Raw genomic sequence first — 115,343 nt, forward strand, 5'->3', positions numbered from 1 at the left:
GGACTCGCTACCTTCAAAACCATTACTTAAGGCTATCGCATAAGCAGAGGAACCATTTGATCCGGCAGCTCCAGTCTCACCTTGCTCGCCCTGTTCGCCTTTTAAGGACGATAACCACTCTGATTCACTACCTTCAAAGCCATTACTTACGGCTATTGCATAAGCGGATGACCCATCAATACCATTGGCTCCAGCAGCACCAGTCTCACCCTGTTCTCCTTGTTCACCCTGCTCACCAGTTTCGCCTTTTAATGACGATAACCACTCTGATTCACTACCTTCAAAACCATTACTTAAGGCTATTGCATAAGCAGAAGAACCATCTGATCCAGCAGCACCAGTCTCACCTTGTTCTCCCTGCTCACCTGTTTCACCTTTTAAAGATGATAACCACTCGGACTCACTGCCTTCAAAGCCATTACTTACGGCTATTGCATAAGCGGATGATCCATTTGATCCAGCGGCTCCAGTCTCACCTTGCTCACCCTTTTCACCCTGTTCTCCCTGCTCACCGGTTTCGCCTTTTAAAGATGATAACCACTCGGACTCACTGCCTTCAAAGCCATTACTTACGGCTATTGCATAAGCAGATGCTCCGTCTTCACCATCTTTTGCTTCTTTCAATGAAGTCACCCATTCTTCTTCTGTACCTTCAAAACCATTTATGAGTGCCAACTCATAGGCCGACAACCCTCTATCACCCTGTAAACTAGGCGTTGTATACCACGTACCATCACTAAAGTTAAATGTAAACTTACCATCTCCTTCATAGATAGTCGATACAATGCCAACTCCGTCTGCTCCATCTTCACCTTTTTCACCATCTATTCCATCTTCTCCATCAATTCCTTTTACAGTATTCCCTGCCCTTTCAGCATATAAAGCATATGGGACACTCATCATTTGTGATATTGTGGTAATAGAATAATCCTCACCACCATTAGGATCTATTTCTGATTTGATGTAATAGATATCGGCTCCCCAATCAATTTCGGAGAATGTTCCAATGACTTGACCACCATTGCCAACTGCCAACGTCAAGAGACCTGAAGTGTTGGTTGATGGAAAATGAATTTCACTGTAAACCGATGTACCAGAAATATCACCTTGAATGATGCTTATTCTGACACTTACATCTTGGCTTTTAATTAATTCTCCATCGGCATCTCGCACTACGGCTTGATAGCTCATATAATGTGGAACTTGGGCATAGGTCGCCCAACTTACCACAAGGAGGGTAAGTAGAATGTAGATTGATTTCATAGTTGATGTTATTGAGATGAATGTTAGGGATCTGATTTGCTTAATTCTTCACCACTTTAAAGGTTTTCACAACCGCACTTTCGTGAAAAACCTGTACTAGATATATACCGGACGGGTATGGTTCTAACGGAAGTTTAGACTCATACCTAAACTGATCTATTTTAAATAATTCTTTCCCTTCTGCAGTATGTAAAGAAGCACTTAGCATTTTAGGGGAAGGTGTTTTTAAAGTTAGAAAATGAGTAACAGGATTTGGAAATGCATTCATTTCTAAATCACTTGTTAAATCCCAATTTGAGGTTGGAAGTTTTATTTCTGAAATTTCATAGGGCTGTAAGACGCCTTCGTGTACAGTATAACTGAGGTTTTCACCCATTTGGACAAAAACTTGACCTACAGAAGTCGTTACACTATTCGTATTGTTTGATACTGTAGCACCAGATACATTGAGCGTCGATTGAGCTTGTAGAATCAGAGAAAATAAACAGAAAAAAACAGTAAGAGTAACATGAGTATATTTAATCATCATAGTAAAATAACCGTAGCTAATTTAGTAGAAAGTCTATTTCGGGTGCTCAAATATCCCCTTTTTAATATGAAAAAACAACATGCATACTAGTATTTTGAACTTTATTCCTCTACATCAAAATATTTTTATAACATCTTTATTAACTGTAATTTACATTTCTTAAATTGCCCTCGACTAAGAAGCGTGTTTAAAATCTCTACTTTATAAATACACACCCTTTCAAAATGATGATTTTTCCTCGTAATACTAAAACTGATCATTCATTTCTAAATATTACAGAGGACAAACCTACTCTAACATATCTCTGTTTTGTCTTATGAAACTTCTAACTAAAGTTGTTCTTTTCGTTGTTACTTTATCATGTGTTTTTTCTTGTATTGCTTTAGACGATGAATTTTTTCCAACAGTAAGCAATAATATTATTCCTGATAAAGTCTATTATTATTATGACTCTATTCACGTCAATGTGATGTTTAGAGATAATGCATTGATCCAAGAAACGAATGTAAAAGTAGCTTTACTAGAACAAAATGGGGGAGAAAGTAATACAGTTGCTTTTACCTTTGATAGCACCTATAGTAATGTTGCTACAAGATTAATGAAGTTTGATTCTACTTTTATTGTACCCTTGAATGCAGAAACTGGTAAATACCTATTAGAAACGACCAATAAGGATGCAAGTAATAATTACACAAAAGACACGACTTATTTTTACATAGATACTGATACCACCTCCCCTTCCATTGAGCAATTTTCGGTTCGATCTACAAATGAAAAAAATACCATTGATAATCAGTTTTGCAAAGGAGATGTTGTTGAAGTGAATGCTTTTGTAACGGATAATATAGAATTATATAGAGTAGGTGTTGCTTTTGATGAAGGTGAAACCATTTATTTTGATACAGAAGGTCGGTCAACAGGAATAGGTACTTTACTTCAAAATGAAATTTCGATACCAAGTGATATCAGCAATGGCTCTCATCAATTTAAATTATTGATTGAAGATATTTATGGTAATACGACAATGTTGAGCGAAGCCATCAGCATAGATTGTGAAAATGACCCTGCCGAACTTATTACAGTTGTGGAAGAGTCTGGTAAAGATGTTCCTTCTAATGGTATTATTCCTTTAAACCCTGGTGAACAATTCAACCTTACCAGTCTAATATTTGAAGATACAGGAGGTTTAGATTCTGCACGATTAGAAGTTACACGTTATCAAGGTGAGAATGATCCTATTGTAGAAACTCCAATCGATGTTGATTTAGAAGGTGCTATTGAAACGGATCTATCAGAGCTATTTATTGACTACCTTTCCTTTGGTTTCGATAAAATCGAGACAAATGAGGGTGACCTAATTGAAGTCAGTATTAAAATAAAAGATCTAAATCAGACTTGGGAAAATGCATCTTCTTTCAATTTTTCTCTACAATCTAAAAAGGATGAAAAGCCAGAAATAGTCGTTCATCACTTAGTCATCAATGGAGTGAATACTGAAGTGAATCCCGATGAGGAATACGACCTTACCGATCTACTTCTTGAAAATCAGAATTTGCAAATTGGAATTGATGGTGTTATCAACGAAGAGGTTGGATTGTCATCTGTTCGATACTCTTTTGAAAGTGATCATAGAAGTATCCAGTCTTTTGGAAGAATCATTAACTTATCAGAAGAAGAACTCACTCTCCCTGTATCTATAGAAGAAGTGATTGAAACCACCTTTCCCATCAACTATAATGAACACTTAGATGGAAAAATCACCTACAATCTTGAAATCACTGTTACAGATCTTAAAGGACAATCAGATAGCATTAATTTCATATTGAGTGCAGATTACTAAACTATTTATTGTTTTGAGTTTGAAAACCTCTTGCTTTAGCCCTAATTCTTGATAGTCAAAAAACTTATCAGGCTTGAAAGCAATGCTAATAACATTGCTATTATTACCACACCATCAAAAGACGATATAAAGGCTTCTTTATAAATTTGTTGGGCTTGAAGGACAATTTCTTTATCCAATGTCGAAGGTGGTTTTGCTGCCGTGAAATCTTCCGCTTCTTCAATCAATAATTCTTGAGCACTTTGTTCAATCCCCAAAGTTTCTACTTTTTCAATCACTTCACCTTTAAAAGAAAATAAAGCAAAAGCACCTAACAAAGCAATGGCCAAAACACTTGCTGCTCTTGCTACTGTATTGTTGATTCCTGATGCTACGCCGATATTAGCTTCATTCACAGACCCCATTACGGCCGTAGTAAGCGGGGCTACTACAATTCCCATCCCTATCCCAATCAATAAAAAAGGAAGCATAAATGTGCTCCAATAGGACGAAGCTCCCTCTGAAATTCCAATTAGAGTAAATGCAAAATACCCTACTGCTACGATCAACGGTCCAATAATCAAGGGTAAACGATAACCCTTTTGATCAATATATTTACCCATAAGTGGAGAAATAGTAGCAATACAAATAATAATAGGTAACATCGATAAACCTGCTTTTACTTCACTATATCCTTGAATTTGAATGAGATTTAAAGGCACAAAAAATAAAGCTCCACTCATTGCCATATACAGAAATAAAGTCATCAAATTCGCTCCTGTAAAGGTTTTGGATTGAAACAAAGAGAGTGGCATCATTGGATTTTGAATTCTTTTTTGACTGTAAGTAAAAATGATCAATGTGGTAACTCCTACCCCTACGCTAATTAAAATTACGGGGTGCTGAAAGCCCAAATCCGATGACTCTGTAAAACCAAATGTAACTCCTGCCAATCCTAAAGTCACTAAAACAGCTCCAACAATATCCAACTTTTGAGCACTACTATTTTTTGATTCTGGCACTTTGTAAAGTATGCCGAAAAACACAAAAATAGAAAGTGGAATATTCAAGAAGAAAATCACTCTCCAATACCCCATGCCTGCCAACCATCCTCCTAAAATAGGGCCTATGATTCCCATCAAGGCACTAAAAGTGGACCATAAACCAATTGCTTTTCCCCTGTTTTCATTATCAAAATGAGCTGACAATATGGATAAGCTGCCAGGGGTTAATAACGCTCCTCCTATTCCCTGAAAACCTCTAGCGACTAACAATTGGGAAGCATTTTGAGCCAATCCACATACCAAAGATGAAATGGAAAACAAGACTAATCCCATCAGAAAAATTCGGTTTCTCCCATAAAGATCTCCTAATGCCCCTCCTACCATTAATAAAGCTGAAAGAAAAAGGGCATAGCCATTGATCACCCATAGCAATTGTGTTCCTGTCAATTCCATCTCTTTTTGTAGCGCAGGCAAAGCGACATTCAGCGCAGAACCATCAATAAACACAAGGCTTGAAGCCATTATTGTAGTGAGTAATGTCCATTTTTGAGTTGTAGAATAGGAGCTCATAGTGTTGATTTGAAATTGATAAGAATGAAAAATAGCAATTGGAATAGATTGATGATCTATTGGGTAAATATTGTATACCCCGCTAAAGATAAAACTTATAAATTATATTAATAAAATTGAAAATGTTCGATCTATTTTACTTTATAAGTATATTAGTTGCAGCACATGTAAGTACTAGCCATCAGTAAACAAAAGACGTAATGGTAGTAAAAGATAGAGTGCAATATTTATCTTCACCTCCATTCCACTTTTTTAAACCTTTTGGCTTAGGTCATTATCCTTCTTAACTTTTATCAATGATTCACGAACTTAAAGATATCGTCTACTCTTCCTATTACGCTCAACAACAACAAATCAAAACTGTACTCATATCAGTAGTTGGCTTGAATGGTTCTTCCTACCGTAAACCGGGGGTAAGAATGTTACTTTGGGAAAATGATAAAATGATCGGTGCAATAAGTGGTGGGTGCGTTGAAAAAGAAATGATAAGACAAGCTCAAAGTGTTTTTAAAAGCGGTCATTCTAAGGTAATAGAATATGATGGACGCTTCCGATTAGGATGCGAAGGCGTATTAAAAATTCTGATTGAACCCTTTCATGTCAACCAAGAACAATTGGATCAATTTCAAATAGTTTTAGATAAAAGGGAAATCATTACGATAGAGAGTTATTACTCTGAACAGTCTTCCTTAATGGGCAAAAGTGGTTCTCTCATTTTTAGTCAAGAGGATTCAATCTATGGCAAACCCTTCACTTTCAATCTTTCATTTGAAAAATATCAACAAACGCTTTCTCCGGAGTTTCAACTCTTTATTTTCGGAGCAGAACATGATGCTAAGGCACTTTGTCAATTTGCAGCATTGACAGGATGGAATGTACAAATTATTGATACTTTAAAAGGAACGGCTGATGTCACTGATTTTTCTGGTGCAAAAAACTTGATCCGTTTGAATGAAGATGATATACACCAACTCTGCATTGATGAACATACAGCTATAGTGGTAATGACCCACAGTTTTGTCAAAGATTTGGCCTATCTATTACAGCTACATCAAAAAAAGTTCGCCTATTTGGGTGTATTGGGAGCGAAAAAGAGAATTGGAAAACTGATGGATCAGATGATAGAATTTAATCCTACCATTGACACTGAGTTTTTGGATGCTATTCATAGCCCTTGTGGTTTAGACATTGGAAGTATCACTCCTCAAGAAATTAGTATCTCTATAATTGCAGAGATCATCTCTGTTTGTAGAGGAAAAGTTCCAAATTCACTTTCATATAAAGCGTTGAACAATGCATAGAGCAGTTTTACTACTTTGTGCTGGAAATTCTAACAGATTAGGCAGACCAAAACAACTTTTGGAGTGGGATGGAAAAAGTATTTTAGAACACATTATCCATCAGGTACAACCTTTGGGGTTCCCTGTTTTTGGAGTGACTGGAGGGTATCAAGCTGAAATTGCTCCCGTCCTTCAAAAAAATAATATACAAGAATTCTTCTGTTCAGAATGGGAATTAGGAATGGGAGAAAGCATTCGGTTTGGCATTCAATCCATTTTGAAACAAAAACCGGATACACAAAAAATCATGATAGCACTAAGTGATATGCCTTTAGTGGGGACATCACATTTTGAAGCACTTTGGCATCAATCCAAAACTTCAAAAATTGTTATCAGTCAATTTCAAAAGGTGAAAGGAGTACCAGTCGTTTTTGATTGCTCTTTCTTTCCTGCACTGTTGCAACTCAGCGGAGATCAAGGGGCAAAACCATTGCTACAAAAACACTTTAATGAAGTGGACATTCTTTCCTCTGAGCAACCTTTTTTTGACGTTGACACTGAAAAAGATTATCAGAAGTTATTAACTTTTTCTTCGAACAAAAAATAAGACACAAAGAACAAACATTTATTATAAATAACTATGAAATTCGATTTAAAAATCAACAAAAAAAACTACTCTGTTGATGTAGAAGATGGCACACCTTTGCTTTGGGTGTTGAGAGATGAATTGGAATTAGTGGGAACAAAGTTTGGGTGCGGAATTGGTGAATGTGGAGCCTGTACTGTACATATTGATGGTAAAGCAGAACGCAGCTGTCAGCAAATGGTGGAGCTTGTAGAAGGGAAAGAAATCACTACTATTGAAGGACTTTCTGAAAACGGTGATCACCCAATACAAGAAGCTTGGGAAACCATTGATGTTCCACAATGTGGCTATTGTCAGAGTGGACAAATGATGACTGCATCTGCATTATTGATGAAAAACCCATCACCTTCCAATCAAGAAATCAGAATGGCAATGAATGGTAACATCTGCCGTTGTGCCTCTTATAATCGAATTGAAAAAGCCGTTGCTTTAGCAGCTGAGAAAATAAAATAACCATGAGCAATACATTCAACCGTAGAAATTTTCTGAAACTCTCACTTCTTGCAGGAGGAGGAATGCTAATTGGTATTGGCTGTAATGAAAGCAACGAGCAAGCTGCCAAAATGCCCGTTTCTATTGAAGATCTTGATTTCACAAGCTTCAATGCTTACATAGAAATGGCAACGAACGGTATGGTCAAAATTTACTCTCCAAACCCTGAAATTGGACAAGGTGTAAAAACGGCCATGCCCATGATTGTTGCTGAAGAATTAGATATTCCATGGGAAAAAGTACACGTAGCACAAGCACCATTAAGTAATGATTTTAACCGTCAGGTAGCTGGGGGTAGTCAATCAATACGTCAGAGTTTTCCTGGTTTAAGAAATGCAGGGGCGGCTGTAAAACTAATGTTTTTAACAGCGGCAGCTAAAAAATGGGGTGTTGAGGTCGAAAGTCTAAAAGCGTCACAAGGTGTGATTTCATCTAATGATGGAAAGAAAATCAATTATGAAGAAGTTATCACAGAAGCCGCTAAATTACCGATTCCTGAAAATGCCCCCCTCAAAAAAGTAGAAGATTTCACATTAATTGGCAAAGCCATTAATAATGTTGATATCAAACCTATTATTACAGGAAAGCCTCTTTATGGTGTCGATTATAAAGAAAAAGGCATGAAATACGCTGCGGTGGCACGCCCTCCATTTGGAGCTTCTTTAAAGTCAGTCGATGATACTGAAGCGAAAGCCGTCAAAGGGGTAGAACAAGTCATTCAGTTCAAGAATAAAGTGGCTGTAATCGCCAACAGTACTTGGGCTGCGTTCAAAGGAAAGTCAAAATTGAACATCGAATGGGGCAACCTCCAAGATGACGAAAATACAGATGTGTTTGATCAACAAATGAATCAATTACTCCGAAAAAACAAATTGGAGGAAAAAGTGAAAAGTGGAGACGTTGCGAAGGCTAGAAATGAGGCGGATCAAATCATTGAGAAAACCTATGAAGCACCTTTTTTACCGCATAGCACCATGGAACCTATGAACTTTTTTGCTGATGTAACAGATCAAAAAATAAGGTTAGTTGGTCCCACTCAAGTCCCTCGAAGTTCTGCAAATGTAGTGGCAAAACTTTTGGATAGAAATGTCGAAGATGTAACAGTCGAAATGACTAGAATGGGCGGTGGTTTTGGTAGAAGATTGAGCACTGACTTTGTAGAAGATGCCGCAATGGTTTCCCACCTTGCCAAAGCTCCTATCAAATTAATGTATACTCGTGAAGACGATATGGCGATTGGCCAATATAGACCAAAGGTGAAATATAAAATTACAGCATCCATCAAAAATGGTCAACTGACAAGCTATGAACTCAAAGAGGCCATTGTCAATAACCGAGGAATGAACAAAGGGATCGCTCGATTCTTCCCTTTTGGTGCAGTGGATCATTATTCCGCTACTTCTGCCAATGTCCCTTCTGATGTAACAACACTTTGGTGGAGAGCTCCTATTACAAACTTTTTAGGATTTGCCACTGAAAGTTTCATGGATGAATTAGCCATCACTTTACAAAAAGATCCTATTGATTTACGTTTGGAATTACTTGAAAAAGCAAAAGGGAAAAAGACGCCTTATAATGCTGAACGTATGCAAAAAACCATTCAATTGGTCAAAGAAAAATCGAATTGGGGAAAAGCGGAAAAAGGTATTTATCAAGGCTTTTCATGCTACTACAGTCACAATAGTTATGTAGCTGAAGTATGTGACATGGAAATAATTGATGGAAAACCTGTTGCCAAACGTTTCTATGCAAGTGTAGACTGTGGAATTGTTATCAATACTTCTGGTGCTAAAAATCAAATTGAAGGTGCCATTTTAGATGGTATTGGTCATGCCATGTATGGCAATATGGAATTGAAAGATGGTATAGCTCAATCTCAAAATTATGACAAATACAAGCTCATCCGAATGATGGATACTCCGGTCATAGAAACCTACTTTGTGGATAGCAATGAAGCTCCTACAGGACTGGGCGAGCCAGGTATGCCGCCTTCTGGTGCAGCTTATGCCAATGCTTATATGAAAGCCACCGGCAAGCGAATGTTGAAACAACCATTCTTCGGTTAAAAAATATACTGAAAAGGAAGAGGTCTTTAAAACGGTCTCTTCCTTTTGTCTTTTTGACCTCTCTCCAAAAATATTGCCTCCGAATTTTATTTAATTATTTCAAACCACTCTTCTATCTTATGGATAAGTGTAGTTACTTTGTATTTAGATGAAAGAGAACTATCAAAAGAAGTTTTCATTCCTATACATTTAAAAGTTCGAGGATTTAAATACAAATCGGTTTGATTTTAAGCATAGATACTTCCACTACTGTTTGTTCAGTAGCATTACATACATTAGAAGGTGCATTGGTTTCTTATTATGAACAACATATTGACAAATCTCACTCAGAGTATTTGGCTGTTATGATTCAGAATGTAACTGACAATGCAGGCATTGAAATGTCAGAGTTGAAAGCAGTAGCAGTCTCTGAAGGACCAGGTTCTTATACGGGATTAAGAATTGGAGCTTCTACGGCAAAAGGACTATGCTATACATTGGATATTCCGCTGATGGGTGTGAGTACTTTAGAATCTATGGCTTTACAAGTTTCTTATTCCACTGATGAAGGTGACTTGATCTGCCCAATGCTAGACGCTCGAAGAATGGAAGTATACACTGCTTTATATTCTTCAAAGATGGAAGAAAAACTTTCTCCTCAACCTATGATCATGGATGAGAACAGTTTATCAGAATACACAGATCGTTTGGTTTACTTTGGTAATGGTGCTGAAAAATGTGCTCCTCTATTTGAAGGAAGGTCTACTAAACTGATTCAAAATATTGTGCCTTCTGCTCAATACATTGGTGAGTTGGCCATTGAGCTTTACAAGAAAGAAGCCTTTAAGGATGTTGCGTATTGGGAACCTGAATATTTGAAGGAGTTCCAAGCTACAACTCCAAGAAAACGTTTATAATTCTACTTTTTACAGCTCATCCTCCGCTTTCATGTCTCTATTTGAAGAAAAACATCAATTCGCAGAAATCATTCTTCCTGTTCCTGTACCGAAGACCTTTTGCTATTTTATTTCCCCTGCTTGGGATTTAGAAGTAATGGTAGGTCAACGTGTCTTGGTGGAATTTGGTAATCGAAAGGTTTATACTGGAATTGTTGGAGAGATACATCAAAATAGACCTGAAGGATATGATCCCAAACCTATTCTTGAACTTTTAGAAGATACACCTTCTGTCACTCCAGATCAAATTAAACTTTGGAAATGGATTGCAGAATATTATATGTGTTCGATAGGGGATGTGATGAATATTGCACTACCTTCAGGCCTAAAACTGAGTAGTCAATCCTTTATTCAATTACACCCCAACTTCATTATAGATGATCATTTGGAATTGCTCACGGACCGTGAGTTTACTTTTCTAAAATTACTCGAAAAAGAACAAACTATACCTTATAGCAATGTAGGTTCAATATTGGAATTAAAGAACCCTTATAAAGCTGTAAAGGAATTGATTGCTAAGGAAGCTATTCTTTTAATCGAAAAAATTAAAGAAAAGTACAAGCCGAAGATGGAAAAAAGAATCCGTCTTCATCAGAGTTTAGTAGACAATACAGCACTTTTGGATGGCGTTTTTGAGATTATTGCCAAAAAAGCTAAACAAGAAGATGCTTTATTGAAATACCTCTCGATGGTACCGGTTTATGAAGATTCCATGACCAATTATCATGGTGTCAGCAAAAGAGAACTGATTCATGATAACAAACCTTTGTCGCCGAGTTCAGTAGGTACAATGACTAAAAATGGCATTTTTGAAGAGTTTGAAAGACAAGTTCCTCGATTTGAGTTGAGTATTGCGGATAAAATGATGCCTACACCTCAACTTTCTGAAGCTCAAAATGAATGCCTCCAAAAAGTAGTGGCTGGCCTCAATGAAAAAGGCACATGTTTGCTACACGGCGTTACTGGTAGTGGTAAAACGGAGATCTATCTACAGCTGATTCAAAACGTGATTGAAAATGGCTCACAAGCTTTATTTTTAATTCCTGAAATAGCACTAACGAGTCAATTAGTACGCCGTTTGAAAGTTTATTTTGGTGATGTACTGGGAATTTATCATTCAAAATTCTCTGACAATGAACGAGTAGAAACCTGGAAAGGTGTACAAGAAGGGCAGTATCAAGTGATTGTCGGCACTCGTGCTTCTTTATTTCTTCCATTTACTGATTTGGAATTAATTGTGGTTGATGAAGAACATGATTCTTCTTATAAATCACAAGATAAAATGCCAAGGTATCAAGGTAGAGATGTAGCAATGGTTCTGGCCCATCTTCATCATGCCAAAGTAATCTTGGGATCAGCCACTCCATCATTGGAATCTTTTTACTTAGCGGTCAAAAAGAAGTACGCTTACGCTGCCTTAAACGAAAGATACGGTGGTGCAAAACTTCCTGAAATCAAAATCATCGATATCAAAAAAATGCGGAAACAACGCAAAATGAAAGATGAGTTTTCGGATGATTTACTACAAGCCGTTCATCAAACCACAGAAGAAGGACATCAGGCTATTTTATTCCAAAACCGAAGAGGCTACTCTCCTTATGTCAGTTGTGAAACGTGTGGCTGGGTTCCGGAATGCCCTAGTTGCTCTGTAAATTTGACCTATCACATTTATAAAAATGAATTGAGATGTCACTATTGTGGTTATAAAGAACATGTACCTAAAACATGTGTCAACTGCGGAAGTACACACCTCAAAACCGTAGGGGTAGGTACACAAAAAATTGAGGAAAGCTTGAAGACTTACCTGACCGACCTGAGAGTGGGAAGAATGGATTTAGATTCTACAAGAAGAAAGCATAGCTATGAACAAATTCTCACTGACTTTGAACAAGGGCATCTTGATGTTTTAGTCGGCACACAAATGATCACCAAAGGTTTGGACTTTGGTAACGTACGAGTGGTAGGTATTTTGGATGCCGATCGTTTACTACATTTCCCTGATTTCAGGGCTCATGAGAGAGCATTCCAATTACTCACACAAGTAAGTGGTAGAGCCGGCAGAAGAGGCAAAGAAGGTACAGTGATTCTTCAAACGACAACGCCCGATGAAACTCTTTTTGCCAAAGTAGCAAGACATGATTATGCCAATTTCTACCGAAAAGAAATTCAAGAACGCCAACAATATCACTACCCACCTTTCACTCGATTAATCCGTCTCACGGTAAGGAGTGAAAAACAAGACCTTACAAGAGAGTCTGCCGAATGGTTAGCACAACGATTATCGCATTGGATTGGCGACAATCGAATCTTGGGACCACAAGAACCGATTATCAATAAAATCAGAAACTTTTACCTATCCGAGATTTTGATCAAGCTAGAACGTGAAAATTTCGATATCAAAAATGCTAAACGCTTGATTCAGCATGCTATTCAAAACTTGCATGAAGAAAAACTATTTAAGAGAGTTTGGGTGAATATTGATGTGGACCCTGCCTAGCACACTGTAAACTAAGTTTTCATTAATTAATATGATTACTTTTTTGGAGGAAATGATGCTGTATTGTGGTTCGCAAGGACGTTTTACTAAAACGTCCCTACAGAACTGCACTTTAAAAGATCATTATAAAACACTTTTCTTTTGATCTGTAATTAGACAATCATCTAGCAGTAAATTCCCCGGCCTTGAAGGGAAAACTACCAAACTAAAATGGTAGAAAACTCAATGGCGCGAATGTTAAGCGTCAACGTCATTCGTGTCCTTCAGATCATCAGAAATCTCCTGATTTCTAAACAATATAAATAACGAAAACTTAGTTTACAGTGCACTTAGACTGTCATACAATTAAAACTCTCTTATAAATTTATTTAGATCTTCTCCTTGCTCAAGATTGATTTTCTTTCTCAACCTGTACCTACTGGTATCTAAGCTTCTAGGGGTGATATTCATAAGGTTAGAAATCTCTCTATTGCTTAAATTAATACGGATAAATGAAAGTATTCTGATATCATTGGCAGTAAGTTTAGGATAAGATTCCGTGATTTTCTTGATAAAATCTTGTTGCACCTCAGAAAAAAGATTAGAGAATAAAACATCCTTTCTTTCTTGATGGATTTCCTCTTCAATCATGGCTGACCATTTATTGGATTCGTTGTTTCGCATCTTATCCAACCCTGCCTTCACCTTGCTCAAGAAAGTATCTTTTCTATTAATAATTTCCATGTACTGAAGTAGCTGTTCTTGCTTTAATTCCAATAGTTCTCTAGCGTTTTCTTGTTCAAGATTTTCCTTTTGAAGTTTCAATTTTTTCTTGTTGAAGTATCGATTAATTCTGAAGAAAATCATATTGATGAAAATGAGAAGAAGCGTAATAGGGAGAATAATCCAACTGGATTGATACCATACTTTTTCTACCTTAAATGCTAAGGTGGTCTCATTTATTTTTCCTTCATTAATTCTATTTTGAACGATTAGTGTATAATCCCCACCTGATAAATTGGATAAAATAAGACCTTCATCCCACAATGCCCATGAAGACCATTCTGTCTCATTCAAAAACTTATACCTGTACTCTACAATATCTGAAGTATACTTATCTGTAAATAATTTCAACTTCAGGTTATTGTCCTTTGCTGAAAATTGTAGCTCTTCAGAATTAAAAGGATAATAGTTTTTTTGATGTTCGGCACCTACTACTTCTATACTTGAAATCACTGGTTCATCGTTCCTTTCAAACTGTACTTGATGTTTCACTTTAAAATAAGTGACTCCTCTATCCGTCGCAATTCTCAATGTGTTATTTTGAATGTCTAGAAACTTATTCTCTACATTTAAATTTTTTCCAATCGGTTTTAAGAGGCTATTGTAAGAGTGAATATTTCCATCGGATAATAATTCCACCAACTTTACATCTCCATTTTGAACATAAGCCACAATATTTCGGTTTTCATTTTGGGTCAGCGCCTCAATATTTGCAGCATTTATACTCTTAAGCAGGGTACTGTTTGAATCAATAAACTTTCCATTTTGATATAACTTAAATTGTTCTCCATCAGAAAAGACAATTCCATTTTTTGTGTTATAAGCTTTTTTAATACCATAACAGACCTTTTTATCCATGGAAAAGTCAGGAGTCATCTTTAATTGTACAAGATCTGCTTCTTTTATATTGACCCAAATGCACCCATTTTCTTTGTCATTGATTAATTTCGCTTCCCCCCATAAATCGACTTCATTGACAAAGTAGTAATATCCTTCTTCCGTTTTGATGAAATTTTGTAAGCCTTTATAGGTTGATACAAGATAACGGTTAGAATTGCCGTATTGTACAATGTCAATTACCCCGGTATGATCCAAGATGGAAGCATACTTTTGACCGTCAAATTTCATCAATCCTCCGTTGTAGCAGATAAATAATTCATCATTGATCTTTTTCAAGTTCCAGACCTGTCCAAGCAGTTTTTCCTCCAGTTGAAAACCTTTATAATCCTTTGAAATATATAACCCTTTGTTCGTTGCTAAATATACTTTTCCTTTATAATCTGTCACCGAGTAAGTTGCTGCACCACTGAAAGGTTTAGAAATTGAACTTTGTAATTCCACCTTCGCTATTCCGTAATCCAATCCCAACCATACATTGCCCATTTTATCTCTCTTCATTGCTAAAACGGTATCGTCTGACAATCCATCTGCGGCACTTACATCATTAATAATATGATTGGACTGATCAAGCATCACAAAGCCCTCCGTTACCGTACCGATACAGTAATAATCGTTGTTGTATGAAATTGCTGAAAATAGAGCTTTCCCTTTTAAGTTAGACGGAAGGGATACCTCTACAAGGTCTTGTCCATCATATTGATAAAGGTGACCATCCAGAAGTAAAATATAAAGGTTTTGTCCTCTTTGAAATACTCTTCTTACTTCTTTATTGAAAAGTTCCTGAAACTGATGTTTTACATTTAATACATCATTAAAAACACATCCAATTTTGCCCGTTTTCATGACAGCCCACACCTGACCTTTCCATTTCGTAATCGTGCTAATTCCTTCAAAATAATCCAGGGTCTTAGTGATCTGACTTTTTACATTGTAGAGTATAAATTTATCTTCCAATTGAAAAATAATGTTTTCTCCATCAGACTCTATATTCCATACATGACGGTATTCTAAAATACCTAAACTATGAAAATTGAGACTGCCCTTTTCTTTTACATAATAACCGTATTCTCCTCCTCCAACCCATACTGTGTCTCCAATAACTTTCAATGATCGTATAGGTGTTTTTGAAGGTAGTGGAAATAAGGCCCATTCTCCATGGTTATATGTCAGAAGTCCATCGGTATTTCCAAAATACACAATGTCATCTTTATCAATATCAATTGCCCAATTTTGTCTTCCTGCATTGTAATCTGACTTACCAAAGCTTATGACGTTAGGAGTTGATACCTGACCTAAAGCGAATCGAGTAGATAAAAATAGCGTAAAATATAGTAATAGTTTATAATTCAATATTTGCATTGACCCAGTTAATAGAGCTTATAAAAAAGTAACCAATATTGGCCTGTATACCAGAGCTATAAAAATTGAGAGTTGCTTTTAAGTACAAAAAAATTAGGTATAAATTCTCTTTCAAGAAATTACTTCTTTCCTTATCGTCTCCACAAAAAGCTTATACTCTAGTATTTCATTTCATTCCATCAAAAAAGATATAGACTCGTCACCAATCTATACTCAAGCTATTTTAAGTAACAATTTCAATAATTCCAAATTATGTTACAACTAGAAGAAATAGCATTGAAATAACAATAAATACACTACCTCCTCTAGCTATTTTCATTATTGATATCTTTTCATGTTCGTTACTCTAAATACTTCTGATTGATCGGCAATCATTAATTTAAAATCTCCTTTCTCAAGGATTTTCTTTAAGTCTTCTCCCACAAAAGCAAGTTCTTCAGCTTTTAATTTGAAAGTAACCACTTTTGATTCTCCTGCCTTCAAGTTTATTTTCTCAAACTTTCTTAGGCGTTTATTATCAGGTGTAATCGAAGCATATAGGTCTTTTACATAAAGTTGTACTACTTCTTTTCCTTCTACACTTCCAGTATTTTTCACTTTTACCTGAACCATGACACTTTCATTCGGGTCTATCTCTTTTTTAGAAAGTAATAGATCAGAGTATTCAAACGTAGTATAACTCAACCCGAAGCCAAAGGGAAATTGAAAAGGTAAGGAAGAGTTATAATCATACATTCCTTCCATCTTTTCTTGTGCTTCTGATGGTTTGTGATCATAATTACCAAGTGCATTGGGATACATTGGGTAAGAATAAGGTAGTTTTCCACTTGGATTATGCTCCCCGATTAGAATACTTGCGAGTGCATCACCTCCATAATTACCTGGAAGGTAAATCTGCACAATTGCCTTCATCTCTACATTGAACTGAGAAATCAAACGTGGACGTCCCTCATTTAAGATTAAAACAACAGGTTTGCCCGTGGCTGCCATTGCTTCTGCCAATGCTCTTTGATTTTGGGAGATATACAAATCATGTAAATTGCCTACGGATTCAGTGTAGGAGTTTTCGCCTAAACACAAAAGAATAACATCACTGGATTTTGCCGCTTCAACCACAGCATCGATATCAATATTCATTTCCTCATGATATTGTCCGTAATGATTGTACTCTACTCCTGCAGCATAGGTCACATTTTCTTTTCCAAACTTGCTTTGTACTGCCTCATAGATAGTATTATAATCTTGTGCAAATTCTTCAACTTTTTCACCTTGCCAAGAGTATGTCCAGCCACCATTTAGCGTACGCATTGAATGTGCATTAGGACCAGTGACTAAAATTTTAGTTCCCATTTTTAATGGCAATAGATTCTCCTTATTTTTTAATAAAGTAATGGATTCTACTGCGGCATCATACGCTGCTTTTTCATGTGCTTTACTTCCAAAGTTAGGGTATTCATCAATACTTGGATAAGGCTTTTCGAACAAACCAAGGTGTAATTTAAGCTTGATAATTCTTTTAACGGCTTCATCAATCCGAGTCATCGATACTTCTCCTTCATTGACCAATTCGATCAGATACTCTGTAAACTTGAAATTGTAAGGAATCATAGACATATCAATTCCCGCATTGATGGCTTTTTTCACCGCCTCTTTTTGTGTATCAGCAACTTTATCCCTTTGATGTAAGTTTTCAATATCGGCCCAATCGGTCACCACTACTCCTTTAAAACCCAATTCATGGCGTAATAACTCGGTCAATAACTTATAGTCGGCATGAACAGGAGTGCCATTGATGATTCCCGAATTGATCATAATCGTGTGTGCTCCTGCATCAATTGCAGCTTTATAAGAAGGGAGGTAGTGCTCTCTCAATTCAATTTCTGGTAAATAAGCGGGAGTTCTGTCTTTTCCTGATTTCTCTGCCCCATATCCCAAAAAGTGTTTAATACAAGCTGCTACTTTATTTGGATTACTTAAGTCGTTATTAATGCCTTCATAACCATTAATTGCTGCTTCGCCCATTTGTGTTGTGAGGTATACGTCTTCACCGTATGTTTCCCATATACGAGGCCACAAGGCATTCCTTCCCATATCCAAAACAGGAGAGAAATTCCAAGGAATAGAGCTAGCCCTTGTTTCATAAGCTGTAATTTCAGCCCCTTTTCTCACCAACTCAGGATTCCAAGTTGCTGCCATTCCAATTTGTTGTGGAAAAAAAGTAGCACCTTCTGTATACGTAGTACCGTGCATGGCATCTACACCATACAAAACAGGAATTCCGATTTCATACATTGCTAAGTCTTGAATTTGGGAGATCACCTCATTCCACTTTTCCCTTGATCTCGCCTTATTGTTCGCTGTATTTAAAACTGAGCCAATTTTATATTTTATAATTGCCTCTTCCAAAAGCTTTTGATCCAATGTTATAGGTTCGTCACTTACATATACATTTTCACCTTTTGTAATCACATCTAAAGTAATTTGGGCCATCTGCCCTACTTTTTCTTCTAAGGTCAATTTTTGAAGAATTCTTTCTGCCTTTTTTTCAACAGAATCATTGCTATTAATAATTTCTGAAATGGGTTCCTTTCTCACTTGTTCTATTGCTTGTGTGATCGTAGTCTTCCAGAAAAAGAGAATCAATAGTATACCAGTAAAAGGAATAATCAGCTTCTTTTTCATGATATTTTTATTCATTGAATAGTAAAAAAGGTAGTTCTGAGCAAAAGCCCAGAACTACCGATGAATTAAGCATAAACGATGAATTAGTTGTATCCAGAGTTTTGTTTTAGTTCTGAATGTAAGTCTAGTTCATATTGAGGAATTGGTAAGAACCCTTTTTTAGAAGGATCGAACGTTACTTCAAAAATAGACGGATCTCCATTCGGAGAAACATCACCCGTGAAATTATACCCTTCTTTGCTGATGTATATATCATCTGTATCCGTTGGAGGTACTAACTGATAATTTTCTGTTGTCAATTCTGTTTCAGCAACAGACAAACCTCTTCTTAAGACATCAAAATAACGATGCCCTTCAAAAGCCAACTCCACACGACGCTCTTGATAGATATCCTCCAAAGAAACGCTTGTCAATGGATCTAATCCTGCTCTTTGACGAACAATATTTACATATTCTGTCGCTTTACCATTATTAGAATCCACGTACAATTCAGCCGCTAACAAATAGACATCCGCAAGACGTAAATAGTGGTAGTTTTGCCCCCAGTTCAAAGGCGTTTCCGAACTTGCTTTATTCCAGAAGTGCGTGGTGTACTTGTTTGCGTGCATTGAAGTAAACTGATAATTCAATTCATACGTCTTTCCTGTAAGATCAATAAGCTCTTTAGCATAGACAATCGTTGCCGCTTTTCGAGTATCACCTTCTTCAAACTGTGCTTCCAATTCTCTTGTTGGAGAAAAAATACCCCAACCTGGTGCGAAACGGGCACTCGAATGCTCTCTTGGCCCTGCCATTTGGCAAAAAATACTACCAAACGACCAATCTCCCCAGTGTCCAGAACCCGTATTTACAAATGTAATTTCAAAAATTGCTTCCTTTGAAAAGTTACCATTTTCATTGAATAAATCGGCATAATTTTCTTCCAAAGCATAATTACCGCTATTGATCACTTGTTCTGCATAATCAATGATTGCATCCTTTGTGATAGGGTTACTACCCACCACTGGCAAACTTTCTTGATTGTAGTAACCTGTATAAAACATGTATACTTTGACCAATTCAGCCATGGCTGCATACTTTGTCAATTGCCCCTCAAATTCAGGTTCCACTTCATCAGTCATGAAAGCGATACCCGTCAAAATATCCTTTGAAATTTGAGCATAAACATCTTTTGGATCAGCTTGTGTGATCGATGTCCAAGAGTCTCCTTCTAAAGGATCTAATATCAAAGGTATATTCTCAAAATAACGAACTAATTCAAAGTAGAAATGAGCACGTAAGAAAGTGGCTTCACCCAAAATTGTTTTTTCCAAATCACCATCCTTTGCTACAAAATTGATCTGGTCATAATTAGCTAAAAGTGTATTTGCTCTTTGAATGGCACCATAGCACTTGCTCCACTCTGCCAAAGCCGTTGCAGAATTGGTAAATGCTTCAAAGTTGCTTATTCGCTGTAATGAAAGCATGTCATTACCATCAGGAGATCCTCCAATATGAGCATCATCTCCTAATGCGGCCTCAAGAATTGGATTACTATTAGGAACGGTATTTTTATAATCTGATCTTAATTTTTCATACACCCCAAATAAAGCTTGTTGAGCTTCTTTTGAAGAAGAAAAATAAGTCTCAGCAGTTTGTGATTGTGTAGGCTCTACATCCAAAACGCTGTGGCAGGAAGTGACTGACATCATTGAAGCCATACCTGCAATTAATATATTTTTAAGTCTCATGATTCTGTTTTTTTTTAGAAAGCAATGTTTAATCCCAATAAGTATGATTTCGCTTGCGGATATGAACCGTAGTCATAGCCCGTCCAAATACCTCCATGTCCTACTTCAGGGTCCATTCCAGAGTATTCTGTAAATGTCAATAAGTTATTGGCTGAAACATAAACTCTTAGTTTGCTCATTCCTACTGCACTTGAATAGCGTTGAGGTAATGTATAACCAAGCTGAATATTTCTCAATCGTAAATAAGAAGCATCTTCAACATGTACCATATCGTTTAGACGGATAAAGTTTCTGTTATCATCCTCGTAAGAAAAAATTGGGAAACTATTCGTAGAACCTTCACCTGTCCATCTATCTAAATAACGTGTAGGATAGTTTTGTGCTTTTGTAAGGTCAATACGTTGATTACCATTGATCAACTTTCCACCTGCCTGACCTTGCCAGAACATTGCAAAATCAAAACCTTTGTACTCCATTCTGATATTTAAACCGTACATCCAAGAGTGAACGGGTGATCCAATATCTGTTCTATCATCGTTATCAATTACACCATCATCGTTCAGGTCTACAAAACGGATATCACCAGGAACAGCCTTATCATTGCTATCTTGATTGAACTTCTCATTATAAGCATCTGCTTCTGCTTGATTTTGAAGAATGCCATCAGTTTTCCATCCAAAGTAAAACGGCATTGCATGTTCTTCTTGAATCATCAGCTGCCCTTCACCAAAGTGCATAGAAGGTCCTGTAAATCGTCCATCTTCATTGGCTACTTCCACCATTTTATTGTCATTATAAGCAAAGTTACCCGTGATGTCGAAAGTTAATTCTCCTTTACGTTTAGAATAAGTCAATGCCACTTCTACACCTTGATTTGATACAGTCCCTAAGTTAAAAATAGGACCACCTACACCTGTAAATGCTGGTACTGGCTTAGTACCTAAAAGGTCTTTTCTTTGACGAGAATAAAGGTCTATGGATGCAGATAACATATCTCCAAAGAACCCTGCGTCTATACCCACATTAATCTCTTCAGCAGTTTCCCACTTTAGATCTGGATTTGGCATTCTTGTAATACCATAGCCAGAGTTCATATTTTGATTTTCTCCATTACCATAAGAATAAGGTGGTGTTTGGTCAAATAATTCCAAGTAACCGAAATCTCCAATTCTTTCATTACCTACTCTACCCCATGATGCTCTTAGCTTCAGGAAATTCACGGTCTCATTGTACTTTAAGAAATCTTCCTGAGTAAGAATCCAACCTGCTTGTACAGATGGGAAAAAGCCGAATTTGTTTGCTGCCCCAAACCTTGAAGAACCATCATAACGAGCAATTACTGAGAGTAAATATTTTTCTTTATAGTCATAAGAAGCTCTCCCAAAGTAGGAAACTAAGCCATGTTGTGCCATACCACCACTTGCTCCTTGTGTTTTGTCAGCTGTTCCGTTGTTGACCCATGCATAGTCCCAACCATTAATCTGTACATTTGTTCTAGCAGAAAAATTGTCTTCAGACTCCCATGTTCTCACAGTATTACCCACTAAGAAGCTCAACTTATGTTCATTTATTTTCTTATTGTATGAAATTACATTTTCCCATTGAAGTGTTGTGTATGCACCTTGAAATTGGTTGACCCTAGATGCATTTGAATAAGTGACATTATTAAAATAAGCTTCTGGAGAATATCCTCTTCCGTACCAGTTTCCAATATCCACCCCAAGATCTGTTTTAATTGACAAGCCTTCAATACCTGGCGTTAGTTCCAAAAACATATTCCCGATGAACTTATTATTTTTATTATTCTCATAAGTATTTTCAATACGAGCTAACGGATTAACTATCTCACGTAATGATTGATTTGAAATACCATAGAAATCACCATTACTGTTAGTGACAGGTAAAACGTCCATATTCTCATATTCCTCTATTTTGGAAGGATCTGATTCCAATACAGGAGTAAGCGGGTCATGTAAAAGAGCGTTTTGTAATACACTACCAAATTGGTTGTTCTCATTAATGCCCTGTGACTCTTCTCTCACAAAACTCACATTAGTGCCAATTCTAAAATACTCTGATAGTTTATGTGATGCATTTAAACGTACTGTAAAACGTTCGAACTGTGATTTTGCTGGTGCAACAATACCTTGCTGTCCAAAATAACCAATACTCGTCATGTAATTGGATTTCTCTGTTCCTCCAGAAAATTGTAAGTTATGGCTTTGAATTGGAGCAGCTTCAAAGATCTCATTTTGCCAATCTGTATCTACGGCATTATTTAAAATTTCATCTTCTGAAAATGGCATTAATGCGTTTCCATTTTTTGCTCCTTCATTATGAAACTCCATGTACTGTTGAGCATTCATTACAGGTACTTTTCTCCATGCTTCTTGAATACCATAGTAACCATCATAAGTTACCGTACTTACTCCTTCTTTCCCTTTTTTGGTGGTGACTAATACTACACCATTTGCACCTCTTGATCCATAAATCGCCGATGATGCCGCATCTTTCAACACCTCAATAGACTCAATATCCGATGGGTTCAAGAAATTAATGTTGTCAATTTGAATACCATCCACAACATACAATGGTGTGTTATCTCCGTTAGAACCTGTTCCTCTTACTCTAATATCAATACCCGCACCTGGCTGTCCTGATACTGGGGTTACTAATACCCCTGGCGTTTTACCTTGTAAAGATTGTGCTGCATTTTGTACTGGTACTTGTGTAATATCTTCAGATTTCACCGAAGCAATGGCACCAGTTACAACACTTTTCTTTTGGACTTGATATCCTACTACCACTACTTCATCCAACTGCTCAACATCTTCTTCTAAACTTACATCAATGGTCGTTTTATTATAGATTGAAACTGTTTTTTCTTTATATCCAATAAAAGTAAAAGTCAGTTCTGTTTCTGAAGGCTCTACCAGTATACTGAAATTACCTCCTAAATCTGTTATTGTTCCTTTTGTTATACCTTTAACTTTTACATTCACTCCCGGAATAGGAGCTTTCTGATTACTATCTATCACCTTTCCCGAAATCATACGAGACTCCTGCGAAAAAGCAATATTACTGATCAGTAGTAGACTCAAAATAAAGAGCTTATTCATTGTTTTCATTTGTATTAATTATTCATCTAAAAATTAGCTTTGTAAGAGCGTGTTTCTTTATAATTGAGCAGATAAATCAATATCTACCCTCTGTTTAGTGAGGTTGATAAACCAACTTTTTCACGTTTTCATTTCTTTGTGTGATGACATTGTGATCTATTTTGAATTGATAGATACTGATCAAAATGGTAATGATCAGCAACAAAAAATGATATGAATCCTGACTACAGGATGCTTTGAAAGAGGAGATGTTTTCTCTAGAAATCCCAAATATTAATGTGACAAACAGTAATACACATGAGATGGTATCTGCTGTTTTTAATGTTTTTAAAAAGTAGTTGTAAAGAGAGACCAAAGGGATGACGATAACAATAGGCAAAAGTACGATGTACTGATGCCATATATTCTCAAAATAATGGTTACCTAAACTTTGGTAGAGAAAAGCAGTCACAAACCATAATGCCACAAAATGTAGTAAATGAAATTGTCTAATATTGCATTTATAAATGTTTGGAATGATAGTTAAAATAAGGGTAATATGGAAGATTACCAGCATATTATGAATAAGTAAAACCTGTTGATATTCTACTTCAAATAAATGTTGAATACTATAAATATTACTCGATAAGAATAAGGTGAATAGACCTAATAAGAAGACAAAAAATAACACCTTCTTTTTATCAATGACGATGCTCCAGACCACTGAAACAAGGAATAAAATTCCTAACACTCCATATTTTAAACCTGATAAAAAGTGTAGCTCATTACTTGTCTTAAAAAAGGCATCATCACTTACCAATTGAAACGACAGTTCTTTGTTATAGGAATTAGTAAAATGTAAATACAAATCCACCACGGTGTGTTCTTTAATACTATTAAGCTTGTCTAATAAGAAAACCGAATGCTCCTTAAACAATGAAGAGTATAAAGTTTGAACGGTGGATAGATTAGTAATAAAGAATGTTGAATCACTTTGAGTTTTACCGTACACTTCAAGATCTGAATGATTATGATTTAACTCAAAAAGCCAATTACGCCCCCTCAAAAATGAGGTTTTCAATGTGATTTTTACCCAATACTCTTTACGTTCTCTTAATGAATTTTCTTTAGAATAGACTTCAAAATGATCAGGATATTCTTTAATGACTTCTTGTAAAGAATAGGACTGATCCGTGTTGAAGATTGCTACTTCTTGATCCAAGATTTGATAATGATCAGAAAAAGAAGAAGGATGAATAACCTTGCTTTGCATTCCAGCTACACAAAGTGGAAACAGTAAAACAATACCATAAAATACAATAAGTTTAAAAATATAATTCATCCTTCTCTTCATAACGCTAATTCTAATTGTTCATTTCAACTGCACATCTCATTGCTGAGACTACAGCTGATTTAGTTATACACATCTATTCAAATCCATTTCTTATAATACAATTGTCCATTTTACATAAATTGTAATGTCTTCTGAATTGAAATGTTATCAAAACTTCTTCTGTCATACATTTGTCCTAAATCAACAGTTATCCATTGGTTATCTGCATGATTACTTTCCCATCTTGAACCCGTATTATTATTTGATATTCATTTCATTCCGAACCATTGTTTCCTTTTTAAATGGTCCATGGTAATTTGTTATTATTGATTAAAAAGAAGCCAATTAATAGATACTGTTCCTTTATTTTGTATTAGTCGTATTGTATGTTTACCAGTAGTTAGTGTCACCTTACTTTGGTGTGTACTCCATATAAATTCTTCCGTTGTAGAAGGTAAATCCATCACCGTCATTTCTAAACCATCTATTTCAAGCGATAGCTGAGTATCGACAAATGATGCATATCGAATATTCAAATTATACTCGCCGTTATCAGGTACATTGAGTTGATATTCTACCCACTGCCCTTTCAAGAAATTATATAATTCTAAAGTCTCATTAGGAGCTTCGGTGGTACGTCTTACTCTAGGCCCATTGGTCCATCCTGTATCACCAATTGATTCAGAAATACTAATGTCACTGTAATGTTCTGCTTCAATTTTCTGCCCTATTCCAAAATAGTTGTCTTTATCAAAAGTCGACATCTGATTGTAAACCATTCCCAGTTCTGTAAGTTGTACATCTGAGGATTGTTTTAATAAAAACATATATGGAAATAAATCTTCAGCACCTTGTCCTCTTGGAATAAACCAAGCATAACGGTAAACATCAGGATCACTTTCCAAATAATTCAAGGCATCAGACATATAGTTCAATTGACTTTGAGGCGTTACATTTCCATCCCAAGCACAAAACTCCGTTAACCAAATAGGCATATTGTACTTTTTAAACATCTCAATATACCGCTTCAAAGCAGCTGCACTTGTCATGTAACAATGCACGGAAATGCCTTCAATACCATGATCAGGTACCAATTCAAAAAACTCATCCAACCATTTTATAGGATCATGATAACCTTCTAATGTTCCATAATTCATAGCTGGAGATATGATTTTCAAATTCAATTCCTTTGCTATTGCTTTCACATCATCCCATTTTTCAGCTGCCTGTTGAGGTGTCATATTGGCCTGATCCGTTAAATTCGGTTCATTGAAAGCCAGTAAATATTTCACCTCTGGATTCTTTTGAACGTAAGTTCTGATTTGCTCTTCATTCACTCCATTCCAAGCCATTGGGCAAAACTCTATATTTCGCTCTTTTGTCAATGGCATAAACTTGTCAAACTGAAGAGGACTCCAATTATAGGACCATGAAATTCCTTCACTTAAAACCTCTACATCTTCTGTATACTTAAAGGCGAAAGAAACTCCTCTTTTCGTACTTCTTTTCTGAGTACTTCCGGTGATCGCCCCTTCTTCTTCCTCCTCCACAATGTTGTCAAGACTTTGTTGGACTTGACAACATGTAAAGAGAAAGAATATGGAAATTAGATATAAATAAGAGTTCATATTACTCCACTTCTGCTAATTGATAAGCTCTTATATAATCAATTTCAAATAAGACCGGGTTGTCAAACATAGTGTCATCAACACCCAGTGCTCCTCCCCATGATCCTCCAATTGCTAAATTTAGAATGAAGAAAAACTCTTGATTGAAAGGCCAATCTCCTGCATCTTGAAGTTGTTTCGTCTCCGCAAAGGTCTTAGTTAAATTACCATAAACATAAATATGTATACGATCGTATCCCATAAACTCATCTTCTACCCACTCCATGGTGATAGTATGAAACTCACCTGAAACGTCTTGATCAAAAATTTGTTCACCATGAGCATTTTGCCCATTCAAACCATTCTTGTTTTTAGTATGTAGTGCACAGTGAAAAATATTTGACTCATAACCTACGTGTTCCATAATATCAATCTCACCCGCATCAGGCCAACGTCCATATCCCAACATCCAAAATGCCGGCCAAGTACCTCTACCACCTGGCACTTTCAAACGAGCCTCTACTTTACCGTATCGAAGATCTTTTTTGTCTTTTGAAATGATTCTGGCAGAAGTATAATTTTTACCTTCATATTCCTCTTTCTTTGCTTCAATGATAAGCTTACCGTCCTCTACTCTAATATTCTCAGGTCTGTCTGTGTAGTATTGTAATTCTTGATTTCCACCTCCTCGGCCATTTACCTCGTAAGTCCAATAATCAAGATTCAACGCATCACCATCAAACTCTTCTTGCCAAACCAATTTGTATTCTCTTTCGGGAACTGTAATTGTACATGTAGCAACCTCCTCTCCCATCACTACTGAAATGGTGGTTGTACCACTTTGATGAGCAGTCACTACACCATGAAAGACAGATGCTATAAATTCATCATCTGTTGTCCAAACAACCTCTTGATCGGATTGTGGAGCACTTAATATCTTTAGTTGTTCTGATTGACCTACACTTATGGTTAAAGCATCACTCGACAACTGTAGGGCAGTGTTTTCTTCCTCTAAAGAAGTCTCTGCGGCACATGCAAAGAAGGTCATCGAAATCAGTAGTAGTAATAATTTTTTCATTCTAGTATTATTGATTCAACCTTAAAAGTTTGATTGAAAGTTTAGTTTAAAGTCGGTGAAAGAATAGCCTTCACTATGTAAAGACTATTCTTTTAAAAGATTCCTTATTTTTTCTTTTTGTAGAAGAAAATAGCATCAACATCAATCGTATCACCAGTATTACCACCAGCTAAGAAAGCAAAGATATTCACATCACTTACTGGCTGATTGTAGAATACGCCTTGCTCATGGAAATGAGTTAATGGAATGCTTACTTCTTGCCATTCGCCGTTACGCTCAAAATCACCGTAAGGAGCTACACCGTCACCGTCAGGGCCTGCACCTAAAACTACTTTTGCTTCAGAAATACCATCAGCAAAAATCAATGTGTAAACTGTTGAAGAACTTGATGATTTCATTGCAATGTGGAAGTAATAATCCTCTGGAGCATTAAATAAAGGAGTCATGTCAACAGTTCCGAATCCAGATCCAACGTTATATCCAGCACCTGACCAGCCTGCCGAACCTACAACTAAACTCATCCATCCTTCTTCTAAATCAAAGTAGTTATTTCCTTGAGGTTGGCCTCCAACAAAAGTACCATCCCAGATGTAAAAGTTTTTATCAACATCATCCACACGAAGGTCATAAGTTACTTTAGACTCGATTGTTTTAAATGCTGTTTCATCTAAAGAAATTACATAATAATCTTCACCTTGTAATACTTCCGGAACCGGGTCTAATGTACCACTGCTTGCATCTTCATATACAGTCACTACACAAGTCGCTGTAAAAGTACCATGTGTAGCTGCTACTGTTGCTTCACCTACTTTTAAAGGCTGAATATCACCATTGACTACTGCTAATACTGTAGGGTCTGATGAACTCCATGAAATATCACCTGTTACCCCTTCTGGAAGTAATGATGCTGTTAAAGAAGCAGAAGATCCTAAAGCCACACTTAGCGTAGTTTGGTCTAAAGTAATTCCTGTAACTTCTGGTAACACTACTTCTTCTTGTCCATCTGAGTCACTACTAGAACATGATGAAAAAAATGAAGTACCTACTACTCCTAGTAGAATAAATAACGCTAATCTTAAATTAGTTGACATAAGTAAAAAATTAAATAAATAGTGTATGAATAACTTTTTAGCTCTTGAGAAAGGGATAATGATTTTTGGTCACTAAATAGACGATGTTTTCATTGTCATTTCATAAAAATTCCCTTTTGAGAGATCGAAAAAAAGCTTGCTTTGAACTTGCAATACAATTTTAGGTGTAAAACAGACACCAACAAAAAACCTTATGTCAACTTAATCTTAACAGCACAAAAAACGATATCAACATACACTCAACAACAAAACACAAAATACTGAAATACAGCAAAATAAAATTAAATAATCCAACAAAAAAAGTATCTATAACGCTTAATAAAAAGTGAAAATTAAAGTCTAAAGACAACTCAACAACTGCATTTTTTTATGATGTTGTAGTTCTATTTTTAGGATTTTTTTAGAAAACGATTGATTTAATGATCGAAGGCCTTCCTCTATTAGTTTATCGTACTGATTTTTTTTGAAATACTTGCTATTATATCATTGTACAATTAAAAATGACAAGTGCTTAAAATGAGAAAAGCCACCTCTACAAGAGGTAGCTTTAGCTATTAAATTATCGTTTTATTCTAATGTACTAACTATTTAATTAGAAGTATGTATTAAGTACATTGTAAACTAAATTATCGTCAACTTTCAATCGACCTTTCTACAAATAATTATAGGATCTACTTTCAAGCTTCCTTCTTCTTCATTTTTGTCTTGAAACAAAAACGAAGCAAAAAATTCAAGGGAAGAAGTAACAAATGAATTGGATAGAAAATCCACTGGCGCGAATGTTAAGCGATAGCGTCATTCGTGTCCTACAGATCAGCAGAAATCTCCTGATTTCTAAATACCATAAATATTCGAAAACTTAGTTTACAATATATTAAGTCAAAAATAGATCATAGTTAATTCGTATTTATTTTTTGTGAGTACAACGCTAAAAAACGTATGAATAGTGGTTCTATTTTGCGTTTTTTGAAGGAAGTAATCGCAAAACAATAAATAGAATTAGTATTAAATAATTTTGTCTTAGTACTTATTATTCTACAATGAACTTCTTCGTTTTGGACTCTAATGCATTGCTAACTTTTATCAAGTACATACCCTTTTGAAGAGTTTGTACTGGAATCACTACTTTCTCTGTATCGACTGATTGAGAAAGTACTTGTTGACCATTTATATTGAAAATGGATAAGGTGCCATTTCCTGCAAAAACTCCTGTAGTAATATTAATAATAGATTGGGCAGGGTTGGGATAAACATCAAATGATGAATGCGTCAATGCACTACCCAATGATTCTACTCTAGTGTTGGACAGGGTTTGAGCAATGGTATTTATACTTGCACTGTTAGAAATATTGACCGTATAATCTTCTACTTCTCCATAAGTAAACGATTCACATGGAGTAGATGCACTTCCATATTTCATGGCCACTCTCATTCGAGTAAGACCATTTTGTGCTGACGCTGGAATAGTCTGAGTAGAAGATAATAAGTTGGCGCTACTTGATGATCCTTGAACAAATAATTCTCCTGAATCCTCAAAGTCTCCATCTTGATTATAATCTATCCATATTGACCAATAAACCGTATAATTAGTCCCGCTATACCCCGCACTGAAAGAGACCGTTTCATCTGTTCCCTTTACAAGTGTTCCGGCACTCAATGAAGTATAATCAGCATACCCTCCATCTGCATTACTACTATTAGATAGTGAACCAAATCTCACATCGTCAATCCAGAAATAAGAATCATCATTTCCATTTGACGAACAATAATTTGAAGGGGTACCACCACCACTTGTTGTCGTAAATGCGATCGAAGACGAATAAGCAGAACTTCCAGAAGTACAATTTGAAGCGACCTGTACTTCATAAGTTGTTGCAGTAGACAAACCACTGAATGATGCCGCATTTGTAGTAGCAGTATAAGTGCTCCATGTACTTCCCTGCTCTCTTAATCGTACAGTGTAATCATTCGCAGAGCCTACATTATTCCATGATAAATCCACAGTGCTTGATGTAACGGTATTCGTAGACAACCCGGTTGGAACTGCACAAATTGCACCTTGTGCACCAGATGTAATTTCAACGGCATAATCTTCAACTTCACCATAGTCGAAAGTTTCACAAACTGTTTGAGCACCATTGTACTTCATAGAAACTCTCATTCGTGTAGTAGTTGCATCAGTATTTGATGGAATTGTGATGGTCCCTGTTTTTGTTGTATTCGAAAGTGATCCTCCATCAAAAACAAGCTCGTTGGCATCATCAAAATCACCATCAGCATTTAAATCAATCCATATTTTCCAATATTCATTATAAGCTTGATTTGAAAAACCTGGAGAAAGTGAAACATTATAAGTATTTCCTGCTTCTAAGGTTACAGATTCTGTTGCGGAAAAATTATTATAACCTCCATTAGTTCCAGATGTATTTACGAGGTCACCAACTGTTACATTGGCAATCCATTCGTAAGAAGCATCACTACCTTTTGATGCACAATAAGCGGATGCCTCTCCATATTTTGCTCCAACACCCACAGCATGCCAAGCATTAGTTGTTTGAATTTCTTCATTTGAACCAGCGCCATAAAGGTCGATGGCTGATTGAATTGAAAATGTACGAGCATCTGCAAAAGTAGACGTAGATGAAAGGTAAACGGCTTCTGTTCTGTAAGCAATTCTACCTGCTTTATCAATGCCAATACCCGCTACTGAATATGCAGTTCCTAGGTCATTGGTTCCGGTTTTTCCATCTGTCAATAAATAGAACCAATAATTTAAAACGCCACTGTTAATATGTACTCCACAATAATCATTATTTCGTGTTGGCGTTCCACAATTTGGATTATACCAATTTGTTCCCCCATAAGTATCTGGCTGATTTTCCGATTTTGGATTACTCATTGAACGCAGTGCTTGACTTGTAGATCTTCTTTCAATATCCTCACCGATCAACCAAATATCTTTTTCAGGAGCAGCATAAGACTCAACACATGCCGCCCAAATATCCGAGAAACCTTCATTGAGTGCTCCAGACTCTCTTTGATAAACCAAGTTGGCCGTTTTTTCACAAATTGCATGTCCTATTTCATGTGCTGCTACATCCAATGATGTCAATGCATCAAAGTAGGTATCGCTTCCATCTCCATAAGTCATCACTGAGCCATTCCAGAATGCATTATCATAAGCGTTATCAAAATGTACATAACTTTTGATTGCAGCTCCATTACCATCCCAACTGTCTCGGTTATGGGTAGACATGAAATAATCATACGTCATTTGAGCTCCCCAATGTGCATCTAATGCCGCATTGTCTTTCTGAGAATTATTCCATTCTGCTGCAGTCCAATTGTTGTCATTATCAACAAAATCAACAGCTTGATTATAGTTTGTTCCGGTATTCATATCATACGTTTCAATACCGTTTCCTCTCGAATAATCTCTTAATCGATAAGAGCCATTATAGGCGTCAGTATTAGATGTTTTCGTTCCTGAATAACGAGTAACGAGAGATCCTTCAGCCGTTGCATGTTTGATAATTGGATTAACGTGCACAATGTCACCTGTATGTGCATCTACATACACATAAGATCTGCTTAAAGGTTGTTCTGCATAAATATCAAACTTATAAGCCAAAACAGGTTGAAAACGAGATGACTTATCAGTCGCCTCATAATTGGGTACAATTACAAGTTCGCCTTTAGGATAGAAAGTCTTCTTTTCTCCCTCTGACATTTGCAATGCAATTTCTGCTTCGCCTGCCCTTTGCCACATGTACTTTGTTGCACCAACCCTACCGATAGCTACCTCTAAAGCTTCTTTTTCAGACAAAGAGGCTTTGATGGATTGCAGCTTAATTGGCTTCATATGATGCACAATCGACAAAGGATCTTCACCTTTGAAATTGAGAGTATAACCGCCATACTCTACTTTTATGCCTTCAAAAAACTCTTGAAATCTTCGATGACTAATTCCTAACTCATCTACTCTAGTTTCAATTGGTTTAAAACTACTTGGAACTCCCAAGTTTAATCTTTCTCTTAGTACACTTTCAGCTTGTTGAAGAGTAATTTTTTGTTTTCGGTCATTGCTGGTTTGATCGAGACGTATTAACTCTTGTGCTTTTAAGTTAGTGATGCTGAAAATCCCAAGTAGAATTACAGCGAGTAAAACATTTTTCATTGTTTTAGTTAAAGTTATTGAATTGGATTTATTAATGCCTGTTAGCAAAGGCAATGTTTAAATAGTTAGTAAATTAGAATATGATAATACTTTAATAGCCGTGCACAAATATATCGAAGTAGTTTTTTAAATCACAAATTACAATACCTGATAAAATCATTATTATTTCTTATAATCTACTTAAAATACAATTCAGATATTTGGTGAAACATCCTTCACTTAAAATTTTATCTGTTGCAACAAAGATGTTGATTAAAGAATAGAATCCATTGTTTGGAATGAAATAAATCTAATTTATATAACAATCTACACTCTTGTTTTTATCTAGAGAAAACTAGAGAATATACAATCTATTTTTTTTTGATATTTTTTTATTGAATTACATTTTCCTGTCCCTTATTGATTTTTTGGCATAAAAAAATGCCACGAAATAAGATTCCGTAGCATTCTAAATATTCAAATTTTCGATTAATTCATGATTTCTGAATTTGCTCTTTTCTATATTTGATTTGCAAATCCAACATACATGCCGCACACAAACACTCGTCGTATTCTTCCCTCATCTTCTGTGTTTCTTCATATGTCAATTTCACTTCATAACATTGACATTGAGTAATGTTCCCTACTTTACACTCGAATGTTTTACCACATCGTTGACATGTTTTGATTTCGTGTTCTGGCATTTTTCCCTCTCTTTTTAATGACATTTCATTTCCACTTGATCAGCAGGTTTTTCATCTATCCCTTCTGACGATTGATGTATATTATAGGCTCTCCATAAGAGTAATGTACCCATTGCTAAAAATAGTATTGGGTAAATTTTTCTTACATTATTTCGAACTTTTGTTTCAATAAATTGACCTGCAACAGCCACGGCAAACATCATTGGAATAGTCCCTAATCCAAAGGCAAACATATAGCCCATACCTTCTGTAATACTGCCTGTTGATAGTGCCGTAAACATGGCCATGTATACTAATCCACATGGAAGAAAGCCATTCAGTACCCCAATGCTGAAGAAGGTATGCCACTTTGCCTGACGCATGAATTTCCCTAGTTGCTTTCTCACAAACTGAAACCATTCTCCTAAGAACGGCACCAATTTTAATAGCTTATCAGGATTGACTGAAAAGAGGCCAAAGGCAATCATCATTACCGCCAAGAAGAGTGTCAAATAGACTTGATAACCAATCAGCCATGATAAACCTTGACCTAATAGTCCTGCAAAAGCCCCTAACATACCATAGGTAAAAGCTCTTCCAAGGTTATAGAGCAAACGATCTACTACAAGTCTAGGCCCTGTAGTTTTCCCTCCTTGAATTGCTAAAGCAATAGGTCCACACATCCCCAAACAATGGAAACTTCCTGCAAAACCTAATCCCAATGCTGTTAGATATAATTCCGTCATTATTATAGTACCAATGCTTTTTCAAATAAATAATCTACCCCACTGTCTGAAAAATTAACCTGAATGATCCATCTTCCTTTCACTATTCTTGAAGCATCAATATTTTGTTCGTTTTCAGCGTTCACGTCTAATTTCACATTAAAATCTAAACGAGAATCTGAAGGTCTGAAAAATCGGATATTCCCTTCCGCACTTTTTAATTCTGGAGGAAGAATAATATCTACAGTCCCTTTTTCTTTATTTAATGCTAGTACAGGTGCTGTTGATAATTTTTTGGTGTTCTCCTTCTTCTGAACTGTTTGTTCAAAACGTTGCTCTTCTGCATAGTAATCTTTTGAGACCATATTTACAGGTACTGTAAACATCTTAATTACTAAACCAATCATAGTGACTCCAAAAACACTGAATACTATCACTATTCCCCAACCCCAATTTAATTTCATGTTTGTTCTATCTAAAGTTTGTTATAAACAAGTATTCTAGAGGCTCAAAATGAACCTATAGAACCCTTTATTTTTTTATTGGACCAAGGAAATTAGTAGTTAATTCATCTAATTCCTCTTCTCCATTCATAATCTTGATGGTAATTTTATTCTTCATTCCATCCAGATTTTCAGGGGCAATATCAATAAAGAATGCACCGTCTAAATGTGCTCCTTCTTTTAATTGCATATCACCTCCAGCAATTGTAATTTTTCCTTCTGGATCTACCAAGAGTACATCCAAATCGTCAAAACTATTATTGCTTTTATTTACTAATTGTATGGTGTATAAATTTCTGATGTCACCATTTTCTGCTTTCTGATAAAGCATACCTGGTGCTCTTAGTACTGTTACTTCTACTTCTCCACGTTTGACTAATGCCAATGAGATCGCTCCTACCAATACTAGCAATACGGCTGTATACGCTTTGATTCTCGCTGTAAACTTGAAGGGCTTTCCTTTTTCAATGTCATTGGCTGACGCAAATCGGATCAAACCTCTTGGTTTATCAATTTTGTCCATCACCTCATCACAAGCATCAATACATGCCGTACAGTTCACGCATTCCAACTGCGTACCATTTCGAATATCAATACCTGTTGGGCAAACATGGACGCACAACTTACAATCAATACAATCACCCAATGGTTGATCTGCTGATACAGTAGGATTCACATCTTCCAAAGTCATCTTTCTCACTGTTTCTTTTTCTTCAGAAACAGGAGCTTTTACTTCTTCTACATCAGGTTTCTTGATTTCAGGAAGAGGACTTGGATTTACTTTAGGCTTCTTGGCTCTACCAACAATCGGTTTTACAGCAGCAGATGAACTACCGCATCCACCACAACCACTTGATGCCTTTTTCTTTTTCAATTTACCTCTTGGTTCACCCCTTACATGATCATAAGAAATTACAATGGAATCTTTGTCCAAAAATACGCCTTGTAAACGACCATAAGGACAAACTTGCGTACAGGCTTGCTCTCTGAAACGTGCAAAAACAAAATAAAATATCCCCGCAAAAGCAATATGAGCTAAGAATACAGGCCAGTTTTCAGCGGGTTTACTTGTGATCATATTGACCAATGCATCACCTCCAACGATATATCCTAACACCATGTTGGCTATTGCTAAAGAGAAAATCACAAAGATGGTGTGCTTTGTTCCCTTCTTAAGAATTTTCTCTTGTGTCCAAGGTGCTTGATCTAATTTTCTTTTCTGATTTGCATCTCCCTCTATCCAATATTCTATCCTACGGAATACCATTTCCATAAAGACGGTCTGAGGACAGGTCCAACCACACCATACTCTACCGTAGACTACGGTAAAAAGTACAATAAAAATGATCAGGGCGATCATGATCAAGACAAATACAAAAAAGTCTTGTGGAACGAATAAACGTCCAAAAATGACAAATTGCCTTTCTAATATGTTCATCATAAAGAAAGGTTGTCCATTAATTTTGATGAATGGGCCAACAAAGAAGAAAGCTATTAGTATGTAGGCTACCCATTTTCTTGCGTTATAATATCTACCACTTGGCTTTTTGGGGTAAAGCCAAACTCTTTTACCTTCGGCATCTACAGTAGATATACTATCACGAAATGACTCTGGTGATTGGGAATGTAGATCTTTTCTCATGACTATAGGTCGTTTTTGTAATCTGTTCAGTAGTGGATAATTCCGAACAAACTTTTATTCCTCTGCTTATTCCAAATTTAATCAAATTGGAACTTAGTTTGAGTATGCTGCTAACACATATTTACATATTAAAATAGGCGTCTTCTTGCATAATCTCAAGTACTTATATATGATGATATGTTAATATATAGAAACTATAAAAAGGGTAACCTCTTCAGGCTACCCTTTTCTATTTCCAAGCAAGTTTTACATTGCTACTTTTTCTCCTTGAGGTGCTTTACCGTTTGGAGGGTTAGTACCTTGTAAGCTTAAAATATAGCTTGATACTTCTTGAATTTGTAATGGTGTTAACTTCGCTTCCCAAGCCAACATACCTTTTGCAGGTACACCATACTTGATCGTCTTAAAGATGCTTTTTACATCACCTCCATGTAACCAGTACTCATCTGTAAGGTTTGGTCCAACACCACCTTCACCGGCACCACCGTGACACGCTTTACAGTTGGCATCAAATGCTTTTTTACCTGAAGCCAAAGCAGAAGCTTCTACAGCTACTTCTACATTTGTTTCATCGATAGCATTAGCCATTGTCGCTAAATACTCTTTCTTTGCAATTTCAGCTTGCTCCACATCATAATGATATTCAGCGATTGATACAGGTTCAGCATCTGTCTCTGCCCACCAGTGATATACACCAAGGTAACCGAATGCTAAAACGATACAAGCATAAAACAAGGCTTTCCACCAAGGCGGTAAGTCGTTGTCCAACTCTTGGATACCATCGTAATTATGATCCATGATGATATCTTTTTCCAAAGCGATTGGTTTAGCAGCATTAATTCTTGCTAAGAAACCTTTCCACCCTGTTTCACCTTCCATTTCGAAGGCTACATCTTCTGCTGTCTTTGGAGCTTTTTTCAAGCTTTCCTTCACAATGAAAAGAAGGCCTAAAGCTATAATAAGAATAGCGAAGAAAAGTAATACTAATACTGATCCTAAAGTATAAATAAGTAAATCAAAATTATCTATACCATAAATCAGCTGATCTGATGCCCAAGCTGCATTACCAGTAAGCGTAAGAGCTAAAAGCGATAATATTTTTTTATTTGCAGATTTCATGACCTGTTCAGTTTGAGAGTCAATAGCTTGTTACCTATTGAGCCGTTTGTTTTTTTGTAACAACTACAGTATAAAAGACCAATGCCAATACTAGGAAGATTAAGAAAAAAACAATAATCGCAAACCCTAACAATGTTACTGCCCACTCACTTGCATTCATCATATTTAATGATTCTTGCATTGATGACGCTGCAAAAGTTGATGAAGCGTTTAATAAGATTGCACTGATTGTCAATACAAATGACAATAATGGCTTTGAAAGTTTACTTAAATTCATTTGTGCTGTCATTTTCTTTCTCTTCGTCTAAATCTAAAGGCAGGTTTGATATTTCTGAAACCGTATCATTTTTCATCTTGAAAGCATAGAGACTCCACGCTAAAAAGAATGTGAAAAAGATAAGGAATCCTATCACTGGAAAAATATCAATTCCCTCTATAGATCTAAGTACATCTTTATACATAACTTTATGTTATTCAGAATGTTTACTCCTGATCAAAAATATCAGGAGTAAACATGTCTAATCTATTTTAATGGAAGGTTACTTGCTTGACCTGCATCGACACCTAAACGCTGTAAGTAAGCGATCAAGGCAACGATTTCCTTACGAGGTGCAGTGTCAGAACCATCATTGATTAAGCTTTCAGTAATTTCTTCTGCTTGCTTGTCCAAATCAGCTACTGCTTTTTCCTCATAACCTTCTTCATATGGTACTCCCAAGTTTCTCATTAATGAGATTTGAGCAGGAACATCATCAACAGAAATGTCGTCTTCCAATAACCATGGGTAAGATGGCATGATTGAACCTGGTGACATTGATCCTGGATCTAACATATGATTGTAGTGCCATGAATCTGGGTACTTCCCTCCTAGTCTTGCTAAATCTGGACCAGTACGCTTAGAACCCCATTGGAATGGATGGTCATAAACAAACTCACCTGATTTAGAGTAATCACCATATCTTTCAGTTTCAGAACGGAAAGGTCGGATCATTTGAGAGTGACATAAATAACATCCTTCTCTGATGTAAATATCACGTCCCTTTAATTCAAGAGGAGTATATGGTTTCACCGTCGCAATTGTCGGTGTATTTTCTTCTACGAAATAAGTTGGTAAGAATTCAACAATACCACCAATTGAAATCGCTACGAAAGAGAAAATAGTCATTTGGATAGGACGAGCCTCAATCCATTCGTGCCATCTCTTCACTTTGTGCGATCCTTGTAATGCTGGAGCACTTGCTTCTTCTTCTCTTTGTAATTTACCTGAAGTAGCTGTCATGTAGTAGTTATAAACACCTACTAATGCACCTACAACATATAATAAACCACCCACTGCTCTCAACATGTACATTGGTACAATTTGAGTCACTGTTTCTAAGAAGTTAGGATACTTCAAGAAACCTTCTGGAGTGAATTCTTTCCACATTAATGACTGCGTCAAACCTGCCCAATACATTGGTACTACATAGAATACAATACCCAATGTTCCTAACCAGAAGTGAACATTTGCTAACTTCAATGAGTGAAGCTTTGTGCGGTACATCTTAGGGAACAACCAGTATAACATACCAAATGTTAAGAATCCGTTCCATCCTAGTGCACCTACGTGAACGTGAGCAATTGTCCAGTCAGTGTAGTGTGTTATAGCGTTAACGTTTTTGAAAGATAACATTGGTCCTTCAAAAGTGGCCATACCGTAAGCAGTTAATGCCACTACCATAAACTTCAATACAGGTTCTGTACGAACTTTATCCCAAACACCACGAAGTGTCAATAAACCGTTCAACATACCACCCCAAGATGGAGCAATCAACATTACTGAGAATACAGTACCTAACGACTGAGCCCAGTCAGGAAGTGCAGTGTATAATAAGTGGTGAGGTCCAGCCCAGATATAAATAAAGATCAGTGACCAGAAGTGAATGATGGATAATCTGTAAGAGTATACAGGTCTGTTAGCTGCCTTAGGTACGAAGTAGTACATTAGACCTAAATAAGGAGTAGTAAGGAAGAATGCCACGGCATTGTGACCATACCACCATTGTACTAATGCATCTTGTACCCCTGCAAAAACAGAGTAAGAATTGAATAATGATAACGGTAATGCTAAACTGTTTACAATGTGTAAAACGGCTACCGTTACGAAAGTTGCCAAGTAGAACCAAATTGCTACATAAAGGTGTCTCTCACGTCTTTTGACCAATGTCATGATCATGTTAAGACCAAAAACTACCCAAATTACAGCAATGGCAATATCGATTGGCCATTCTAATTCGGCATATTCTTTACCTTGAGTAAAACCTAAAGGTAAAGTGATTAAAGCGGATAAAATAATTAACTGCCATCCCCAGAAATGAATCTTTCCGAGTAAATCACTGTACATTCTTGCTTTTACCAAACGTGGTAACGAATAATAGATACCGGCAAACATACCATTACCTACAAATGCAAAAATCACTGCATTGGTATGTAGTGGTCTAAGTCTACCAAAAGTCAACCAGGCTTGTTCTCCTATGTTGAAAATTGGGTGAGCGAGTTGTAATGCTACTAATAGTCCCACTACCATCCCGGCTATTCCCCAAAACATTGTGGCGATTGCAAAATTCTTCACAATCACATTGTCGTACGAAAAATGCTCTAAGTTAGCGCTCGTCGTCTCCTGCTTGTGTTGCTGTTCGTTGTCGATCATCTTCTTCGAATAATATTCGGATGCTTGGAGTGTAAGTATCCTCATACTGATTAGATTTCACAGACCAAATGAAGATACCCAGAAAAATCAGGGCCACAATCAAACTGATTCCAATCAATACGATAATTGCACTCATAAGATATTTAAATAAAAAGAGTCCTATACTAATATGATACAAATATACTCGACCTAATAAATCCTATTACATGACATTCGTCAACTGTAATTATTGACTTTCGTCAATGTTTATTCCTTTGTAAAACTATTGATGAATAAAGATTCAACAGAACAAACATGACTTATGTCATATATTCATATAACTTGCAGTATGTTTACAAATTAATTTTTTTTAAGAAAAAAAAAGGTGACAAAAACTAGGTATGCAGATTTTTTTGAAACAAAATAAATTTAGAATTTTTGGAGTACTATGTGTTGTTTTTTCACAGCTCGGAACGTTACCCGAATCCGTACTCCCTACGGCGATTCTATGGGCCTTGATCACTCCTGTTTGGGGATTGTGTTTTATTCCTTTATCAATACAAGAGATTATTTACAGAAGAAAATACTATCTACATTTCTTTACTTTCTATATTCTCTTTTTCTTAATACTCGCCATCAAAACATTTCAATTCAGCATCTCTAATGAAGAAAAAGGTGACTTTTCCATTATGAGTTATAATGTTTCTGTTTTTAATGTATACAGTTATCTCAATCATGATTACAAAGAAGCGGAGGAAATGATTGAATGGCTCAAGGAAACAAATAATGATATCTATTGCTTTCAAGAATACTATCATCATGATTCTTCTAAAAAAAAGAAGAAGAAAAAAAGACCTAATATTTTCAATACAAATGAAAGTTTAGGAACAGCAAGAGGTTATAATGTATATGCCCCTGCTTTTCTAACGGATCGAGCAAACGCCACTTTTGGATTAGCGACTATTTCAAAGTTTCCAATTATCCAAAAACAGAAAATTGACTTCAAGAGTATTGGAGGCTCCGTTACTAATGGAATATTAATTACGGATATAAAGCTTAATAGTAATGATACCATTAAAGTGATCAATTGCCACCTTCAATCTATCATTTTAGATAATGGAGAAAACCAATACAAAAACAGGTGGGACAGATGGTCAAGCACTGTGATAAAGATTTACAAAGGTGCACTACTCCGTCAACAACAAATTGATATTCTTATCGATCTCATTGAAAAAAGTGCTTACCCTGTTGTATTATGTGGCGACTTTAATGAACCTCCTTATAGTTATGGATATTTTTCATTCCAACATCTTCTCAAAAATAGTTTTGAAAATAAAGGAGATGGTTTTGGATTTACATTAAGGGATTTACCCTTCAGGATTGATCAAATATTTTATTCTCAACAACTTCAATTGAACTCCTTTAAAACAGATACTTCCATTAAAGCATCGGACCATTATCCAATAGTATCGCATTTATCAATTGAGCATTAAAAAAAGGTTAGTGGAAACCTATTACATTCCACTAACCTTTATCAACTATGCATTTTATAAGAGAATAATCTGTTTACTTTATCACTTGAAAATACCTTTGGGGTAAGTTTTTAGATACATCCCAAACCACAACATTATTATAAGTAATCTTTACCAACTTTCGGACAGTAGCATTTTCATTTTGTAACTCTTCCTCTAGTTTAATCGTGTCTGATTCATTTTCAGACCATTGAATTATACCCTCAGTGATCAAGTCGTCACTGTTTCCAAAATATAGTCTTATTCTGTTAACCCCCTCATATTGATAGATATAATAACCAGCAGGAGATGTTCCGTCAGTATATTCGACTAATGACCGGTTTCCATTTTTCAGACGATAAAGTTTAATCTTGTTGGTATTGTAAGTACCTTCTTCAGACGCATCCAAAAGGTCTTTTCCTTGTCTATTCAAAACGGAAAACTCATAAGTAGTCTCATCAATTTGAGTGCAGCACATTTCTGTTTCTTGTTCTATACACCCCATCACGAACAAAATAAGGAGTGGTAAAATCTTGTAAGCCTTAAGTAATTTTTGCATAATAAATCAGTTAAATTATAAAGTCACCGGAGTAATATCTAACCCCGAACAATAGTTATAAAAAGTCTAGTTTTTCCTGTAGGATTGAATGAAAAAGCATCAAGTTATTGCCTCAACACTTGATGTGATCACAGATACATCAAAAGTAAAATACCTTCAACAATATGGTACCCATCAAAATTTGACTCAATGATAATTTAACATCTAGGATAAATCAAGGATAATATTAAAAAGTAGTACAATATCTTAACAATTAGAGTTGATACATTAAAGAAAAAATGTCATTAGATTTTAATAAATCACTCGTAGAGAAGAATCATCAAATATTTGATTTTCATAGTTTATATTTACACGATTCATACTTTTTATCGTTGCTAAATTTAGTTTAGTTTGATACAAAGGATATAGTACAATTTACAATTTGAAGAATGAAAAAATCTTTACTAGTAGGTATTTCTCTATGTACTTCCATGCTGATTGGATGTGCTGAACAACCTCATAAACAAGAAGTTCAACAAGCTGTTGCTGCTCCAAAGGTAAACCACCTTGTCGATTATACTGATTTCACACTGACTTCAGACTTAAGTCACATGAGTGGAAATCAGAAATTGATGATCAAAAAAATGATTGAAGTGGCTGAAATCATGGATAACTTATTCTGGAAACAAGCTTATGGCAATAAAGATTCATTTATAGAAAGCTTACCTAATGATGAGTTAAAAAGATACGCCGCTGTCAATTACGGTCCTTGGGACAGATTACAAGACAATAAACCTTTTGTAGATAACACTCCTGAAAAGCCTTTAGGGGCTAATTTTTATCCTCAGGATATGACAAAAGAGGAATTTGACAACTTAAAGGATGATGCAAAAACAAGCCTATATACAGTTATCCGAAGAGATCCTAGAGGGGAGTTGAAAGTGATTCCTTATTCAAAGGAGTTTGAAGCGGAACTTGACAGAGCATCTTCTTTATTAATGGAGTGTGCTCAATTAGCCAAAGATCCTGGCTTGAAAAAATACTTGGAATTAAGAGCAAAGGCTTTTGTTTCTAACAATTACTTCACTTCAGATCTAGCTTGGATGGACATGAAATCAAACCCGATTGATTTTGTGGTAGGTCCTATTGAGAATTATGAAGACATGTTATATGGTTATAAAGCCTCTTTTGAAGCTTATGTCTTAATCAAAGATATGAAGTGGTCTAAGAAATTAGAAAAATACGCTTCATTCTTGCCAGAACTTCAAAAAGGACTTCCTGTTGACAAGAAGTACAAAGATGAAATGCCAGGTACGGATTCTCAATTGAACGCCTATGATGTAGTTTACTACGCAGGAGACTGTAATGCCGGCGGTAAAACGATTGCGATCAACCTTCCAAATGATGAAAGAGTACAAGATCAAAAAGGTTCAAGACGTTTGCAGTTGAAAAACGCTATGCGTGCAAAATTTGATAAGATCCTTGTTCCAATTTCTGAAGTATTGATTGATCCCTCTCAACGTAAGCACATCACTTTTGATGCTTTCTTTGCTAACACAATGTTCCATGAAGTGGCCCACGGCTTAGGTATCAAAGAAACAATCAACGGAAAAGGTACGGTTAGAAAAGCATTGAAAGAACATGCTTCAGCACTAGAAGAAGGTAAAGCTGATATTTTAGGTCTTTATATGGTATCACAACTCCACAAGAAAGGTGAGATTGACGGTGACATGAAAGATTACTACACTACTTTCTTAGCAGGTATTTTCAGATCTGTTCGTTTTGGTGCCGCTTCTGCTCACGGTGTTGCCAACATGGTTCGTTTCAATTTCTTCAAAGAATACGGAGCATTTGAACAAGATGCGGCTGGTCTTTACAAAGTAAATTATGAGAAAATGGAGGAAGCAATGAACGCTCTTTCTGCAAAAATCTTAGAATTACAAGGAAATGGTGATTACAAAGGCGTAACAGAATTGGTAAAATCACACGGAAAAATTTCTTTTGAGCTTCAAAAGGACTTAGATAAGATTGATGATGCCAATATTCCTACCGATGTTGTATTTAATCAAGGTGTAGAAGTATTAGGTTTATAGTCTAATTTCGATAGATTATTTCAAAAACAGGTGTTAATTGGCTTTAACACCTGTTTTTTTCTCCCTCAAAATGAATTATTTAAAATTTTATCTCAAAAAATGTTTTGAGTAGATTTGTATAGAAATAATTTAACCGTTAATATTGCAACGTCTTAAAGAGAAAGACACACGGGCATAGCTCAGCTGGTAGAGTTACGGTCTCCAAAACCGCAGGTCGTGGGTTCGAATCCTACTGCCCGTGCTAAACCGCAAGTTCTGAATAGAATTTGCGGTTTTTTTTGTTTATAATGTACCTCTGATCAAATCGAGAAAAATCCACAGATATGAGATACTTTGCTGAAATCGCTTATTTAGGCACAAATTATCACGGCTGGCAAGTACAGCCCAATGCTGAAACAGCTCAAGGACATCTTGACTATGTTTTAAGTAAACTATTAGGCAAGGAAATCAATACAATTGGCAGTGGAAGAACCGATACGGGTGTACACTGCTCCCAACAGTATGCACAGTTTGACTTTGATGGTGATTTAAGTGGAAAAAATTTCCTACACAGGGTCAACTCATTTCTTTCTAATGATATTGCGGTCAATAGTCTTTGGCAAGTAGACAATGAAGCTCACGCACGTTTTGATGCTACTAAAAGAAGCTACCGTTATGATATTGAATTAGGAAAATCTCCTTTTAAACAAGGTCTCGTTTGGCAATATTTCAGACACCCTGATTTTGATAAACTTCAGGAAGCCGCTAAAGTCTTACTGGAATTTGAAGATTTTACTGCTTTTTCAAAAAAGCATGCTGATGTACACACACATATATGTGACATCATGCAATCCTACTGGACAAAAGATGGAAACACATTATCTTTCCATATTCAAGCCAACCGCTTTCTTAGAGGAATGATCAGAATTATTGTGGGGAATATGATGGAAGTAGGTATGGGAAGAATGACATTAGATTATATGAGAGAAACACTTGCAACCAAAAGCAGAGAAAGAGCGGCAAAATTCCTTGCTCCTGCTCAAGGTTTATTTCTTTCGGAAGTCCTTTACCCTGAAGAGACTTTCATCAAACAAATTGTGGATTAGTAAGTATAAAGCAATTGTTCATACAAGGGAGTAGCACAAAATACTCCATATATTCTTCTTTACTTGTTCACTGAGCGATAAGATTCATCTCCTCTTTTTTCTAAAATGATGGATTTAGGAGTAAAACCAAGTTTATTGTAAAATGCAATGACTTGTTCATTTTCTACCCCAACAGCAATCTTCTGGATGGCTACACCTTTATAATTTAGCCAATTCATGGCTTCCTTCATCATTTCCGTCCCTATATCCTCCTTGCGATATTCTTTCAATACGTAAAGGGATTCGATCTCCCCAACGGTCTTATCACATTCATGTACAGACACGATCAAGTAACCTACTAGCTTATTCTCTACTTTAGCGGTAATTACGAGCATATCATTCGCTTTCTGCAATAATTTTGAACGTCTTCTTACCCAATCTCTGTCAGTAGGCTCTATATGGACCTCATATCTTAAATAATGATGTAGAGCAAATAGTTTTTTCCATAATTCGGCAACTTCATCAATAGAAGTCACATCATTGTTGGTAATGGTATATTGGCTAGTTAATTTCATTTCAATCGGATTTTGGTGTGTTGTTCAGCTTCGCATTTTATTATTAGCAATTTCAAAAGAAAAAACAAAGCCTCTTACATCAAAAATAATAAATGTAAGAGGCATATTTAGTGTTCTATGTAACCGAAAATAAATAACTTTAAGCATGTTTGCTGGTTAGGATAAAGCCTACCGAAAAAGAGCTAGAACTTCAAATACCGATCAGAAACAGAAGGAGAAATCTCATAATCAAAATTCACCCCTAAATCTTTTGGCCCTGGAGCTATAAAATCTCCTTCTACCCCCATTATATCAATATAACCTTGCTCATTGACCTCTACAATAGCATATACTGGTATTTTATAAGGCACTGTATTTTTCAAAGCGGGACGGTAATCATTTACCTCATCCGGAAACCTTTCCTTACACTGAAACTCCTTCCCTACCCACTCATAAGACATACTGTTTATTCTTATATAATGAATGCCATTTATTTCATGGTAATCATCATGATGATCATGTCCGCTAAAACAGGCTATTACCTTTTTAACCTCTTGATTGGCCTCTTCAAAAATGCATCTTACTTCATCTCTGTTTTTCACTCCCGATTCACCATCTAAATTCTGATGAGAGAACACAATCACTTTTTTATTTGTTTGAGCAAGATCCTCCTTCAACCAATCCAACTGATTTTGTGGTAAAGTTGCTCTAGTGGGTTTATGAGCAAAATAATTCCCCTTTTCATAGTCAACATAGGATGTATACTCTACAAAGAAATTAGGGTCCAATACTATAAAATGAAACGCTCCTTGATCAAAAGAATAGAAGTTTTCCTTCATATCAATATAATTCATCACTTCTTCTTTTGAAGACACATCCATATCATGGTTGCCCAATACATGGTACTTTTGACCTGCAAAAGAGTTCCACACTTTCAAAAAATCTTGATTCTGCTCTTTGGGATAACAAAAATCTCCCAACTGAATGATAAAGTCAGCTTTTTCTTTCTGGGCTTGCTTTACGAAGGTTTGGAGTCGTTGAGGGGCGTCGTGAATAATGTCTTGATGTACATCTGTACAAACAGCAAATTTTACGCTTTTCTTTTCTGAACAAGAAATACAAAATAACCCTAATAGGAGTAAAAGATGTAGGTTTTTCATGATTGATTCTTTTAGGTGAAATGACTATTGAATTTAACCTAACTTCAATCGATTTTATGTCTATTTCTTATCTTATAATATAACTTGATTATCTAATTAATTCACAAGCAAAGAATTATTCGAACGGACTTACATATCACGCTACGGTCATAAGATCATTAATAGGCAAAGAAAATGATATTAAAAACAAAACCTCTAACATCAGAAAAACTGACATTAGAGGTTTATTTATGTTTTAGGTAATCCTTAGATTACTTTCTGTACATTACTTTTTTCACTGCTTCAACAGTACGCTCAACGTTTGGCAAGATCTCTTCGATCAATGTTGGTGCGTAAGGAAGAGGAACGTCTTTAGAAGCTACTCTTACTACTGGAGAATCTAAGTGATCAAATGCGTGTAGTTGTACGTGGTGAGAAATCTCAGATGAGATTGACGCTAATGGCCAAGCTTCCTCAACAACAACTAAACGGTTTGTTTTCTTCACTGACTTTAAGATAGCATCAAAGTCGATTGGTCTTACAGTACGTAAGTCAATCACATCACAAGAAATACCTGCTTTCTCTAACTCTTCTGCTGCTTTAGTGATCACGTGAACCATTTTACCGAATGACACTAAAGTTACATCAGTACCTTCCTTGATTACGTTAGCAACACCTAAAGGAATGATATATTCGCTTTCAGGTACTTCACCTTTATCAGCATACATTAATTCTGATTCCATAAAGATAACTGGATCGTTATCTCTGATTGATGCTTTCAATAAACCTTTTGCATCATATGGATTAGAAGGAACCACCACTTTAAGACCTGGAGTATTAGCATACCAGTTTTCAAAGTTTTGTGAGTGCTGAGCACCTAACTGTCCAGCGTTACCTGTTGGTCCACGGAATACCATTGGTGCAGAGTATTGTCCACCTGACATCGAAAGGATTTTCGCCGCACTGTTGATTACTTGGTCTATAGCTACCAACGAGAAGTTGAATGTCATAAACTCTACAATCGGACGAGTACCATTCATTGCTGCACCTACACCGATACCAGCAAATCCAAGTTCTGCAATTGGCGTATCGATCACTCTATCTGGACCGAATTCGTCTAACATTCCTTGTGTTACTTTGTATGCTCCGTTGTATTCTGCAACTTCCTCACCCATGATGAAGACATCCTTATCACGACGCATTTCCTCTTGCATCGCCTCTCTAAGAGCTTCTCTGAATTGAATTTCTCTCATTACTTATTAAAAGTTCTGCTAATAATATATATCAGTATTTTCGTTTTCGGATGCCAAGATAAGAAGATTTACGCTATTTTTTAAGCTTATCAATAAAAGGTTTTCATAAAAAAAGAACATTTATCATTAAGCTTTGGTAAGGAAGGTGAACTTTCATCACCTCTTCCCCTTTTTAATACACTAGCACAAAAATAAATAAGATCTTCTATCATCTACTTTTGAAGTCTCAAAACACAAAAAGCCTATCCTTAATGAAAAGGATAGGCTCTTCTATTTAAAAACTACTTCTAAATCTAATTATTTAGTAGCAGCTTGGAAATCTGCGTTTTCGAATAAAGCGAAGAACTCAAGATCTTGAGCCGCTTTAGTTTTCAACTCACCTGCAGCTTTGATTTCGCTGATAGCTGTAGCAGCATCAGATTTTCTAGCAGCAACGATTGCTAAACCGTAGTGAGCCCACTCAGTACCTGACTCATTGAAAGCACCTTGAGCTTGTGAGAAATCACTAGCACCTGATTTTTCAGCTTTTAATAAGTAAGCTAAGCCTTTGTTGTAAACAACTGTAGCGTCATCTCCAGCAGAAGATAAGTACTGGATAGCACCGTCGTAATCACCGTCAGTGATTGCAACATAACCTTTAACAGCGTTTGCAGTAGCAGCTACTGAAGGGTTGCTAGAGTTTGCTTTCTCTAAGTCAGCTTGAGCACCAGCAACATCACCTTTCATTAACTTCGCACCAGCAAGGTTAGCGTAAGCTTCAGGAACGTTGTTTGATTTAGCAGCTGTCTCGAAGTGAGGGATAGCTTTTTCAACTAATGCCATAACATCGCCACCTTGTTTCGCTTGAGCGAATAAAGTTGCACCTAAGTTGTTATGAGCGATTGCTGAGTCATCTTTACGGATAGCAGCTTCGTAAATTTTTACTTTAGCAGCTAAATCCGAAGATAAGTGAGCAGCGTATAATAATTCCTCAGAAGATAATGAATCTAATGCCATTTGACCTTCTGCAATGCTAGCTGCACGAGCTGAGATTTCAGCGTCAGTAAGCTTTTCTTTGATCTGTAAGATCTCAGATTTAGCATTACGTAATGGAGGGTAAACGTAACGGAATAATTTTTTGTAAGAAGCAAGTGATTGTAACTTTAATTGCTTAGATACAAAGTCACCTGATCCGTTTACTACTGACATGATTTCATCTTTCTCAGCGTCAGTAAATTTATCTGAATCTTTTAAGATTGCTTTGAACGCTGTCCAGTTTTCAACTACTGGCTTTGTTACAAATTGAGGAGCATTTTCCTCTTCAACCTTATTTTTCTTTAACAAGTACTCGTAATACTTTTGTACAGCCTCAGGACGCTTGTTCGCTAATTTTGTATTTGCTTCTGTAGAACCTTCTGGTGAGTGAGAACCAGTAATTGTTACTGTTCTTGTAGGGTTCTTAGCAGATACGTAATTAGATAACTCCTTACCTTCAGCACCTCTCTTCTCAGAAGAACGTAATACTGATGATCCTTGTAAGAAGAAGAAATCCACGTTATTTGGGATATACTCTTCAGCGTTGTTATAACCGTGATCAGCAAAGTTTGCGATAAAAGTAGGCTGAACGTTTTGGGCTGTAGTGATAACACCTTGACCTTGGTTGTTTGGCATTGCTGCGAAAGCACCTTCGTTAGACTCTTTTACTTTACCGTTTTTGTCTTTTGTTGCACGACCTAAGTATTCTAATTGACCTCTTTCAAACTTATCCTCATAAGCGAAAGCCATACGCTGATGTAAAGCTGGAGTAGCCTCAGGGGAATCAGCATAGTCGTCACCTTTGAAAGTAACAACACCAACTTCGATAGGCTCAGCATCATTAGGGTTATAATTTACTATAACGTCATAAGTAAAACCTTTCTTTAATAATTTTGGAGGAAGTTTTGTGTCAATTTCGAAAACAACCGAATCACCATGTAATTCTAATGGTGAAGGATTAATTGTCATTCCTTGCTCTTGAGCCATTTTATTCACATCTACATTACCGCAGTTTGTGAATAACATTGTTCCAGCAGCAAGTACTGTAGACAAAGCATTAGTGTATTTGTTCATAATCGTCATCCAATTTTTCTATTTCTAGGTTCCGCAATTTAATTGCCTTAACTCAATTGTTCACCTATGCAGTACAAATATTAACTTTTTTTAGAAGTTTGAATTTATAAATAGTATGATATCAAATGAATATAGCATTTTAATTGCGTAATTTTTCAGTTTTCAAAGATAAGTGAATACAATTTACTAACTCTTAATGCTTATTATTATTATAAAAGATTAACAAAAAATAAGATTCAAGAGTTTTCATTAATTCATTTTTTTTAAATAGCCCCTTATTTAGTTATTAGAAAACCCATTTAAGTCCGTGAATTTCGTTCTTTTTTTCAAAAAAAACTCCTTTACAATCAACTTTTTATAAACTTCGGGAAAGTTAATTTTATGGTTTTTAATTTTTCGCCTTGCTTTCACTAAATATCCTATCGAAAGATAAAAATCTCTATGTGCTTTTAACACTGCCCATAGGTTATTCACCTCTCCTTTCAGTAAAAATCTCACCCCCGCAACACCGTCTAAAACCATCCTCAAAAACAGTACTAATAGTAACTTTGAAGAAGGTAAATTTTTAAAAAGAAGGAATAAACCATTTCTAAAATTCAAGTAAGTCTTTTTTGGGTTTTCTCTACTCAATGTTCCACCGCCAACATGATATACCTCAGAAGTTCCTACCGCTTTGATTTTGTAGCCTTCACTCTTCAATCTCCAACATAAATCTATTTCCTCCATGTGAGCAAAGAACTTTTCATCCAATCCTCCCATTTTATGGTACAATTCTGCTCTTATAAATAAACAGGCACCTGTTGCCCAAAAAACTTCAACGGTATCATCATATTGACCATCATCGTATTCTAGAGCATGCATGATTCTTCCTCGACAAAAAGGATAACCCATATAATCCATAAATCCTCCCGCAGCACCTGCGTGCTCAAAGGATTCTTGGTCCGAAAAGAGTTTGATTTTAGGTTGACAAGCTGCGATTTGACTATCGCTTTCCATTAAAGTGAGTAATGGAGTCAACCAGTTTTCAGGACATTGAATATCTGAATTCAAAAGCACATAGTATTTTGCGTCTATCTGCTCTAAGGCCTTATTGTAGCCTCCTGTAAATCCAAAGTTTTCAGATAATTCAATCAACCTTACTTTAGGGTAATTTTCTTTTAAAAAGGGTATAGAATCATCAGTAGAAGCGTTATCTGCTACTATAACCTTGGCATCACAACTGCTTTGAATTACACTATCTAAAAATTCTTCTAAAAATCTTCTACCGTTATAATTTAAAATAACAATAGCTACTTCATCATAAGGAAGTCCACTTGTTGGCTTCATGTCAACAAAAAAAATGTCTCAATTTATATATAAAAAGGTTGTTGATGTTTTGACCAACAACCCTTATTCAGTTTATCTCAATAAGATTTTATTATCCTAGATTTCCAAAGTCCATACCCGGAATATTTGGCATCATGCCTTTGGTAGTCTTCATCAATCGCTCTTGTCCTTTTTGATCTGCTTCCTTGATGGCTTGGTTTACAGCAGCAACAACAAGATCTTGTAACATCTCTCTATCTTCTTCTTTACAAAGCAAAGGATCAATTTCCAATTTGATGACCTGTTTTTTACCATTTGCAACGGCTCTTACCATTCCTCCACCTGCATCACCTTCAGCAGTTACATTTACTAGGTCTTCTTGTGCTTGTTTTAATTTTTCTTGGACTTCTTTTAACTGCCCAAACATATTACTAAAATCCATAACGATAGGTTCTTCATTAAATTTGAAACACAAACAGCAAAGCACTTAAGAGTAGTACCTTGCTGTTTGTTAGATTTATTATGTCAATTTGTGCTTATGCAACTTTTAAGTTCTTAGCATGTGATGAGCTTTCAAATTTGATTTTTGCATAAGCTCTATCAATCACAAATTCTTTAATTTTTTCTTCAGAAGAAGGTAATTCATACATAGCATCAAGCATAATCGCTTCTAAAATACTACGTAAACCTCTTGCTCCTAAGTCATATTCTAATGCTTTTTCTACGATGTAATCCAAAGCATCATCTTCAAATACCAAATCAATGTCTTCCATTGCAAACAATTTCTTGTACTGCTTTGTCAAGGCATTTTTAGGTTCTGTTAGAATATTTCTTAATGCATCTTTATCCAAAGGCTTTAAGTAAGTAACCAATGGCAAACGACCAATCAATTCTGGAATAATACCAAAACGTTTCAAGTCTTGTGCTGTTACAAACTCTAAAAGCTCTTCTTTATTCAATTCTGGTTGATCTTCTTCTTTGCCTGCAAAACCAATTGGTCTTGTATTCAAACGAGAAGCAATCATATCCGCGATACCTGCAAAGGCACCACCACAGATAAATAAGATGTTTTCAGTGTTTACTGAGATCAGCTTTTGTTCAGGGTGCTTTCTACCACCTTGAGGAGGAACATTTACAATCGACCCTTCCAACAATTTCAACAATGCTTGTTGAACCCCTTCACCACTTACGTCTCTTGTGATCGATGGATTATCCGACTTACGAGCAATCTTATCGATCTCATCAATATAAACAATACCTCTCTCAGCTTGCTCCACATTGTAATCGGCAGCTTGTAGTAGACGTGTTAGGATTGTTTCTACATCTTCACCTACATAACCTGCTTCTGTGATTACCGTGGCATCAGCAATACAGAAAGGTACTTGTAATGCTTTTGCTAAAGTTTTAGCTAATAATGTTTTTCCAGTACCAGTATTACCTGTCATGATAATATTTGATTTTTCAATCACAATATCATCAGAAGACTGTTTTTGGTTTAAACGCTTATAATGATTATAAACAGCAACCGAGAGCACTCGTTTTGCTTTTTCCTGCCCGATAATATATTCATCAAGATGCTTTTTCATCTCGGCAGGCGTTTTTAAATCAAACGAAGAAGTTTCCATATCCTTTTTACGAGGTTTTCTTTCCTCCATCAGGATTTGGTGTACTTGTTCAATACAATTGTTACAGATCTGAGCATTCTGACCTGAAACCATTAATTCCACCGTGTCTTTAGGTGCGCCACAAAACGAACAGAAATTCCCTTTCATTTATTCTCTCCTTGCCTTTACTCTACATTCAAAAATGTATAAAGAAAACTTTCTTTATACCATAATAAACTCAATAATATATTCTAGAGTTTATATTCTTTATGTTGAAAATGCAAGTTACTACAAATTTTACACTTTCTTACAATAGATAAGAGGGAAATATCAGATCATTTCCCTCTCAATACCAATGTTTTATACTTATAACAGCTTTTTTATTGATTTTTCACATAAAGTGATGGTTTGAATCTACTTTTTATGTAAAAAGGAATAAAATTACTATTAAAGTCTAGTTTAATCGTTCTTTGGGTTTCTTGTCAAAACCTCATCAATTAAACCATATTCTTTGGCTTGCTGAGCTCTCATCCAGTAGTCACGATCTGAGTCTTGCCACACTTTATCATAAGGTTGACCTGAATGATTTGCTAGAATTTCATAAAGCTCTTTCTTTAACTTTTGAATTTCTCTTGCTGTAATCTCAATATCAGATGCTTGACCTTGGGCACCACCTAGCGGTTGGTGAATCATGATTCTTGAGTGAGGTAAAGCAGATCTTTTTCCTTCAGCACCACCTGCTAATAAAACAGCTCCCATTGATGCTGCTAAACCAGTACAGATTGTAGCTACGTCAGGACGAACGTACTGCATTGTATCATACATACCCAAACCTGCATAGACAGATCCTCCTGGGCTATTGATGTACATCAAAATATCTTTTTTAGCATCAATTGATTCTAAGAATAATAACTGTGCAATAACAATATTTGAAATGGCGTCATCCACTTGAGTACCCATGAAGATGATACGGTCAGCAATTAATCTTGAGAATACGTCAATTTCGGCAAATCTACGATCACGCTCTTCAATAACTGTACGTGTCATATTTTCGAAATTACCAATATAGCTATCCATGTGAAGGCTCGAGATCCCCTGATCCTTCATGGCAAATTTTTTAAATTCGTTCTTTAAATCCATAGTTTAATCAATTTTATGAGTTAACGCTTATTAGTACTAGACTATATATAAGCATGTTTGAAACATGCACTTACAAAAGAGAGCAGTGTATTTTCAATCAATCACACTGCTCTCCTATACAAATATAAAATAATACTGTTACGAGAGAAGAAAAATCTTCTCTGTTTTTCGTTTTTTTCTTCAAAAATTGAAATTAATACGTAATACGACCAAATGCCTTTCCTACCTTAATGGATAAGGTTACGAATGTGATTTTAGGGTTCGCATTTCTTTCAATATAATAAAAAGAGTCATTAAAACTTTTCACCAATTCCGGCAGGTTCTTCTCTGTGAGGACTTTAGAAAAATTATTTACAAATTCCCTCGTCTCCTCGTCCAATCGAATAACAGCTTCTGCATTATTCTTAATGAGCATTGCTTCTCGAAAAAGCGTCAATCCAAACTTGAAAAAGTTTTTCTGTCCTTCTTTTCCTAGTTTATTGAACTCTTCTGACCATTTTCCGGCTATCTCCGTAAAATCACGTTTAAAACAAGAACGCATCCAATTTTTGAATAGCTCTTCGCTTTGGTCAGGTACATCTGAAGCAATTCTTAAAGCTTCACGGATATTTCCATCTGCCAAAAAAGCTACTTTTTGAGCTTTATTGATCTCTATACCTTGCTCTACTAACAAATTCGATATTTCGTCATCAGAAGGAGATGGAACGTATATTTTTTGAGCCCTTGAAAGAATGGTGACTAAAAGTTTTTCGGGATCATTACTCACCATAAAAAACAATGTTTTCTCTGGCGGTTCTTCTAATATTTTTAAAACTGCATTGGCGGCAGGAGCCTGCATTAATTCGGGCATCCACATCAAAACAATTTTATAACCTCCTTGATGTGCCTTAATGGACATAGACTTAATCACCTCACGACTTTCTTGTCTAGAAATGATCGCTTGTTTGTTTTCTCCTCCCACAAAGTCTACCCAATCACTTACATTCTTATAGGCTCCATTTTCATCGAGTAAAAATGACCTCCAATCAGGAAGAAAACGCTCTGTAACGGCGTCTTCCCTTTTACTGACTTTCTTTGTGGTAACCGTAGGAACTACAAAGTGTAAATCAGGGTGAAGTAATTTTTGTGCATTTCTACATGATTTACATTCTCCACAAGCGTCTTCTTCTCCAGGGTTTTCACAGTTCAAATAATTTGCATAGGCTAATGCCAATGAAAGCTGTACTCCTCCTTCTTTCCCTATAAATAATTGTGCATGTGCAATTTTATTTTGCTGTGCAGCATGGATTAATATTTTCTTTACGTCTGACGCCCCTGGTACTTGTGCAAAAAGCATGTAAATCTGATTAGTTGTTTTTTTTAGATTTCCTACCTCCTATAGATAGCACAGCAAATTTCAATTTTTCAAACTTTAATGCAAATACTTTATGCACTACTTCGTCAATTTTTGTTATTAGGATTAGGGCATAAAAAAAAGAGACCTCAAATTATGAGGCCTCTTAAGGGTAAATACATTTCATATCATACATAGAAAATCTTTATATTTTGACCTATTCATGAACTTTGTGATAAATATTGTTCATGTCATTAGGGTTATAGCCTGATGCAATTGAATCTTTATAAGATACACAACTACTTAGAGATAGCAAAAATGCTCCTATCAATATAAGTTTTAAATATTTCATAGTAGTGTAAGTTTGAGATGGTAATAGTGGTAGTGTAAATTTTACATCTTTAAGTTAACATATATTTACTAGAATCACAAAATATTGCCATATATTATTGACTACTAACAATTTCAATAACTATAAAAAGATAAAATAAAGCTCAAAAACGTTATTTATCATACATTTTCGGCATCTATTTATTACTATAAAACCTTCTAAAAAATAGAAGGCTGTCTTCACTATTCGTGGACAATGTGGTAAATATTTTCGATATCATCTGGGTTATATCCCGATACTACTGAGTCTTTGTATGAGATACAGCTACTCATGGCTAATGCAAAAAAGCCAATCAATATTATTTTGAAGTATTTCATGGTTTTATAGTTTTAGTTTGTTGTAATATTTATTTATACGTAATAAATACACTTAAAGGTGCTTTTTTAGGCGTATTTAACAAGAAAAACAAATAGTTGTGAATCAGCAGCTCATTACAAAAAGGATTTCGATACAATGTTTGTATCTTTGTTTTTCAAATTTATTTAGATTTTCAACTCAATCGTTGTCATTATAATGCGTATTGATATTATTTCTTGTGTGCCCAAATTATTGGACAGTCCATTTTCTCACTCTATACTTCAAAGAGCCAATGATAAAGCCCTTTCTGAAGTACACGTTCATGATTTAAGAGAGTATAAAGTGAATAAACATGGTCACATTGACGATTATGCCTATGGACATGGTGCAGGAATGGTATTAATGGCAGACCCTATTTTCAACTGTATTGAAGATTTAAAGAAAGAAAGAGACTATCAAGAGGTAATCTATATGACGCCTGATGGTGAAGTTTTCGATCAACAAATTGCCAATCACCTTTCCATTAGTTGCGAAAATATCATTATTCTTTGTGGACATTATAAAGGAATTGATCAAAGGGTAAGAGATGAAGTGATCACAAGAGAGATCTCTATCGGTGATTTTGTACTTTCTGGAGGTGAATTAGCTGCTGCTGTTGTTGCTGATGCTATTATCCGATTAATTCCGGGAGTATTGGGGGATGAAACCTCAGCATTGACCGATTCTTTCCAAGATGGTCTTTTGGCACCTCCGGTATACACAAGGCCTAGAGAATGGAAAGGACAAGAGGTTCCAGCTATTTTGCTTTCTGGTCATGAATCAAAAATTGATGAATGGCGACTGGAACAGTCTATGGAACGTACAAAGGAAAGACGTCCTGATCTTTGGGAAAACTATTTAAAAGCACATCCTGAAGTAAAGTCGAAGAAAAAGAAGAAGAAATAAAATAGCTTTCTAAGCTACAATAAAAAAATGCCACTTTCCATGTTTGAAAAGTGGCATTTTTGTTTTGAGTACTAAACGTACTTCAGTAATTAGAAAAGGGAGCTTAGATTTTGTATGTCCAACCTCTTGCGTCTTCCAATTCTCCTTTTTGAATCCCTTGGAATTTTTCTTTTAACTCTTGAGCAAAAGTATAATCTGCTGGTAATTCATAATCAATACCATCATCGGCAATTGATGCGAAAGGAGCAATTGTTACAGCTGTACCAATACCGAAAGCACCGTTTAATCTACCTTCTTTAATAGCTGTAATTACTTCTTCTACAGAAATATGACGCTCTTCCACTTTCTTACCCATTTCCTCTAATAACTCTATTACAGTCAAACGAGTGACAGAACGAAGAATAGTATCTTCTACTGGAATAGTTGGAGCTGTTACAAACGTTCCGTCCAAATCAAACATAACGTTCATTGTACCCGATTCCTCAATATATTTATGCTCTTTAGCATCTGTCCAAAGTAACTGATCGTAACCTTGTTCTGCTGCTAATTTTGCTGGAAGTAAAGAGGCTGCATAGTTTCCTGCTACTTTAGCGAAACCTGTTCCACCTGGAGCTGTTCTCGAAAACTCCTTCTCTACTTTCACTTTTAAGGCTTTAGAATAATATTTTCCTGCTGGAGCTGTGATGATGGCAAAAGTATAAGTTTCTGAAGGACGCATCCCTAAAAACTCATCTGTTGCAAACATAAATGGACGAATATATAAAGAACTATCCGGCGTGTTAGGAACCCAATCTCTATCCACTTCTAAAAGTGTATGTAAACCTTCCATGAAGATTTCTTCTGGAATCGCTGGCATACAAATTCTTTCAGCAGAAACGTTCATTCTTTTGGCGTTTTCCTGTGGACGGAATACCAATACCTCTTCAGGGTTTTGAGCGTTTCTAAAACCTTTTAATCCTTCAAAAATAGACTGTCCATAATGCAATGAAGACGTTGCAGGACTTAATTGAAATGAATCGTAAGGGACGACTCTTAAGTCTTGCCATTTACCATCGCGATAGTCAGCCACAAACATATGGTCAGACATAGTCTTTCCAAATGGGATATTATTGAAATCTACTGTACTTAAACGTGAGTTCTCAGTCTTCTCAATTCTGATGTCTAATGTCAAATCCTTCATAATACTGAACTAACAATTTTTTGCGATGTGAAAAATGTGCCATAAATATAGATAGATTTGTACTATTGTGAGTTATTATTTCGAAAATTGTACGACTCTTAAGGAGATTTTTTGATATTTGTTAAAAATTTCGGAGAAAAATGAATGAAAACATAATTTACATCGGTTTATGTCTTTTATTTTCTGCTTTCTTTTCCGCTACTGAAATCGCTTTCGTTTCGGCAAATAGACTGCATATTGAAGTACAAAGACAGAAGGACTCTTTTACGGGTAGGCTGATTGATAAATTTTTTGAAAATAAATCTACTTTTATTACCACTATTCTGATTGGCAATACTTCTGCATTAGTAATGTATGGTGTATTTGTATCCAACGTTTTAGATCCATTTTTTCAAGAACTTTTCAAAGAAAAGCTCCCTGCTTTAGACGCTGGGTCTATTGAAGTAGGCGTGTTGATTTCTCAAACAGTTTTATCAACAGTTGTAGTATTGGTTACAGCGGAGTTTTTACCTAAAAGTCTGACCATGCTCAACCCCGATTTGTTCTTGAATATCGCAGCACCTCCTATGAATATCATTTATACGGTGCTTTATCCTGTCACATGGACTGTTGAGAAACTTTCGCAGTTTTCAATTAAATATTTGATGGGAGTAAAAATGGAAGAACAAGAAACCCCGTTTAACTTGACAGATTTAAGTCAATATATCAATGATATTGAATTGGCATCTCAAGATGATGATGATCCAGAAAGTGAAAGTTTGGATAAAAAATATTTTGAAAATGCACTACAATTCAAAGAAGCAAAGGCTAGAGATGTCATGATTCCTCGTAAAGAGATTGTTGCTCTTGACATTGAGGAAGATATTGAAGCTCTGAGAAAATTGTTTATTGACAGTGGACACTCTAAAATACCTATTTATAGAGATGATTTAGATGATATTGTTGGTTATTGTCATGTTAGACAACTTTACAAAAAACCACAATCCATTCAGGAAATTATACGTGAAATGCCTTCTAAACCTGAAACTGCCGCTGCCGATGAAATGATGGCTTATATGATGGCTGAACAGAAAAGTATGGTATGGATCATCGATGAATATGGAGGTACAGCCGGTATAGCTACTTTAGAAGATATTACGGAAGAAATTGTTGGTGAAATTGAAGATGAACATGATGAAGACGACCTTCCTTTCTTCAAAGAAGATGAACATACTTATTTGCTTACCGCTAGGCATGAGGTAGATACACTCAACGAAAAACACAACTGGAAAATTGAAGAAGGAGAATACGATACCTTAGGTGGATTTATTCTTTATCACCATAGAAATATTCCTCAAGTAGGCGAAAATATTGAAGTAGATCATTTACAGTTTAATATCGTCACCATGGATGGTGCAAGAATCGACATGGTTCGATTACATTTTAAACAAGAAGAAGAAGATCAAAAAGAGGAAAATTAGAATTCAACAACTTATTTTTACATTTTTTTAATTGTAGTTAATGATTTTAAACCGAAAAGGTCTATTATTGTAATACTAAAACAAGAAAACCTTTCCACACAAGCTCTCTCAAACTTTGTGGAAAGGTTTCTTTTTTTGAAGCCTAATCAATTAAAGACTTATAATGCTGCGATAGCTGCTTCGTAGTTTGGTTCATCTACAGTTTCAGCAACTTGCTCTGTATATTTTACTTTACCTTCTTCGTCAATTACAACGATACATCTTGAGCATAATCCTGTTAAAGGACCATCGATAATTTTTAAACCATAAGCATCTTCAAATGAAGTATCTCTGAATGAAGAACCAGTGATTACTTTTTCGATACCTTCAGCTCCACAAAAACGTCCAAATGCAAATGGTAAATCTTTAGAAACACATACTACTACAGTATTGTCTAATGATGATGCTTTTTCGTTGAAAGTTCTAGTTGAAGTTGCACAAGTACCTGTATCAACACTTGGGTAGATGTTTAGAATTACTTTTTTACCTTTCAAGTCTTCTAAAGTCACTTCTGAAAGATCTGATTTTACTAATGTAAAAGCGGGAGCAACTGAACCTACTGCTGGTAATTCTCCTGAAGTATGAAAAGGATTTCCTTTTAAAGTAATTTCTGCCATTTTTTTAGCGTTTAAGAGTTTGTAATAAATTCGCTTCTGAGAGCATATTAAAATACTTACTAGATAAATAATTGTTTTAAAATATGCCTTAAATTTGCAAGCTCGTTTGTTGAAAACGTAATGCATCCACAATTTAACAGTTCCATTGAAAATGAATTCACATCAGAAAGAAATAGTTGAAAAAACTGCTCAATTTATTCAAAAAAAATTCGAAGGAGAAGGTACTGGCCACGATTGGCATCATATCTACCGTGTTTGGAAATCAGCTGAGAACATTGCAAAAACGGAAGATTGTGATCCCTACGTTGTCGCATTGGGAGCCCTTCTTCATGATATTGCTGATCATAAATTTTATGATGGAGACTTATTAGAAGGTAGTAGACAAACTGCAGCATGGCTAAAAGAAATTGGAGCTGATGAAGAAACCATTGAAAAAGTAGCTGACATCGTAAAAAGAGTTTCGTTTAAAGGAGCCAATGTCAAAGACGATATGCCAAGTATAGAAGGACAAGTGGTACAAGATGCCGACCGTTTAGATGCTATTGGTGCCATTGGTATTGCTAGGGCCTTTGCTTATGGAGGTAGTAAACATAGAGCTTTGTATGATCCTTCTGAAAATTATGAAATGCACGAAAGCTTTGATGCTTATCATAAAAGTGAATCTTCTACAATTGCTCACTTCTACGAAAAGCTTCTCTTATTGAAAGATCGTATCCATACTGACACCGCAAAAAAAATTGCTGAGAAAAGACACCAATATATGGAAGTATTCTTGGAGCAATTTTATGGTGAATGGGAAGGTAAAAGATAATAAGAATTAGTATTAAATACTTATTAAGGATAGAAGCAAAGCCTATTTTGCTTCCATCCTTTTTATTTATTAAAAAAACATACCACTTGGAATGTTTTTGAATTATCTCTATGTTTGTAACATGGAACAGAAATTAAAATCCGAACAGACGCAGCAACTCATTATTGATACTTCCTTCCAACTTTTTTATAAAGATGGTTTTAAATCAACAAGTATCAATCAAATCATGAAGGCTACTTCTTTGACCAAAGGTGCTTTTTACCATCACTTTAAGGATAAGAAAGAGATCGGTATAGCTGTCATCAATAAGATAATTTTTGACCGAATCCATAAAAACATGATTCTTCCGCTTCAAAAGGAAGGAGATACTATAGAAATATTAAAAGATATATTCTCGAATAAAATCAGAGCATTTACTGATTATGAAAAGGAAAAAGGATGCCCTGCCAATAACTTGATCAATGAAATTGGGAGTACAGAAGATAGTTATCAAAGTGCTTTAAGGAAGATCATTGATCAATGGACCTCAGCGATAGAAAAAGTCATTGAACAAGAGAAGGAAAAAGGTGCTATCAAAAAAAACACGGATAGTAAAGCTGTCGCCACTTTTTTAGTCAGTGCCTTTGAAGGCGTACGTGGATTAAGAAAACTGTATCATAATGACATTATCCTTGATCAATACTTAGTGGGAGTCACCTCCTATCTTGATCAATTAAAATATTCTAGTTAGACCAATTTATTCACTCATTTATTACCAATTCAATTGGGGGGTGCATTTGTAAGAATGTGCTCCCTATTTCCACTTTAAACACTTAAATTATAAATAGCAATCAAATGAAAAACCTATTATTAATTCCATTTTTGTTTCTCCTTTTAGGGTTTGATGCACCTCACAAAGACGAGCGTACTTCTCAAGTAAAAGTCATTTTTCTTGACGTCAATGAGACGATTCTAGACCTCAATAATATGAAAGCTTCTGTTGCTGATGCACTTGGAGGAAGAACTGACCTACTTGATATATGGTTCTCAAAAATGTTACATTATTCTTTAGTCGCGACAGATATTAATAGATATGAGCATTTTGGAAAAATTGGAACGGCGACTTTACTGATGGTTGCAGAAAACAACGAAATCCCTTTAACCATGGAAGAAGCCAAAAAGGCGATTGTTACCCCACTCCGTTCACTTTCTCCTCACCCTGATGTCAAGAAAGGTTTAGAAATTTTGAAAAAGAAGGGTTACAAGGTCATCACATTTACGAACTCCTCTTATGAAGGAGTAAAAATGCAAATGCAAAATGCTCAACTGAATTCATTTATTGATCAAATGTTGAGCGTTGAAACTATTAAAACCTATAAACCTCACCTAGATAGTTATAATTGGGCTTTAAAAGAGACAGGTTATAAAGCTGAAGAAGTACTAATGGTTGCTGCACATGGTTGGGATGTAGCCGGTGCAAAAGAAGCAGGTTTAAACACGGCCTTTATCAAAAGAAAAGGGAAAGCACTTTATCCTTTGGTTGAGAAGCCGGATTTTGTAGTCAATGACCTTATTGAGTTAGCAAATCAAATGGTAGATTTATCAAAATAAAAAATGCTCTAGAGGATACACCTCTAGAGCAAAACAAACACAAATTACTATTTTATCTTATACAACTCAGGTAAGTGGAATTCACCTTTGACCACTTTTTCATTTGGTTCATAAAATCTACATTGCAACATGAAATCGGCATCAGGTGCAGGCAACCAGTTTTTAAGCTGCTTTTTATTTTTTGGCTTTTCGTGAGAGATATAGATCGTTAAAGATCCGTCTTTATTGTAAGCCATTCCCTCAGTCACTGACCCTACTTTATATCTATCGATTTCGTTCTCTACCATAAAGCGATCTTGAGCATCATACATTGTGATTGACCAGAAACCACCAAACTCCTCATTAACAGCCATATCTGCTGGCAATGTAATTTCATAAGCATTTTTACCGTTTAAAACCTTACCTTGATCATCAAAATATCTTTTAGGGTACATTGCTCTTTCTGGAGAGTTTAATCCAATAGAGTTCATATTAACCGCAGCTCTTTGTAAGTAGTCTGTGCCGTATTTTCCTGCGTTGTATTCATAATTCCACCCATTTACTGGTGTATTGGTATGCTTAGCAGTGTGAAGAATCATTTGGAATGTATCCGCAAAACCTTTCACCATCGCTTCTTTTTGGACCTCAGTCAACTCCTCCATTTTACCGTTGCCAATTCCAATGTTTTTGAACTGATCTGTCAGACTTTTATCTTCCTCCAGATAGTTTTCTGCTAATACTCTATCAAATCTTTTAAACCAGTCCATCCCTTTAGGAAAGTTGACTTTTGGAGCCCCAACAGCCACTAAAGGCTCAGGATTTTGACCACCATTTGGATAGTCTGCCAAAGGCATTAATCTAAATTCTTTTTGTAATTCTTGAGCAATTTTTTGGTCTGCTTCAGACGCATCTACCCCCAAACGGCCTGCTAACCAAATATATCTTGTATTAGAATAATGTACCGGTAAATTGTCAGGGTTATCAAACTTCTCTCCTCTTTTTGCTAGGATAAAATATCCACCTTGCTCACCCATAGTTGCATTACAAAGGTCTACTACAGATTCGGTGTACATATCTAAAATTTGCTCGATAAAGTATCTGTTTTTTACTTCAGGTATAAATAATACCATAGGGTTGTTTTCCAAATCAGCCCACCCTTGAATATAGTAGGTATCATTGTTTGGTGTAGTGTACGAGCGGTCTCTATAATCCCACAAACGAGTAATTGGCCCTAGTTGATTTAGTGGTGCTTGACCATTGTTCATCGGTGCATCTACTGATGTCTGAAGCTCTAAAGCCACGTCCATCATGACTGGCGCCCATCCATAAATTGTAGCTTGTACTGCTGTAGTGTAGGCTAATTTGTATTCGAGTGATTCCTCTTCATTTTGAGCAAATGAGGTTGCATTGAATAAAAACAGTCCTGAAAGTATAAGTAGAAAGTGCTTATTGAATTGTAGTATATTACGTATCATGTTTTCATCTATTTGCCTTTTAGTATTGATGATGTCACTACTAAAAGTTGATTTGAAATTCATTTTATAATTATACTAACGGTACTGTTTTGGTTTGGCTTTTCAATTTTAGGTCAGAGTTTATACCAAAAAGTTTATTTTGATTTATACTTCGTTGAGGCCTCCTTTGGGGTTATATTATAGTTTTTCTTAAATGCTACAGAAAATTTAGAGACACTATTGTACCCTACCAACCTTGCAATCTCAGTAACACTTCTACTTTCATTTTGTAATAGCTGCTTTGCTTTTTCTAGTCTTAAATCAGTATGAAACCTTTTAATACTGCTTCCGAATACACTCCCAAAATCTCTTTTCAACTTTGACAAAGAATAACCGTACTCATCAGCAATTTCAGAAAGGGCCGGCAAAGGTTCAAAAGGATTAATCAACTTATCTTTCAAATCCATTAGCCTTTGTAGATCTTCAGGGTGTACAGTACTATGTTCTTGAAACCCTTTATGAAGTAATCGCTCATAAAACACGCCCAAGCATTCTATTATGCGGGCCAAGACAATACTATGTGTCATTGGATTACGCTGATCTAAGTCCAAATCAAAAATATCCTTTAACAGTAAATGCACTTCTAATGGAGCAATATCATATCTAACCCAATTATGATCATCAGGAAAGAGTCCTTCCAAATATCTTCCAAACTGGGTGAATATATCTGTCATTTGGGGAGTAGCGATACGAAGAGAAACCCACTGTTTTAATCCTCCTCCTTTATTATGAGTTTTAAAAGAATAAGAAGTATCATAAACAGCCATACCTACCGCCTGTAAATCCACCCCTTCTTTATGATCTTCGGTGTTCATCATAATATCTGTCTTATACTCAAACCTAAAGTTTAAGTAACGGTCCTCTTTTTCATCACCTATAATATTATAGTAAATGTCTTCCTCTGATTTGACAGAATGAATTATAATATCAGTTCCTTTTACTAAAGAAAACACCCTAGATATAATATGAAAACCAGGTTTCTTTACCTCATACCTGATTGGTGATATTTCTCCTCCCAGACACTCATGAACTTGTTTTAATATATGTGCTGCACTTCCTTCTTTTATCTCTATCTCCATTTCAAATTTGATTTAGGCCACATAAACACTAATATGATAAGTATTCAAAAATAAGTACAAATTCAAAATTATCTAATACCAATTCTATTTATTGTTTTGCGATTACTTCCTTCAAAAAACTTTTAATAGAACCACTATTCATACGTTTTTTAGTGTTGTACTCACAAAAAATTAAATTAGAATTAACTATGATTTATTTTTGACTTTGTACGTAAAAAAACTTCTTTACCATTTTCATCGCAAAGAAGTTTTTATCAAAGTCATTATAAAGCATTTGTTCAAAAAATGGCATTTATATTCTTCCTCTTACTTCATTTAGAAACATAGTCATCGAAACTGCTTTTTCCTCTACCCACTTATTATAATCTTCAATAGCTCTCAATCGATCACGTTCTGACAGATAGCCTTCAGTAGTTATTTGTTCTAAACCTGCAACTTGAGACCATATCTTGACTCGTTCATCAAAATCTTTTCTTGTGTGATCATACAACTCATGAGATGGCACAACTTCAATATCTTTAAACCCCACCTCTTTTAATAAATGCGGTAAGTCAGTACCAATGGCATTATTAATTCCTGCATCTTTTCGCCAATTTAAAAACGCCTGGTAAAAGCGTCTCATGGTCAAAGGAGGCTGAGGAACCCATTCTAACCGGTTATGATTGTAATCTAAAAAGGAAACTTGACCTCCTTCTTTTAAAAGTGATTTTACTTTTTGTAAAGCTTCTTTTACGGTCGTCATCCATTGTAATACTCTTGCCCCTACTATTAAATCAAACTTTTCTTTCGTTTCGAAGTTAAACAAGTCTACTGTTTTGAGTTCTAAATTTGAAATGTCAGCATAAACTATATTACCATGCTCAATCACTTCGTAGGTATTATCGATACCAATTACTTTTCCTGTTGGGCCTACAATTTTAGCAATGTCTTTTGTAATGGCTCCTGTACCGCAACCAATATCCAATACTGTCATTCCCTCTTTTAAAATAGCCTTCAAATGTCTATAATCTACGGCTAAAGACCTTCTATCAAAAACAGTTTTGGCTTCTTCACTTCTTTTAATTGTCTTGTTCATTTTAATAGTAGTTCAAGTTAAGTTTTTTTTTGTAACTCAAATTATAACGAGTCATTTTTTACACTTACAAACTTACTATTGAAAAAAAGTAAAATCAGAAGTAATATTTAAAATAAAGATGATTTGAAAACGCTAATAACCAACGAATTAAACATTAATTTAAAACCTTAAAAAGAGATTCAAAATTTATATTACAAATAAATACGACTTCTAAAGAGGTAAAATAAAGTCATTCATCAACTTTTAAATTCATGAAAAATTCTTTTTCCTTTAAAAAACATAATCTCTGGTAATTTTTTAAATTTTCGATCATACTCACAAAGCTTCAAAAGGTGCTCTAAAGAAATCTCAATGTATTGTACATCTTCTAAAAAAATGATATCAAAAATTTGTGATTTACTTTTCAAAAAATGATAAGTACTAAAAAAATCCCCTTTTTGAAAAAAATATTCTTCCTCCAAATCAGACGATTTTGATACTAATCGAACACTACCTTTTTCGATATAATAAAAGCATCTATTGTGCTTTTCATTTTGTAATAAATAGTTGCTTTGTGAAGCTTTTTGGGTCAGAAAAATTTGATTGATCACTGCTACATCCGCTATAGTGATAGGAATGTACTTTGAACAATGAGTAATAAACTGATACATGAAATTGTCAAGGAGTATTGAATCAAAAAAATCCCCTTTTCAGTAGTTTTAATTACCAAAAAAGGGATTGATATAATACGAAATACTTATTTTAATGATTTAGAAAACACTAATATTTTTCGTTGAAGTCTTGCTCTGCTGTTATAGTCTATTGAGGTAATGTCTTTTAAAAGTGCTTTTTCGTATGATGCGTAAGCATTTTTCACATCTCCAACTCTTAAATAATAATCGCCTAATACTTCTAATGTATTGTGATTTTCATCAACAGTTACAGCATGATCTATCCACTCTTTCGCAAGCTCCAAATCTGCATTCCAGTTGATTGATAATTGTGCAGCTCTTGTGTATGTAGCCCAATCATTAGCCTCTGCTTTTTGAACCATTTTCACTAATTCCGAGTTTTCATTTGACTCTGGATACTCTGGTACTTCAGCTAATAAATTTACAGAACACAACAAACCAATAAGAGAGATAAGTAAAGTTTTCATGGTATAAAAATAATTAATTTGAACACTAGTTAATATGCCAATAGTAATTCCATAGTTATGCCAATAAATTATAAAACACTGAAATACAAATACTTAAATGAAAACAAACCAATACAACACCATTTACACTTGTTCACTTTTGAACATAAATTACACGTTTTGAACAGATTAGTGTTCGAAGTTAAAAAAAATAGTCTACCACAAAATGCAGCAGACTATTTCAAACACTATTCGCGTAGAACTAGTGTACTATAATAAATGAATGTAGAAAAGTATTAAGAGAATGTTAGAACATGTTTGAAACCTTCATTTGAAGAACTCAAACTTGTTGTACTATCCTTATTTTTTGATCACTTTCTTAACTGTTTTTTGGCTATCAAGATAAATGTTCACCAAATACATTCCCGATTCGAGATTTAATTGATCAAATTTCAATTCATACTTTCCTGCTTCAAATAATTTCGTTGATGTAGCGTAGACCTCTTGTCCACTTAAATTGAAAATCTGAAGGCCTACACTCTTGCTTTCTTTCAAGGTTAACTGAAGGAAGAAGTGATTTGCAACAATAGTTGGGTACAACTTGATTTCTTCAACTGCCTCAATATCAGAAGTAATATTTCGTGCACTGCTTATTTCAGGATTTTCGTTGTACCATTGTCCGTCTTTATACCAGCCTTCAGTAGCTCTTGATAGATCAGAAGTTTGATTACCATTTCCATCATGGAATAATAAACTTGCAGATGACGTGTTTGGAATAGTGTAACTAAACCAACCGTCTCCATCGTTGGTCATTGCTACTCCCGGCCAATTAGAAGTACTTCCATTATCTGTATTCCAATAGTGGAGTAATGGGTTGTTCCAAGTCGATTTAAAGTGTACTGTCAATCCTGTTGGTGTTACTGTATTGCCATCAGGGTTTTGATCGTACCATTGCCCATTTACATACCAACCGTCTTTGTTTCTTGTCAAGTCAGAAGTTTGTCCTCCTCCATTATTACTGAAAATAATACTTGAAGAAGTCACGGCTTCTGGGAAAGTGAAAGCGTACCATCCATTAGACTGTGACATACTTACACCTGGCCAAGTCGCATTAGCCAATGCTCCCGTCGGAGAGGCGTTCCAATGGTAAATATGTGTATAGTCTTTAGCATAAACGGTGAAACCTCCGCTTGGTGCAGTCACTGTGAATGATGCGGTACTTACCGTTGAAGTATTGCCGGCATCATCAACAGCGATAGCTGAGACAGTAGTAGTTTGGGAAATCGATAAGGTGACTTGCCCTTCTGCTGAAGTTGAAGATGAGGTTGGTGTAGATCCGTCTAAAGTATAATAGATCGTCGGTGATGCATCACGATTGTCTGAAGCGGAAATTGTAATGTTTCCAGAGCCTACAAAAGTGCTGCCTGATGGTGAAATAGAAACCGTTGGAGCTTCTATATCAGGCGTTGTGATTGGTTCATCAATCCATCCGTTATCATACCAAACGTTACCACAAATATTCATTTCATCGCCAGTGATTTTTGTATCACCGCAAAGTAAGATCAAATTAGTGCAAGTGCCGTCAATCGTGTATTCATAGAATCCAGGGTAATCTGTTGAAGCCAACATATTTTCTCCCGGCCATGCTGTTGTCATGGTTCCTCCTGTTACACTCCAGAAATAAATTCTTGGTGTTGAACAGTCCGTTTTGAAATACACGGTCATTCCTCCTTCAATTGGCGTTGGTACAGTGTAGGTCACTGTTTTAACGGCAGAACTACCAACGCTATTGATCGCAATGGCTTTGAGAGTAATCACATCACCTGCGTTTCCAGACAACACTACTTCCCCATTGTATTGAGAGGATGAAGCAGTTGGAGTACTTCCATCCAAAGTATAATAAATCACTCCGTTTTCAGTGGCTGATGCACTTACTCTATTGCTATTTTGAGTGAGCATTAAAGTTGGTACTTGAGGTGTTACAACCGAGCAGTCAGGGCATTCGCTGTGCCATGTATTTCCATCATACCAACCGTTTGAGTTTCTTGAAAGGTCAATGGTTTTGTTACTTCCATTATCACTGAAAAGTAGGTTGACACTTTCTGTGTTTTCAAATACATATTTATACCAATCACCATCATGCTGTGTCATATTTGGTCCAGGCCAAGTGCTTGCAGGTAATGCCCCGGCAGGTACTTCTTGCCAATAATGTACATTGACACCATTCCAATTGGATGGCTTTTTGAAATACACTTCTAGTCCTTCAATCTCACCGATTCTGTAAGAGAAAGTGGTCACTGAAGATGAATTTCCATCTTTATCGACTGTAAATGCTTTGATGTCCATATCATCATTAACAGCGATTTTTGTGTTGTTGTACTGACTGCTTGAGAACGATGGCTGAGAACCGTCTGTTGTGTAATAAATTGTATAAGGGCCTCCTGCTCCTAAGGAAGCGGAAAGACTTACTTCTACAGGATTGTCATATCTCTGAGGTGCTGGCGATGCACTTACAAATGGTAAGCTTGGTCCACCTTCTCCTGGCTGGAAGAAACCAACACCATTGCCACCGATCATACCAGGGCCATTTAAAACATAAACTGCAGCCGAACCTGATTCTACTGTACAGTTCAATGTTCCATTAGAAACGACTGCTTCTGCTCCTGTCACAGCATCTCTGTAAACACCATTGGTCAAACCTGTAAAATTGAATGATGCTGATCCATCTTTTGCTAGACCTACAGCCACTTCACTGTTTCCATGTACACGAACATAACCAACGCCGTTTCCGCCATTATCACCATTCCAGCGCCACTCTCCTTTTTGAAGTGCTGGCACTGCTGATCGCATAGCATTCAGTTTTTTGATGTGCTGATAAATCTTGTGGCTTGGTGCTTGGTCCATCACATCACCATAGTATGCTCTACCTGTTTCATTAATGGATTTTTTAATTCCTTCTGCATCATGAATATCAGCAAAAGCCCCTGCCATAAATCGCATTTCCGTACCATAATACACAATCGGGATACCTCTCCAAGTAAACATAAAGTTCAGACAGGCCGCTAAGTTTTCATCCGTTCCACCATAACGCTTATTCCAGTCATTATTCGGACCAAAATCATGGTTATCTAACCATAATAAGTTGGTTGACGGGTCTGCATATAAGTGATCATAACGTGCTGCTGCTTTTACTCCACCAAAACCTTCACCATATTCAAAAGGACCATGGAAACTTGCTTCCGCATAAAAGTCAATTACGGCCATTCCTGATGGTTCAGAAGCATTGGTTGCTCCTCTCCAAGTGTACCAGTGTGGATTAATTTCTTCGATACTGTGCAATTCGTGACGCTTCTGTGCAACTTCTCCAAAAACAAAAAGGTCTGGATTGATCGCCTTAAAAGCATCTAAGAAATACAGTACATCTTCTTTAGACATGTGCTTGATGGTATCCCAACGGAATGCATCTACGCCCATTTCAATAAATGTCTTGTAAGCATTGACCAAATACTCTCTTACTAGAGGACTTGATGTATTTAAATCAGGTGTATCTCCTGCCAATGCTCTGTTATAAAGGTTTTCGGTATCATCCCAGCCTTGAGCAAAACCATTACCGCTTTGATGGTACCAATCTGCGTCTGTGGTATTGACATAAGAAACTGTAGAAGGCCAGTTGTAGTTGGAAAGATCTTCGTTGTAAGGCGCTGGCAATTCCGGCAGATTCGCTCTACTCCAAATCAAGCCATCATCTGGATTAGGTGTCATTCCATCGTACTCCCAATTTGGGTTAGGTTGCAATGGGTTACCATTTAAATCCTGTCCCCACACTTCTGAAGTATCCGTATTGTACTTGATTTCAGCAAAATCTTTAATACCAAAACGTCCAGCGTGATTGGTCACTACATCCAGTACAATTTTCATATCTCTGGCATGCACTTCGTTGATCAGGTCTTGAAAAGTGGCACCTGGAGATTCCAATCGAGGATCTACTTTTGTAAAATCATAAGCGTGGTAGCCATGGTAATCCAAAGGACTCCAGTTTTGTACAATAGGAGTGATCCAAATAGCGGTAAAACCTAAGTCTTTGATATAATCTAGTTTTTGAATTAAGCCCTTAAAATCCCCTTTCCAAGTGACATCATTGGGGTCTGTAATAGCGGGGTTTATTTCTGGGTCTGGATTATAAGAACTCCATTCATTAGGAACATTATTACTCGGATCTCCATCAAAGAAGCGAGTGGTCATTAGAAAGTAAATAGTTTCCTCACGAAAATCAGTTTGTGCGAAGAGCATATTGACTCCAACACTCAAACATAAAGAGAGCGACAATAGCCATTTTGTAAATTTCATTTTCATACTTTTAGTTGTTTACCAAGTAGGGAACCATGCATCTTTGGGTTTCATTTTATACCCTCTGATAAATAGTTTGCTACTTCATTCAAGTCAGTTAAATTGTTATTCTTTCCGGAAAGTCACTTCAAGCTGTTTTTACAATGTTAGTGCTTCGGGTACTGGAAAGCGTTCCGATGGATAATAAATGGGTGTTTTTAGAAAGTGGCACGTAACGGTGGAGGGAAGGGAACTTTATAAATGTTAACTTCAATTGATTTTTAAGATAATTATTTACTTGACTTTATGTTTAGTCATTTGTTTTTGATTTTCGGAGACTAAAGTAAATTTGGTATCTTTCAGAAAAATAAGATGAATACTTATGAAAATTACAGCAATAGAACTCAAAAATTATAAAGGGTTTGAAAAATTAGATTTTTCTTTACTGTTTAGGAAGAATAATAATGCAGAAGAATATTATAAAGGAAAAGATCTTGAAAAAGAGCATTTAGCTGTATTCATTGGCGAAAATGGATCTGGTAAATCATCTTTACTTAATGCTGTCAGATGGATTTTGAAATATGTATTAAACCCTTTTTTCCCTGAATTACCACAAGAGGAATTACCTCTACAAGATATAAAAGTCAATGCAGATGACGTTTTAATTAGTTTAAAATTAGAGACAGGTTATGATGCCTCAATAAACGACAAATTATTAACCAAATCATATGATTTTAAATACTCAAGATATCGATTTATCAGAAACACTGATAAATCTCAAAACGATAATAATGAGGATATTAATAAATTCAGAGATGATTTAAAAAGTCAATCTATTTTTAATCAATCCTATTTACCCGTTTTTGCGTATTATGGTCCTTCTGTTAATTTCAATAATTATAGAAAAGATATTCATACAGAATCATCAGCACTTAATGTTTACTTAAATGCTTTAGATAATATAGGAGAATTTACTGATTTTGAACAATGGTTTATCACAGAACAAGCTGACGAAAGAGAATTACAATTTCAAAAAAAGGACTTTACTATTGAGAAAAATACAGTCAGCAACGTCAGAAGAGCCATTGAACTATTTTTAGAAAAGCTTGATGTTTCCACATTTGGTAAAATTTCTGTAGCTAAATCTCCACATAATGATAGATCTGAAAGGCTTATGATGCAGATCGAAAAAGAAGGAACAATGATTCCTATTATTAACTTGTCGGATGGAGAAAAGAAAATAATTCATATGGTAGGTGACCTTGCAAGAAGATGTATTATGTCATCGCCTGTAAATAGCAATTATAAATTTGAGTTTCAAATGGCCCAAGGTGTAGTATTAATTGATGAAATTGATCAACACCTTCATCCAAAATGGCAAAAAAACATTATTGGAGCCTTGATGAATACTTTTTTAAATCTTCAATTTTTAATCACTACTCATTCTCCTCTTATACTATCCAATATACCAAAGGAATATGTTTACCACATTGATAACTTCAAAGTGTCTCAAAACAATATCTTTACAGAGGGAAGGAATATTGAAAGTATTTTGGAAGGTGTTCAGGGAGTTGGAGAATTAAGACCAGCAAATATTTCTGAAAAAGTCAATGAATTTTATGAACTCCTTGATAAAAAAGACGGACTTGATAAAGCTAAAAAGATTTTCAACGATATTTTCATCAATAGATTTGGAGAAAACGACCCTGAAACTGTAACAGCTAGAAGAGATCTTGAATTTGCTGAGTGGGAGTTAAACGAGAATAAAAATGAGAAAGATTGATAAACAAGCTTCAAATGAACCTCAATCTTTAAAGAATCATAGAAGCACACCAAATACTAATTTTGATGGTTTAGATAAAAGCGACCTTCAAGATGCACTACTGAGAGAACAGTTTTTTCTATGTGCATATTGTATGTGCAGGATCAACAAAAAGAATATTAATATAGAGCATTACAAACCCAAAAGTAAATACAACAACCTTGAATTAATATATAGCAACCTTTTTGGGGTTTGTGACGGAGGGGAAAATATTCCACTTACATCTGGAAAAAAAAGAAAATTACACTGTGATAAAAAGAAGGCAAATCAAGAACTTTTAAAACTTAATCCACTAACAAACAGTGTTGATTTACTCTACTTTACTCAAGACGGAACAGTCAAAAGTAGTGATAGTGACATAAGTACTGATATTAAACTTTTAGGATTAAATGAAGGTATTTTCTTAAAGAAACATAGAGCCAACTTATTAAAAAGTCTTCAGAGTGAATATTCTAGGTTAAGAGGTAAAAGTCTTGCAGAAAGAAATAACTTTCTCAGAAGTAAGAAAAAATTTTACAGTCAGGGATTTGAAGGTAAATTACCTGAATATTGTCAGGTGGCTTTACAATGGATAGAAAAGAAACTTTAAATGAAAAAAGACACAACAAAAATGCCGTGTCTTTCCATTTCTAATTCTCATTAAATCTACCTGAATCATCTAAATTACTTTATCTGAATATTCACCGTTAAGCTTTCTGTAGAGCTGTAAAGGATTTTCGTTTTTAAGTATATCTGGCAGTAATTTGTCTGGTATATTTTGATAGGCAACAAACCTTGCGAAACGCACAATGGCTTCACCTCCAACACTAGTCGCCCAACCAATTGAAGATGCTGGGTAAGGTCCTCCGTGTTGCATAGAAGGATTCACATCAACACCTGTTGGATAACCGTTGAAAATAATTCTACCTACTTTTAATTCTAAGATGTTGATCAATTGTGATGTCAATTCATCATCTCCGTCAGAGTGAATCGTTGCGGTTAATTGTCCTTCTAAATGCTTTGCTAAACGCAACATATCCTTGTCGCAAGTCACTTCAACAACCAATGTCACTGGACCAAAAATTTCTTCGTGGAGTGATTTATCATTGATGAAGTGATCTATAGTGGTTTTGAATAATGCATTGGGTGGTGTTTTCTCGTTTTCATTCCACTCTGCCTCGTTGACCCACTCCACATTCGGATTGTTTTTCAAACGGACAAGTCCATGGTAATAAGAAGAAAGAATACCTTTATTCAACATCACTCCTCTGCTGTTATCATTCAATTGTGAGGCTAAACCATTGATAAACTCCTCATCAATGGTTGTTACAATTAAACCGGGGTTGGTACAGAACTGCCCCACACCTAAACAAACAGAAGTTGAAAGCCCTGCAATCAATTCTTCTTTTTTATTTTCTAATGCTTTTTTACCAATAAAAACAGGGTTGATACTTCCCATTTCAGCATAAACTGGAATAGGGTCAGGGCGAGATGCTGCAATGTCCATCAAAGCTTTTCCTCCTTTGAAAGAACCTGTAAACCCTACAGCTTGTGTCAATGGATGCTTTACCAATTTTGCTCCTAAATCATTTCCAACACCTTGTAGTAATGAGAAAACTCCTTTAGGCATATTGGTTTTGGAAGCCGCAGTTTCAACCGCCTGAGCAAAAAGTTCTGACGTTTCAGGGTGAGAAGGATGTCCTTTCACCACTACAGGATTTCCTGCCGCTAATGCTGAAGCTGTGTCTCCACCTAAAGAACCAAATGCAAATGGGAAGTTGGAGGCTCCAAAAACAACCACTGGCCCGATGGGACGCATCATACGTCTGATATCTGGCTTAGGTACTGGCTGACGGTCAGGAATTGCTGTATCAATACTCGGCTGTGTCCATTGCCCTGTTGCAGCGATACTGGCAAACGCTCTGATCTGTCCGCACGTTCTTCCTCTTTCACCCGTTAATCTTGGAATTCCCAATCCACTTTCTCTGTGTCCTACTTCTAAAAGTGTATCTCCTAAAGCTTCAATTTCATCTGCTATTGCATATAGAAATTGTGCGATTTCTTTACCACTTAGATTTCTATATGTTTCAAAAGCATCTTGTGCTTTGTGCATTGCCAATTCAATTTCTTTATCCTCTGAAGTATAAAACCTTCCTATCGATTCATCAGTAACTGGGTTGATAGAGGAGAAAAGTTCTCCAGTAGGCTTTAACCATACACCTCCTATATAAGAGCTTCCCGAAATAGTTTTTTCTTTAATCATGAGTCAATTCTTTATAGCTGAAATATTCAAAATCGGCGTGCTGTCTTCTACCTGATAGATCTTGACAGCAAACACCTACAAACGCTCCTGTAAATGCTGCTCTGTAGCGTACATTTTCATCTCTTACGTACTCATCTGATAGAATACTTCCATCCAAAACAGGTCCTACTTTCTGCCATTCTCCTTCTTTTACGGCATAGTAGAATTGTAATTGAGCACCATTGTAATCCATTTTCATCCACACTTTTTCTGCGTCTGAAACATCAATGGGTTCAATTGGTTCTTGCTGATCATACTTATCACAAGTGATGATATACAATTCTTTTTTGGTGCCGTCATCATTCCCCATAATGTGTAAGTAGTGATAATGGAATGTATTGTAATACGCTACCAAGCCTGCCATTTGTTGGAATGAAACAGGATCAAATTCTACACACGTTTCTGCAACAACATGATGCTCTTGTACTCTGTGAGCTACTAATGATTGTCTGAAAACTGAGCTTAATGATTCTCTGCCGTACAACCTCAAATAACCTTCTCTATCATTTTGAGTAATCCAATCTTCCGTCATAGGGACTCTTAAGGCATGAAGATGAATGTCTAATGGCTGATCTGGAGCAAAAGTGATTTTCTCAACCTTAGGCTTTGGTTTGTGTTCTGGAAGTTGAGGAGCTTCTACTTCTTTTCTCGGCACATTGTTATCCCCCACTTTATACAACCAATCATCTTCTCTCCATTCAAATTTTTCAATGGCTGATTCTCTACCTGTAATGCATCTGCCTCTTTCTGTCAATGGTCTTCCTACTAAGAACACACCGTACCACTCTCCATTTTGTGTTTCTACAAACTGACCATGACCTGATCTCTGTAAGTAGTTTTGAGGTGCATCTTTACAGGTTATAATGGGGTTTTGAGGATGTACTTCGTAAGGTCCGAATAGGCTTTTTGATCTTGCTAAAGTCATGGCGTGGTTGAATTCCGTTCCCCCTTCAGCTGTCAATAAATAATAGTAGCCATTTTTCTTGAAAATGTGTGGCCCTTCTGTTCCTCCTAATTCTGTTCCTGGGAAGATATAATGGATATCACCTATTAACTTCTGCTCTTCTTCAGAATACTCCTGTAATACAATTCCACCGAAAAACTTACGCTTACGGTGATCCATTATCATATTAATCATCCATATTTTTCCATCATCATCATGAAAGAAAGAAGAGTCAAACCCGCTTGAATTCAAATACACTGGCTCAGACCATGGCCCCATAATATCTTTCGCTGTTACTACATAGTTAGGGGTGTCTTTCCATGTTGCACCATCAAAACTCAAGACATTGGTATACAATAAATAGTACGTTTCATTGTGCTCATTGTAGCTTAAACAAGGCGCCCAAACTCCACCTGAATCAGGCACACCTCTCATGTCTAACTGTGATGCTCTATCTAATGGTCTTGTGATCAGTTCCCAATTCACTAAATCTTTGGAATGGTGAATCTGATATCCTGGAAACCACTCAAACGTTGATGTTGCTATATAATAATCATCCCCTCTTCTTAGAATACTTGGATCTGGATTGAACCCTCTAAGGATAGGATTTTGAATCATTTTTGTCATTTCTTTTTTTATTAAAATATGAATATTTTTTGCGGGTTAACACGTAGGTTAAACCCTATATTGTAGCGGGTTGACACGTAGGTCAACCCCTACGTGAGGTGGGTTGACACATAGGTCAACCCCTACGTGAGGCGGGTCGACACTTAGGTCGACCCCTACACCACCTGGCATCGCAGTGCTTCCCCATTTAATGTACGCTCCACTTCTTCGGCAGCATAGCGTTGCAATCTTCTTACACTTGCTTCACTATAATAAGAAATATGAGGCGTCATCAGAATATTTTTTGCCGTTCTCAGTGGATGATCTCCTTCCATCGGTTCTGCTTCAAAAACATCGATTCCTGCATTGGCAATTTCTCCTTGATTCAATGCTTCTGCTAGCTCTTTTGTATGAATCAATGCTCCTCTTGAAGTATTAATCAAAGTTGCTGTAGATTTCATTTTTGACAACCTTTGCTGATTGATCAAATGATGTGTCTCAGGTGTGTGAGGTAAATGCAGAGAAAGAATATCAGCCATTTTAATTGCTTCTTCTAATTCCACTTTCTGAACATTCATGCCTGATAAAACAGCCTGTGATACATAGGGATCATACGCATAACACTTGAAGCCAAAAGCCTGCATTCTTTTTATCGTTTCTCTCCCTATACGTCCTGCACCCAATACTACAAAGTTCATGTCTGAAAAAGATTTCAGTGTGGTAGGCGTAGAGGCAGGCCACTGATTTCCTATAATAGAGTCATGCCAAAATGGAAGTTGTCTACCTAGTGAAACGGCTAATGATGCTGCATGGTCTGCTACTTCTGCAATACCATAATCTGGAACATTACACACTGCTATTCCATATTTTTTCGCCGCTTCTAAATCAATATTATCCACCCCTATTCCATACCTCACTATCACTTTAGCGTTGTTTAACTGAGAAAGGATTCTATCTGAATAAATACCGTACTGTACCAAAAGGGCATCTGCATCTTTTGCTACTTCTATTATTTTATCTTCTTCTTTATGTTGATAGATCTCAAGGTTGAATCCTGCTCTATCACATACTTTTTTTTCTTCTTCAAAGGCTCCTGCAAAATTGCAGTCTGAGATTACTACTTTCATCGTTTTATATTTGTGAAGCATGCACCACGACTGAAGTCATGGGCAGGGGATACTGACTACGACAACACTAAAGTGATGTCTTCGTTTTTAAACCTTCAAGACTTCAGTCTTGATTAGGTTTAATTATCACCTACCCATAGTTTTAACTATGGTGTACGAACTATTGGTTAATTTTATTTCAACACATTAAGTTGTCAATACTCCTCTTTTGGTCAAGTTTTTCATCAATTCTGAAATACCAAAAGTCCATCTTGGTGCCTTGTTCGTATGATTGACCGTATTGGTCAGCATCCCCAGCTTCGCGGAAGAAATAGAAACTACATCACCTACTTTGTGAGTGAAACCATTGCCTTTGTCTCCTCTGTCTTTAGTAGGAGCAAACAATGTTCCTGTGAAAAGTGCGAAGCCATCAGGATATTGGTGATTGTCACTGAAAGTCTGCCCTACTAGATCCAACACATCTCTACTGATTTGTGTCATATCACTTTTATCATCCAAAATAAATCCGTCTTCTTTTCCTTGCACTAGCACTCTTACTTCTGCTTTACGAACATCTTCAATGGAAAAAGTTTCATCGAAAATACGGATAAAAGGACCGATAGCACATGATGCATTATTGTCCTTGGCTTTCCCCAAAAGTAAAGCACTTCTTCCCTCTATATCTCTTAGGTTTACATCATTACCCAATGTGGCTCCGATCACTTCACCACTTCCATTTACAGCCAATACAATTTCCGGTTCAGGATTATTCCATTCTGAAATAGGCAAGATTCCAATTTCTGCACCTATACCTACTGAAGACATTGGTTGTGCTTTCGTAAATACCTCTGCATAAGGCCCAATCCCTACTTCCATATATTGCGACCACATTCCTTCAGCTTGTAGTACTTCTTTCAAATCTTCTGAAGCTTTAGAACCTGGTACGATTTCACGTACATCTCCTCCAATTTTCTCATTAATCATTCCTCTCAGTTCATCTGCCTTAGAAGCATCACCCCCTGCTCTTTCTTCAATCACTCTTTCCAGCATGGAAACCATGAAAGTCACACCACATGCCTTGATGGCTTGAATATCAAAAGGAGAAATAAAATGCGTTTTGTCTTTTCGTCCTTCAAGTGCATTCTCCATCAATTCCTCATAACTTCCTAGCCTTTCCAATAAAGAGGTCTCCATGGAACTTAATTTAATATTGAGGTTAAATAAGTCTGAAGTTGTTGGTGCCAATGTTGTAAGATTATATACTCCATCTTCTTTAATCACAACAGGAGCTGGCCCCGTTTCAACGCCAACCATCCAAACTCTTCCTATTAATGTACCTTCAAACTGATCTGCAGGTAAGTATTGTTTCAAATCACTCATTGTATTGTTTGTTTTTTTAATATTGAACTAATGATGTTGGAAGCCCTTTTACGCCAGGCTTAAAAGCGAATAGACTTCCTGCTAGAGGAAATTTTTGTTTGTCTTCATCTGTCATCAGGTACCTTGCTGTTGTGATGTATAATGTATCAAGGTGCTCTCCTCCAAACGTACAGCTTGTAATATTAGGCACTGGCATTTCATACACTTCCAGTACCTCTCCTTGTGGTGATAATTTTGTTATTCTTGCTCCCGCAAAAGAACATTGCCACAGATTGCCATCAGCATCTACCGTGAGGCCATCAGGGTAACCTTCGGGATCGTTGAGCTGGTATAAAACTCTTTTATTTTTAATGCTTTTATCCTCAATATCATAAGCATAAATTACCCTTTTAATGGTATCATTATGATAGAGTGTTTTTCCATCTGGACTAAATGCAGGGCCGTTAGTAATGATGTAATCACTGTCTAAATGTGCTACTTTCCCATCTGCTCCTAACCTGTATAAACTTCCAGACGCTTTCTTCTCCTTTTCATCCATTGACCCTGCCCAGAAGTTGCCATAAGTATCTACTTTTCCATCATTAAATCTGTTTTCCGGTAGATGTTCTTCCAACGACTGAATCATTTTATAATCATCGTTTTCAAAATCAATCAAAGCAAAACCATCTCGAACGGTACCGATAAAACCACCACTTTCTCTGAAGGCTAAACTTGTCAACTCAAAACTCAGTTGCCATGACTTTTTAGATTGATTGAAAGTAGAGTAACGGTGCACTTTCTTTTCTACAATGTCCAGCCAATAGACCGCCTGTTCGTATTCCACCCAAAGTGGGCCTTCTCCAAGAGTAGATGGAATGTTCCAAATACATTCCAACGTTTCAATATTTTTATTAATTACTGCCTGCATACTCTGCATCTTCTCCAATTCCCTCACCTCCTAAACCAAGGTAACCACCATCTACAGGCAGGTCTGTTCCCGTAATAAAGCTTGCTTCATCACTACATAAAAACATACATGCGCTCGCTACTTCCTCTGGTTTTCCGCATCTTCTCATCATATGGAATTTTCCCCATATCGGTTCATATTTTTCTTGATCATACCCCGCTGACTTGATCACTTCCCTTGTCCAAATCCATCCCGGACTCACCGAATTGACTCTAATTCCCATAGGAGCAAGATCCAACGCTGCACATTTTGTTAATTGATTGACGGCACCTTTTGCTGCGTTGTATGTCCATCTTCCTGGCTGTGCTATATGTGCCGAGATACTAGAAATATTGACAATAGCTCCTTTACCATGTTGTTGCATTAGTTTACTCACCTCTTGGATCATCTTCGCAAAACCAATAGGCCCCACTTCCAACGAACGTTGCCATTCACTACGTTTTGCGTCTATTCCTGCAGCAATAAATGAAAACGCATTATTGATCAAGAAGTCCAAGCCGCCCATTTTTTCAATCGCAAAAGCGACCTGCTCTTCACAAAACTTTTCATCCAACATATCTCCTTGAATGAAATAGACCTCTCCTCCATTCGCTCTCAACTCTTCCACAGCTGCTAACCCTGTTTCTTCTTCTATATCCGAAATAACAACGGAACATCCATAAGAAAGAAATGCTTCTACGCATGCTCTTCCAATTCCTTGTGCTCCTCCTGTGACTAATGCTCTTTTACCTTGTAATCCTTTCATAATAGTAGCTTAAAAAAATTTACAATATGCCCACTTTCTTGATGAGTCTATTTTGATTGTTGTCTTGAATATTGACGATGTAAATACCTTTAGTTAGAGAAGATATATGGATCTTCTTTTGGTGAGAGTACTGCTGAAAAACAACCCTTCCCTCTAAATCAAAGACTTGTACGAACTTTTGTGTGTTTTCTTTAAAAATCAAATCCAATTGACCTGTTTCCTGATTTTTAAATTGAACAACGAACTCCTTGTCTAGACTATTGATAACACCATCTCCTTTAGAAGGATCTCCTTCGTTTCCTACGATTATGTTAAAGTTTTCAGCGTATAAAACAGCATCATTATAAAGTAGCGAAAGGCTTCCTTCATAGGTATCAGAAGGTATATCTAATTCAGAAAAGATCAACTCCTCTGAAATAGATTGCGTGGTAGAGGATTGAAGAGTAGATGTATTCTTGTAAACTTCATTACCATCATCCATCACTATTAATTGTACTTTATATCCTTTTTGAACGGGTTGGAAAGTAGAATATTGAAGTCTATTGTAAGACATTTGTTTGATATCAATTGCTATATCAGGATTGATAAAATCAACAGCACTTAGCCCCACTGAGGGCATATACGTCTCCGTCCATTCTAAAACCTGATGAGCAGGCATGGTGTAATCTTCAAAAAACTGTTGAGACAGACCTGACCATAATTCAATATTAGGTCTTTCGTAATCATAAAAATTATCGGTATCTACATTTTCCCCAGGCTCACCCCAGGCCCAAAACTTCAGGCCAGGAGTAACCGACTGATCACTTGATATTCTAAAAAGTCCTTCTTCATTGTCGTGATTGATCACGCCGTAAAAATTCTTTTGAAAATCAGGATAAGCGTAAGCAATGCCTTGTTCTTCCCAGTTTTTGAGTAATGCCAGATTATTATACTCCTGCACTCTAGGTCCATTAGAAACCAATTCATCCATACCCATTAGCCAATTGGCAGGGCTCCAACCCACTTCATATTGGTCTATTGGTACAATCATCTCTGAGTTGAAAGAAGTTCTTGGGTTTTCTACAGTTGAACCAGGAGCAAATGTGACACATGTCCAATATTCCAAATTCTTTTCTACTGCAAGATTTTCTAATCGTACATTGATCTCAAAGTTGGATGCTCCTTCTCTCAAAACTACATCAAAATGACAAGTTACATTGGTGACGCCATTATTGTATTGTGGAGGACGTTGGGGATTAGACCTATCGTCTTTCATCCACATGGATAATTTCACACCATCTTCCAATAGTTGTGGTTCTTCCGTATTCCATGGAACACACCAGTATTTGCCATGCTCAGGTTCTGGGAAAGTAGGAAAAACACCAGCATATTGCATCAGCCAGTCATGATAAAAAATATTATCCCCTATCAAATAAGGAACTCCTAACTCATTTGTATAGAGCTGCTCATGACCAGTAGGTTTATAAATAAAGGATACTACTCTCGCACCAAATTCAGGTACTACAGTTAATTTTACGAGTTCATTTTCCATCACAATGCCCTTGAATTTTCTTTCCACAATTTCAGAAGTAGAAAAAGAGGTTATGCTGTAATGTTCATCTAAAGTATAATCATAATGTTGCCATAAAAGCGTAGTATCTCTCACTTGTACTTGAGCGAAAATATTCGTCTGAAGTATTAATAATAAGAGTATTAGTAAGTGTCTTTTCATTTCATGCTTTTGTTTGTTATCATAATTTATGTCGCTACAAACATGAAAGGCAATAGGTGAGTAGTAATGACGTAGTGTTTAAAGTAGTGAAAAGCTACCTTTTAGACATCTATCATTTATTTGACGTATTCATTCTTCTTTTTTTTTGAAAATATTTTTTTAGGAATCAAAAACACTACAACCCTTCGATAAATGGGAGATCCGAATTGATAATTATTATATCCTTAAGGTACTGGATTACCACTCATTAACGAATGATCGATCTATATATTAGTACTTTTGCGACTGCAAAAAAAGGAGGGGTTTCCCTCTGTAAAACAATTATCTATCAATCAAACTAATCAAAAAATGAAAAACGGGAATCCTGCTGTTGTAGGTTTAGCTGGCTTTGGTTTAACGACATTATTATTACAATTCCATAACTTAGGCTGGGTAGGCTTAGGTCCTGTGATGGCTATGGGAATCATTTTTGGTGGATTGGCACAATTTATTGCCGGTTTCCAAGAGCAAAAAATGGGGAACAGCTTCGGTTTTTCAGCATTCGTTTCATACGGTGCATTCTGGATGGGCCTTTGTATCATCTGGCTTTGTAACCACTACGGTATTTATGAATCTTCTCACTCAGATGTAGGGTTCTTCTTATTAGCTTGGATGCTTTATACATTGATCATGTTTATCGCTTCTTTAAGAATTCACACGGCAATGGCGTTTACTTTCGGTACGCTTCTTTTAGGATTCTTATTCTTAGTTTTAGAGCACTTTGTTTCTGAAGCTTTCAAACCAATCGCTGCAATTGACTTGATTATTTGTGCTATGGCAGCATGGTACATGATGGCAGCCGCTATCATCAACGAGTTAGCGGGTAAAGTAGTATTACCTTTAGGAAATAAGATTATTAAGTAGTCTGTTTCTATAGATATAAATGATCCGCTATTGCTATGAGGTTTCCATAGTAATAGCGGATTTTTTTTATAACACCTTCATTGATATAGTTTCATAACTACACGTAGCAGGCTACGTGCCTACATACAAGCATTATTGAATAACCACTCTTTGAGTTAAAGTATTTTCGGTACCTATTACATGGAAAAAATAGATTCCTTGGTGCATCAAAGGAGGTAATTGGAAAGTTGTGGTTTCTCCTTCTGTAGTAATTGTTTCTACTAATTGACCTTGAGAAGTATAAATTAAAATCTCATTTATAATACCCAAATCAACATTTTTGACAGTGAAGTAATTGTCATTAATCGGATTAGGAAAAATAATGCTTTCAGAATGTTCTTCAAGGCTAGATAGACTTCTTTGTCTTGCTCCTGAAGTATTTCCAAAACCGATAACACCATTGCAATGCATCCATTCGCTGTATTGTCCTCCGCATGTATTATTCTGCCAAACTGCTGTGTTGTAAGATTGCTGTTCTGCTTGCTTTCGGCTTCCATTGATTTCTACCCAATCTACCTGCACATCTCTACCGTTAGCATCATTAAAATATTCTACATTTACACCTCCAGAAGAATTGGTATTGACTGTATAAATTTTGAAGTTATTGGTCAATGACAATACTTGTATCGTTTGATTATCAATTCTCACATTCAACTTCTCCTGACCACTGATTCCTTTTGCTCTGACTTTGATGGTATTAGAACTACCACTTCCGCCACTGTTTCCATTACTTGTACCCATGGTCATGCTGTACACATCACAAGTACCACTGCTTTGGTAGCCTTCAACCGTAAATGACACTTCATATAAATTCCCCATATTCATTCCTAATGAAGCCCATGCGTTAAAGTGATTCGCACAAGTGACCGTACCGCTTGTTCTTTTGGACCTTCGGACACTCCAATATTGCTGAAACGTTTTGGTACCTTCTATGGATGGCTGTTGAACTCGAGTGGTTTCGTAAATATCATAAGTTGCTCCATCAGTTGTCACTGAGCCTTTAGGTGTTCCTCCCGGCGGACGCCAGCTTCCCCAGCTTTCTACAATATAATATTCTACTAATGGACTTGTAGTCCAACCGTAAATGCATAGATAAGAATTACCAGAAGGTTGGTAATTCGCGCCATACGTCACCGTCTGATTTTTCACACCTGGACGCTTCCCTTTTCTTGCTAAAAGGTTGCCAATGTTATTCCATGAAACATAGAAATTGCCTCCATTGTTAAGTGTCATACACCCATTGCCTGAATCTTTCCAGTATTCATAAGTGTAGCCTCCTTGGTTACCTATTTCATTATTACAAATGGTTTGGGCTGTTCCATTAGTGGTTAGGGATAAAAGAAAAATAGTTAGAGCAGTACATAAAAGGATGTAAAAGTCCTTCAAAAGATCGACCTGAGATCTTTTTTTAATTTGATAATTTTTCATTTCAATACTGTAGTTGATTTAGTTAGCACTCTTTCTCTTTGCTAATGAGGTAGCCGGAACAACATAGAAAGTAGAAGAGTTGAATTCATTTCATCAAAGCTATTGTTCAATTAAAATAGGAAGTTTTGGATTATCTTTTTTAGCCTATTCTACGTTAGAATATCATCTCGTAGCTATAGCTATGCTCTTCTATTCTGCCTTGAATAGACTCAAAAATATAAATCCAATCTATCCCAATTTTAAATGCTCAACAGCTTAAGAGATATCTCGTTGAAAGTAAAACTATGCTAATGAAGAATTATAAAATATAAAATTGGGGTCAAAAAACATCAAAAATGAAGCGCGAAAAATGTTGCACTGGGTGCTTCATTTGTAAGAGTATAAATACTAGGAAAAAAATAATCGGGGGTTTCGTGCACCATAGTTAAAACTATGGGCAAGTGATACAGCAACCTAATCAAGACTAAAGTCTTGAAGGTTGAAAACGGAGGCAACACTTTAGTGTTGTCGGAGTCAATATCACCTACCCATGACTTTAGTCATGGTGTACGATATTTTGTCTCTATTCTTCTTTCCATGTACTTAGTTTTAAAGGATATACATAAAAAAAGCACATCAAATTGATATGCTTTTCGAAATGAAATATTAAACTATCCGTTACATTTGACCGTCGATTGTTGAAATTGTCCCGTCACTACTATAATCTATTTCGATAAATTTGACGCTTCGTAACCATGTTTTTCCACCTGAAGGTTTACTGTCGTGATAAAACAAGTACCACTTGTCATTAAATTCTACGATGGAATGATGTGTGGTCCATCCTACTACAGGAGTTAAAATCACACCTTTGTACTGAAATGGTCCGTAAGGGGAATCACCTACTGCATAACAGATTTGATGTGTGTTTCCTGTAGAATAAGAGAAGTAATATTTGCCGTTGTATTTATGCATCCAAGGTCCTTCAAAATACCTTCTATCATGATCTCCTGCTTTTAGAGGTTCACCATTTTCATCTAGAATTACTAAATCTTTTGGTTCCTCTGCGAAGCCTTTCATATCTGCTGTCAATTTCACCACTTTTGGACATAAAGCATTTTCATGATCTGCAGGCTCTTGCCCTACCTCTATGGCTTTATTGTCTCTGTATCGTTGTAATTGTCCACCCCAAATACCTCCGAAATACATATAATAATCTTCTTCGTTGTCTTGCAAAACAGCAGGGTCAATACTATAGCTTCCATCCATTGGAGTGGCTTCTGGAATAAAAGGACCTTCAGGTTTGTCGCTGATAGCTACACCCATTCTGAAAATATCATTCTTATCTTTCATCGGGAAATATAAATAGTACTTCCCGTTCTTTTCAGCTGCATCGGGTGCCCACATTTGTCGCCCTGCCCATGGGATATCTTCTAGTTTTAATACACAACCATGGTCCTTCACTTCACCATCAATTTCGTCCATTGAAAATACATGGTAATCTTGCATATTGAAGTGGTCTCCATTGTCGTTTTCGGGTACACCTGACTCTATATCATGTGAAGGGTAGATGTATAATTTTCCGTTAAAAACATGTGCAGATGGATCTGCGGAATAGATATGGTCTGCTATATATTTTGGTTTATTTTGTACTAATTCCATTGTATTTCTATTTGAATTAATTTATTGAAACATCTTCTAATTCTAATGCACTTGCTGATTGTTGTAATTGTCTTCTTTCTGAAAGATCAGACTGAATTTTAATGTTAAAGTCTTTCGTAATCACATAAAAAATAAGAGAGATAACGGATACCATAAAGGTGGTGGCAGGTACTAAGGAAGCCGTTAATCGGATTCCGAAAATCGCTTCTGTTGACTGTACTATATTAGGTTCGTAACCATAAACTGATACGATCCACCCACACAATGCTCCTCCTAACCCAAGCCCTGCTTTCAAGGCAAAAACAATCCCTGAGAACACAAACCCGGTCGCTCTTCTATTGTATTTCCATTCTGAATAATCAGCTACATCACCCATCATTGCCCATAAAAGTGGGATAGTTGGGGCATAGAAAAGGGACTTCAGGATATTTAAAGTGAATGCTACCCCAACGTTATCTTCTGGAACAAAAAAGAACAATCCCGTAAACACTGCTGTCAAAAATAGACAAACAATAAATGTATTACGCTTTCCGAATCTCTTGGCTAAAGGAGCTGATAATGTCAGTACTCCTATGATGGTTACAAACTGACCGATCATATTGAAAAAGCTAAATCCTACGCTAAATGCATTACTCTTATCCGGCAATGCCAGCAACCCAAAAGTGCCCATTAGTTTTTGTAATAGAGAAGGGTCTCCGCTTGTATTTTGAATTAAATTGAATTGTTCGAGGAATGAAAAAATGGCTTCTGGTTTCATGTAATAGCTAAAGAAGTAATACATTCCTCCTCCCCATAATGATAAGGTTGTGAAAATGAAAAGCGTCACGATAAACATCGAGAACCAAGGTCCGTTTTTCTTCAGATCATTAAAATCTTGTTTGATACTTGTCTTTTGTGATGGTGGCGGTGTGATTCTTTCTTTGGTTGATAAGAAGGTAATCACAAAAAACACAATTGCTACTAACGAAAATATACCTATTGTAATCGACCACCCTTTTTGATCATCACCTTGCCCAAACTTATCAACCAATGGTAAAGTAAAACCTTGTACCACCAATGAGGCAATCATGGCCAATACAAATCTGACAGAACCAATATTTGTTCTTTCATTAATATCACTTGACATCACTCCATGCAATGCAGAATAAGGCGTATTGTTAAGGGAATAGATTGCCATTAGGAGCGTGTATGTGATACCTGCGTAAATGACTTTATACCTTTCTGTAAGGTCAGGAGTGGTAAAAGCCAGAAAGAAAAATAATCCAAATGGAATGGCTGTCCATAGTACCCAAGGTCTGTATTTCCCCCATTTTGTATTGGTCCTGTCAGACATAATTCCCACTACGGGGTCCACAAAAGCATCAATCACTCTTGCTAAAAGCAGTATGGTACCTGCGGCTGTGGCTTTTATGCCGAATACATCCGTATAAAAGCCCAATTGGAACACCAACATGATTTGGAATACAAAATTCACGGAGCAATCACCAAGGCTGTAACCAATTTTCTCTTTTAAAGATACTTTTTGATTGTTCATTTTCATTTAATCTTAAGTAATAGATAGAAATATCGCGCACCATGACTGAAGTCATGGGCAGGGAATACTAACTCCAACAACACTAAAGTGATGTTTCCGTTTTTTAAACCTTCAAGACTTCAGTCTTGATTTAAGTTTGCTTATCACCTGCCCATAGTTTTAACTATGGTGTACGAAACACCTCACTACTTTTTTGGTAAAAAATGCTTGTTTGTTAGGTGGAGAAAGTGGTACTACTATTCCCAGCTTTCTCCCCATTGCTAACTCTATTCTTGAAGGCCTTCTAAGAAGCCTGTATGTGCTTTTTTGATGACGAAATCTTTATCATACAATAAAGGCCAATCATCGTGTCCTTGAACACTTGGTATCCAAGATTCATTATCTTTCAATCCCCAAATCGTCAAAGCGAACTTACTGCTTTCAGGAATTGCATTGTATACTTCCACCACTTCTCTCACTTTGTCTTTTTGAGCAAATTCTCTTTCTTCCGTTGAAGAAGTAAGGTCATTATCAGGGTTGATTTTCACATCTAATTCTGAGAAGTGCATCAATAATCCTTTATCAGTGATCATTTTTGTATTCTCAGCAATCGCACTTTTTGATGGGCCATTGTAACTGATGTGCATTTGGAAACCTACACCATCCAATGGGACATTATTCGTTTGGAAATTATCTACAATTTTACTGATCACACCATTCAGCTTCGTTTTATCCCAGCACAAGTTGTAATCATTGTAGAAAAGGAGACAATCAGGGTCTGCCTCTCTTGCCCATTCAAAACACTTCTGAATGTAGTTTTCACCCATTCTTTCTAAAAATACAGTGTTTCTATAATTGCCTCCTGCATCATCAATAGCCTCGTTAACCACATCCCAAGACACCACTTTTCCTTTGTATCTTGTTACCGTAGTTTTGATATAATCTTCTACCATGTCTGAGAATTCCTCATCTGTTCCTTCGAAATTCTCTACCCAACTTGGAGTGGCAGCATGCCAAATTAAAGCATGACCGTGTACTTCCATTCCGTTGTTTTGAGCGTATTCCACCAACTGATCTGCCAATGTAAAATCATATCTTCCTTGCTCAGGATACATGATGTTCATTTTCATTTCCCATTCTGCCGAAATCTGATTGTACTCTCTTCTGTAAATTTCGTCATGCGTACCATTCAAACGGTTCACAATCGTAGCCATCCCGACTCTGAAGGTAGTAGCCACATCTTTTAGAGGAGTATCAGGCTCAACTCCATCCGCTTCCAAAGTAGTCACTGATTTGGAATTGGAGAACGTGGAAGTTTTTTCCTTCAGTTGAGCCTTCACTCTCAAATAAAAAGTCTGTCCGTTCGCTAATTCTTCAAAAGTATAAAAATCATCCTTTGTCACTACGCTTTCATAAGGAGCCACTAGGTTAGAGAAGTTTTCATCCGTAGCAAGGTTCAGCTCATAACTTTGAGCATTGACAACGCTTGTCCAATCTGCCGTAAAACTACTTGCTTTAAGATTTGAGATCTTATAAATATCAGGTGCTGAAAGTGTTACTTCCTGCTCTTTATTATCTACACAAGACTGTAATGAAAGTACTAATGCAGCCAATAGATATACTAAAATTCTTTTCATGATTCTATTATTTTCTAATTTTAAAAACAGTCCAGGGAATAGCTCCCTGGATTGTTTGTCTACACTATTATTGTTCGAAATAGGTAATATTGTCTACATAATAATTACCTGCTGTATTTCCCTGAATGACCACCCAAGGGTATTCAGTACTACCATCTATCTGATCTACGAGGTTATATTCTAATGTTACCCATTTACCTGGTTCGACATCAAGGAAATAGCCTGTCTCAAAATCACTCTCCAGCTGTAATTTTAAGGAACCTGCTTGTTCGAAATACACATCCACCGTAATTTTATCTGCTGCCACACCTACAATCTGACCGTTTCTTACGGCATTGACTGAGAATGGATCTACTTGTGTCATCATCAATACAAAATCAGAAGCGTTTACAGCATCTACCGCAGGGTTGGCTACTACAGAAACATCTTGTCCCCAAGCATTCCAATCTCCTACTTGCTCATCTTCAAAATCGCCATAAACTGTACCGTTGTTTCCACCGATATCTAACGCATAGTATTTGATATTGTCAATGTAGAAACTACCCGCTGTATTACCTTGGAAAAGGATCCAAGGGTATTCTTTTGCTGCATCTACTTGACCTTCTAAATCATACTCCAATGTTACCCACTCACCTGCTGGCACCGCTTGGAAATAACCTGTAGCAAAATCACCTTCAATTTGAAGTTTTAATTCTCCTGCCACTTCCATATATACATCTACTACGATCTTGGTAGCGAATGGCGTAACCTGTGGAATATTTCTCACTGCACTGTTTTGCCAAGGCTCTGTCTGCGTCATTTTTAATACTCTATCCGAAGGATTAACCGCAGAACCTGAAGGGTTGCTTACCACTGAAACATCTTGTCCCCAAGCATTCCAATCGCCAACTTCTCCATCTTCAAAATCACCTAACAGCAAGAATGCATCCCCACCTACTGGTGGTAAATCAGGATCTCTTTGAGCAATTACAATTTCCTTTGAAACTGTATCTACACCCATATTATTTCCCGTATATAAAGTGATTTTGTAAGTCCCTTCATTAGGATAATAAGTGGTATCAACACCTTGAGATCCTCTTACAAACGGCCCATCTTCTTTGAACTTCCATGAGCTCATGATTGAAGTTCCGGTAGACTGATTATCCAGTACAATATAGTTTGGATTTTCGCTTGAAGGAGTTGCCGTAAAAGCGGCTTTTGGCATTTCTTCCACTGGAGAAGAATCCTCATTAGAACATCCCCATATCGAAAGAAGTCCTATAAGATATATGTATAATAAGTTCTTTTTCATAGTTCATTCAATTTCAATTTGACAAGACACTATTAGTAGCCAGGGTTTTGATCTGCAGCTGAGATTTCTGGATTCACATCAATCTCTTTTTGAGGAATAGGAAGTAATTCTGATTTACCAGCGACAAAACCTGTTCCTGCTAAAACTGTTGATGCTAAATCCCATCTTAATAGATCATTGAATCTCACTTGCTCCCCTGCCAATTCCACTTTTCTTTCGTGAATAATCGCTTGGAAGATATCTGATTTGCTTCCTACAGGATAAGTAGCGTTCATTTCACTAGAACCATACAAAGGCATATTGACTCTTGCTCTCACTTGGTTCATCAGTTCAATGGCTTTTGAAGCATTTCCTAATTCGTTTTCAGCCTCAGCCCACATCAATAATACATCTGAATAACGAATGACTCTGTGATTGATTCCTGATGCAATCTCTTCCTTAGGACGTTGGTAATAGTTCTGGTATTTCTTCCATGCCGCTCTGTGGTCTGGCAGACTTACAACTTCAGTTCCATTATTGAATAACTCACCGTCCGTATAAAAATTGGCAGTATAACGAGGATCATTGGCTTCATATTCGTCCAAAAGATCGTCTCCAGGATATGAGTTGAACCAGTCGTTCCAACCGTATTCTTGGCCTCTCAAAGAAACAAACTGCATTCCTGAAGCATCTTCTACCCACCAAGTATCTTGGTCTGACCAACCAAACTCACGTGTGAAACCTACCTCAAATACTGACTCTGAATTATATTCTGTTTCTTCCAAGAAGTTATCCATATAATCCTCTACTAAAGTATAGCCCGTCACATTTTGGAAAGCATTTGCTGCTTCTTGCCATTCTTTTCTGAACAAGTGCATTTTTCCTTTTAATGCCCATGCCGCGCCTGCCGTTGCTCTACCGCCATCAGTAGCTCCTTGAGTTGGTAATAATGAAGCTGCCACTTCTAAATCATTTAAAATAAATTGATATACCTCTTCTTTTGTAGATCTAGGTTGAGGTACGTCAGTAAGCTCTGGATAAATAGGTACTCCGCCAAATCGAGTCACTAACAAATGATAGTAAAACGCTCTCATAAAATGGGTTTCTCCTAAAGCTTTATCCACATCATCTTGTGTCACATTTTCAAACTTATCTTTATTTGAAATGACAAAGTTGGCTTTATTAATACCTCTGAAACAGTTGTCCCAATAGGTAAAAATACCTTCATGGTTGGAATCAAAAGTAAAGTTATAATACTGACGTTTGTCTGCTTCATGCTGAGGGTTGAGTTCTACTTCATGTCCCATATTATCATTCATAAAAAATAAATGACGGATGTAAAGTCCTTTGGACTGAAGGTTGACATAAGAAGCATCCACAGAAGATTGCAACTGTGATTTATTCTTAAAATAAGTGTCTTCTGTCAGTTCATTTGGATTGGAAACGTTGAGGAAATCTGTACTACAGCTACTTCCAAAAACGATCATCAATAATGATAAATATATAGAGTTTCTTTTGTTCATGATTCTAGAAGTTTAATTGTAAACCGCCAATGATTGTAACAGGAGTTGGGTAGTTACCTCTATCAATTCCAGTCTCTGCAGGGTTATTGCCACTTGCTGCAGCCGCTCCTACTTCAGGATCTAAACCTGAGTAATTTGTAATTGTAAATAGGTTTTGACCACTCACATAGAACCTACATCTAGAGATGTATTTTGATAATACATTCTTCGGTAAAGTATAGCCCAATGTCACGTTTTTCAATCGGATATAAGAACCGTCTTCTACAAAGCGATCTGAAGTTCTTAAGTTGTCACCCGACTCGTTTAATCTTGGTACATCTGAATCTGGATTCTCAGGTGTCCATGCATTCAACATCATAGGATTAGCATTGAAAAAACGTTGACCGCCTTCCAAGTACCATCTTGTAGTGTTGTAAATTTCATTGCCATAAGTACCGTTGAAGAAGATGTTCAAATCAAAGTTTTTGTAATTGAAATCCATATTCAAACCAAAAACAACATCTGGTGTAGGGTTACCAATAATGGTTCTGTCATGATGATCAATCACCCCATCAGGTACACCGTCAGGTCCTGAAATATCTCTGAATTTAATGTCACCAGGAGCAGTGTTAGAGGTTTGGATTGGAGAAGTATAAATCTCTTCCCATGATCTGAAAATACCAACCGTTTGATAACCGTAGAAGTGTCTTAATGGCTCTCCTTCAACACTTCTCAAAATAGATCCGTTGTTTTCGTAATAGCCTTCAAACAGTGTTTCACCACCTAAATCATTCACTCTGTTTTGCATGGTACTGATGTTCATATTTACAGCCCATTGCAATGCTTTTTCCTGATTTTTTACACCTAAATTGAATTCAAAACCGCTTACTTGTGCTGAACCTGCATTTTTAGCTTGAGTAGCATTTACCCCACCAATCGATGACACTTGTCTTACATTGATCAAAAGGTCATTACTCTCATTTTTATAATATTCAGCCGATAACGTCAAGCGGTCTTCAAAGAAACCTAAATCCACACCAACATTGGTCATGTAAGTAGTTTCCCATTTCAAATCTGGGTTTGGCAAGTTACCTGCAGTTGTACCAAAGGCTTGATAAACGCCATTCGCTCCACCAAATACATAGCGGTGATTTCCTGAAACGATAGAAGCTGAATATCTGTAATCACCAATATTGTCATTACCTACTGAACCGTAACTACCTCTTAGCTTTAATTGAGACATCCAATTAGTTTCAGGGATAAATGCTTCATCCAATACATTCCAACCTAATGAAAGAGAATAGAATCCTGCCCATCTGTTATTAACACCAAATCTTGAAGAGGCATCACGTCTGTATGAAGCAGCAAATAAGTATTTTCCATCATAATCATAATTCACACGACCTAAGTACCCTAGTTTTCCATAACCTACTTCGAAAGAACCACCGGTAAGATCAGTATTTGTAGTGTTCTTGATTTCATTTGTGATTTCGTTAAAACTTGATGTACCCGCATTCATATTTTTCTTTTCAATACGCTCTGCTACTAATACTGCATTTACATTGTGCTTCCCGAATTGACGGCTGTAATTGGCTTGACCGATCAATGTCATCATAGCATGTGATCCGTATCCTTTTTCAATCAATGATCTTGAAGGACGAGCCAATGCTGATCCATCGTCATAAGCAGGAGAGAATAAATCATTGGTATAATTGAAGTAATCAATACCACCTTGCCCTTTAATAGAGAAACCTTGGAATAGTTCTACTTCTGCAGAAAGCGTACCCATTAAATTCACTCTTCGGTTAGAAATTTCTGTATGCTCCAATACTCTCACTGGGTTTTCTGCATCTTGACCATCCAATTGAATATCTGTACCTTGATAACCACCTAGATTGCTTGCATTGTATACGGTAAGGTAAGGAGGCATTTTGATGGCATGTTCTAATGCTGAACGCCCTGCACTAGTTTGTTCTGGCTTTTTCTCTGTACTAGAAACCGAGAACGTCTGTGCTACTTTTAATCTTCCCTTCGTATAGTTTGAGTTGGCTCTGAACATAAAACGTTCAATTCCTGTATTTTTCAATACCCCTTCTTGGTTCATGTAATTACCACTGATACGGTAATTGGTGTTCTCTCCACCTCCAGATAATCCAATATTATAATTTTCTATGATGCCTTGTTGAAAGATCTCATCTTGCCAATTGGTATTGTACTTACTGATATCAGCATATTTGGGATCTTCCAATCGTCCTTCTGCTGCATTACCCCACATTTTAGAGTAAGCGATATAATCGTCACGCGACATTACATCATTTTGCTTTTGGACAGACTGAACACCTCTATATCCATCAACATCAATTTTGATATCACCAGATTTACCTTTTTTAGTTGTCACTACTACTACACCATTGGCACCCTGAGCACCATAAATAGCCGTAGTTGAGGCATCTTTTAGTACAGACATCGTCTCAATATCTGATGGGTTCAAATCCCCCAAACCTTGTACAATAATACCATCTACAACGATCAAGGGGTTATTTCCACTGGTACCCATCACACCACGAATTTGCACGATAGGGTCACTACCAGGTGAACCATTATTGGTTACTGACACACCCGTTGCTCTACCTTGTAAAGCCTGATCTGCAGTATAAACAGGCGTAGAAGTAATCAGTTCTGAATCTACAGTAGCAATAGCACCGGTCACTTTAGCTCTTTCTTGAGTACCATAGCCTACCACTACAATTTCTTCCAATTGTTTCACATCTTCATTAAGTGAAATATTGATTTCTGCTTTAGTTCCTATGGATATTGTTTTCTCAATGTACCCGATATACTTAAAACGTAACTCTGTTTTATCTACAGGTACTTCAATTGAGTAAGCACCATCAAAATTGGTAATTGTTCCAATAGTAGTCCCTACAATGTAGACATTTACACCTGGTAAGGGCATGTCATTACTGCTATCAACAACAACACCTTTAATGATTTTTGCATCTTGAGCATAGAGAAGTTTAGGAAATAGAAGAATGCAAAATAGAGTTATCAGGAGGCGTACCTTATTCGAAACACCTACCCTACATAAGTAATTGTTCATTTCATGTTCTATGTTAAATTCATCAGAAGCTGTATTTGTGGGTTTACTGAGAAACTTTCAAAATACAGTGAATAGTAAGAGTTAGCGTACATTAGAAGTCGAAATATTTTTAAGTAAAAGTCCGTTTCATTTTATTCATCAACTTTATTATAGTAAAAAAATATGCCTTAGATAGGCTTGTTAATTGTGTCGAAACGATTGGCTTATTTTCTATGTCAATGACACAAAAAGAATAATAAGACCAACCAAACTAGTTATAACCAAGACCTCTAGTACTACTAATTTCCTAGAGTGAACATTTTGTTCGCTTGACTTTTTTTTCATACTGCAAGTTGTAGAATTGTACTTTATACAAATAATAAAAATGGAGCTAAATATATCAATAATGACGCTGAGAGGCTGTTTTGCAACATTTTTCACAAGGCGTGCTTCATTTATTTTAGGACTATCACTTAAAAAAATCATTTTAAAAACGTGTTGTATAATGCAAATCAAAATATCGTGCACCACGACTAAAGTCATGGGCAAGTGATACTGACTCCAACAACACTAAAGTGATGTTTACGTTTTGAACCTTCAAGACTTCAGTCTTGATAAGGTTGAAGTATCACCTGCCCCTAGTTTTAACTATGGTGCACGAAGCACCAATTGTATAGCCACAAAAAAAACTCGATGTAACACCGAGTTCTTCTTTACAATAAATATGTTTCTTGTTCTTAATCTTCCATCTCTTTCATTTCCTGAGTAGGGAGAATATTAAAATACTCTTTATAGCATTTGGTGAAATAAGATGGAGAAGAGAAACCGGTTTGATAACCCACTTCACTCATATTATTATTCCCTGCCAATATCAATTTGCGGGCTTGTTCCAATCGAATTCTTTTGATAAATACTGTCGCCGTTAAACCCGTCAATGCTTTGATTTTTCTGTACAACTGACTTCTACTTAAATGTAGTACTTCGGCCAATTGTTCCACGTTCATATTGGAATCAGAGAGGTTTTCATACACATAATCAGTGATGGTTTTCAAAAACTCTTGATCAACGCTTGTTGTATTCGTTTTCTCAAACCCTTCCTCTTGGTATTTGCCAATAAATCGATCAAAAATTAGCTGTCTTGACTTCAACAATTGTTTGATGGTAACGTGCAATAGCTCCAAATCAAATGGCTTTTGGATGTACGCATCTGCACCAAGATGTATGCCTTTGATTTTGTCTTCTTGGTCATTTTTGGCAGTCAGAAGAATCATAGGCACATGGCTGATCTTAAGGTTCGTTTTTACTTTCTCACATAAAGTAAATCCATCCATATTTGGCATCATTACATCTGATATAACGATATCAATATTTCTATTTTCAAGAATTTCAAGAGCGTTTACGCCATCAGGAGCTTCTACAATTTGATAGTGTTCTTGTAATGCTTCTCTTAGATAAGAACGCAATTCATAATTGTCTTCTACAAGCAATACGGATTGCTTTTTGGTAGAATTCGAGATTGTAGTAGCTGTAGACTTTTGCTGTCCTACTGCCAATACATACTTCTTTCTATTCAATGCTTCCTTATCAAAAATCTGATCAGCTGAAAGGTGGTCTTTCCCCACTGGAAAATCAAGATGGAAAGTCGTCCCCACATTCACTTCACTTTCTACAGAAATCCTTCCTTTGTGTAATTCTACAAACTGTTTGACAACCTCCAAACCAACACCAGTTCCTCCATAATAAGCATCTTGATGTGAATCTACTTGATAGAAACGGTCGAATACCTTATCAAGGTTTTCACTTGGTATACCTGGCCCCGTATCTCGTACTGAGATTCTTAGGTAATGCTCCACAAGTGAAAGATTGATATTGATTTCACCTTCTTGATCCATTAATTTAAACGCATTTGAAAACAGATTAAAGATGATCTTCTCAATCATGCTTTCATCTAGATAGATTTTTATCTCTTTATTATAATCTCTTGTAATGGAAATTTCAATCTGCCTACTTTCGGCCTCCTCTTCAAAGAATAATATCGCTTCTTCAACTACCAATTCGGGATTGAGTAACTGTGTTTTCAAGCTAATATTCTTTGAATTCAACTTTCTAAAATCCATCAACTCATCTATAAGGTGTTTCAAACGAAGAGCATTTCTATAAATTGAGACATTCTTTTCTCTCAACTGTTGTGTTGAAAACTGACCAGATATCATATCTGAAATGGGATTCAAAATCAATGTCAGTGGCGTTCTAAACTCATGGGAGATGTTCGTAAAAAACTGAAGTTTTGCCTTTGTCAACTCCTCTTCTTGCAATCGCCTTTCACGTTCACCTTTGGCTTCTTCCAAAATTTGAACTCTTGCCTTCATCAATCTATTCAAAACGAAAAGGCCACACAAAAACAATAATACATACACTAAAATGGCCAAATTGGATTGGTACCAATATGGCAAGACTTTAATTGTTATTGTCTTTTCGGGTGTCCAAACCCCATTGTTATCCATTCCTTTTAAATGAAAAACATACTCTCCTCTCGGCAAAGAAGTGTAAGTCACATTTCTGACAGCCCCTACATAATTCCATGATTTTTCCGGCCCTTCTAAATAATAAGCAAAGTCGATTTTATCTGAATAGGGAAAGTCAATTCCTGTAAAATTAATTGAGAAAATGTTTTCCTCTTGTGACAAAGTTATCTCCTCCCCATCCTTGATTTTCTTTTTGATTTGTTCTATGTCATTCTGAAAATTAGTTTGATGTATGCTGATGGAATTGAAGAAAATCTCAGCATCACACTCTTGAGGTTGAATGATGGAAGCATTGATGTAATTTAAACCTTCGATCGTTCCAGTATAAATCGTATTGGTAACCGCATCATAATCGATGGCATTATAATTAAAGGTTTCAGACACTAATCCATCTTTTTTAGAGAAATAACGAATGCTGTCGTTCCACTTCTGAATGACCGCAATTCCGTTTTTACTCGTCAACCAAATGTTACCGGATTTATCTTCAGCTATACCACAAATTACCTTTCTATCTACTTTATTATTACTAAAATAAGGTGATAATTCCTTCGTTTTCAGATTGTATTTAAACAACCCTGCCCCATCTGTTCCAATCCATAACTGTTGTTCCCTGCTAATGTAAAGCGATAATATATTATCACCTCCTAACTGCTGATCAAGCACCTTTTGCACCTTAAACTCTGAGTGATGTGTATCAATAAAAAACAGCCCTTCTGTCGTTCCCACCCAAACATTATCCTGATCATCAATACACACGTTTCTGACATCTTTTGTCGACAAACTATTAGACACAAACTCTCCATAATTAGGGTAATAAATTTTATCATCTTGGGGATCAAAATAGTTGACACCTCTATCAAAAGTAGCAATCCAAACCCTTCCTTTACTGTCTTCATCAAAGAAAATCACACGGTCTGAGGATAGATCCGAGTTGTCTTTTGTGTAGTTGATAAATGAGGTTTGATGTTTGGGAAGCAGGTAGATACCATTACCCCAAGTAGCCACCCAAGTTTGTCCTTTACTGTCTTTAAAAACAGATTGTACTGCATCACTTTCCAATCCATTAAAGAGATTATTTTGAAGGGTATTGATTGTTGTAAATTGATTTCTCTTTTGATCATAAACTGTGACTCCACCACCATCTTGCCCTATCCAAAGTTTATTTTTTTGACTTGAAATGATGCTATTGACAGATGAAGTAGCCAATGAGTTTTTATTGTAAGGATCATGAGTTAAATGCTTGAATTTATAAAAGTTGGGATCAAACAAACCAATTCCGAACTCATAATAACCAATCAATATTTTTGATTGATCAACAGCATGTAACGACCAAACAGAATTAGAAGAGAGAGAATTATTTTCTTTGGCATTACTCTCCAAATGAGTGTATTGCTGTCCGTTTTTCTGATCAAAAATAAAGATCCCATCGTTTTCAGTAGCGACAAAAACGCCCCAATCACTCTCACAAAAATCCATGATACGTGTTGTGGTGATTGGGTAAACCGTCACTTTATCTTCTTTTATGGTATAAATACCCGACTCTACTGTTCCAATCCAAAGTGTTCCATCCTCAGAAAAATATACTTTTTGAATACTGATAGAAGAAGGTAAATTTTGATGTTTTACCTTCGAAAATGATTTAGAAACATAATCAAAAACGAAGAGTCCTTGATTTGTCGCTAAATAATAATGTGTATTATCTTTTGTAGCAATTGAGGTGATTTTAAAGTATTCATCAACAGAGAGGTTCAAAGGATAGAAATCAACCTTATTCTCCTTTGACTTTATATAAATTCCTTTTGAGTTAGTGGCTAAAAGTAACGAATGATCAGGGGTTTCAATCATTTCAAAAGTCACAACATCCATTTCACTTTGAATATGAACTGCTGTAAACTTATCTTTTTGGGCATCAAAATAACTGATCCCCTTGTTGGTTCCCACCCATAGTTGCTGGTGTTGGTCAATAATCGAGCATCTTATAAAATTATCATTGATTTTTGAAGAATCAGAAAAGGTGTAGTTGAACAATTCATAATTCAACCCATCATATCTATAAATACCATTTCCAAAAGTCCCCACCCATAAAAAGCCTTGCTGATCTTTATTGATATCTGTTATTGGCCTTCCATCGGCTTTTAAATTCAGTTGAATAAAGTCGTTTTGCTGGCCGTGAACCGATAGGGATAAAAAAGTTAAAAGTAATAGTAAATAATAATTCATAAATCAGTACTGAAGTGAAGGTTATTATCTAAATGATAAAAAGTGATCACGATTTGATTTCATACTAAGTACTAGGAAAAAAGTAATTAGGTGCTTCGTGCACCATAGTTAAAACTATGGGCAGGTAATACAGTAACCTAACCAAGACTAAAGTCTTGAAGGTTGAAAACGGAGGCAACACTTTAGTGTTGTCGGAGGCAATATCACCAGCCCATGGCTTCAGTCATGGTGCACGATATTTTGTCCGTTTACTTTTGTCCTAGTACTTATATAATTATACAGAGAATAAACTCATTTATAAAATTTCAAGTAGGATTTGATTCATTATTCATCGTGATCACCGCTTATTCTGGCAATTAATTACCCTTCTGTAGGTGAATTTGCCAATTCCAATACTGCATGATAAGCTTTCTTAGGTTGGTTGTTTCGATCAAATAGTAAAGGATGATCGGTTCTTCCTTCAATCGGCCAATTGTTTCTCCAAGTATGAGCATCATTCACGCCCCAGAACGTCACTCTTCCGATTTTCTCTTGATGCTTTAAAAGCACTTTGAAAAGGTCTACATAATTTTGAGCCAATTTGGTCTGCATACTATCTGGAAGCGTAGAAGTATAAGGGTCAAACTCTGGTACTAATGCATATTTTTGAGAGATTTCTGCTGAGATTTCTTCCGTTGGGAAAGGTAAAACAGAAATATCCAATTCTGTCAACATCACCTTTACGCCAAGTGATGCAAAATCTGTAATACTCTTTTCAAACTCAGGAATTTTTACATAATCAATACCATAATGTGCCTGCATACCGATACCGTCCACTCTGATGCCTTTATCAATCAGATTCTTGACTAATTTGACAGCTTCTGCTCTTCGGTGGGGTAAAATCAAAGAATAGTCATTGTAATATAACTCAGCATCAGGGTCCGCCTCATGAGCAAATTTGAAAGCTAATTCAATAAAATCTTCACCAATGATTTGGTGCCATTTACTTTTACGAAGTCCTTCTTTATCATCAATCGCTTCATTGACAACATCCCATGCTTGTACTCTTCCTTTGTACCTTCCCACTACGGTATAAATGTGATCTCTCATTCTTTCAATCAACTGTTCTCTAGATACAGTATTTCCTTCATCGTCTAAAAAGAACCAATCAGGAACTTGTGAGTGCCATACCAACGTATGCCCTACAATAAACATGTTGTTTTTCTCTCCGTACTCAACGAATTGATCGGCTTCTTTGAAATTGTAAACGCCTTTAGAAGGATGTATTTCTTCAGGTTTCATACAATTTTCAGCGACAATAGAATTGTATTGTTGTTCTACTAAATCAGCGGATTGTTTGCGAACTCCATTGGTGTGATCTACATGCAAAGCAGTGCCTAAGAGAAACTTTCCTTCAAATGCTTCTTTAAGAGTTGGTGTAGTAGATTCTTTTTTTGTGGATTGATTCTGACAGCTAAGGGATACCAAAAGTACTGCTAATAACAGCACATGACTAATCGTTTTCATTTTAATGAAAATTTTAAATTAAACAGTAGTCAATTTGGTTATAATAGCTTTTTTGTTTCGACACTACTATTTAGCTATTTATTTGGTTAAAGTCAAATTAATGGGAGGGATTGCTTATAAATAGCATCTTATTAAGCCTTTGAACTGGTTCAAGTCTTAAGCTGAATGCGTGACTTGGACCTACTTCTGGAAAAAGTCTGTAGACTTTTAGATTCCATGATGTACCTAAAAGTCTACAGACTTTTTACAATTACAAGCACAAGTGTCGCTTCGCTGAACACTACACTAATTCATAATTTTTTACTATTTGTATTTAATAGCAATTGCCTCCATTCCATAGTCATCATAAGACATATAAGTTAAATTTCCTATCGGAACACCCATACCATAAGAGTCAGCTTTTCCAATAATTATGATTCCATCAGCACCAAGAGTCTTTGCCTTTTTAGATATTTGTTGAAGGCACCATTTATCACTTGTGTCTGCACATGTTATTCTTGCAAACTCCACATAGTTTTTATCTGGCTTTTTTGTAAAATAAACATCAATTGTCTCTTGTTCATCTTTTGGAGGATAAGTTTTTCCTAAAAGGATCACTTTCGGTTTGGCCATTAGAAAACCTGTACTTGCACAACTTGTAATAAAGATAGGTAGAATCGTTAATAAAATACAGAATTGAATTATAAGTCTAAATTTCATAGTTTTAGTTAAAAAATCATATCATTTATATATGAAACAATTTAACAGTAAATATCAAGTCATTCATTATCTAAACTATGATTATTATCTAATAAAACTTAAATAGAAAAATAGTAAAGTACATAAGCAAAACACTAATTATAGTTAATGGTATTATTTATAATTAGTGTTTAAAAAAGGAAGTAATTTCATCCTTAATTTTCTAATTGATCGTCTTCAAAATATTATCCACTTCAATTTTTAAAGGGGCTCCAGCTTTCAAATCCAATGCTAGACTTTCACTGTAATAATCTCCTTTTCCTGGTGTCATATCTTGGTTATTGTCAATCACGAAAGTCAAATAACATTTTCCTTCATGAAGATAAGTCAATTGAAAATCATTTTGGCTTTTAGAGATTTCAGGGAAAAGAAGTACTTCATTCATCATTTTTTCTGAGATATAACCGTACTCTGTTTTAAAATTACCTTTGTTATCCGTCAACGGTTCTCTTGATAAGTAAACACTGATTTTATTGTCTTTACTCAGATCTGATCTTTTGAAGGATAGATCTACTGTCGCAATATTTTCAATATCGTTAATTTGAATTGGGTCTTGTGCCAACTCTCCTAATTCAGCATAACTCTTATCTCCTGCCTGCATCATATAACTTGCCGACGTCACTACGGGATATTGCTCTCCCCAATCTGCCAAAGGCATTCCATTTGGAAAACGTTTTACTACTTCTTTTGTTGGGAAATTATATTTTTCAGATGCTTTTTGAGCTAAATCAGAATGTAGAAGTGCCCCATTAAACTCCATGTGTTTACTAGGTTTGTTGGAACCCATTCTACTGGTATATGAAACCATTTTCATCTTATTATCTTTAAAACTCACCTTTACCCACATGATGTCTTTTCCACCGTAAGCATCCACAAAAAGATATTCGTTATTGGAGACTTCAGTTAATACAAAATAGCTTGTACGATAGATATCAGCTAGGATTCCGCCGTTTCTGAGCATGATAGTTTTCACTCCTTTATATTCAGCGACAAAGAAAGTATTAAACAAATTTCCCATCGTACCACCTTCAAATAAACCATGAATTTGGGAAGTATTGATGGCTCTGAAATCAAAGGTAAACCAAGGAATCTTCTGACCTAAGAGGAAGATATCTCCCACCCAATGTCCTTGCATTTTGGTCATAAAATCAAATCCTTCATTATCTATATTGATTGGGGTAATTTCTGGGGCTTTATAATACATAGTTGGTGTTTTTACAGTGTTAATTGAATTAGTATTGGCTTCTAATGGGAAATTCTTTTCTGCCCATTCCTTCAACTTTAAGCGATCTTCTTTCATCATCAAACCGCTTTGAGGCATTGGGTTAGAAGCATTGTTAATTCTATTGAGAAGACCTCTGTTTTTTACGGCCTCTACTAGATTATCATAAGTGGTAAGATCCATTCCCGCACTTGGAGTTTCTCCCGAATGACAGTAAAAGCAATTGTTGTTTATGATCTGTTTGATATTTCCATTATAAGAAACAGCAGACAGTTGAACTTCTACATCTTGATCTTGTGTATTGATGGTTTTACAAGATTGAGTTCCAATACTGAATAGTAAAGAATAGAAAAGTGATTTATTCAATAATTTCATGTTTTGTCAGGTGATGATTTAATGTTAGTTCAAAGGTATGGGGAGAAAAATTATGATTTTTTGATCTATGTCAAAAACTATTTCTGAGCTCTCAATCTACTCAAAGTCTCTTGTGAAATACCCAAAAAAGAAGCGATCAGCCCCAGCTTTACTCTTAATTCTATCTGAGGGAAATAACTTTGCAAGACCTCATATTTTTGCTTTGCAGTGAGAAAAGACCAGTTTTTTGAAATTTGATCAATGATCATCAGCATCTCTTCTGAAAGCAATCGAGCGAAAGTATTGAATTCGGGAAAGTCCTTAATTAGTTTTTGGTAATCAGTATAACTAATGCGGTATAATTCACAATCTTCCAAACATTCAATGGCTTCAAAACTAGGTTGCTGTGCGTAGAAACTGTACCAAGCAGTGATAAAGTGGTTTTCTGTATAGAACCAAGAACTTATCTGTTTTCCATCATGATAATAATAATTATGTAATACTCCTTTATCTATAAAATAAAGAAAACGTGCAGTGGTATCCTCTTCCAAAATAACAGTTCCTTTTTGTATCATTACTTTTTGGAAAGAGGTTTCAAGGGCTGTTTTGAGAACAGGGGTTAATTTGATTTTTGTTTCTATTGTATTGAGTAGATTTTGCATAAGTAGAATTTAATAGGATTTAGACACTAGAACAGAAGTAATTTATTAAATTAGACAAACTATAATTCAAAAATGAAAAAAACTATTCTTATCACAGGAAGTACAGATGGTATAGGTAAACTTGCTGCTTTGAAATTAGCTAAAGATGGTCACTCTGTATTTATTCATGGCAGAAACCCATCAAAAGTAAAATCGGTCATTGAAGCTATTCAAAAAGAAAGCCATAATCAAAATGTGGGTGGTTTTGTCGCCGACTTATCAGAACTGGATCAAGTGGAACAATTAGCTACTGATATTTTACAAAAAGTGCATCACCTTGATGTTTTAATCAATAATGCTGGTGTCTATAAAAGCCCTGAACCTACCAATTCACAAGGTTTAGATCTTCGTTTTGTGGTCAATTATTTGGCTCCTTATCTACTTACCGAAAAACTAATTCCGATCATAAAAGGAGATGATGCTCGTATTATTAATTTAAGTTCGGCTGCACAATCTCCTGTATCATTATTAGCGTTAGAGGGAAAAGAAACCTTATCTGAAAATACCACTTATGCTCAAAGTAAATTAGCCTTGACCATGTGGAGTTTTGACCTTTCCGGAAAAAGAAATGAGATCACTGTAATTGCTGTCAATCCAGGATCTTTATTAAATACTAGAATGGTGAAAGAGGCTTACGGCAAGCATTGGTCTCCTGCTGATAAAGGTGGAAATATTCTTTATGATTTGACGATTAAGGATGAACATAAACAACATTCAGGAGAATACTTCGACAATGATGCGGGACACTATGGAAGAGCACACTCAGATGCTTATGATTCTGTAAAAATGGAGGCTTTGACTGTTCTTACGAAAACTATTATAGCTTCTTAAATACACTGTAAACTAATTATCGAATATGTATAATATTTATTCGTGCCAATAGACTTTCTACCCAATTCGTCTGGTAGTGCTTTACTTGGCCTTAAAGTGAAAAGTGTTAAGATTTACAATTTGATAAATGGTTCTATCAGATGGAATTTATCATAATATTTCAAATTAAATTGCTGCACATTTTGTATTAAATTATTAAAAGATTGAAAAAAATTTAGAATTTAAAGTATTGCATTCGGTTGCGATACTTTTTTTATTTCTTGGTTACTTAATAGTCATCTTTTATTCATCATTTTCACTTAACTTTAAGTATCAAGTCAAGACTAATGTGAAAGAAAAATCTACTATTGTTTCAGTGACTATTCGCCTAGAAAACAAATTAATAGTTGCCTTTTGAGGCTGTAAACGTACAACAATAAGGGGTGTTCATGTGCAATAATTTTGTCTTGGTACTTATTAGCACAATCTCAATATTTATAAGTTGAAAATGAAAAAAAGTATTCTAATTTTTGCTTTCCTACTACTTGCCAGTATCGGGTTTGGACAATCATTCACTGGGCAGCAAGTCAAGCAAGGTTATGCTATTTTTAGTGATGAAGTTTCCTTTATCTTTGATGAAGGCATCTACAACCAAAAGCCTACCAAAGTAGTTGTTACGGGTTCATTTAGAGGATGGGACACAGACATGGACAATGAAGAATGGCAACTAAAAAAAATCGGTGGTCAATGGATTCTTACTTTCAATAACAAGGATTTTAACGTAATTTCTCCTCAAGCGGAGTTCAAGTTTAGAATCAATGAAGGTGAATGGTTGAGTCCTACTGATGTATCTCCTAACACAAATGCCGGTAATTTAGTATTCATGCAAAATACTATTCTTCCAGGCCTTAAAGCAGAACTAAAAAATGAAAGATTAATCTGGGCAAATGTAGTCGGTGAAAGGCCATTGAAACCTGAAGCCTATATCATTACATCTGCAGAAGGTGACACCATCAAAGTAAAAGGTGTTTTACCTAACGAAGCAACAACAACATTGATTATTCCTGAAGTTCCTTTGGATAAAAAGAGAGTGTATTACTTACATATTCCTTCTCAAAAATTATCCGCTTTATGTTCTTACGATGGATGGTTTAGAGAAACGTTCTCTACTAAAGAACTAGGAGCTAATATCGATAATGGTAAAACTTCTGTACGCCTTTTTGCTCCAAGAGCTACGCTAGTAAAACTTTATTTATACAAGGATAAAGATGACACTAAAGCGTATGAAGTAATTGACATGAAAGAAGATGAAGACGGTGTTTGGGAAGCTTTCTTCGATAAAGATCTTCATGGCGTTTGGTATGATTTTACGATTCATGGACACCAAGATCCGGGTAACTTGTTTTATGAAACAACAAAAGCACACGTTTCTGACCCTTATACACGTGTAAGTGATGACACTTGGGGTAAATGTAGAATCTGGCACAGAACTACACCTGCCACTCCTTTAGCCAACGGTATTCCTGCCATGGAAGATGTAATTGCTTATGAGGTGCACGTACAAGATTTCACTGATCGTCTTCCTGTTGATGAAAGTATCAAAGGACGTATTCCTGCAGTGACTAAAAAAGGATTGAAGAACTCTAAAGGACAGAAAATTGGTTTCGATTACTTATTGGATTTAGGAATCAATGTAGTTCACCTTATGCCTATCCAAGAGTATTTACATTACCCTACAGACGACTGGAAAGCTTCTTTTGAGAATGATGAGTACATGATCTCACAAGGCGTAAGTGAAGAGAATTATCAATGGGGTTACAGAACTTCACACGCTATGGCAGTGGAAACAAGGTACCGTACTGTAGGTAAAGAACCAGGCGAAGAGCGTAATGAGTTCAGGGACCTTGTGCAAGCATTTCATGACGAAGGTGTAGCGGTAATTATTGATATTGTACCGAACCACACTGCGGAGAACATGGACGGCAATGACTGGATCTTCAACTTCAATGGTATTGATAAACAGTATTATTATAGAACAAAAGATCTTGAGCATATTGGTGATTACGGTAACGAGGTGAAAACTGAAAACCGCCCAATGACACAAAGATGGTTGATCGACCAATGTCAATATTATATCAAAGAATTTGGTATTGACGGTTTCCGTATTGATTTGGCAGGTCAAGTAGATCAACAAACTTTGATTGCTTTAAAAGAGGCAATCGGTCAAGATAAAATCGTTTATGGTGAGCCTTGGATTGGTTCTAATGATCCTGAATTTGAAGCTAACCCTTCATGGGATTGGTACAAGGATGACTCTCCAATCACGTTCTTCCAAGATGATTCACGTAGTGCTTACAAAGGTCCTGTTTTCAAATTATCTGACCCGTTGACAGACCGTGGATGGGCTGGTGGTAAAACGAGCGATCGTGAAGGTGTGATGAAAGGATTAGAAAATTCTAATAAGGAAGATAAGACTCCTAACTCTGGTATCACTTACTTGGATATCCACGATAACTTCACTTTATCCGATCAGTTTGGTGGTGAGAAATTTGATGGTCGTACAAGCGTAGATCAAGACAACTATAAAATTGCGGTAACGCTTTTATATACTTCATTAGGACCATTAGTAACCAACGGTGGTTCTGAGATCATGCGTTCTAAAGCAGATGCTCCTTTGAAAGAAGTGGTAAAAACTACAAACAAAGGATACAAAGTGTACATGCACGGTTATAGAGATACTTACAATCACCGTACAGCCAATCAATATGCATGGGAGACTGTTGGTCAAACTCCGAAAGAAGGAAATACCAACGATTACAAAAATATGTTTGCATTCTGGAAAGGCATGAATGAGTTCAGACTTTCAGAATATGGTAAAGTGTTCAGAACTGCTGAAAAAGCACCTGAAGGCTATTATCAGTTTATCACTCCTGAAGACGAACATCAATTGGGCTATATCGTAGACCAAAAGGTATTTGTATTATTGAATACAGGTGATGCAGAAGCTACTTTCAAAAATATTGAATTGCCAGAAGGAAACTGGAAGCTAGTAGCAAACAATGATGCTGTAAACATCCAAAAAGGTGTGAAAGATCAAAAGAACCTTAGAAAACTAAAAGGTGGATCTTCAGCAGATATTACTGTTCCAGCAGTTTCATTAAAAGTTTGGGTAAAAGTGGACTAATTCATTTTATTTCAAATAGATCAAAACCTCCTTTTCTACTACGGAAAAGGAGGTTTTTTTTATTATAATACCAACTGAGCATATGTTTAATTTATTCCTTATTTCTTAACTCAGAAGGAGGAAAACCATAAGCGTCTTTAAACATCTTACTCATATACCCTACATTGGTAAAATTGAGGTCCATTGAAATAGCTGTAATACTCTTATTGGTACGATTAATTTGTCGGTAGGCTTCTTCTATTTTTTGTTGATTGTAGAATTGTAAAATGGGTTTATCAAAAATAGATTTAAACACTCGGTTCAACTTAGAAATACTCATTCCATATTTAAAACTTAAGTCTGACAAGTTGGGTTGTTGAGTGAAATCGGAGAGGTATTGTTCTTTCAACTGCATCATGATTTTCAAGTCGTCTTCATGAATATTTCTTTTGAAACCACTCGCTTCTTTCTCCATTTTTTCACGTACCAACCCAATGATTTCTAAGGGTTTTGTAAAGAACTGAATCGGTCTTCTTCTTTTCTTATCCAAATTGAAAAATAAAGCTTTCACTAGATTTTCAATCTCTACATCCAATGGAAAATACTTGAACCATGAAGATTCTTCATGAATCAGTTGGGTAATTTGACTGTTCTGCTTTCCCATAAACTTTTCATAGACCTCCAAAGAAAACACAATAGAAAGCCATTGACACTTCGTATCAACAGGGTATTCCACTTCAAAATTCTGTTTAGAATTATAGAAAAATACACCGAGGTTATTGAAGTCATGTTTTTGTTCATCGCCAAGAAAAGAGCCAGTAAAACCAATTTTTAGAGCAAAGTAAGGTTGTTCATCCTCACTTCGACTACTTTTAAATAAAACGGGTTTTTGAAAATGCAAAGTAGAAATAGAAATATACATTTCATCTAAAAAAGTAAATGAATGTATATCGATATCAGCCCAACTGTTTTCAACCCTTAGGTGTTCTCCATCCCATTCTCCTTTAAAGTCTTTGGCTACTTTTTCATATACAACTTCTTGAGCAAGTTCGTTCCCTTCAATAATATATTGATAATCCATACTTCCGTTTTTGGTCATTATCTAATATACTAGGTTTTTGCAGGAAAAAGCAATAAATAGAAAAAGGAAAGAACCTGATTTCCTTCCCTTCTCTAGAATTTTTTTATAAGAAAGCTCTAAATCTTAGTCCGAATACTGACGTAAAATCAGTATTCATATTCAAAGCTGGATTGGCTACTAATTGAACACTCGGTGTGAGTTCTGTATGATGCGTCAATTTGAATTTGTAGAAAATCTCAGAGACATATTGATCTCTCAGTTTCTGCCCAAAAGTACTTTCACTTGGTCGGTTCCAGTTTAATCCGACCCCTAAAGTATTTGGTCCCATGATATTGTAAGTGAATCCGGCACTGACTGATGCTTCATAAAAACTTCCTCCATCTTTGGCCCATCCACCTCTTACAAAAGGCATAAACTTAGTACCAATCAACCAACTTGCAGATCCGATCACACCAAAACCACTTTTTGTACCCAGAGTTTCACTAGCATCTACCTGCCAAACCGTAGCATGAATATTTTTCAAGAAAGCAGATTTCATTCCGGGTGTATACCCAATTTCAAAGGTTTTTAAAGTTTCGAATTTACTAAAGAAAGTATCAAAGCTTTTCCAAAACTCAGTGGCTTTTCCGTTAATGTCAATCATACTTCCCACCAAATACACATTATCACTGACCCAAACATTCAGCATCGCTCCCATAGATCCATCAGGAAACATGCCACCCATAGTACCTGATCCTGTTGCGAACAAAATGTTATTGAAGCTTGTCCAAGGACTCGCTGCAGCGTGAACATCGGCCCAATCCGTCACATCCACAAAACCAGTATAGAAAACTATCTTATTGTTATTAAAACTTTGTCGCCAATATAAATTGGTCATTCTCCATTTCTGATCATTATAAACGGACTGCATAAAACCTAGAAACCCGACATCAAGAGGTCCAAATTCTCTCAATGCATTATCAGTATATTTATGTCTGTTTTCAAACTTAAAAACCAAACCACCTTCTGAAGTTCCTTTTTTATTGCGTACTAAATTCCATTTACCATACACTCTAAAAACTCCACTTGCTCCCACATTATTATTGACTGCAGATGTAGCACCCATCACTTGAGAGTTGTAATCCATATTGACCATAAACCCTGATTTCTCGTAGAATCTGTTTTTAGCATTATCCGTACTATCCAGTACATTCCAAAGACTTGTGTTTTCCGTCTCTTTTTGATTGCTTTTTAATTGATTTTCAACAGATGCAGGACTTGTTATACTTTTTTCATTCTGACTATAACTTGAAGAGATATTGAAGAGTATCAGCATCAATAAGAAATATAGTCTTCTAGGGCTCTCCTTTATTGCTAAAGGAGAGCTTTTTTTAGTTAGGTTATTCATTTTTAATAGTATTATAATCGGCGATTTCAAGAAATTTTAGCTTCTATTTTTCTTGATGATGATCGTGATTGTGACCGTCATGTTCATGATCATGTTTGTGGTTATGCTCATTTGCATGTAATGAACAATCGTCTACAGAAACACTATTAATAGCATGTTTTTTCAACCAGTACTCTTTGCTTAATGGTACATGCTTTGAATCATCGGTTATCTCATAGCGAATGGGTTGACCTGCCCAAACCTTCTTGAACTCAGAATTTTCAACTACACATTGTCCATTGACAATTACATAAGGAATACCTGTGGAAGGAGTACCTTGTTGTTTTGCTTTATAAGTAGCTTGATCAGCAACTGTTTCAGGGTCAAAAATTGTGATATCTGCTACCATTCCTTCCTGCATTCTACCTCTTTTTTGCATAGCTTCTAATCCTGCATCGCCAAGGTGTTTAGCTGGCCAATAAGACATTTGAGAAAGGCTAAACATTAAAGGTACTCCATTCTCTCTTGCTAATCTTAATACTTTAGCTCTTGTTCCAGCAGTTCTTGGATGTCCTTTGTACTCTTCAAAAGGAACCTCCCATGAATCAATACCTAATCCTGAATAAATTGCATCCGCTGCAACTGTCATATGAGGCATTTTTAACCAATCGGTCATCCATAATTTTCTATTTTGATTATAAATAATCACAATTCTACTTGGATCTTTTTCTTGAGTCGCTAAGAAATCTTCTTGATTTAAAAACTTATCATCAATAGGATCATAGATATCTCTTTCGTATACTCCCCCTAATACTTTTTCATACATATCAGGTTGCAAAAATGAAGATGAAATAGAAGTAGAAGCCGCTGTATAAGGGTAATATTCCGACCATACATTATGACCTTGTGCTCTTGCTCTTTGAAGTTTATCCTCATTTTCCATCCAACCAAAATCATTATTATGCTGTAATAAGAGAGGGGCATTCAATACCAAAGCATTCGCTAATATTTCATCAAAACCAATAGGAGCTGAAGGATTTTTAGGACTAGCGTGAAAACGGACATGGGCAGTTGAAACACGACCATAATTTGCCGCCACTTCTTGCAGTTTATACATTTCTAAAGTCGTCACACCATCTACCATATACCCTACAGTCGAATTAAAACCAATAGCACCTTGCTGCATTGCCTCATCAGCAAGCCTCAATATTTCATTGAGTTGCTCCAGATTACTTTCTGTATCCTGCCAGCCACAATCACCATCAGCACAAGCGTCGGCCCTTAGTTTTCCTAATAAAACGGGAGCATCGGCCCACTCAGGTAACTCTACTTCTGGGTCAAGCACTTGTATTCGAATTCCTTCATGACTAATACCTGTACCATAATTCAGAGGCCAAGCTTCTTCTTTGGCTTTGTACCAATTATCAATATTGATGGCACCAATCTCAAGGTCCATTCCAGTAGTCACACCATCTCTTGCCGCCATTTTTAAAGAAAGACCATCCAATGCATGGAAGTGTGTATCAATAAAACCTGGAGCAACCACTAATCCTTCTGCATCGATTGTTTTTTCTCCCGTAATTTCTTTAGGAGTAATAATAGCAATATTACCATCTTTCACTCCAACATTTAATACTCTGTCCAACATCGTTTCTGGATCCATTACTCGTCCATTCAAAATGACCAAATCATAGTCTTGGGCATTAGTGAATAACGCGGGAAATAGAAAGAAACTAATGACTAATTTTAATAATTTAGATTTCATAGCAATGTAATTATTTGATTGATTTCCGTTTGATTACATTACAAAGGTCATGGTTTAAGGCTCCAATCATTTAGAGAAAAAAAGCAGGTTGTTATAGATTTTCGTCAAACAGATAAAATATTCTATTTCTGAAAAAATCCCCATTTTAGGTGATGTTTTGGAATATATAAAATGAGTAATTTTGATCGATTTAAATTAAAAATAGAAATTAAAGTTAGAAAACTCCAAGTGCTATCATTTGGAGTTTTTTGTGTTTCAAATCATGTTAGAAATTAAGATAATATCATTACTGAATCTTTAACATGAACTCGTTTTAAAGTTGTTAACAATAAGAAAAAATACTAAATTTGTTAACTACTGGTTATCACATTTTCTCTCTTTACCGACTATCATGCTAAAATTTCTGTGTTTGAAGTTTTTTATATTACTTCTTCCTATTTATTGTTCTTTCGGGCAACAAACTTTTCCACTTTCAGAAAGTGATGCAATAGACTCCTATGTTGAAGTCATGAACTATTCAACAGAGGATACCTTGGTACACTTAAGACCTCAATTGTACCATTGGGGAAAACTGCCTAACTCGACCTATAGTTTGCCTCCTTTTTCGGAAAAAAAATGGTATAGGTTTAAGGTTGCATCCTCAAAAGATACATCCACTGTTTTAGCATTTATGTATGATATGATTCCTGTCTTGGATATTTACGTCCAATCAAGTTTGAAAAGTGGTTATGATAAATATCCCTTGGGAACAAATGTTTATCAAAAAACAATCGAAAGAAGTATTGAATTGGATTTCAAAAAAGGGGAAAGTAAAACAATTTATTTTAAAGTTTTTGGTAATGGAGGTTCCACTTCGTCAAACCCCATTTTATTATCAAAACAAAATTTCCTAAAGGAAAAACAGAAGAAAAGTAGTTTCTTAATTATCTGTAGGACCATTACCATCTTTTTTTTAGTAATACTTATATCATTATACTTTAATTCTAAAAACAATGGGTACTTATATTTATGTTTCAGTCTCATTGCGATAATGCTATTTGCTGAAACAGAATCAGGTGCACTTG

Annotated in this window: 83 protein-coding genes, 1 tRNA gene and 1 pseudogene (1 of these 85 running past the window's edge); 22 read left to right on the forward strand and 63 right to left on the reverse strand. The window is 36.0% G+C overall.

All coding sequences use genetic code 11. The features are described 5' to 3' along the window. Together PL77_RS30590 and PL77_RS14235 are read right to left on the reverse strand one after the other, a co-directional pair. Positions 1–1,263 (reverse strand): annotated as a pseudogene (locus PL77_RS30590) (collagen-like protein); the annotation flags it as partial. Positions 1,264–1,303: 40 nt separating this feature from the next. Next, positions 1,304–1,792 (reverse strand): T9SS type A sorting domain-containing protein, encoded by a 489-nt coding sequence (locus tag PL77_RS14235; RefSeq protein WP_044206508.1) that lies wholly within the window; start codon positions 1,790–1,792, stop codon positions 1,304–1,306. 316 nt (positions 1,793–2,108) lie between these two features. Between PL77_RS14235 and PL77_RS14240 the strand changes: the two genes are divergently transcribed. Next, the gene (locus PL77_RS14240; protein ID WP_044206509.1) at positions 2,109–3,632 is read left to right on the forward strand and encodes an Ig-like domain repeat protein; all 1,524 of its coding nucleotides are present in this window, start codon (positions 2,109–2,111) and stop codon (positions 3,630–3,632) included. Between the two features lie 41 nt (positions 3,633–3,673). Here PL77_RS14240 and PL77_RS14245 read toward each other — a convergent pair whose 3' ends face one another. Then, positions 3,674–5,185 (reverse strand): MFS transporter, encoded by a 1,512-nt coding sequence (locus tag PL77_RS14245; RefSeq protein ID WP_044206511.1) that lies wholly within the window; start codon positions 5,183–5,185, stop codon positions 3,674–3,676. 296 nt (positions 5,186–5,481) lie between these two features. Between PL77_RS14245 and PL77_RS14250 the strand changes: the two genes are divergently transcribed. The 6 genes from PL77_RS14250 to priA all read left to right on the forward strand — a co-directional run bounded on the left by PL77_RS14250 (position 5,482) and on the right by priA (position 13,101). Further along, entirely contained in the window at positions 5,482–6,486 is a 1,005-nt protein-coding gene (locus PL77_RS14250; protein WP_044206513.1) for an XdhC family protein, read from the forward strand. Continuing rightward, positions 6,479–7,072 carry an NTP transferase domain-containing protein gene (locus PL77_RS14255; RefSeq protein ID WP_044206514.1) on the forward strand — a complete coding sequence of 198 codons (594 nt, stop codon included), beginning with the start codon at positions 6,479–6,481 and terminating at the stop codon, positions 7,070–7,072. Before PL77_RS14250 ends, PL77_RS14255 begins: the two co-directional genes overlap by 8 nt. Positions 7,073–7,105: 33 nt before the next feature. Continuing rightward, positions 7,106–7,564: a (2Fe-2S)-binding protein gene (locus PL77_RS14260; RefSeq protein ID WP_044206516.1), complete on the forward strand. Its 459-nt coding sequence runs from the start codon at positions 7,106–7,108 to the stop codon at positions 7,562–7,564. Positions 7,565–7,566: 2 nt separating this feature from the next. After that, the gene (locus PL77_RS14265) at positions 7,567–9,669 is read left to right on the forward strand and encodes a molybdopterin cofactor-binding domain-containing protein (RefSeq protein ID WP_044206517.1); all 2,103 of its coding nucleotides are present in this window, start codon (positions 7,567–7,569) and stop codon (positions 9,667–9,669) included. Between the two features lie 221 nt (positions 9,670–9,890). Further along, positions 9,891–10,565 carry a tRNA (adenosine(37)-N6)-threonylcarbamoyltransferase complex dimerization subunit type 1 TsaB gene (tsaB, locus tag PL77_RS14270; protein WP_371199222.1) on the forward strand — a complete coding sequence of 225 codons (675 nt, stop codon included), beginning with the start codon at positions 9,891–9,893 and terminating at the stop codon, positions 10,563–10,565. Between the two features lie 31 nt (positions 10,566–10,596). Beyond that, complete coding sequence (gene priA / locus PL77_RS14275; protein WP_044206521.1) at positions 10,597–13,101, forward strand: primosomal protein N'; 2,505 nt, start codon at positions 10,597–10,599, stop codon at positions 13,099–13,101. A gap of 345 nt (positions 13,102–13,446) precedes the next feature. Here the strand turns inward: priA and PL77_RS14280 are convergent, their stop codons facing one another. The 19 genes from PL77_RS14280 to ccoS form a co-directional block, all read right to left on the reverse strand. After that, a complete protein-coding gene (locus tag PL77_RS14280; RefSeq protein WP_044206523.1) occupies positions 13,447–16,122 on the reverse strand; it encodes a hypothetical protein in 2,676 nt (891 codons plus the stop codon). Positions 16,123–16,440: 318 nt separating this feature from the next. Continuing rightward, positions 16,441–18,804 (reverse strand): glycoside hydrolase family 3 N-terminal domain-containing protein, encoded by a 2,364-nt coding sequence (locus PL77_RS14285; RefSeq protein WP_052444435.1) that lies wholly within the window; start codon positions 18,802–18,804, stop codon positions 16,441–16,443. Positions 18,805–18,887: 83 nt separating this feature from the next. Further along, a complete protein-coding gene (locus PL77_RS14290; RefSeq protein WP_044206526.1) occupies positions 18,888–20,534 on the reverse strand; it encodes a RagB/SusD family nutrient uptake outer membrane protein in 1,647 nt (548 codons plus the stop codon). Between the two features lie 14 nt (positions 20,535–20,548). Next, complete coding sequence (locus PL77_RS14295; protein ID WP_044206694.1) at positions 20,549–23,653, reverse strand: TonB-dependent receptor; 3,105 nt, start codon at positions 23,651–23,653, stop codon at positions 20,549–20,551. Between the two features lie 94 nt (positions 23,654–23,747). Continuing rightward, entirely contained in the window at positions 23,748–24,974 is a 1,227-nt protein-coding gene (locus tag PL77_RS14300) for a hypothetical protein (RefSeq protein WP_044206529.1), read from the reverse strand. A 122-nt stretch (positions 24,975–25,096) separates the two neighbouring features. After that, positions 25,097–25,234, reverse strand: a complete 138-nt coding sequence (locus PL77_RS32545; protein ID WP_371199224.1) for a hypothetical protein — start codon at positions 25,232–25,234, stop codon at positions 25,097–25,099. A 54-nt stretch (positions 25,235–25,288) separates the two neighbouring features. Continuing rightward, a complete protein-coding gene (locus tag PL77_RS30595; RefSeq protein WP_052444420.1) occupies positions 25,289–26,593 on the reverse strand; it encodes a glycosyl hydrolase in 1,305 nt (434 codons plus the stop codon). Position 26,594: 1 nt separating this feature from the next. Next, positions 26,595–27,650 (reverse strand): family 16 glycosylhydrolase, encoded by a 1,056-nt coding sequence (locus PL77_RS14310; RefSeq protein ID WP_082026539.1) that lies wholly within the window; start codon positions 27,648–27,650, stop codon positions 26,595–26,597. A gap of 104 nt (positions 27,651–27,754) precedes the next feature. Then, positions 27,755–28,741 carry an Ig-like domain-containing protein gene (locus tag PL77_RS30600; protein ID WP_052444422.1) on the reverse strand — a complete coding sequence of 329 codons (987 nt, stop codon included), beginning with the start codon at positions 28,739–28,741 and terminating at the stop codon, positions 27,755–27,757. Positions 28,742–29,771: 1,030 nt separating this feature from the next. Continuing rightward, on the reverse strand, positions 29,772–32,918 hold the full coding sequence (locus PL77_RS14320; RefSeq protein WP_052444423.1) for a M4 family metallopeptidase: 3,147 nt from the start codon (positions 32,916–32,918) through the stop codon (positions 29,772–29,774). 473 nt (positions 32,919–33,391) lie between these two features. Then, a complete protein-coding gene (locus PL77_RS14325; RefSeq protein WP_216595904.1) occupies positions 33,392–33,625 on the reverse strand; it encodes a cysteine-rich CWC family protein in 234 nt (77 codons plus the stop codon). Further along, positions 33,616–34,326, reverse strand: a complete 711-nt coding sequence (locus PL77_RS14330; protein WP_044206532.1) for a sulfite exporter TauE/SafE family protein — start codon at positions 34,324–34,326, stop codon at positions 33,616–33,618. The genes PL77_RS14325 and PL77_RS14330 overlap by 10 nt, the downstream gene beginning before the upstream one ends. Positions 34,327–34,328: 2 nt before the next feature. Next, positions 34,329–34,769, reverse strand: a complete 441-nt coding sequence (locus tag PL77_RS14335; RefSeq protein WP_044206538.1) for a FixH family protein — start codon at positions 34,767–34,769, stop codon at positions 34,329–34,331. A gap of 67 nt (positions 34,770–34,836) precedes the next feature. Then, the gene (locus PL77_RS14340; protein WP_044206541.1) at positions 34,837–36,450 is read right to left on the reverse strand and encodes a 4Fe-4S dicluster domain-containing protein; all 1,614 of its coding nucleotides are present in this window, start codon (positions 36,448–36,450) and stop codon (positions 34,837–34,839) included. Positions 36,451–36,696: 246 nt separating this feature from the next. After that, positions 36,697–37,569 carry a cbb3-type cytochrome c oxidase N-terminal domain-containing protein gene (locus tag PL77_RS14345; protein ID WP_044206543.1) on the reverse strand — a complete coding sequence of 291 codons (873 nt, stop codon included), beginning with the start codon at positions 37,567–37,569 and terminating at the stop codon, positions 36,697–36,699. 34 nt (positions 37,570–37,603) lie between these two features. Then, on the reverse strand, positions 37,604–37,846 hold the full coding sequence (locus PL77_RS14350; RefSeq protein ID WP_044206546.1) for a hypothetical protein: 243 nt from the start codon (positions 37,844–37,846) through the stop codon (positions 37,604–37,606). Then, a complete protein-coding gene (locus PL77_RS14355; protein ID WP_044206547.1) occupies positions 37,833–38,030 on the reverse strand; it encodes a hypothetical protein in 198 nt (65 codons plus the stop codon). Before PL77_RS14355 ends, PL77_RS14350 begins: the two co-directional genes overlap by 14 nt. 62 nt (positions 38,031–38,092) lie before the next feature. Then, positions 38,093–40,258: a cytochrome-c oxidase, cbb3-type subunit I gene (gene ccoN, locus PL77_RS14360; protein WP_044206550.1), complete on the reverse strand. Its 2,166-nt coding sequence runs from the start codon at positions 40,256–40,258 to the stop codon at positions 38,093–38,095. Then, on the reverse strand, positions 40,212–40,394 hold the full coding sequence (gene ccoS / locus PL77_RS14365; RefSeq protein ID WP_044206551.1) for a cbb3-type cytochrome oxidase assembly protein CcoS: 183 nt from the start codon (positions 40,392–40,394) through the stop codon (positions 40,212–40,214). Before ccoS ends, ccoN begins: the two co-directional genes overlap by 47 nt. Before the next feature lie 244 nt (positions 40,395–40,638). Here ccoS and PL77_RS14370 point away from each other — a divergent pair, with 244 nt between their 5' ends. Further along, entirely contained in the window at positions 40,639–41,730 is a 1,092-nt protein-coding gene (locus tag PL77_RS14370) for an endonuclease/exonuclease/phosphatase family protein (protein WP_044206554.1), read from the forward strand. 73 nt (positions 41,731–41,803) lie between these two features. On the opposite strand, the gene PL77_RS14375 is transcribed toward PL77_RS14370, so the two are convergent. Next, a complete protein-coding gene (locus tag PL77_RS14375) occupies positions 41,804–42,307 on the reverse strand; it encodes a hypothetical protein (protein WP_044206555.1) in 504 nt (167 codons plus the stop codon). A gap of 428 nt (positions 42,308–42,735) precedes the next feature. On the opposite strand from PL77_RS14375, the gene PL77_RS14380 reads away from it, so the two are divergent. The 3 genes from PL77_RS14380 (at position 42,736) to truA (ending at position 45,464) form a co-directional block, all read left to right on the forward strand. Beyond that, entirely contained in the window at positions 42,736–44,379 is a 1,644-nt protein-coding gene (locus tag PL77_RS14380; RefSeq protein ID WP_044206558.1) for a Zn-dependent hydrolase, read from the forward strand. 168 nt (positions 44,380–44,547) lie between these two features. After that, positions 44,548–44,620 (forward strand) — tRNA-Trp (locus PL77_RS14385). 82 nt (positions 44,621–44,702) lie between these two features. Continuing rightward, a complete protein-coding gene (gene truA, locus PL77_RS14390) occupies positions 44,703–45,464 on the forward strand; it encodes a tRNA pseudouridine(38-40) synthase TruA (RefSeq protein ID WP_044206561.1) in 762 nt (253 codons plus the stop codon). Between the two features lie 59 nt (positions 45,465–45,523). Here the strand turns inward: truA and PL77_RS14395 are convergent, their stop codons facing one another. The 10 genes from PL77_RS14395 to PL77_RS32485 form a co-directional block, all read right to left on the reverse strand. Beyond that, positions 45,524–46,018 (reverse strand): GNAT family N-acetyltransferase, encoded by a 495-nt coding sequence (locus PL77_RS14395; RefSeq protein WP_052444424.1) that lies wholly within the window; start codon positions 46,016–46,018, stop codon positions 45,524–45,526. Between the two features lie 182 nt (positions 46,019–46,200). Continuing rightward, positions 46,201–47,157: a metallophosphoesterase gene (locus tag PL77_RS14400; RefSeq protein WP_044206563.1), complete on the reverse strand. Its 957-nt coding sequence runs from the start codon at positions 47,155–47,157 to the stop codon at positions 46,201–46,203. 251 nt (positions 47,158–47,408) lie between these two features. Beyond that, entirely contained in the window at positions 47,409–48,389 is a 981-nt protein-coding gene (locus PL77_RS14405; RefSeq protein WP_044206566.1) for a pyruvate dehydrogenase complex E1 component subunit beta, read from the reverse strand. Positions 48,390–48,686: 297 nt separating this feature from the next. Continuing rightward, positions 48,687–50,477 (reverse strand): OmpA family protein, encoded by a 1,791-nt coding sequence (locus PL77_RS14410; RefSeq protein WP_044206710.1) that lies wholly within the window; start codon positions 50,475–50,477, stop codon positions 48,687–48,689. Positions 50,478–50,756: 279 nt separating this feature from the next. Continuing rightward, positions 50,757–51,803, reverse strand: coding sequence for a glycosyltransferase family 2 protein (locus tag PL77_RS14415; protein WP_044206569.1), 1,047 nt, complete (start codon positions 51,801–51,803; stop codon positions 50,757–50,759). 91 nt (positions 51,804–51,894) lie between these two features. Beyond that, positions 51,895–52,224, reverse strand: coding sequence for a YbaB/EbfC family nucleoid-associated protein (locus tag PL77_RS14420; RefSeq protein ID WP_044206572.1), 330 nt, complete (start codon positions 52,222–52,224; stop codon positions 51,895–51,897). A gap of 94 nt (positions 52,225–52,318) precedes the next feature. Continuing rightward, a complete protein-coding gene (gene clpX, locus PL77_RS14425) occupies positions 52,319–53,554 on the reverse strand; it encodes an ATP-dependent Clp protease ATP-binding subunit ClpX (RefSeq protein WP_044206575.1) in 1,236 nt (411 codons plus the stop codon). A gap of 291 nt (positions 53,555–53,845) precedes the next feature. After that, positions 53,846–54,526, reverse strand: a complete 681-nt coding sequence (locus PL77_RS14430) for a ClpP family protease (RefSeq protein ID WP_044206578.1) — start codon at positions 54,524–54,526, stop codon at positions 53,846–53,848. Between the two features lie 193 nt (positions 54,527–54,719). Continuing rightward, complete coding sequence (locus PL77_RS14435; protein ID WP_044206580.1) at positions 54,720–55,862, reverse strand: ATP-binding protein; 1,143 nt, start codon at positions 55,860–55,862, stop codon at positions 54,720–54,722. Between the two features lie 570 nt (positions 55,863–56,432). Next, on the reverse strand, positions 56,433–56,567 hold the full coding sequence (locus PL77_RS32485) for a hypothetical protein (protein ID WP_255516165.1): 135 nt from the start codon (positions 56,565–56,567) through the stop codon (positions 56,433–56,435). 196 nt (positions 56,568–56,763) lie between these two features. On the opposite strand from PL77_RS32485, the gene trmD reads away from it, so the two are divergent. Further along, on the forward strand, positions 56,764–57,492 hold the full coding sequence (gene trmD / locus PL77_RS14440) for a tRNA (guanosine(37)-N1)-methyltransferase TrmD (RefSeq protein WP_044206583.1): 729 nt from the start codon (positions 56,764–56,766) through the stop codon (positions 57,490–57,492). A 103-nt stretch (positions 57,493–57,595) separates the two neighbouring features. On the opposite strand, the gene PL77_RS14445 is transcribed toward trmD, so the two are convergent. Beyond that, a complete protein-coding gene (locus PL77_RS14445; RefSeq protein ID WP_044206586.1) occupies positions 57,596–58,672 on the reverse strand; it encodes a branched-chain amino acid aminotransferase in 1,077 nt (358 codons plus the stop codon). Between the two features lie 140 nt (positions 58,673–58,812). On the opposite strand from PL77_RS14445, the gene PL77_RS14450 reads away from it, so the two are divergent. Beyond that, positions 58,813–60,132, forward strand: a complete 1,320-nt coding sequence (locus tag PL77_RS14450) for a hemolysin family protein (protein WP_044206589.1) — start codon at positions 58,813–58,815, stop codon at positions 60,130–60,132. 158 nt (positions 60,133–60,290) lie between these two features. On the opposite strand, the gene tpx is transcribed toward PL77_RS14450, so the two are convergent. Continuing rightward, entirely contained in the window at positions 60,291–60,788 is a 498-nt protein-coding gene (gene tpx / locus PL77_RS14455; RefSeq protein ID WP_044206590.1) for a thiol peroxidase, read from the reverse strand. A 151-nt stretch (positions 60,789–60,939) separates the two neighbouring features. On the opposite strand from tpx, the gene PL77_RS14460 reads away from it, so the two are divergent. From PL77_RS14460 to PL77_RS14470, 3 genes are all read left to right on the forward strand, one after another. After that, on the forward strand, positions 60,940–61,599 hold the full coding sequence (locus PL77_RS14460) for an HD domain-containing protein (protein WP_044206592.1): 660 nt from the start codon (positions 60,940–60,942) through the stop codon (positions 61,597–61,599). A gap of 121 nt (positions 61,600–61,720) precedes the next feature. After that, positions 61,721–62,329 (forward strand): TetR/AcrR family transcriptional regulator, encoded by a 609-nt coding sequence (locus PL77_RS14465; RefSeq protein ID WP_044206594.1) that lies wholly within the window; start codon positions 61,721–61,723, stop codon positions 62,327–62,329. Positions 62,330–62,433: 104 nt separating this feature from the next. After that, positions 62,434–63,189, forward strand: coding sequence for a haloacid dehalogenase type II (locus PL77_RS14470; protein WP_063769021.1), 756 nt, complete (start codon positions 62,434–62,436; stop codon positions 63,187–63,189). Positions 63,190–63,236: 47 nt separating this feature from the next. On the opposite strand, the gene PL77_RS14475 is transcribed toward PL77_RS14470, so the two are convergent. The 6 genes from PL77_RS14475 to PL77_RS30615 all read right to left on the reverse strand — a co-directional run bounded on the left by PL77_RS14475 (position 63,237) and on the right by PL77_RS30615 (position 72,300). Beyond that, positions 63,237–64,643, reverse strand: coding sequence for a DUF1254 domain-containing protein (locus tag PL77_RS14475; protein WP_172665862.1), 1,407 nt, complete (start codon positions 64,641–64,643; stop codon positions 63,237–63,239). 134 nt (positions 64,644–64,777) lie between these two features. Then, a complete protein-coding gene (locus tag PL77_RS30605) occupies positions 64,778–65,761 on the reverse strand; it encodes a helix-turn-helix transcriptional regulator (RefSeq protein WP_052444426.1) in 984 nt (327 codons plus the stop codon). Between the two features lie 292 nt (positions 65,762–66,053). Beyond that, positions 66,054–66,836, reverse strand: a complete 783-nt coding sequence (locus tag PL77_RS14485) for a methyltransferase domain-containing protein (RefSeq protein ID WP_044206598.1) — start codon at positions 66,834–66,836, stop codon at positions 66,054–66,056. A 236-nt stretch (positions 66,837–67,072) separates the two neighbouring features. Beyond that, on the reverse strand, positions 67,073–67,486 hold the full coding sequence (locus PL77_RS32550) for a cyclic nucleotide-binding domain-containing protein (RefSeq protein ID WP_044206600.1): 414 nt from the start codon (positions 67,484–67,486) through the stop codon (positions 67,073–67,075). Between the two features lie 86 nt (positions 67,487–67,572). After that, positions 67,573–67,974 (reverse strand): hypothetical protein, encoded by a 402-nt coding sequence (locus PL77_RS30610; RefSeq protein WP_052444427.1) that lies wholly within the window; start codon positions 67,972–67,974, stop codon positions 67,573–67,575. A gap of 339 nt (positions 67,975–68,313) precedes the next feature. Then, the gene (locus PL77_RS30615; protein ID WP_172665863.1) at positions 68,314–72,300 is read right to left on the reverse strand and encodes a starch-binding protein; all 3,987 of its coding nucleotides are present in this window, start codon (positions 72,298–72,300) and stop codon (positions 68,314–68,316) included. A gap of 361 nt (positions 72,301–72,661) precedes the next feature. Between PL77_RS30615 and PL77_RS14500 the strand changes: the two genes are divergently transcribed. After that, positions 72,662–74,062 carry an AAA family ATPase gene (locus tag PL77_RS14500; RefSeq protein ID WP_044206601.1) on the forward strand — a complete coding sequence of 467 codons (1,401 nt, stop codon included), beginning with the start codon at positions 72,662–72,664 and terminating at the stop codon, positions 74,060–74,062. Further along, entirely contained in the window at positions 74,049–74,690 is a 642-nt protein-coding gene (locus PL77_RS14505; RefSeq protein ID WP_044206603.1) for a retron system putative HNH endonuclease, read from the forward strand. The genes PL77_RS14500 and PL77_RS14505 overlap by 14 nt, the downstream gene beginning before the upstream one ends. Positions 74,691–74,759: 69 nt before the next feature. Here PL77_RS14505 and PL77_RS14510 read toward each other — a convergent pair whose 3' ends face one another. The 7 genes from PL77_RS14510 to PL77_RS14540 all read right to left on the reverse strand — a co-directional run bounded on the left by PL77_RS14510 (position 74,760) and on the right by PL77_RS14540 (position 83,819). Continuing rightward, positions 74,760–76,343 carry an aldehyde dehydrogenase (NADP(+)) gene (locus tag PL77_RS14510; RefSeq protein ID WP_044206605.1) on the reverse strand — a complete coding sequence of 528 codons (1,584 nt, stop codon included), beginning with the start codon at positions 76,341–76,343 and terminating at the stop codon, positions 74,760–74,762. Beyond that, a complete protein-coding gene (locus tag PL77_RS14515; protein WP_253273990.1) occupies positions 76,336–77,952 on the reverse strand; it encodes a glycoside hydrolase family 43 protein in 1,617 nt (538 codons plus the stop codon). The genes PL77_RS14510 and PL77_RS14515 overlap by 8 nt, the downstream gene beginning before the upstream one ends. Positions 77,953–78,107: 155 nt before the next feature. Beyond that, on the reverse strand, positions 78,108–79,058 hold the full coding sequence (locus tag PL77_RS14520; protein WP_044206607.1) for a C-terminal binding protein: 951 nt from the start codon (positions 79,056–79,058) through the stop codon (positions 78,108–78,110). 186 nt (positions 79,059–79,244) lie between these two features. Then, entirely contained in the window at positions 79,245–80,417 is a 1,173-nt protein-coding gene (locus PL77_RS14525) for a fumarylacetoacetate hydrolase family protein (RefSeq protein ID WP_044206610.1), read from the reverse strand. Positions 80,418–80,433: 16 nt separating this feature from the next. Then, positions 80,434–81,324 carry an SMP-30/gluconolactonase/LRE family protein gene (locus PL77_RS14530; RefSeq protein WP_044206613.1) on the reverse strand — a complete coding sequence of 297 codons (891 nt, stop codon included), beginning with the start codon at positions 81,322–81,324 and terminating at the stop codon, positions 80,434–80,436. After that, positions 81,308–82,108: an SDR family NAD(P)-dependent oxidoreductase gene (locus PL77_RS14535; protein ID WP_044206616.1), complete on the reverse strand. Its 801-nt coding sequence runs from the start codon at positions 82,106–82,108 to the stop codon at positions 81,308–81,310. Before PL77_RS14535 ends, PL77_RS14530 begins: the two co-directional genes overlap by 17 nt. Before the next feature lie 19 nt (positions 82,109–82,127). Beyond that, on the reverse strand, positions 82,128–83,819 hold the full coding sequence (locus PL77_RS14540) for a DUF5107 domain-containing protein (RefSeq protein WP_044206618.1): 1,692 nt from the start codon (positions 83,817–83,819) through the stop codon (positions 82,128–82,130). 279 nt (positions 83,820–84,098) lie between these two features. Between PL77_RS14540 and PL77_RS14545 the strand changes: the two genes are divergently transcribed. Continuing rightward, positions 84,099–84,722, forward strand: a complete 624-nt coding sequence (locus tag PL77_RS14545) for an acetate uptake transporter (RefSeq protein ID WP_256380340.1) — start codon at positions 84,099–84,101, stop codon at positions 84,720–84,722. Positions 84,723–84,854: 132 nt separating this feature from the next. Here PL77_RS14545 and PL77_RS31335 read toward each other — a convergent pair whose 3' ends face one another. From PL77_RS31335 to PL77_RS14610, 12 genes are all read right to left on the reverse strand, one after another. Continuing rightward, positions 84,855–86,189 (reverse strand): glycoside hydrolase family 11 protein, encoded by a 1,335-nt coding sequence (locus PL77_RS31335; RefSeq protein ID WP_063769022.1) that lies wholly within the window; start codon positions 86,187–86,189, stop codon positions 84,855–84,857. Between the two features lie 657 nt (positions 86,190–86,846). After that, complete coding sequence (locus PL77_RS14555) at positions 86,847–87,827, reverse strand: glycoside hydrolase family 43 protein (protein WP_044206622.1); 981 nt, start codon at positions 87,825–87,827, stop codon at positions 86,847–86,849. 16 nt (positions 87,828–87,843) lie between these two features. After that, positions 87,844–89,361, reverse strand: coding sequence for an MFS transporter (locus tag PL77_RS14560; RefSeq protein ID WP_216595905.1), 1,518 nt, complete (start codon positions 89,359–89,361; stop codon positions 87,844–87,846). A gap of 266 nt (positions 89,362–89,627) precedes the next feature. After that, positions 89,628–90,977, reverse strand: a complete 1,350-nt coding sequence (locus PL77_RS14565) for an endo-1,4-beta-xylanase (protein WP_044206628.1) — start codon at positions 90,975–90,977, stop codon at positions 89,628–89,630. Between the two features lie 67 nt (positions 90,978–91,044). Then, positions 91,045–92,268 (reverse strand): PKD domain-containing protein, encoded by a 1,224-nt coding sequence (locus PL77_RS14570; protein WP_044206630.1) that lies wholly within the window; start codon positions 92,266–92,268, stop codon positions 91,045–91,047. 32 nt (positions 92,269–92,300) lie between these two features. Further along, positions 92,301–93,770 (reverse strand): RagB/SusD family nutrient uptake outer membrane protein, encoded by a 1,470-nt coding sequence (locus tag PL77_RS14575; protein WP_044206633.1) that lies wholly within the window; start codon positions 93,768–93,770, stop codon positions 92,301–92,303. Between the two features lie 4 nt (positions 93,771–93,774). Beyond that, positions 93,775–96,849 carry a TonB-dependent receptor gene (locus tag PL77_RS14580; RefSeq protein ID WP_082026544.1) on the reverse strand — a complete coding sequence of 1,025 codons (3,075 nt, stop codon included), beginning with the start codon at positions 96,847–96,849 and terminating at the stop codon, positions 93,775–93,777. A 716-nt stretch (positions 96,850–97,565) separates the two neighbouring features. Further along, complete coding sequence (locus PL77_RS14590) at positions 97,566–101,573, reverse strand: ATP-binding protein (protein ID WP_044206639.1); 4,008 nt, start codon at positions 101,571–101,573, stop codon at positions 97,566–97,568. A 360-nt stretch (positions 101,574–101,933) separates the two neighbouring features. Continuing rightward, positions 101,934–103,079, reverse strand: coding sequence for an endo-1,4-beta-xylanase (locus PL77_RS14595; protein ID WP_044206642.1), 1,146 nt, complete (start codon positions 103,077–103,079; stop codon positions 101,934–101,936). A gap of 303 nt (positions 103,080–103,382) precedes the next feature. Further along, complete coding sequence (locus PL77_RS14600) at positions 103,383–103,778, reverse strand: hypothetical protein (protein WP_052444430.1); 396 nt, start codon at positions 103,776–103,778, stop codon at positions 103,383–103,385. A gap of 202 nt (positions 103,779–103,980) precedes the next feature. Then, entirely contained in the window at positions 103,981–105,414 is a 1,434-nt protein-coding gene (locus tag PL77_RS30625) for a hypothetical protein (RefSeq protein WP_052444431.1), read from the reverse strand. Positions 105,415–105,491: 77 nt separating this feature from the next. Beyond that, positions 105,492–106,055, reverse strand: a complete 564-nt coding sequence (locus PL77_RS14610) for a Crp/Fnr family transcriptional regulator (RefSeq protein WP_044206645.1) — start codon at positions 106,053–106,055, stop codon at positions 105,492–105,494. A 72-nt stretch (positions 106,056–106,127) separates the two neighbouring features. Here PL77_RS14610 and PL77_RS14615 point away from each other — a divergent pair, with 72 nt between their 5' ends. Then, entirely contained in the window at positions 106,128–106,925 is a 798-nt protein-coding gene (locus PL77_RS14615; RefSeq protein WP_044206648.1) for an SDR family NAD(P)-dependent oxidoreductase, read from the forward strand. Positions 106,926–107,412: 487 nt separating this feature from the next. After that, entirely contained in the window at positions 107,413–110,088 is a 2,676-nt protein-coding gene (locus PL77_RS14620) for an alpha-amylase family glycosyl hydrolase (protein ID WP_082026545.1), read from the forward strand. Between the two features lie 91 nt (positions 110,089–110,179). On the opposite strand, the gene PL77_RS14625 is transcribed toward PL77_RS14620, so the two are convergent. The 3 genes from PL77_RS14625 to PL77_RS14635 all read right to left on the reverse strand — a co-directional run bounded on the left by PL77_RS14625 (position 110,180) and on the right by PL77_RS14635 (position 114,279). Beyond that, the gene (locus PL77_RS14625) at positions 110,180–111,148 is read right to left on the reverse strand and encodes an AraC family transcriptional regulator (protein ID WP_172665864.1); all 969 of its coding nucleotides are present in this window, start codon (positions 111,146–111,148) and stop codon (positions 110,180–110,182) included. Positions 111,149–111,251: 103 nt separating this feature from the next. Further along, positions 111,252–112,535: a carbohydrate porin gene (locus PL77_RS14630; RefSeq protein ID WP_052444432.1), complete on the reverse strand. Its 1,284-nt coding sequence runs from the start codon at positions 112,533–112,535 to the stop codon at positions 111,252–111,254. Between the two features lie 43 nt (positions 112,536–112,578). Continuing rightward, positions 112,579–114,279 carry an amidohydrolase family protein gene (locus tag PL77_RS14635; protein WP_082026546.1) on the reverse strand — a complete coding sequence of 567 codons (1,701 nt, stop codon included), beginning with the start codon at positions 114,277–114,279 and terminating at the stop codon, positions 112,579–112,581. Positions 114,280–114,688: 409 nt separating this feature from the next. Between PL77_RS14635 and PL77_RS14640 the strand changes: the two genes are divergently transcribed. Continuing rightward, positions 114,689–115,343 carry the beginning of an ATP-binding protein gene (locus PL77_RS14640; protein ID WP_172665865.1) on the forward strand. It continues 1,118 nt past the right edge of the window, so 655 of the gene's 1,773 nt are visible here — the first part of the coding sequence; it begins with the start codon at positions 114,689–114,691; the stop codon falls past the right edge of the window.

Source organism: Flammeovirga sp. OC4 (genome assembly GCF_000812565.1).
Lineage (GTDB): Bacteria > Bacteroidota > Bacteroidia > Cytophagales > Flammeovirgaceae > Flammeovirga.

Bases quoted from the DNA above. Each gene is read 5' to 3' on its own strand.
- PL77_RS14235 (WP_044206508.1), bottom strand. From the start codon at position 1,792: ATGATGATTAAATATACTCATGTTACTCTTACTGTTTTTTTCTGTTTA.
- PL77_RS14240 (WP_044206509.1), top strand. From the start codon at position 2,109: ATGAAACTTCTAACTAAAGTTGTTCTTTTCGTTGTTACTTTATCATGT.
- PL77_RS14245 (WP_044206511.1), bottom strand. From the start codon at position 5,185: ATGAGCTCCTATTCTACAACTCAAAAATGGACATTACTCACTACAATA.
- PL77_RS14250 (WP_044206513.1), top strand. From the start codon at position 5,482: ATGATTCACGAACTTAAAGATATCGTCTACTCTTCCTATTACGCTCAA.
- PL77_RS14255 (WP_044206514.1), top strand. From the start codon at position 6,479: ATGCATAGAGCAGTTTTACTACTTTGTGCTGGAAATTCTAACAGATTA.
- PL77_RS14260 (WP_044206516.1), top strand. From the start codon at position 7,106: ATGAAATTCGATTTAAAAATCAACAAAAAAAACTACTCTGTTGATGTA.
- PL77_RS14265 (WP_044206517.1), top strand. From the start codon at position 7,567: ATGAGCAATACATTCAACCGTAGAAATTTTCTGAAACTCTCACTTCTT.
- priA (WP_044206521.1), top strand. From the start codon at position 10,597: ATGTCTCTATTTGAAGAAAAACATCAATTCGCAGAAATCATTCTTCCT.
- PL77_RS14280 (WP_044206523.1), bottom strand. From the start codon at position 16,122: ATGCAAATATTGAATTATAAACTATTACTATATTTTACGCTATTTTTA.
- PL77_RS14285 (WP_052444435.1), bottom strand. From the start codon at position 18,804: ATGAAAAAGAAGCTGATTATTCCTTTTACTGGTATACTATTGATTCTC.
- PL77_RS14290 (WP_044206526.1), bottom strand. From the start codon at position 20,534: ATGAGACTTAAAAATATATTAATTGCAGGTATGGCTTCAATGATGTCA.
- PL77_RS14295 (WP_044206694.1), bottom strand. From the start codon at position 23,653: ATGAATAAGCTCTTTATTTTGAGTCTACTACTGATCAGTAATATTGCT.
- PL77_RS14300 (WP_044206529.1), bottom strand. From the start codon at position 24,974: ATGAATTATATTTTTAAACTTATTGTATTTTATGGTATTGTTTTACTG.
- PL77_RS30595 (WP_052444420.1), bottom strand. From the start codon at position 26,593: ATGAACTCTTATTTATATCTAATTTCCATATTCTTTCTCTTTACATGT.
- PL77_RS14310 (WP_082026539.1), bottom strand. From the start codon at position 27,650: ATGAAAAAATTATTACTACTACTGATTTCGATGACCTTCTTTGCATGT.
- PL77_RS30600 (WP_052444422.1), bottom strand. From the start codon at position 28,741: ATGTCAACTAATTTAAGATTAGCGTTATTTATTCTACTAGGAGTAGTA.
- PL77_RS14320 (WP_052444423.1), bottom strand. From the start codon at position 32,918: ATGAAAAATGTTTTACTCGCTGTAATTCTACTTGGGATTTTCAGCATC.
- PL77_RS14325 (WP_216595904.1), bottom strand. From the start codon at position 33,625: ATGTCATTAAAAAGAGAGGGAAAAATGCCAGAACACGAAATCAAAACA.
- PL77_RS14330 (WP_044206532.1), bottom strand. From the start codon at position 34,326: ATGACGGAATTATATCTAACAGCATTGGGATTAGGTTTTGCAGGAAGT.
- PL77_RS14335 (WP_044206538.1), bottom strand. From the start codon at position 34,769: ATGAAATTAAATTGGGGTTGGGGAATAGTGATAGTATTCAGTGTTTTT.
- PL77_RS14340 (WP_044206541.1), bottom strand. From the start codon at position 36,450: ATGAGAAAAGATCTACATTCCCAATCACCAGAGTCATTTCGTGATAGT.
- PL77_RS14345 (WP_044206543.1), bottom strand. From the start codon at position 37,569: ATGAAATCTGCAAATAAAAAAATATTATCGCTTTTAGCTCTTACGCTT.
- PL77_RS14350 (WP_044206546.1), bottom strand. From the start codon at position 37,846: ATGAATTTAAGTAAACTTTCAAAGCCATTATTGTCATTTGTATTGACA.
- PL77_RS14355 (WP_044206547.1), bottom strand. From the start codon at position 38,030: ATGTATAAAGATGTACTTAGATCTATAGAGGGAATTGATATTTTTCCA.
- ccoN (WP_044206550.1), bottom strand. From the start codon at position 40,258: ATGATCGACAACGAACAGCAACACAAGCAGGAGACGACGAGCGCTAAC.
- ccoS (WP_044206551.1), bottom strand. From the start codon at position 40,394: ATGAGTGCAATTATCGTATTGATTGGAATCAGTTTGATTGTGGCCCTG.
- PL77_RS14370 (WP_044206554.1), top strand. From the start codon at position 40,639: ATGCAGATTTTTTTGAAACAAAATAAATTTAGAATTTTTGGAGTACTA.
- PL77_RS14375 (WP_044206555.1), bottom strand. From the start codon at position 42,307: ATGCAAAAATTACTTAAGGCTTACAAGATTTTACCACTCCTTATTTTG.
- PL77_RS14380 (WP_044206558.1), top strand. From the start codon at position 42,736: ATGAAAAAATCTTTACTAGTAGGTATTTCTCTATGTACTTCCATGCTG.
- truA (WP_044206561.1), top strand. From the start codon at position 44,703: ATGAGATACTTTGCTGAAATCGCTTATTTAGGCACAAATTATCACGGC.
- PL77_RS14395 (WP_052444424.1), bottom strand. From the start codon at position 46,018: ATGAAATTAACTAGCCAATATACCATTACCAACAATGATGTGACTTCT.
- PL77_RS14400 (WP_044206563.1), bottom strand. From the start codon at position 47,157: ATGAAAAACCTACATCTTTTACTCCTATTAGGGTTATTTTGTATTTCT.
- PL77_RS14405 (WP_044206566.1), bottom strand. From the start codon at position 48,389: ATGAGAGAAATTCAATTCAGAGAAGCTCTTAGAGAGGCGATGCAAGAG.
- PL77_RS14410 (WP_044206710.1), bottom strand. From the start codon at position 50,477: ATGAACAAATACACTAATGCTTTGTCTACAGTACTTGCTGCTGGAACA.
- PL77_RS14415 (WP_044206569.1), bottom strand. From the start codon at position 51,803: ATGAAGCCAACAAGTGGACTTCCTTATGATGAAGTAGCTATTGTTATT.
- PL77_RS14420 (WP_044206572.1), bottom strand. From the start codon at position 52,224: ATGGATTTTAGTAATATGTTTGGGCAGTTAAAAGAAGTCCAAGAAAAA.
- clpX (WP_044206575.1), bottom strand. From the start codon at position 53,554: ATGAAAGGGAATTTCTGTTCGTTTTGTGGCGCACCTAAAGACACGGTG.
- PL77_RS14430 (WP_044206578.1), bottom strand. From the start codon at position 54,526: ATGGATTTAAAGAACGAATTTAAAAAATTTGCCATGAAGGATCAGGGG.
- PL77_RS14435 (WP_044206580.1), bottom strand. From the start codon at position 55,862: ATGCTTTTTGCACAAGTACCAGGGGCGTCAGACGTAAAGAAAATATTA.
- PL77_RS32485 (WP_255516165.1), bottom strand. From the start codon at position 56,567: ATGAAATACTTCAAAATAATATTGATTGGCTTTTTTGCATTAGCCATG.
- trmD (WP_044206583.1), top strand. From the start codon at position 56,764: ATGCGTATTGATATTATTTCTTGTGTGCCCAAATTATTGGACAGTCCA.
- PL77_RS14445 (WP_044206586.1), bottom strand. From the start codon at position 58,672: ATGAAGGATTTGACATTAGACATCAGAATTGAGAAGACTGAGAACTCA.
- PL77_RS14450 (WP_044206589.1), top strand. From the start codon at position 58,813: ATGAATGAAAACATAATTTACATCGGTTTATGTCTTTTATTTTCTGCT.
- tpx (WP_044206590.1), bottom strand. From the start codon at position 60,788: ATGGCAGAAATTACTTTAAAAGGAAATCCTTTTCATACTTCAGGAGAA.
- PL77_RS14460 (WP_044206592.1), top strand. From the start codon at position 60,940: ATGAATTCACATCAGAAAGAAATAGTTGAAAAAACTGCTCAATTTATT.
- PL77_RS14465 (WP_044206594.1), top strand. From the start codon at position 61,721: ATGGAACAGAAATTAAAATCCGAACAGACGCAGCAACTCATTATTGAT.
- PL77_RS14470 (WP_063769021.1), top strand. From the start codon at position 62,434: ATGAAAAACCTATTATTAATTCCATTTTTGTTTCTCCTTTTAGGGTTT.
- PL77_RS14475 (WP_172665862.1), bottom strand. From the start codon at position 64,643: ATGATACGTAATATACTACAATTCAATAAGCACTTTCTACTTATACTT.
- PL77_RS30605 (WP_052444426.1), bottom strand. From the start codon at position 65,761: ATGGAGATAGAGATAAAAGAAGGAAGTGCAGCACATATATTAAAACAA.
- PL77_RS14485 (WP_044206598.1), bottom strand. From the start codon at position 66,836: ATGAACAAGACAATTAAAAGAAGTGAAGAAGCCAAAACTGTTTTTGAT.
- PL77_RS32550 (WP_044206600.1), bottom strand. From the start codon at position 67,486: ATGTATCAGTTTATTACTCATTGTTCAAAGTACATTCCTATCACTATA.
- PL77_RS30610 (WP_052444427.1), bottom strand. From the start codon at position 67,974: ATGAAAACTTTACTTATCTCTCTTATTGGTTTGTTGTGTTCTGTAAAT.
- PL77_RS30615 (WP_172665863.1), bottom strand. From the start codon at position 72,300: ATGAAATTTACAAAATGGCTATTGTCGCTCTCTTTATGTTTGAGTGTT.
- PL77_RS14500 (WP_044206601.1), top strand. From the start codon at position 72,662: ATGAAAATTACAGCAATAGAACTCAAAAATTATAAAGGGTTTGAAAAA.
- PL77_RS14505 (WP_044206603.1), top strand. From the start codon at position 74,049: ATGAGAAAGATTGATAAACAAGCTTCAAATGAACCTCAATCTTTAAAG.
- PL77_RS14510 (WP_044206605.1), bottom strand. From the start codon at position 76,343: ATGATTAAAGAAAAAACTATTTCGGGAAGCTCTTATATAGGAGGTGTA.
- PL77_RS14515 (WP_253273990.1), bottom strand. From the start codon at position 77,952: ATGACAAAAATGATTCAAAATCCTATCCTTAGAGGGTTCAATCCAGAT.
- PL77_RS14520 (WP_044206607.1), bottom strand. From the start codon at position 79,058: ATGAAAGTAGTAATCTCAGACTGCAATTTTGCAGGAGCCTTTGAAGAA.
- PL77_RS14525 (WP_044206610.1), bottom strand. From the start codon at position 80,417: ATGAGTGATTTGAAACAATACTTACCTGCAGATCAGTTTGAAGGTACA.
- PL77_RS14530 (WP_044206613.1), bottom strand. From the start codon at position 81,324: ATGCAGGCAGTAATTAATAAAAATATTGAAACGTTGGAATGTATTTGG.
- PL77_RS14535 (WP_044206616.1), bottom strand. From the start codon at position 82,108: ATGAAAGGATTACAAGGTAAAAGAGCATTAGTCACAGGAGGAGCACAA.
- PL77_RS14540 (WP_044206618.1), bottom strand. From the start codon at position 83,819: ATGAAAAGACACTTACTAATACTCTTATTATTAATACTTCAGACGAAT.
- PL77_RS31335 (WP_063769022.1), bottom strand. From the start codon at position 86,189: ATGAAAAATTATCAAATTAAAAAAAGATCTCAGGTCGATCTTTTGAAG.
- PL77_RS14555 (WP_044206622.1), bottom strand. From the start codon at position 87,827: ATGGAATTAGTACAAAATAAACCAAAATATATAGCAGACCATATCTAT.
- PL77_RS14560 (WP_216595905.1), bottom strand. From the start codon at position 89,361: ATGAACAATCAAAAAGTATCTTTAAAAGAGAAAATTGGTTACAGCCTT.
- PL77_RS14565 (WP_044206628.1), bottom strand. From the start codon at position 90,977: ATGAAAAGAATTTTAGTATATCTATTGGCTGCATTAGTACTTTCATTA.
- PL77_RS14570 (WP_044206630.1), bottom strand. From the start codon at position 92,268: ATGAAAAAGAACTTATTATACATATATCTTATAGGACTTCTTTCGATA.
- PL77_RS14575 (WP_044206633.1), bottom strand. From the start codon at position 93,770: ATGAACAAAAGAAACTCTATATATTTATCATTATTGATGATCGTTTTT.
- PL77_RS14580 (WP_082026544.1), bottom strand. From the start codon at position 96,849: ATGAACAATTACTTATGTAGGGTAGGTGTTTCGAATAAGGTACGCCTC.
- PL77_RS14590 (WP_044206639.1), bottom strand. From the start codon at position 101,573: ATGAATTATTATTTACTATTACTTTTAACTTTTTTATCCCTATCGGTT.
- PL77_RS14595 (WP_044206642.1), bottom strand. From the start codon at position 103,079: ATGAAAACGATTAGTCATGTGCTGTTATTAGCAGTACTTTTGGTATCC.
- PL77_RS14600 (WP_052444430.1), bottom strand. From the start codon at position 103,778: ATGAAATTTAGACTTATAATTCAATTCTGTATTTTATTAACGATTCTA.
- PL77_RS30625 (WP_052444431.1), bottom strand. From the start codon at position 105,414: ATGAAATTATTGAATAAATCACTTTTCTATTCTTTACTATTCAGTATT.
- PL77_RS14610 (WP_044206645.1), bottom strand. From the start codon at position 106,055: ATGCAAAATCTACTCAATACAATAGAAACAAAAATCAAATTAACCCCT.
- PL77_RS14615 (WP_044206648.1), top strand. From the start codon at position 106,128: ATGAAAAAAACTATTCTTATCACAGGAAGTACAGATGGTATAGGTAAA.
- PL77_RS14620 (WP_082026545.1), top strand. From the start codon at position 107,413: ATGAAAAAAAGTATTCTAATTTTTGCTTTCCTACTACTTGCCAGTATC.
- PL77_RS14625 (WP_172665864.1), bottom strand. From the start codon at position 111,148: ATGGATTATCAATATATTATTGAAGGGAACGAACTTGCTCAAGAAGTT.
- PL77_RS14630 (WP_052444432.1), bottom strand. From the start codon at position 112,535: ATGAATAACCTAACTAAAAAAAGCTCTCCTTTAGCAATAAAGGAGAGC.
- PL77_RS14635 (WP_082026546.1), bottom strand. From the start codon at position 114,279: ATGAAATCTAAATTATTAAAATTAGTCATTAGTTTCTTTCTATTTCCC.